Genomic DNA, 115,343 nt, shown 5'->3' on the forward strand with positions numbered 1-115,343 from the left:
TATAACCTTCAGATTCTGCCTTTTTCATAACGGTTTGGACTTGCTCTTCACTTGCTTGAATCGCAAGAATGCCATTTTTTACGCAGTTATTTTTAAAAATATCTGCATAGCTTGGAGCAATAATGACCTTAAAACCGAAATCCTGAACAGCCCATGGAGCATGTTCGCGGGAAGAGCCGCAGCCAAAATTATTGCCCGCTACTAAAATGGAAGCACCTTGGTATTGCGTGGCATTCAGAGGAAAATCCTCACGTAAATTGCCATTATCATCAAAGCGCCAGTGGTAGAACAGGAATTGGCCAAACCCGCTGCGCTCAATCCGTTTCAAAAACTGCTTCGGGATAATTTGGTCTGTATCAATATTGGTTCTGTTTAAAGGACAAACAAGGCCTTGATGAATGCGTAATGGTTCCATTTTTTAACCAACCTCCTGAGCAGTAAATTGACGGACGTCAACAAAATGTCCAGCAACCGCTGCAGCAGCTGCCATTTCTGGACTAACGAGATGAGTACGTGCTCCGTTACCTTGACGGCCTTCAAAATTGCGGTTAGAAGTTGAAGCACAGCGCCCGCCTGGAGGAACGATATCGTCATTCATCGCTAAGCACATGCTGCAGCCAGCTTCACGCCACTCAAATCCTGCTTCTTTAAAGACTGCATCAATTCCTTCTTTTTCCGCAGCAAGCTTGACGCTGAATGAACCTGGAACAACGATTGCTTTTACTGAAGGGTTAACTTTACGTCCGCGGACAACTTCAGCGGCTTTACGTAAATCACTTAGACGTGAATTTGTACAAGACCCGATGAAAACATGATCAATTTGAACGCTTGAAATGGACTGACCAGCTTCAAGACCCATATACTGAAGGGCACGGGTAATTTCATCTTTTTGACTTGGTTTATCTGTTTCATCTGGGCTAGGAACATTTGCAGTGATTGGAATACACATTCCTGGGTTTGTTCCCCATGTTACCTGCGGTTCTACTTCCGCCGCTTCAATTTCGACAACAGCATCATAAGTGGCGCCTTCGTCGGTAGCAAGTGCTTTCCAGCGGGCGACTGCTTTTTCAAATTCCTCACCTTGAGGAGCATGGCGTCTGTCTCTTAAGTATTCAAAAGTGGTTTCATCCGGCGTAATAAGTCCTGCTCTTGCGCCAGCCTCGATTGACATGTTACAGACGGTCATCCGTTCTTCCATTGAAAGCGCACGGATTGCTTCGCCAGTGTATTCCATTACATAGCCGGTTCCGAATTGCACGCCAAACTTTCCAATAATCGCAAGGATTAAATCCTTTGCTGTAACGCCTGTCCCAAGTTTTCCATTTACTTTAACATTAAGGGTTTTCGGAGGTGCCTGCCAAAGGGTTTGCGTCGCAAGAACGTGTTCCACTTCACTTGTGCCGATACCAAACGCTAGTGCACCGAATGCCCCGTGAGTAGAGGTATGGCTGTCACCACAGACAATTGTTTTTCCTGGTTGAGTAAGTCCCAGCTCAGGACCGATAACATGGACAATTCCGTTGTCTGGATGATGAATATCAGCGAGTGGTACACCGAAGTCCTGACAGTTTTCCTGCAAGGTATCGATTTGCTTTTTCGAAACTGGATCGTTGATAGTAAGACGCTGGCGGGTTGGAACGTTGTGATCCATCGTCGCAAACGTTAGGTCTGGGCGGCGCACTTTTCGGCCATTCATTCGTAAGCCCTCGAATGCCTGAGGAGAGGTTACTTCATGAACGAGATGCAAATCAATATATAGCAAATCCGGCTTTCCTTCTTCTTGATATACAACATGCTGTTCCCAAATTTTTTGGATAATATTTTTTGGTGTTTGCATAGCTTCCTTCCTCACATTAATAGTTTTTAATTCTAGAAGGAAACCGCCAGCTCATTATCGAGAGCCTGGCGGTTTCCGCAAATGCTTTTTAAACGTAACAGCTCATGATACATTTTGAAGGACTTTGAGATTTGATATAATCCACAACCAGACGAGTCATTTCAGCAGTTCCTACTTTGCGTCCTTCAGCAATTTGCAGGTCGGCTGTATGGAAGCCCGCATCAAGTACGGATTGAACCGCGTCCTCAATCATTTTTGCCTCATCATCCAGCTTGAAAGAATATCTAAGCATTAAGGCAGCAGATAAAATCATCGCAACTGGGTTGGCAATACCTTTTCCAGCAATATCCGGTGCTGAACCATGAACAGGTTCGTATAGGCCGACTCCGGATTCATTCAAGCTGGCAGAAGGGAGCATGCCAAGTGAACCGGTCAATACAGAAGCCTCATCACTAAGGATATCTCCAAACATATTCTCAGTCACAATAACATCGAAATGTGAAGGATTTGTAATCAGCTTCATGGCTGCAGCATCAACTAAAACATGTTCAACGGCAACTTCAGGATACTGAGCCTTTTTCTCTTCAACAATTTCCCGCCATAGCTTGCTGGATTCAAGCACGTTTGCTTTATCTACAGAGGTAAGGCGGCCCCGGCGGCCTTGAGCTGCTTGAAACGCTTTGTCTACTATTCTTTCAATCTCCGTACGGCTATAGGCAAGCGTATCAACCACTGTCTGGCCATTGTCACGACGCTCACTTGGAGTCCCAAAGTAAATGCCGCCAGTTAATTCACGTACGATAAGGAGGTCGCTTCCTGAAACTACTTCTTCCTTTAATGGTGAAGTATGGAGCAGGTTTTTAAAGCCTTTGATCGGACGAAGGTTTGCAAATAAATCCAGTGCCTTTCGGATACCAAGCAAGCCTCTTTCTGGACGTAAGTGTGAGGGGTTGTTATCCCATTTTGGACCCCCTACAGCACCAAGTAAAACAGCGTCGGCTAGCTTACAGGCATCAACGGTTGATTCTGGAAGTGGAGTGCCGTAAAGGTCAATGGCTGCTCCTCCGATTTCATGGGTTTCGAAGCTAAAAGAGTGGTTATATTCTTCAGCAATTGCATTTAATACATCTTTCGCAGATTCAATAACTTCCTTGCCGATACCATCACCGGGAAGTAAGACAATTTGTTTTTTCATTAGAAGCAACCTCCTCATTTTTTTGGTTTAAGATGGGCGCCTAATATTAGGCGCTATGATTTTTAAAGTGCTGCAGGTTCTTTTATAAAAGCTTTTTGGTTAAAAAATACACGGTTAACAGCGTTCAAAAATGCTTTTGCGGAAGCCTCCAGCACATCCTGCGCGGAGCCGCGTCCGCTGACATTCGTTCCATTCACAGTCATTTTTACATGGACTTCTGCAAGAGCATCTCGTCCACGTCCAACTGAGCTTAAATTAAAATCAGTTAAATGTATTTCTTCTTTCACAAGTGCCTCTAGGGTATTAAAAAGGGCTTCGACGCTTCCAGACCCAGTTCGGGCTGTTTCTGCACGAATACCTTCAGGAGTCGTAAGGGCAACCGTTGCAGTAGGCAGGTTTGCTGATGCGTATTGGACTTGGAAAGCGACAAGCTCATATTTTTTCACATCGATAGCAGCTGTTTGAATATCCATTAAGATTGTAAATAAATCCTCATCGGTAACTTCTTTTTTCCTATCTGTCAATTGCTTGAAGGATTTAAAGGCATCGTTAAGCTTTTCTTGTGATAATTCAAAGCCCAACTGCTCGATTTTGTCTTTAAAGGCATGGCGGCCGGAATGCTTTCCAAGAACAAGGTCGTTGGATCCGACTCCAACCATTGAAGGTGTAATAATTTCATAGGTTAATGCATTTTTTAAGACGCCATCCTGGTGTATGCCGGATTCATGCGCGAAGGCATTTTTTCCAACAACAGCTTTATTAGGAGGGACCTTCATCCCGGTAAAGCGGCTCACCAAGTCACTGGTGCGTTTGATTTCTTTTAAAACTAGATTAGTAGTGAAAGGATATTTATCCTTACGAATATTTAAAGCAACAGCAATTTCCTCTAAAGAAGCATTACCTGCCCGTTCACCAATACCATTAATGGTACCTTCTACTTGTGTAACGCCATTTTCAATCGCTGCAAGTGAGTTGGCAACGGCCATCCCTAAGTCATCGTGACAATGGCACGATAAGGCTGCCTTATGAATATTTGGAACATTTTCCCTCACGTAACGGAACATGCGGCCATATTCCTCAGGTGTCGTGTAGCCTACTGTATCCGGAAGATTAATGACGGTTGCGCCGGCATCAATGACTTTCGTAATAATTCGGACTAGAAAATCAAGATCTGAGCGGGAAGCATCTTCAGCAGACCATTCAATATGCGGAAATCTTTGTCTAGCGTATGAAACCATATCCACAGCTGTCTGAACAACTTCATCCTCAGTTTTCATTAATTTATATTTCATATGGATAGGGGAGGTAGCAATGAAAACATGTAATCTTGGTTCGGCTGCATCTTTTAAGGCATCCCACGCAATGTCAATGTCCGATTTTGTTGCCCGGGCCAAGCCAGTCACGGAAGAGTTTTTAATTGCTCTGGCAATGGCCTTTACTGCTTCGAAATCGCCTTGAGAGGAAGCCGGAAAGCCGGCCTCCATAATATCTACGCCAAACCGCTCAAGCTGTCTGGCAATTTCTAATTTTTCAAGCTGGTTTAAATTTACACCAGGAGATTGTTCGCCATCGCGTAAGGTTGTATCAAAGATGTTAACGTGAACCATTTACCACCACTTCTTTCTTTTGGTTTACTGGTTTTTTAATAAATGGCATTAAGGCACGAAGCTCACGTCCGACTACCTCGATTTGATGATTGTTTTCGGCACGGTTAATGGCATTGAATTGTGGACGGTTTGCTTGGTTTTCAAGGATCCATCCTTTTGCAAATGCACCTGTTTGGATATCTTTTAATACTTCTTTCATGCGGGCCTTTGTATCTTCATTAACAACGCGTGGTCCTGAAACAAAGTCGCCCCACTGAGCTGTATCGGAGATAGAGTAGCGCATATTTTCTAGGCCACCTTCGTATAAAAGGTCAACGATTAATTTCAATTCATGTAAGCACTCGAAGTAAGCAACTTCTGGCTGATAACCAGCTTCTACAAGAGTTTCGAAGCCTGCTTTGATTAGGGCAGTAGTACCGCCGCAAAGAACAGCCTGCTCTCCGAATAGATCTGTTTCTGTTTCTTCTTGGAATGAAGTTTCTAATACACCTGCACGGGCAGAGCCAATACCTTTTGCATAGGCAAGGGCAAGTTCACGTGCTTGACCTGTGTAATCCTGATAAACTGCATAAAGGGCAGGGACGCCGGCACCTTCCGTATACGTACGACGTACTAAGTGTCCTGGACCTTTTGGTGCAACTAGGAATACGTCAACATCTGCAGGTGGTACGATTTGTGTAAAATGTACGTTGAAGCCATGAGCAAAAACTAATGCATTTCCGGCTTCAAGGTTTGGTTTAATGCTTTCTTCATAAACCTTCGGCTGCATTTCGTCTGGAAGAAGAACCATCACTACGTCTGCTTGACGGGCTGCTTCTGCAACAGATGTTACTTCCACACCATCTTCAACTGCTTTATCCCAAGATTTACCTCCGCGTAAGCCAACAACAACATCAAAGCCGCTTTCCTTTAAGTTAAGAGCGTGGGCATGACCTTGTGAGCCATAACCGATTACTGCGATTTTCTTTCCTTGTAAAACTGCCTCTTGAATATCACCGTTATATAGTACTTTTGCCATTATGAATCATCCTCTCAAATATATTAGTTATTTTAATAGTGAATATGTTGGTAGATCGTTTACTTGTGGCTGATGACCTCGTTGGAAGGCTGTCAGCCCTGTTCTGGCAATTTCTTTAATGCCGAAAGGTCGAAGCAACTCTATCAAAGCATCGATTTTGTCAGGGCGGCCTGTAATTTGAACGGCTAAACTATCTTTACTCACATCGATAATCAAAGCGCGGAAAGGATCAATAATTCCGTTGATTTCGCTGCGAAGCTGTGAACTGCTGGCCACCTTTATAAGTGCCAGTTCCCGTACAACGATTGCTTTATCCGTAATATCGGAAACTTTTAAAACATCAATTTGCTTGTTTAATTGTTTGGTAACTTGCTCAAGGCGCTGGTCGTCTTCCACTTCAACAACCAGAGTCATTTTTGAGATTCCATCCGTTTCGGTTTTCCCAACTGAAATACTCTCAATATTAAATTGCCGCCTTTGTAACAGGCCAGTAACTCGATTCAAAACACCACTGCGGTCTTGAACTGTTAGAGTGATAATTCGTTTCATGATGGTTTCACCCCAATCATTTCGTGTATTCCTTTACCCGGAGCAATCATTGGAAAAACTTTTTCCTGCTGGAGAACTCGACAATCCATAAGAACAGGACCATCATAAGCAAATACTTCCGGAAGCTTTGTGATTAGTTCTTCCTGTGTTTCAATCTTTAACCCGCGAATATGATAGCTTTCTGCCAGCTTTACAAAATCTGGCTGTGAATGAAGAATCGATTCGGAAATGCGGTTCCCATGCAGCAGTTCTTGCCACTGACGAACCATTCCAAGCGCTCCATTATTAACAATAATGATTTTGATAGGCAGGTTTTGTTCATAAATTACAGAAAGCTCCTGCAGGGTCATTTGGAAACCAGCATCGCCAACAATTGCTACAACAGTGCTTTCTGGAGAAGCCATCTGCGCTCCAATTGCGGCAGGGAAGCCGAAGCCCATCGTTCCTAGTCCGCCTGAGGTGACCCAGCGATGTGGTCGATCAAAATTGTAATATTGTGCGGCCCACATCTGGTGCTGGCCTACATCAGTTGTTACTACGGCATCCCCATTTGTAACTTTATGGATTGCTTCAATCAGCCATTGCGGGCTCATACCGTTAGGATTATGTTTATACCAAAGTGGGAATTCCGCTTTATATTTATTAAGCGTCTCTAACCATGCTTCGTGTTCGGGCGATTCAGCTGTCTGATTGAGCAGCTCGACTAACGCTTCTTTCGCATCGGAAACGATAGGAATAAGCGTCGGAACATTTTTCCCTATCTCAGCTGGATCAATGTCAATATGGGCCACTTTTGCATTTGGTGCGTAGTGTTTTAGGTTACCGGTAAGACGGTCATCAAAACGGGCACCGATATTGATAAGCAAATCACATTCATACATTGCCATGTTTGCGCTATAAGTACCATGCATTCCACCCATTCCTAAAGAGAGAGGATTGTTCGCTGGAAATGCTCCTAGACCAAGCAATGTTGTTACCACAGGAAGTTTATGTTTTTCTGCAAATTCTGTTAATTCTGCAGAAGCTTTGCCGTGAAGAACACCTGCACCTGCAAGAATGAGAGGCTTTTTCGCTTTTCCAAGTGCATCTGCCAGTTTTTTGATTTGAAGCGGGTTTGGCTTAGTAGTCGGCTGATAACCTGGCAAATGAATGCTTACTTCTTGTGGTTCTTCGAATAGTTCTCCGGCTGAAATATCCTTTGGAATATCGATTAGGACTGGTCCTGGACGCCCGGTAGAAGCAATATGGAAGGCCTCCTTCACGATTCTTGGCAGGTCGGAAATGGATTGGACCTGATAATTATGCTTCGTTATTGGTGTCGTGATTGCCATTACGTCTGCTTCCTGGAAAGCATCCGTTCCGATGACGCTTCGCGCAACCTGTCCTGTAAAAATCACAAGCGGTAAGGAGTCCATCATAGCATCTGTAATTCCTGTCACCAGGTTCGTTGCTCCAGGTCCTGATGTGGCGAGAACGACTCCTGGTTTCCCAGTAATTCGTGCATAACCTTCCGCAGCATGGATACTGCCTTGCTCATGACGGAAGAGAACGTGATTGATTCTCGCCTTTGCCCGATAAATAGCATCGTAAATTGGCAGAACAGCTCCACCTGGATAACCAAAAATGGTGTCAGCTCCTTCATTAATTAATAAATCAATGAGAAGGTCTGCCCCTGTTTTTGGTGCGGTACTGGTTTGGAATTCCAGTTTTGCTTCTACTTTCACCTTGTATTCCCTCCTTAAGGGTAATTGAATATTTTTGTAACATAGTAAAAAAGGCCCTATTCTTCCCGAATAAACTGCAGTTAAAAAATTAAAAGCAGAGTAATCGGGGAGAAAAGGCCTTTCATTTTCTCGGTACCACCCGGTTTCTACAGTATCCTCACGAATACTGCCTTATGAAGCGACATAAAAAACAAAAACGCTTCGTTTTGGTAACAGGTGCTTTAAGAAAAACACCCGATTAAGCCTACTAACTATAAATGTTCAGCTTAACACTCAGGGATGAGACCAGAATAAGTTGTATTACTGGGCTTCCAGCAACCCCAGCTCTCTGAAAATACAGTTTCTTATTCCTGTTCCCGTCATCGATTTATAATATTTTTTTGTCAAATGATTTTCACTTACACTTTTAGTACCTTAGCTTCCTTGGGAAGGGGAGAGGTACTAGTGGATCCCTGAAATGCTATTCTTTATATTTTCATAATCCCGCCAGTATTGGCAGAGGTAACAAGCTTTGCATATTTTGCAAGATAACCAGATTTAATTTTTGGTTCCGGTTTAACCCAAGTGGAGCGTCTTTCAGCTAAAACCTCTTCATCTACGAGAAGCTCAATGGAGCGTGCTTCAAGATCAATTAAAATTTTGTCGCCATTTTCAACAAGGGCGATAGGACCACCTTCGGCTGCTTCCGGTGAGATATGACCGATTGAGATCCCACGGCTTGCACCAGAGAAACGGCCATCGGTAATGAGGGCAACTTCTTTCGCTAACCCGCGTCCAGCAATTGCAGAAGTAGGTGCGAGCATTTCTGGCATCCCCGGTCCGCCTTTTGGACCTTCGTATCGAATAACAACGACATGGCCAGACTTTACAGTCCCATTATTAATGTTTTCTTGAGCTTCTTCCTGTGATTCAAAAACTATCGCTTCACCAAGGAAGGTCTTAATCGATGGATCTACTGCTCCAACTTTGATAACACCGCCATCAGGTGCAATGTTTCCATATAGGATGGACAGGCCGCCAACAGGGCTATATGGGTTATCTTTTGTCCGGATGACAGCCTCATTTGTGATTGTTGCTTCCTTCACATTTTCAGCAAGAGTTTTTCCTGTTATTGTTAAGCAGTTATCATGGAGAGCACCTTCAACTTGGTACAGCTCATTGATGATTGCACTGACACCGCCTGCACGATGAACATCGTCCATAGAATAATCAGACGCTGGCATAATTTTTGCTAAATAAGGAACTTTTTCAGCGATTTTGTTAATTTCGCGGAGATCGTATTCAATTCCGGCTTCATGGGCGATGGCTAGTGTATGTAACACTGTATTTGTTGAACCGCCCATTGCCATATCAAGTGCGAACGCATTATCAATTGCTTCTCTTGTAATGATATCGCGAGGGCGAACATCTTTTTTCACTAATTCAATCAAATGTCTTGCGGCCTGACGAATTAACTCATGTCTTTCTTCTGAAGTTGCTACGATGGTTCCATTTCCTGGAACTGTCATTCCGAGCACTTCCATGAGACAGTTCATCGAATTGGCTGTAAACATCCCTGAACAGGATCCGCAAGTAGGGCAGGCCTGAGTTTCGATATCTAACAGCTGCTGCTGACTAATGGTACCGTTATGGTAAGCACCAACTCCTTCAAATACTGAAGTGAGGGAAAGCTGCTTTCCAGAAGAGGAAACACCTGCTTCCATTGGACCCCCAGAAACAAAAACAGAAGGGACGTTGGTTCTGGCGGCTGCCATTAACATTCCCGGAGTGATTTTGTCACAGTTTGGAATGTAAAAAACACCGTCAAACCAATGGGCATTAATCACTGTTTCGGCACTATCCGCGATGATTTCACGGCTTGGAAGGGAATAACGCATTCCAATATGTCCCATGGCAATACCGTCATCAACGCCAATCGTATTAAATTCGAATGGAATTCCGCCTGCTTCCCGGATAGCTTCTTTTACAATTTCACCGAAATGATTAAGGTGTTTATGTCCAGGGATAATATCAATATACGAGTTACAGACACCGATAAACGGTTTTTCTAAGTCACTCGTCTTTACCCCGGTTGCGTATAATAGGCTGCGGTGGGGAGCTCGGTCAATCCCCTTTTTAATCATATCGCTTCGCATTTTTCTATCTCCTAACTGACGATGGCATGGTTTGCGCCTGTCGGGTAACAAGCCACTCCGTCCGTTGTGACAATTCGTCTAAATTCCTCTAATAATTGGTTTGTAATTTCTCCAGGCTTGCCGTCTTTAATTACTCGCCGATCTACTTCAATGACGGCAATAACTTCGACTGCTGTACCAGTTAAGAAAACTTCATCGGCCACATAAACATCATGTCTTGTGAAAGGAGTTTCTCTTATCTCGAAACCTTTTGCTCTAGCAACATCAATAATGGCATTTCGGGTAATGCCTTCTAATGCCCCTAAGTAAACGGGAGGAGTATAGATAACCCCATTTTTTACAATAAAAATATTATCGGCTGAACCTTCTGTTACATAACCTTGATCATTTAGCATTAAAGCTTCTTGAACGCCAACTTGATTGGCCTCCAGTTTAACAAGGATATTATTTAAGTAATTCAGCGATTTAATTTGTGGGCTCAGTACATCTGGGCGATTTCTTCTGCTCGCAACAGAGGCAATTTTGATTCCATGCTCATAAAACTCCTTTGGATACATGGTTAATTCCTCAGCGATAATGATGACGTTTGGATTAGAGCAGGAAGAAGGGTCCAGTCCAAGATTCCCTTTACCGCGTGAAACAACGAGACGAATATAGGCGCTTTCTAGCTGATTTTTTCTAATCGTTTCCACGATTAGCTCCGTCATTTCCTCCTGTGTATATGGAATCTTCAACATAATGGATTGAGCTGATTCATATAGCCTTTTCAGGTGGGCATCGAGCCTGAAGACGTTCCCGCTATATACGCGAATACCTTCGAATACTCCGTCACCATATAAAAAGCCATGGTCAAATACTGATACGACAGCATCCTCTTTCTTGACGAACTGGCCGCCAAGGAAAATCCATTGACTTCCCAACTTAACCACTCCTCTTTCATGATGAACCGCTTTAAACGATTAAATCCTCATTTTAAAAGAATAGCCTTGCCCCATCCCTGTTGTAGGGGGATGAACAAAGGCATCATTTACTATCAGTTTCTTATTGACGATAATCATACAACCAATCGGAAACATGGTCAATATAAAAATCAGACAATTCAAATTAATCAAAATAATTGGTAGCGTTTTCATTCTTGTCATGATAAGGAAAAGGAGAGGAAAAAATTTTTTGAAAATTTTTTTAAGTGAGTATTTTTGGGGTAGAAAGGAGGGGTGGAGAATCAGAGGAAAATAACTTGAAAGTGTTGGAAACCCGGATTAATTTCATTTTTCAGCATTTAGTCCCCAGGAGCAGAAATCACTACTGTAAAATAGCGTTTTCACCTATTCCAGCTTTGCAAGATATTCATACACCTCCCTTAAATTATAGAATCCTTTCTTTTGAGCTATCTCTAGATAATATCGCCAAACCTGCGCAGTCATAGCGGCATCTCCTAGAGCATGATGCCGATCCTTAATCTGAATCCCGCAAATGCCGCATACGTCTTCGAGCGGCATTGATTTCATATAGGGATCAGATAGTCGGATTAAAAAAGAGGTATCAATAATGCGATGATTAAATTTGGTTCGTAAAAAGTCCCAGGTTATTTTTTTCATAAATGCCTGTTCATGATTGGAGTGATGGGCGACTAGGATAGCGCCGTCAACGAATTTGAAAAACTGCATTAATACTTCTGAAGCAGACGGTGCCTTTCGCAATTCTTCTTCACGCAGATTGGTTAAGGCGGCAATTTCAGCAGATAGTGAAAGCTCTGATTTTATTAGTGAATAAAAAGTTTCTGCGGTTTCAATTATCGGCCCGTTCATTTTAATGGCACCAATGGATAGAACGTAATCTCCTTTTTCAGGATAAAATCCTGTTGTTTCTATATCAAACACAACTACTTTTAATTCGTTAAGAGGGGAGTCTAGTGTGTTTTTTTGTCTCATTTCTTTTTGCAGATTCCTAATAAAGGCCATCTGTTGTGGAGTGGATTGTCCTTGTATTCCTGCATAAATATTCAAATTGAGTTTTCCAGAAATTTGCCGAAAAAATTGGAACATCTCATTCATTCCCACTTTTAATCATCCTTTTCTATTAATCTTCTTACTAATCGAAAGAAGGCAGCACCGTTTCTTATAATGGTTTTTAACTCCTTATTTTGCTCTTTGCTGAGGATTTGAATGGGAATATAATGTCCAGATTTATAGTCAGTGTGATTTCCATATAAAAGCCGGTAGTTTAGTAATTGTAAAAACCGCTTTTTATATAAGTCCTTTTCAATTGAAGAAAGCCCTGCCTCTTGCATCTGGCCGAGTCTCGAAAGGGTGGAGGTTCCGGTCACATTCGCTTTAATCGCTAGAAGTCGTACAGCATTAACATATGGAAAGAGCCCTACTTCTTTTAGATTGAGAGAACCGGCATACGGACCGTGTGTTTCAACTAATAAATTTCCGAGTACGTTTACTCCTTTCTTAATGTATAATGTATTTCCTAAAACCTTAGAGATAAGCTGTTCTTTATGGACTGTTTGATAGACGATTGTTTTTAGTTTTTCGATATATTTATTCTCTCCATATATGGATCTTCCATCGATAAAAATGAGTAAATACCGTATGGATTCCCATGAGGAGTCTAAAAGCCAATTTGTTAGTTGCTGCTGCCATTCGAACATGGATTTACACCAAATAGGATTGTTGGCCATAACACCGCCATCACAGTAATCGTACCCTGCCAGATATAATCCTGCGGTAATCTCCATTCCTAACTTCAAAAAATAGGCTTGTGATTCTGGGCTTACTTCTTGATAAATGATCCCGTTGTCTTGGTCACTCCAAATAGACTGTTCAAATCTACCAGCGCTGCCCATGACAAAAAAAGAAAAGGAACAGGGAAGGGGACCATACTTTTCTTTTGTTCGGCAGACGGCTAATTCGATAACTTGTCTCATGATTTCATCATGGAAATCATTTAGCCTAAAGTGGTCGCGAGAAACCTCTCCGATCCGGCTATCCCTATAATTTCTAATCTCTAAGTAGCTGGAGTCCCCCATCCGTTTCACCGCATTTCTTTAATTTAACCCCCGCCCCAAAAAATCGCAGGGCAGGAAGCATGGTAAAGGAAAAATTTATGCGTTTAGTTTTTGTTCTGCCTTCATTAATTCAGGGTAGCCGTAACTGCCGTGTTCGCTCATATCAAGCCCAATGATTTCTTCTTCTTCCGAAACGCGAAGTCCGTTCATGAATGCTTTCATAATGGATAGAAGAATGAATGATACGATAAAGGCAAAAGCGCCGCAGGCAAGAACACCTATTGCTTGAACCCCTAACTGATGCAGGCCGCCGCCGTAAAATAATCCGGGCTGACCAACGGTTGCTAATTCTTTGGTTGCAAAGAAGCCAGTAGATAATGTACCCCATACTCCAGCTGTTCCATGAACTGATAACGCAGCAATCGGATCATCGATTTTTCTTTTTTCAAAAAAGCGGATGCTGTAAAAAACAAGAATTCCTGAGATAAAGCCAATCACGACAGCTGCCCAAGTATCAACAAAAGCACAGGATGCAGTAATAGCAACTAATCCTGCCAAAGCACCGTTTAGCATCATTGGAACATCAGCTTTTCCTAAAACCATCCACGAAATAATCATGGCAGCTACAGTACCGGCGGCGGCTGCCAAATTGGTATTGAGGGCAACGAAGCCGAAGAATCCTTTGTCAACGGATAAAGTACTGCCGGCATTAAATCCAAACCAACCAACCCATAAAAGTAATACACTTAAGGCTGTAAACACTTGGTTATGTCCAGCTAGATTATTAGCGGATCCATCTTTATTATATTTACCAATCCTTGGTTTTAAGATAATGGTTGCGGCTAAGGCTGCCATTGCTCCAGTTAAATGTACTACGGTGGACCCGGCAAAGTCTTGTTTGCCGTGCTCTGCTAACCAGCCGCCGCCCCAAATCCAATGAGCGATTGGAGGGTAAACGATTAGAGAGAAAAGAACAGCGAATACTAGGTAAGCCCCTAATTTAGCGCGTTCGGCAAATCCGCCAAATGCTATCGTTAGCGATATGCCTGCAAAGGCCAACTGAAATAAAAAGAAAACAGAACCAGAGAGTGATAAACTATCGATATCATAGCCTGAGTAAAAGAAATCGGAAAAGCCGATCAGGGAATTGCCCTTTCCAAAAATTAACCCAAAGCCCACAGCCCAAAACACAATCGAGCCAATTCCAAATGTAAGGATTGTTTTGCCGGCAATGTGCCCGGCATTTTTCATACGGGTTGAACCGGTTTCTAATAGGATGAACCCTCCAATCATTAAAATGACAAGGACAGCTCCCAGCATGACCCACAAACTGTTCATCAAGAATACAGTATCCATTAATACTCCTCCTTTTGACTATGTTAATTTTCTTAACATTCGGTGTAGTTGTATTTTTACATGGATGAGGAGGATGTTTCTATAAGTTTGTTAGAATACCTCACATGGTTTTTTGCTTTTGCCAAAAAAAGACCAACTTCTGTTAGGAAGTTGGTCCTTTCCGTAATCCAAACTGGGCGTTCAGTTGTCCTTGGATCATCTTTCTTCTGACATCTTCTTGGTTTTGTTTCTTTTGGGCTCGCAGCATTTCCTTTCGGATTTCATGTGTCTGGACGCCGTCTTCAATTTTGTTGGCGATTTCCACCAACAGCTCTACGTCGGCAAAGGAGTATTTTCGGCTGCCGCCTGGTGTTCTTTCAGGGAAAATCAATTTTCTTTCCTCGTAATAGCGAATTTGACGTTCGGAAAGACCGGTCAGGTCCCTGACGACCCCTATGGTAATAACCTTTTTATCTTTATAGGACATGTCATTTCCCATGACTTCTATCACCACACAATATTAGCATTCTATAAAACTGTTTCGTATACGATATTTTATGTTATATTTTCTCACATGAACTGGGGAATTGGAACAAAAATGATTAAATTTTGAAAAAATATACTTTGAGGGAGTTGATTTTTATTTGTCGTCAGGGGAAAAAGCTTTTTTGTAAATACCCTTCAGTTCACTTATAGTAAGGGAGGTAAGTTTAGGGTCAGAAGATTGAAGGATACCTGATTCTAGCAGTCTTTTAATATAAAAATTCCGTAGCTTTTCTATTCCTTCCCTGAAATGTTTTCCCAACCTTCTCCTCTCCTTTATTAGCAATTTTGAAGTGTTCGTAGAAGATCATTTGCTTTCGAACCGAGTGTTTTCATTAATTCTTCATACAACTCATCTCTTATTTGATCTAATTTAAGGATTTTTTCAGCTAATTGAATGTCATTCTTTTGATACATAATAATCTCCCTTTCAATGGTTTATAATGAAAAATTTAGCTGAATTTTTGCAGTTTGTCAGCGAAGCTGTTAGATAAATTAACAACCTTTTTCCACTATAGATTGGTTTTGAAAGTGATTCTCACAAAAAAAGAACCGGGCAATTGCCCAGTTCTGTATTTTTTAGAATTCTCCATCAAAAGGTGTAAATGGAATGTTAAATCTTCTTTCCAAGACACGAAGCCGTTGATTAACGCGCTGAAGCCGGCGTTGAAGTTGGTTAATTTCCCTCTCTTGGCGCTCATTTTGCCTTTCAAGTTGATTGAGGCGGCGCTCTATTTGCTGTGGTTGTCTATCAGGTTCATAATCATAATCATAATCATAATACTCTGGCTGTGAGTAAGGCAATGCTTGTGGATACTGGTTTATTTGTCCGTAAGGGTTATATTCAACGGGGGCTTGAGGAACTTGGTAATAACCATATGGATTCATCGGGCAACTCTCCTTTTGGTAATAGATACCCTATAAATTATGTAGTTATTCGCGGAGAGAGACGGCGAATGCCTATATACTCCTAAAACTTATTTCTCCCAGTCTGAACTAAAAGAAAAGGAAAAAAATGAGAATATTTTTCCTAGAATAATATGTTGATATTTCACTTTACCCTATTAGTATAGTAATAAATTAAAATAATGAATAAAATTCCATAAAAAATTATATTTATTTTTATTCAAAATATTATTAATGTTTGGTAAAATTGTTTTTATAATAAAATATTTAGGAGGTCAAAAGATGAAAAAAATGAAAATTATTTCTAGTGTATTAATAGCCGCATTTGTTTTTATTCTTTCTGCGTGCGGGACGAGCAAAACGACTGGAGGCAGCAGTGATGACAAAACTCTAAAGGTCGTAACGGATGCAGCTTATGCGCCATTTGAATACATGGATAAAGGAAAAGTAGTCGGGTTTGATGTTGATTTTATGAATGCAGTTGCCAAAGAAGCTGGATTAAAAATTAAGATTGAGAATGTAGGATGGGATCCTTTATTTGTGGAATTAGACAAGAAAACAGCGGATATCGGTATGTCAGCGATTACCATTAACGATGAAAGAAAGCAATCATATGATTTTACAAGACCATATTTCCTATCTACCAACAAGATTCTTGTTCCAAAAAACAGCGATATTAAGAGCGGGGCAGATTTGAAAAACAATAAAACAATTGCCGTTCAAAATGCAACGACTGGTCAGGAAGCGGTTGAAGGTCTTCTTGGTAAAAATAATGAGAAAATCAAAAAATTTGAAAATAACAATCTAGCCATTCAAGAAATGAAAAGCGGCGGAGCGGATGCGGTTGTTGCCGATAACACTGTTATTGAACAATACGTTTTAAACAATCCAAAAGATAACTTTGTTGTCATTGAGGATTCTGCTGCTTTTGCACAGGAGTTTTACGGACTAATGCTGCCAAAAGGAAGCAAGCTGAAAGCAGATTTGGATAAAGCGATTAATACCCTTATGGAAAATGGGGAGTATGCAAAAATTTACAAGAAGTGGTTTAAAGTAGATCCAGATTTAAGTAAATTACCAAAAGAATAAGAACCGTTAACAACAGGAAATTGCGTAACTCAATTAATAGCAGTTACGCAATTTTTGGTTATATTGCTGAAACAGGCTTCATGATGAATAGGCAGGGGGATGTTAGATGGATATTAGATGGGACATTTTAGCTGAATATGCTCCATTTTTTCTTAAAGGAACGTTATTAACGATAGGACTTTCAATTGCAAGTATTTTAATAGGAACTATACTTGGCCTGTTTATTGGATTAGGGAAAATGATGAGAAATAAGCTTCTCGCATTACCGTTTAGTGTGTACGTTACCTGCTTTAGAGGGACGCCTTTACTTGTACAAATTTTATTAATACACTTTGCAGTTGTACCCCTTTTTCTCGGGGAAACAAACGCGATCGTGGCAGCTATTGTAACCCTTTCTTTAAATGCAGCAGCCTATATCGCTGAAATTTTCCGCGCCGGTATCCAATCGATTGATCGGGGGCAAATGGAGGCAGCCCGCTCACTCGGGATGAATCATGTACAAGCTATGCGCCATGTGATCCTGCCGCAGGCAGTTAAACGAATGATTCCTCCGCTGGGAAATGAATTTGTCGTGTTGATTAAAGAATCATCGCTGGCATCAATCGTTGCCGCCCCAGAGCTAATGTATTGGGGGAAAGCGATGCAGGGACAATATTTTCGTGTCTGGGAGCCGTATGTAACGGCCGCGATTATTTATCTGGTATTAACCCTTTCTTTAAGCTTTCTGTTAACGCGCCTTGAAAGGAGGCTGGCAACCGAATGATAAAAGTAGAAAAATTAAAAAAGTCATTTGGAAGCAATGAAGTTCTCAAAGATATTAATGTTTCTGTAAAGCCGCAAGAGGTAGTGGTGGTGATTGGACCTTCAGGTTCTGGAAAATCAACATTTCTGCGCTGCTTAAATATGCTTGAGACGATTACGGGCGGCCATGTCTATATTGAAGGAATCGATTTGACCGATAAAAAGACGGATATCAACAAAGTGCGGACAGAAGTGGGCATGGTATTCCAGCAATTTAACCTGTTCCCTCATAAATCGGTAATTGAAAATATTATGCTGGCTCCAATGAAGGTAAGAAATGTGCCGGCAGAAAAAGCGAAGGCAAAAGGTTTAGAACTTCTAAGAAAAGTTGGCTTAGAGGATAAAGCAGATGCTTATCCGGATTCCTTATCAGGTGGACAAAAGCAGCGTGTAGCGATTGCCAGGGCGCTTGCGATGGAACCAAAGATTATGCTTTTCGATGAACCAACCTCCGCGCTTGACCCGGAAATGGTCGGTGAGGTATTAGAAGTTATGAAGCAATTGGCCAAAGAAGGTATGACAATGGTCGTTGTCACACATGAAATGGGCTTTGCAAAAGAAGTGGGAGACCGCGTCATTTTTATGGACGGTGGAGTTGTCGTTGAAGAAAACGTTCCAAAGGAATTATTCGAAAATCCGAAAGAAGACCGGACCAAGTCATTTTTGAGTAAAGTATTATAAGAAAAAGTGAGGCTGAAGCAGCCTCACTTTTTCTTATGGACTTGCCATTAAAAGTCAAAAACGTCAACGATTTGGTCCGCTTTTATTCGGTTTTGACATAACCGAAAAAGGTGGTCATAAAACCCGTCTACTTCTTCCACTGATGCGGGGAGTTTGATTTGTACGGTAGTGGAGCCAAACATTTGTTTAAAATAAGCTTTCCGTTGATCGTTTTTCCCGTCACGTTTAAACGGCTTATACATCCAAACAATGTACGGGGAACCGTCTATATCATGAACTTGGCGCAGCTCGGCTACTGTCGTCGATTTATCATGGGCATAAATCACCAAATAATAAATATCATTGCGATGCCAATCAATAAAGACAAAATAATAACCAGTGTCGGTTTCTGGACGAGTCACCTCATAGGCAGCTAACGTTTTCTTTCCGTTTGTCCACTGGTGGAACTTTGGAAGGGTGCCGTTGACCGTATCAAGTTTTCTAATTTCGTAGATGGATGAATTTGATTGTTCAATATAATTTGATAATAAAATTGCTTGGTCCTTTTCCAAAGTTTATTCTCCTTTAGTCTTTGGCCTAATTATACTAGGAAGGTTGATAAGAAAGGAAGTCTATTGTGACGTGATTTGCATCACTTCTTCATTTGTTACTTTTGATTTTCTAGTTTTGTTTTTCTTGGAGTTTTTGGCATTCCGGTATTGTGAAGGTGATAGATCCGTTACACGCTTAAAGGATTGTGCAAAGAATGACTGAGAAGAAAAGCCGGTAATGGCTGATATACTAGAAATTGGGTAATTGGTAGTTTCTAACAAAATTTTACTTTCCCGGATACGGATTTGAATTAAATATTCAATCGGTGAAACGCCGAATGCTTTCTTGAAGGAGTGGGAAAGGTAGTATTTATTGATATGACCAACCTCTGCAAGAGTATCTAAATTAATCTCTTCGCGAAAATGCTGCTTAATATAATTTTTGATAAATGCCACATCTTTACTAATCTTTTCAGAAGAGGTCTTCTCAAGGTTAAAAGTCTTTTTTCTCATCATTTTAAGTAGTAGGATTTCTAAAATATTGTGGATGATCAACTCATAATCTTCCTTTTGATTTTCCACTTCCTCCATCAATTGCTGGAGGTAAAAGAGATAGACCTTATGCTCCTCTTTATAATTAAAAAAAGTGGCCTGTATCCCAGGGTCATCTGGTGATGAAAAAGCAAGGCCCTGGATACCAAGTGCAATATATTCGAGCGGGTAATCGGGGCCGGACTTTTCGGTGTGCTCGATATTGGGATTAATGACAATTAAATCATGCTCTTTGATGGGGACTTCCTCTTTTGAATAGATAAAAGTTCCCTTCCCCTTGGTAATATACAAAATTTCTGTAAAGTGATGAGTATGATTCGTACTATGCCAATCTTTATCAAATTTTGCTTTTGTTACATAGAGAAGTTTGATAGGAAGATGGCCTCGTTCTGAATTTGGAACTTCATAAACCTCATTGGACAAATAAACCCCTCCTTTATAGACACTTTTCTCCATATTATAGATATTTTAGTGAATTATTACAACGGAAAGCAAGATATCTAAAAAACAGAACAAGATGTTTATTGTGAAAGCGTTTTTACCTCCCTTATAATTTACCCATAAAGGGAATAGAAAGAGGAGGGTCAAGATGAAGATAAAAAAGAAGCTTTTTTTGTCAGGAATGACAGCGTTATTATCTCTTAGTTTAATAGCTTGTCAGAGTAGTGAAACCTCAAAGGTAGATGACTCGAAGGAAGGTAAAGATTCAGGTAAGAACCAAACTCTTCACATTGCAGCACTTGAATCAGCTTATGGGAAAGATATGTGGACCAAAGTGGCACAAGCTTATGAAGAGGCTAATCCGAATGTTAAGGTTGAGTTGACGGCAGATAAAAATCTTGAAGAAGTCATCAGCCCGAATATGAAAGCGGGGAACTATCCTGACGTAGTGTTATTGGCAACTGGAAGAAAACTGGCACTGACCGAAACATTAATTAAAGATAAAGCATTAGAAAACATTACAGATGTTTTGGATAAAAATGTTTATGGCGAGGACGTCAAAGTAATGGATAAGCTGGTCCCAGGTTTCACTGATACACTCGCCACAAATCCATATAATGATGGCAAAACGTATATGGCACCGATGTTCTATAGTCCAACAGGGTTATTCTACAATGCTGCCTTATTAAAAGAAAAAGGCTGGGAAGTACCAAAGACTTGGGATGAGATGTGGGCATTAGGTGATAAAGCAAAAGCGGAAGGAATCTCTTTATTTACGTATCCTACGACAGGTTACTTTGATGCCTTCTTCTATTCCTTACTATTAGAAGTGGGCGGACCTGATTTCTACAATAAAGCAATGAAATATGAAGATGGCATTTGGGAATCTCCAGAAGCAACGAAAGTCTTTGAGATTGTCGGTAAATTAGCGAAATACACGGCGCCAACAACCGTTGCCAATGCCAATGACAAAGACTTTACAAAAAACCAGCAATTGATTCTCGATAATAAAGCACTGTTTATGCCAAATGGTACGTGGGTCGTGGGCGAAATGAAAGATGCCCCAAGAGCTGATGGCTTTGAATGGGGAATGACAGCGTTGCCGGCTATTGAAGATGGCGGTGACCGCTATGCCTTTACGTTCTTTGAACAAATGTGGGTGCCGGCCCAAGCGAAAAATAAAGACGCAGCAAAGGATTTCTTAACGTTTGTGTACTCGGATAAAGCAGCTGAAATATTTGCAGAAGCTGGTGCGATTCAGCCAATAGAAGGAATCTCTGAAAAGCTGACGGGTGACAATAAACTATTCTATAGTATTTATGATTCCGGAGCAAAGGCAGGTATGGGTGGATTTGCTGCAACAGAAGCTGTTGAGGGTGTCAGCATGGCAGATACATTATTCAGATCGGTCGACAGTATTGTTTCTGGAGATAAGAAGGTAAAAGATTGGCAAAATGCCGTTGAAAAGGTGAGTGACCAATTACGGTCAGCATTAAAATAATAATTCACTCGTATAACGGTGAGAAATCTTCCTCACCGTTATATTTATTAATCGAGGTGATAGTCATGAATAAAACGACAGAAAAAAGGATTTTTATCTTTGTTTGTACGATACCTGCACTAATTTTGTTAACCATTTTTATGATTATTCCTACGATTCAGGTGTTCAGGATGTCTTTATATAAGTGGGGCGGATTTTCTAATAATAAGGTATTTGTCGGGCTCGAAAACTTCAAAATTCTGTGGAATGATATGAACTTCTTCCGATCTCTTCAAAATAGTATTGTATTGATTGTAATCGTTACACTCCTCACCATGGTGGCGGCCATCTTGTTTGCCACTTTGTTAACGAGAGAAAAGATGAGAGGCAACAGTATTTTCCGAATTATTTTCTATATCCCTAATATCTTATCGGTGGTGGTCATTGCTGGTATTTTCTCTGCGGTTTATGACCCGACAACAGGTTTGTTGAATAATTTACTTGCATTATTTAACCTCGAACACTTGCAAAAAATGTGGCTCGGCAATCAAAAGATTGCTATCTACAGCATCGGCGGTGCGCTCGTCTGGCAGGCAATTGGCTATTATATGGTCATGTACATGTCAAGTATGGCCAGTATTCCGGAAAGTTTTTATGAGGCTTCTGCCTTGGAAGGTGCAGGAAGGATTAGGCAATTTTTCAGTATTACCCTGCCGTTAATTTGGAATAACATCCGGACAACGTTAACCTTCTTCATAATTAGTACGATAAATTTAAGTTTTCTACTCGTCCAAGCAATGACCGGCGGCGGACCTGATGGAGCGACGGAAGTCTTTTTAAGCTATATGTATAAGCAGGCTTATACCAATTCTTCCTATGGTTATGGTATGGCGATTGGTGTGGTGATCTTTCTATTCTCATTCGCCTTATCTGCGATCGTCAGCTTTGTCACCAAACGGGAAGTGTTGGAGTATTAAGGAGGTCCATGAACGATGAAAACACAAAAAGGAATGAGTGCTGAAACAGTTTACCGTATATTTATCTACGTTGCTCTCATTACATTAGCCGTCTCTATCATTATCCCTGTAGCATGGGTTTTCTTAGCTTCAGTGAAGCAAAACTCGGAATTTTACGGAAGCCCTTGGGCCATGCCAAAAGGTTTCTATTTTCAAAATTTCATTGATGCTTTTCAAAAGGCAAACATGGGTACTTATATGTTAAACTCCGTCCTCGTGACTGCTTTGGCGCTGCTCATTTTATTGGCTGTCGCCCTGCCAGCGGCCTATGTGCTTGCCAGATACAACTTTAAAGGCAGTCTATTTATGAATGGCCTGTTTAAAGCAGGATTATTTATCAATGTAAACTATATTGTTGTTCCGATATTCCTACTGTTGTTAGATGGGGATGCCTTCTTAAGGGGACAATTTGGCGATGGATTCCTGCTGGACAATTTATTTATTTTAGCTGTTGTTTATGCCTCGACGGCACTGCCTTTCACCATTTATTTGTTGTCCAGCTATTTTCAATCACTGCCTTCCACTTATGAGGAAGCGGCGCTCGTCGACGGCGCTGGCTATTTTAAGACTATGATTTCGATTATGATTCCTATGGCCCGTCCCAGTATTATAGCTGTTATTTTATTTAATTTTCTAGCCTTTTGGAATGAATATATTATTGCTCTAACCTTAATTCCGGGTCCGAATAAGACATTGCCTGTGGGGCTGATGAACTTAATGGCGGCTCAAAAGTCTGCCGCTAATTACGGCCAAATGTATGCGGGTATGGTACTCGTCATGCTCCCAACCTTGATTTTATACATCATGGTACAAAAGAAATTAACACAAGGAATGACCCTTGGCGGATTGAAGGACTAACAGCCGCCTAGTGAAATCCGATCGGAGGACTTATCCAATGAAAGCTACTATAGTCGTAATCCTAAAACTCGTCGTTTTAATCATTTGTCTCTCATTGGTTATCATTGGCCAAAAGACAGTGGGTAAACTTGAACTGGGCTTGATGTTACTCGGATTAGCCGGTCTCTTAGGACTGCTTTATGATTACAATCGAAAATATGTGTAAAAAAAGACTAAATATCAATAGATTATAAGATTGTGGAGGCGTTTAGATGATTACCTATGATAAAAAAAGCTGGAAGATTCATAATGAAAGAATCTTTATCCTATCTGCTGCGATCCACTATTTCCGTCTTCCAAGAGCGGAGTGGAGCGAAGTTTTAGATATGGCGGTAGCAGGAGGATGCAATACAATCGAAACGTACATCCCATGGAATTTTCATGAAATGAATGAAGGGGAATGGGATTTCTCCGGCGACAAGGATTTAGCGCATTTTTTTCAGTTATGCGCTGAGAGAGGATTGTTTGTGATTGCGAGACCAGGGCCGTATATTTGTGCTGAATGGGATTTTGGCGGATTTCCTTGGTGGCTCTCTACGAAAAAGGCGATTCAATATCGCTCCGCTGATTCTGTCTATTTACAATATGTAGATAAATATTTTGATCAGGTTATACCAATCATTGATGAATTTCAGTTGACGAAAAAAGGGACCATCATCATGGTCCAAATCGAAAACGAGTTCCAAGCTTATGGCAAACCAGATAAAACGTATATGGAATATTTAAGGGACGGTATGCTGACAAGAGGCATTGAGGTACCATTTGTTACCTGCTACGGAGCTGTTGATGGAGCTGTAGAATTCCGCAATTTTTGGTCGGATGCCAAACAAGCCGCTGAAATCTTAGATGAGCGGTTTGCCAATCAGCCGAAAGGGGTTATGGAGTTTTGGATCGGCTGGTTTGAACAATGGGGCGGAAATAAAGCGAATCAAAAAACACCGGAGCAGCTTGAACGTGAATGTTACCAGCTCTTGATTAATGGATTCTCTGCGATCAATTATTACATGTATTTCGGCGGCACCAATTTTGATCATTGGGGCGGCAGGACGGTTGGAGAACAGACTTTTTCAACGACATCATACGATTATGATGTTGCGATTGATGAATATTTACAGCCAACAAGAAAATATGAGGTTTTAAAAAGGTTTCATGCCTTTACAAAGTGGCTCGAACCTGTATTCACAAATGCAGAACAAACAGGTGCGGATTTAAAACTTCCTAGTTATCTAGAATCTCAGCGGATCGTCAGTCACCATGGTGAAGTGATATTTATTGAGAATCATAGACAGGAACGAGTCCAATCTCAGGTTTTACTTGATGGTGAAACGATTCCGTTTGCGATTGAGGCAAATGCGGTTTTACCGATTGTCCGTCATGTGGACGTTGGAAACAGCTTTTCCATTGTGACACTCACTGGTCAGACGACTGGGTTCGAAACCGATAAGGCGGTCATTTATCAAGAGGAAGGGCAGCGTTCGTTTTTAAAATTACAGCTTAATAGAAAGGCTGAAGTTCATTGTCCTATGCCGAATCGCTTTGAAATCAATGAAGATGGCCTGGTTACGTTTCATTTATTCCATGGAAGCCAGCCGCAAACCGTTCAGCTTTCCTTTGAAGATGGTATCAGCTATTCGATTGAAGTGGTTTCAAGAAAATCTTTAGAAAAAGCGGTTACTCATTTGGAAAAGAGCACGGCAAACCATCCATTACATTGGAAAGCGGCAGATGAAAAGCTTTGTTTTTTAAGCGGAAACTTGAAAGAGGGAGATAAACCGCTTGATTTTAGCAGCTTCGGACAGTTTAGCGGGTATTTAGGTTATGAAAGTGAATTTTATGCTGAAGAAACGAAGAATACGACGATTGTTTTCACGAGAATCGAGGATCCCGTCATGGTCTTCTGTAATGATCAATATGTTGACAAGCTTAGCATGATTGGGGCTGCAGCCATTGAGGTTCCTGTTAAGAAAGGGAAAAATACACTAACATGCCTTGTCCAGAATATGGGAAGATTCAATTATTCTCAAGCCATCGGGGAACCAAAAGGGATGAGTGAAGCCCCTGCTCTTAATGGAAAGTATCTATCAATACGGGAAGGATGGCAGGTTGAAGGGTGCGGTGTACCTCATCATTTATCCAGCATCCCAAAAATTGAAGGGCGTATTGGTTTTTTGAATTCCTTCTTCAATGACGGATATGATCGTGCAATTCTTGTTGGTGACGGAGTTTCGCGGGTTCAGTTAAATGGAAGGTCAGTAAAAATGTTGATGGAAAGTCAAACGGCTTGGTCAAGAGGCAGTGCTGTCTATGGGGTTGCAGATATCAGCGATGCTTTAAAGCAGGGGGAGAACGTAATCGATTTAGATGCGCAAAATCTTTCTAGTATTCGCCGGTTTGATCTCTATTTGTTTAATGAAAAGGAGCAAATCCGCAATTGGAAAACAAAATCATTTGCTCAGCTTCAAGAGGAAAAGGAATGGACAGTTGCGAATCCACAAATGATTTCTCCACGCTGGTATAAAAGTTCTTTTGACTGGAAGCCAGAAAACAGTCCGATTGTAAAAATTCGGTTGGATGGTATGAGTAAAGGCTGTTTTTGGGTAAATGGCCATTGTTTAGGACGGTACTGGAACATTGGCCCGCAGGAGGAATATAAGATTCCGGCATCCTTATTAAAGGAACATAATGAAGTTGTTATTTTTGATGAAGAAGGCTTAAGGCCAAATCAAGTCGTTATTCATTCATACATTCCAATAATAGAATAGAAATACGGAGTTTATCATTTATTTACAAGCGTAATAGGATCTTTCGTATTGTTTTGATAGACACAGATAATCTTAGTTTGTTAGATACTGGTTGTCGGGTTGACTCTACATGTGTTGGTCTTAATTCCATAAAAGCTCATCTCCATAATATTAGATTTTTTGAACTGGTTTTATATTAGTATCGTGCTGAGTATCGATAAAATATTGTTATGGTTACCATAATGTTTTTTGATTTTACATTAAACTCGTATAAACTTAAAGTTTTAATATAAGCTGCAGCAGTCAAGAACACGAACTGAAGCAGCTTATATTAGAGATTTTAGAGAAATACGACTATCGTGCAATGCCCCTATTTATACAAGGTCTTCTGCCTTAACGTTGTAGATTCGTATATTCCCGACGCTGTCTATCAGGATGTTTATATTATAGGGTTGACCCATCAACCCATTTTGTCGTATATTATAACTGTAAGAAATTTCCACGATTAAGACTGAAAGAGAGGAGGGGGATGGATTTTATATTAGAAATAAAACAGAAAATGCATCCCAGTAGGCAGCAAGGGCAATACAAATAAAGAAGGCAACGAATGGCTAAATTGATCATGACAACACATCCATCAAACATCCATTTAACACTCATCTACGATCATTTCTCAATCGCAAATTCCCTATCAATATAGATTTTACGTAATCCTTTATTATATCAACTTCATTTCTCATTATATTGGATCCACTAGGAATTGTATAAGCCAATTATCAGTACGAAGGGTTAAAGACTATTGGAATTCATTTTCGGTAAACCATTATTACATTCGGAGGTAGAATATTTTAAGACGTAAAGCTAGGTTTAAAAAACTGATAGCTTGACTTTTTTATTATGTTTTTCCGGAAAACGTTCAAATAATATAATGCAAACGTTTTCCTAGATTAAAATAAAATTTATAGATTAATAGGAGTGAATGAGGATGGAAACTGTAAGAATTGGTATCATCGGTGCTGGACTTCGAAGCGGGATCGCGAAGTACTGGCATAATCCTGGCGGAAAATCAGAAGTTGTTTCGGCTGCCGATGTTTCCCTGGAAAGATTGAAGACATTTAGAGAAAAAATTAATGAACATGCCTACATTACTACAGATTATAATGAGCTTTTAGCCCGCACAGATGTTGATGCTGTCGCTATTCTTTCACCTGATTATTTGCATGAGGAACATGCCATCGCTGCACTAAAAGCAGGAAAACATGTCTATTGTGAAAAGCCATTAGCAATCACAGTAGAAGGCTGTGATCGGATTATCGAACAAGCAGAAAAAGCAGGAAAACATTTAATGGTTGGTTTCAATATGCGCTATATGAGCATGTATCAAACGATGAAAGAGATTATAGACTCGGGTGTAATTGGTGATATTAAAGCCGTTTGGGTAAGGCATTTTGTCGGATTAGGCGGCTATTACTACTATCATGACTGGCATGGAACCGCAAAAAACACTACTTCACTGTTGCTGCAAAAAGGTTCACATGATCTCGATGTCATCCATTGGATTACAGACAAATATACAAAAAGAGTTTCTGCTTTTGGCAGCCTGGACTATTACGGAGGGGATAAGCCTAATCACTTAACCTGCCCTGATTGTGAATTAATAGATACTTGTCCTGAAGCTAGTCTACATACGTTAACACAATGTGCTTTCCGAGAAGAAATCGATGTTGAGGATAATAATATGTTGATTATGGAGCTTGAAAGCGGTATTAAAGCATCGTACTTACAATGTCATTTTACACCAGATTATTCTAGGAACTATACCTTTATTGGGTCTAAAGGCAGAGTTGAAAATGATGATGTAAATGGAAAGGTATACATAAAGACAAGAAAAACCAATTCATGGAACGAATTTAGCGATATTACCTATGACATGAAAAAAGAACAAGGCAGTCATGGCGGAGCTGATCCGAAAATCACTAATGATTTTGTTGATTTGGTGCTATACAACAAACAGCCATTAACCACACCATTTGCGGGAAGAATGAGCGTTGCGGTTGGCTGTGCAGCAACTGAATCAATCCGCTCTGGTGGAAAAGTGGTAGAGATCAGTCAAGACCCAAGCAAAATTATCGTTTAAATTTCTACCACACAGAAAAGGGGAATGATAGATGGGAAATAACGGACTTATGGGGAAATTCAATCATTTTGCTGAAAAGCTCATGAGAATTGCACAATTTCAAATGCTCTGGGTAGTATTTTCACTTTGTGGAGGTGTGATCTTAGGGATCATGCCCGCTACGGTAGGTCTATATACTGTTATGCGCAAATGGATGGTAGGAAACGCTGAAAATCGTTCATTCGTAAAATTATATTGGACTACATTTCGGAAGGAGTTTTGGAAAGCAAACGCTTTAGGATTTGCGATCACAATCGCTGGCGTTCTAATTTATTTGAATTTTTCCCTTATCCGCTTTTCGCATGGAGTTACATATTGGTTTCTACTAATCTTTGTTTTCATGCTATGTATTTTGTTCATTATTCTTCTATTATTTATCTTTCCTGTATATGCCCATTTTGATACTAAGTTCGGTCGATACTTTAGCATTTCATTATTAATAGGTGTTTCATTCCCTTTTCATACACTTCTTATGGTCGTCGGGAACTATGGATTATATTTATTGTTCATGACCGTACCAGGATTCATTCCAATCTTTAGTGTAAGTCTGTTCTCGTTCTTTTCAATGTGGGTGTCAATGAAGGTATTTAAAAGTATGGATGAGATAAAGGAAAGCGATTCGGTAAAAAAACCTTCAAAAATAAAAGGGTTATTTCAGAATAATTTAAGGCCTGTTACAAATAACAAAGGAAATTTAGATTCAAGTACTTGAACCAGGCATTCATTTGAAAGGAAGTGACGTAGAGAGATGGAAGATTTACAAAGAACACCAGAATTAATAGGGGATTTAAAGGAAGAAACAAATTTAACAATCAAACAAAGGAAAAGTATTCTGAAAAGAATGTGGAAAGAGCGTTACCTTTATCTATTGTTATTGCCTGGACTTCTCTATTTTATTATCTACCGGTATATTCCTATGGCTGGGAATATTATCGCTTTTCAAGATTTTAGCGCCTTTCAGGGGTTTTTCAATAGTGAGTGGGTCGGACTTAAACACTTTAAAACCATATTTGAGAATCGTGAAGTTATTCGGGTATTGTGGAATACATTATCCCTATCTTTTCTTCAAATCGTCTTTGCCTTTCCAATTTCTATAATTCTAGCGATTATGCTAAATGAAGTGAGCTCAAGTTTATATAAAAGAGTGATCCAATCAATAGTTTATCTTCCCCATTTTTTATCTTGGGTGGTCGTTATCGGCATTGTAACGATTTTATTAAAATCAGATGGAATTGTAAATAAAATCATTGGAAGCGTTTTCGGTGTGGAACCTATTGGATTTTTACAGGATCCTCACTGGTTTATGCCATTGGTTATTCTTGAGGTAATCTGGAAGGAATCTGGATGGGGGACCATCATCTTCCTTGCTGCATTATCAGGAATTAATCCAAGTCTTTACGAAGCTGCAGCAGTTGATGGTGCCAACCGTTGGCAGCAGATATGGCATATTACACTGCCTGCTCTAAAAAGCACAATCATTATCTTATTAATATTACGATTGGGCAGTGTACTAGATGTAGGCTTCGAACAAATCTACTTAATGTTAACTCCTTTCACAATGGAAGTTGGAAACGTGCTTGATACCTTCGTCTATTTAAAGGGGATTCAAAACTCTGACTTCAGCTTTGCTACAGCGGTAGGATTGTTTAAATCTGTTGTTGGGTTAATCTTAATTGTCGGTGCGAACCGATTAGCAAAACGGTTTGGCGATCAAGGAGTCTACTAAGAAATGAGGGAGAATTCGTGCTAAATAGTAGAAAACCATCAGAGAAAATCGTTGATAGTACCAATGTCATTCTTCTTGGTCTTATCGCACTGGCCATGTTGTTTCCATTTTATTATATGTTTGTTGTTTCCTTTGCAACATACGAAGAATTTGTAAAAACAGATTTGCTGCTATTTCCAAAGACATGGGTGCTAGATGCATATGAGTATATTTTAGGCTCCAAAGAATTCATCCGTTCTCTTGGAGTTACCATTTATATAACCGTGGCAGGCACAATCGTTAGTTTAATGTTGACAGCTATGATGGCTTATGCATTATCAAGAAATATTCTCGGCCAGAAAATATATGTATTTCTCGTATTATTTACATTTGTATTTGGTGCGGGAATGATTCCTACTTATATGATTGTTCAGGCAACGGGTTTAATGGACTCACTATGGTCCCTGATCATTCCTGGTGCAATTAGCTCGTTTAATTTAATTGTCATGAGGCAATTTTTCATGGGATTACCGATGGATCTAACTGAAGCTGCTATTATCGACGGAGCGAATGATTTGCAAATTTTTGCGAAAATCATTCTCCCATTATCGAAGCCAGCTTTAGCAGCCTTTGGATTGTTTTACGCAGTTGGTATTTGGAACTCATATTTCACGGCACTTCTTTATTTAAGTGATCCGGCCAAATGGACCGTACAGGTTGTGCTTAGACAGCTTGTCATTTTAAACCAAGGAAATTTACTTGACGCTGGTATGCAAGTGGGAATGGCTCATCCTCCGCCGGCAGAGACAGTTGGAATGGCGGCGATCCTTATTGCCACCATTCCAATTTTGATTGTCTATCCATTTCTTCAAAAGCATTTTGCGAAAGGAGTGATGCTTGGATCGGTAAAAGAATAGCATTCATTCAGTTTGTAAGTTTTTAAGGAAAAGAAAAATAGTACAAGGGGGAATCATTTGGATGAAACGTTTCATGTCCATTACTTTATCTACTGTTCTTTTAGCAGGTGCACTTGCTGCCTGCTCACCAAAAGATGAAAAGGCCTCAACTAGCAGCGGAAATGGTAAAGATAGTAAAATAGCAATCTCTTGGTTTGATGGTTCGTGGGAGACTCCTGTTCCAGAGCCTGGAAACGAAGCGGTGAAAAAAGTAAATGAAAAGTTCAATGTGGATTTCCAGCCGCAATATATCCCATTTGATTTGTATGATGATAAGCTGACTGTAAAAATGGCTTCAGGAGACATCCCGGATGTGGTCGGGACTGAAGGAGTGGATGCTAACTATGTTAAGTGGTCCGAGCAGGGTGCGTTTTTACCTTTGAATGATTATGTGAAAAAGTATGAAACGTTTAAAGCAATTCCGCAATCGGTTTGGGATATTGTGAGTGTGGACGGAAAAAAATATGGGATTCCCCTTTACTTCCCAGCAAGCGGCGGAAAAAAACCGATTATCCGCAAAGACTGGCTTGATAAGCTAGGGTTAAAGATGCCGACTAATTATGAAGAGTTAAAAGAGGTAGCCATTGCTTTTGCAACAAAAGATCCTGATGGAAATGGCAAAAATGATACCGTAGGTTTAGGTTTAGCAAAAGGGATGATTTATGATCCAGCATTTGGAGCCTATTGGAGCAGCACCTGGTACCATAAAAATAAGGATGGTCAATTAATTCCTGGGCAAATTTCTAAGGGATCCAAAGAGAAAATTACCTTTCTGAATGAATTGTATAAAGCAGGCGCCCTTGACAAAGACTGGGCAGTTAAACCTTATAATGATGTATTTAAAGATTTTAATGCGGGGAAAGTTGGAATTTGGTATGAGCAACCTGGGAAAGACAAGGGATCTCAACCGCAAAATCTTGATTTAGCAACCTTAAGAAAAACAGCTCCCGATGCAAAAATTGAAGCGATTCCTCCATTCGATGCACCTGATAAATCCAAAGGGTACGTCGCTGGAGGCGGTTATTATCGAATTTGGATGCTAAGTGCCGATTTGAAGGACAACCCGAAAAAAGTTGAGAAAATATTAGAAATGATGGATTACATGGCTAAGTATGTACCGGCAGACAACCAAAATCCCGATAACGAGCATTTTGACTGGGCGATGGGTGGATCAGGAAAAGGCTACAACATGGTCGATGGTGCACCGCAAATAACAGAAGAATTTAGTAAATATGCTCCTGCAGCTCTATTTAACCAAAGCGAAGGCTCATGGGCTGAAGGTGAAAAATCCATGGAGGATTACGCAAAACAATCCAAGGCTCCGGAGGCAAAAGAGTTTAATACAAAAATGGTTTCCATGCTATCCAACTCTGATTTCTACGTAAGTCCTGTAGGCCGGATACATTCACAAGTTTATGATGATAAGATGCCTGCACTGGCTGAATTTGCAACCAATGAATTAACGAAAATGATTGTTGGACAAAGGCCAATTTCCGAATGGAATAAATTTGTTGATGAGTATTTGGGCAGAGGCGGAAATGATGTAATTAAAGATGTCAACAAGATTTTAAAAGAAAATAAAATTAAAGGTGAATGGGTTAAAGCAAAATAACCAAGGTGAATAAGATCCCCTGAAGAAGTTTCAGGGGATTGATTTTCATAAAAACATAGATACGATTCGATCAGCTATCATAGTGAAACCAAGGTGATGGAAATGACAAAAATACAGCTAATGAAAGCGTTAGACAACATTTGGTACCATTATAAGGCTCATATCTTAATAGGAATACTAGTACTTTTTGTATTTGTTCCTCTTGTTTTTTTAGATAAAGATCAAAAACCATCAGCATTAAATGTTACCATCATTGGAAATACAATTAACCCAGAGAAGCTGCAAATTCTTCAAAAGGAAGCAACTACAAAAATTCTAAAGGCAGATTCAAAATCGGAAATTAGGCTTAATTTTTGGCATATAAACGGAAATATCACCTCATCAACTAATATTGAGTTATATCAAAAGATACTTGCCCAAATTACAGCCAAAAACATAGATGTTATTCTTATTGATAGAAGTGACTTTTTATTATTGTCTCAACAAAGGGCTTTTATAGAATTGGATTCTAATAAGAGATCTAACAATGACAATAATCCTAACAAATATGGAATTGATATAACCGGAAATGCAGTACTTCGAAATGCCGGATACAACACGGAAAATAAGATGATGGCTATATTATCAAACACACAAAAGGAAGCAACGGCCATTAAATTTGTTCAAATGGTTTGCAAATCAGAACTAGAATTCTTAATTGGAAAGTAGCTATTTATTTTTAATATTTTTCAAAAGGAGATGGAAATGTGAAATATAAAAACCTATTAATAGGAGGATTGCTTTCTAGTACTTTGTTATTTTCTCTAGGAAGCCCTGGGGTGTTTGTTAAGGCAAAGGAAACATCACCTAGTTCCATTGAGACTCCAAAAAATGAAGAAAAGAAACTATCACTCTGGTACAATCAGCCGGCAAAAAACTGGGAAACCCAAGCATTGCCAATTGGTAATGGCTATATGGGCGGAATGGTCTTTGGGGGAATCCAGCAAGAACATATTCAGTTTAATGAAAAAACCCTTTGGACTGGCGGACCAAACAGTACTGGTGATTATACATACGGCAATCGGGATGGGGCAGCGGACCACTTGGATAGCATCAGGGGAAAGTTATCAAAAGGTGATAAATCAGGGGCAGAAAAGGAGTCTTCACAATTTCTCACAGGTCTTCAAGACGGGTTTGGTGACTATCAGAATTTTGGGGACATATACTTAGATTTTAATATGCCAGATCAGGCTTCATTTTCAAATTATCGCAGGGAATTAAATCTAAATGAAGGGATTGCCAGTGTGGCTTATAACTATAAAGATGTTCACTATACTAGGGAATATTTTGCAAGTTATCCCGATCATGTTATGGTCATGCGTTTAAATGCTAGTAAGTCCGGACAGATTTCCCTAGATGTCAGACCCACTAGCGCACAGGGAGGTAAGATATCGTCCATAGATAACACAATCACCATCAGGGGACAAATAGCGAATAATGGAATGAAATATGAGGCAGAATTCAAAGTCCTGAATGAGGGTGGTACGTTAACATCAGAGAATGGAAAAATTAAAGTGGCAAATGCAGATACACTAACAATTATTATGACTGCAGCTACTGATTATGAGAATAAATACCCTGATTATAAGGGAAAAGATTCACATCAAAAGATTGAGGAAATCATGGCCTCTATTTCTGAAAAGACTTACGATTCATTAAAATCTACACATATTATAGACTATCAATCTTTATTTAATCGTGTTTCTTTGGATTTAGGAGGAAAAGAGCCATCCATTCCAACAAATGAATTATTAGCATCTTACAGTAATACAAACAATAAGTATCTGGAAGAACTATTCTTCCAATATGGAAGATATTTGCTCATTGCCTCTTCAAGACCCGGAACGCTTCCTGCAAATCTGCAAGGGGTATGGAATAATTCGAATACACCACCGTGGGATAGTGACTATCATTTCAACATTAACCTGCAAATGAATTATTGGCCTGCAGAAGTGACCAATCTTTCTGAAACCGCTTTGCCATTAGTGAATTATGTTGACTCATTAAGAGAACCAGGAAGGGTTTCAGCGGAAAAACATTTTGGTGTTACAGGCGGAGGATGGACCGTTAATACGATGAATAATCCATTTGGATTTACTGCTCCCGGATGGGGATTAGGCTGGGGATGGGCACCTAGTGCGAACGCCTTCATTTCCCAAAACCTTTGGGAACATTATAAGTTTACTGATGATAAAGAATACTTGAAAGAAAAGATCTATCCAATAATTAAAGAAGCGGCTGAGTTTCATAGTAAGTTTTTAGTCGAAGATCAAAATAAGAAGCTGGTTGTTTCTCCATGCTGGTCTCCTGAGATTGGTGGTATTTCTGATGGATGTGCCTTTGACCAACAGTTAGTGTATGAGTTGTTTTCAAATGTAATTGAAGCTAGCGAGGTTTTGCATACCGATGAGGTGTTTCGAGCTGAGTTAAAGGCCAAAAGGGATCAATTATTCCCACCGATTCAAATTGGCAGATATGGTCAGGTGCAAGAGTGGAAGGATGATATAGATGATCCTGCTGAAACTCATCGTCATATATCCCAACTGGTTGCACTATATCCAGGAAGCATGATCAATCACAATACACCGGAGTGGCTTAATGCAGCTAAAGTCACTTTAAACCATCGTGGTGATGAGGGGACAGGCTGGAGTAAAGCAAACAAAATTAACTTATGGGCACGTTTGTTGGATGGTGAACATGCCTATAAAATCCTTCAAGGACAGCTTACTGGAAGTACGTTGAGTAACCTGTTTGATACCCATCCACCGTTTCAGATTGATGGAAACTTTGGTGCGACATCGGGAATTGCTGAAATGTTAATTCAAAGCCATACCGAATCAATTCAAATATTGCCTGCACTTCCTAAAGCTTGGAAGGACGGTTCCTATAAAGGACTAAAAGCACGTGGTGCATTTACGATTGATACAAACTGGAAAAATGGCGTCCCTGCAGTAATTCATTTGACTTCCGATCACGGAAACGATGCAAAATTAAAAAGTCCAATGTTCAATGCACCTTTTACTCTGACAAGAATCGGAGATAATAAAAAGATGAAATTTACCAAGGATGGCGATACCATTTCGTTTAAAACTCAACCAGGTAAAACCTATAAAATTGAGTCTTTGCTCAATTTCGATTTAGAATCTACGAATAGTGTAACTGCAGGAAATACAGTTAAGGTAAAGGTTCATTTATCAAACCCTGGTACATTGGAATCCCCTTCAGGAGAAGTGATTGTAAAGGCCCCTGAGGGTTGGAATGTTAAACCGTTTAAGGTGGCTTTTGAAGGAATTGAACCAGGAGAATCCAAAACAGTTGAGGCGGATTTATCTGTCCCTATTGATACAGTTTCTAATAATTATTCCATTGAAGCTGAATTAAGCACAGGTAATGGAACGATTAGTAAATCCAATCAAATAGAAGTAACCCCAGCAGTAAAGCTGATTTCGACAAATGTTGAACCAAATCCAATCAGTGTTGAAGGTGGTTCTACTACATTAAACGTAAGGGTTCAAAATGAATTAACGGAAACAGTGACACCTGGAAAAATTGAATTGCAATTACCAGATGGTTGGAATGCGCAGCCATCAACAAAGGACTTTCAATTACCTGCAGGAGGAGAGGAGACATATTCCTTTGTTGTGTCCCCGCCAACTAATTTTAAGGGAATGAAAGAGGTTGGAGTCTCTGTAATATTGGGAAATTCGGTGGTGACTTCAGCAAAGGTACAAGTGGTTTCTGGCGGCGTCTATCTTAGTGATATTCCATGGGTAAAAGCAACTGTTGGATGGGCAACGATTCAAATTGACAAAAGTATCGACGGAAACCCACTTTCATTGCTGAAAACTACAGGGCCGATGACGTTTAACAAAGGGATAGGAACTCATGCAAAATCAGAGATTACCTATGATATCTCAAATTCAAATTACAAACGATTTAATTCTTATGTAGGAATTGACCATGAAACTGGTGGTAATGGCGGTTCGGTCGTGTTTAAGGTGCTGCTTGATGGGGTTGAAGAATTTAATAGCGGTACAATGTATTATAATACCCCAGCAAAATTTGTTGATGTTGACCTTACCGGTAAGAAAGAATTAACACTAGTGGTCGGGGATGCAGGTAACGGTAATGGAAATGATCATGCGGACTGGGCAGATGCTTGGTTGAGTAATAAATAAACAATTTCCAATATTAGTATCAAAAAAATACAAAGCTCGATTTGTGCTATGACAAATAAAGCTTTGTAAGGGGTCCTTTTTTACCTTTAAAAACTACTAAGATCCTATTACGCAAGAACTCCTTATATATCCGATAGACAAGTATTATCATAGTTTGGCAGTATAATAAACGGCTTACAATAAAAGCTGCAGTGACTTCACTATTGAAATCACTGCAGCTTTTTGCAATTTTCGAACCAATTCCATTGACCATGAAGAAAATACGGAAAACCATACCTCCAATTGATAGCAACCAAAAAAGTAGTGATTATTGAGCTAAGTAAGGGTCCCCCATTTGCAGATTAACTAGCTTGCAGAAATAATTGAATAATTTTCCAATGTTGAGCCATGTTAAGAAGGATGTCGAGAGTGTGTCCTTCTGGTGGAATTTTTCAGACGAATGACTTTACCTTCCGAAAATCATAATACATTCAAAAACTACTTGGTGGAAAGGCATGTAAAACTTTGCTGCCAAGAAATTATGAACATTAAGGCCCAAGTATAAAAAACATAAATCATATGTTAAATGGGGTAGTATGATGAAAAAACTTCGTAAGATAAAGCCTTTAAAAAAAGCTATTCAGGAACTGGAGCGTACCAGTGTACTGCCCCCAAATATTCAAGATGTTGAACTCGGACAGGATATATCCGAGAATGAAGAGGTTTTGAAACAAGTTTTTGACAATTGTTCCGATATTGCTTTTCGTCCCATTCTCATAAATAAGCAGACCAAAATTCTTCTAATTTATATAGATGGATTAGTGGATACAAAATTAGTGGAACAGGTTGTTTTAAAACCAATGATGTTCGAAGGGATGCCTAATGGATTAAAGAGTGTAGGCCCAATAGGGGAAATCATCCAAGATCGGCTTATCGCTTCTTCCCAAGTAAAGACGGTTTCTACTGTTCGTGAAGTTATAGAAGGAATATTGAAAGCTAATATCGCCGTTCTGACAGATGGGGAGAATCAAGCCCTGGTTGCTGATTTAAAAGGGTTTGAAAAACGTAGTATTGAAGAGCCTGCTTCCGAAATTTCTGTTCGAGGCCCTCGGGATGGGTTTACGGAAACGCTTAGGGTCAATACGAGCCTTGTTCGCCGAAGAATTCGGAGCCCGAGGCTAAAAATGGAACCTTATTCGATTGGGGATTTATCACAGACAGATGTGGTGATTGCTTACATTGAGGGGATTGCACCAAATTCGGTTTTGGAGGAAGTTCGACAAAGGATTCAGCGAATTCAAATTGATGGGGTGTTGGAGTCAGCTTTTATTGAAGAGTTTATCGAGGATCAACCTTTTTCTCCCTTTCCGCAAATTCAGAATACCGAACGGCCGGATGCTGTGTGTGCAAGCCTATTAGAAGGAAAAGTCGCCATTTTTGTGGATAACACACCTTTTGTTCTGGTCGTTCCCATGACATTCTGGGCAGGTTTGCAAGCAGCGGAGGATTATTATGAACGATCCATCTACACAACCTTTATTCGATGGATACGTTTTGCATTAATTAATCTTTCATTATTACTTCCTTCTCTCTACGTTGCTATTACAACCTTTCATCCGCAATTGATCCCGACAAATTTGCTTATCAGTATTGCAGCAGCTCGAGAAGGTATTCCTTTCCCGGCTGTCGTAGAAGCACTGATGATGGAATTTTTGTTTGAGGGTTTGCGGGAAGCGGGCGTTCGGCTGCCAAAACCCATTGGATCAGCGGTCAGTATCGTGGGAGCACTTGTCATCGGACAAGCTGCCGTGCAAGCAGGCATTATCTCGGCACCCTTGGTCATTGTTGTGGCTACAACCGGTATTGCGTCGTTTGCTTTTCCACGCTACAACTTGGGAACAGCCTTTCGGATGCTGCGATTCCCGATGCTGCTATTGGCGGGGATGCTTGGGCTGTATGGGGTTGCTTTTAGTGCCCTTGCGATTATGATCCATCTAACCAATATTCGTTCTTTTGGTATTCCTTATCTAAGCCCGGTTGCTCCTCAGATTCCTCGAAATTTGAAGGATGTTTTGCTCCGAACACCTCGGTGGAACATGACCCACCGCCCTATAATGGTATCTGGAGAGGAGAAAATGCGTATTCCAGATGGACAACAGCCAGGTCCAAAACAGGGGGGCAGACAGAATGAGCCTGAACAAGGCACTTTGCATGATACTGACCATTTCTTTATTTTTCTTGACGGGCTGTTGGGATCGTACGGAGTTAAACGATCTGGCAATAGAATTAGGTTGGGGACTTGATCAAGCGAAGAATAACAAGCTTGAAATCAGCGGTCAATTTATCATCCCTTCAAAAATGGGAATGGGACAGAGTGGAAGAAGTGGAGAAGGAAAAGCAGTTTTTATAGAATCGGGAACTGGAAGAGACACACTTGAAGCTGTACAAGTGATGCAAACAAAATTGTCGAGAGAAGTCTTTCGAGGGCACCGGCGTGTGATTGTGATTGGAGAACAATTGGCTAAACACGGTCTCGCTCCTGTATTAGATACCTATAGCCGAGATCCGGATATTCGAATACGGGCAGATGCGTTCGTCGTAAAGGGGAGTACTGCAAAACAGTTTCTGGAAGCATCCTCCCCTTTAGAAAATATCCCGGCAATTGGGGCACTAAAAGGACATACACAAACAGGTGAATTGGGAGACACTACTTTATTAAATTTTCTTATTGCTGGCACGAGTGACGGAATGACCCCAATCTTGCCCGTTATTGAACTGACGGGTAGCAAAGGATTTCAAATTCAAGGTGGAGCGATTTTTAACAAAGACCTTAAATTGGTGGGATTTTTAAATAAACATGAAGGGTCAACCGCTCTTTGGCTGGTTAATCGTTTAAGTAAACAGACCATTACGGAAACTGTTCCACAAGGAAAGGGAATTGCCAGTTTATCAATGACGAAAATTGACAGTAAAATCAAACCCATTATTCGAGGGAACATCATCCAGTGTGACATTGATCTTTCTGGTGAAGGAATCATTCGGGAGAACAATACGAATTTAGATCTTACGCAGCCGAAAAATCTTACTCTTTTAAAACATGTATTGGAAAAAAAGGCCGAAAAACAAGCTCTCCAAACCATCAAAAAGGTTCAAAAACAATACGGAACCGATATCTTTGGCTTGGGAGAAGCCATTCATCAAAAATATCCATCCCAATGGAAAGTACGAAAGAAAAATTGGGACAAACAATTTCAAAAATTACAGGTATCTGTCCATGCAAATCTGACCATTCGGCAAATAGGTCTAACCGGACCATCGTTGCAGTTAAAGAAAAATGAAATAAAAAAATAAGGAGGTATATGGATTGTGAGAATTTCAATGAAAATCTCTGGCAGGCAAATCTTTTGGATGATGTTCACATTGGAAGTGGGACAAACGATTCTTCTGATCATCCCATCTACGATCCGTACTGCCAAACAAGATGCATGGATCTCGATGGTGATTGCAGGGCTTGTTGGGATTGCCATTACTTTTCTGGCAACCACACTCGGTTCGCTTTATCCGAATCAAACTATGATTGAATTTAGTCAAACCATTCTCGGTAAATGGCTAGGAAAGCTGATGATGATTCCCTATTTACTTCCATGGTACTGGATTAATGGGATAACCGTCCGTGAATTTGGTGATTTCATTATTACCGCGTTGTTTCATAATACACCTTTGTGGGTCATTGTCTTTACTGCTATGTTACTGCTCATTTTTATCATTTACCAGGGTGGGGTGGAAGGCATTGGACGCTTAAGTGAAATCGTTGGGCCGATGGTGCTTTTAATGATAACGTTTGTAATCATTTTGAATCTTGGCAATATGAATTGGCATTATATGCTGCCCATTTATCAAGATTCTGGATGGCTTCCAATCCTTAAAGGTTCCTATACCCCTGTAGCCGCTTTTTTTGGAGAGTCTCTTATGATGACAATGTTCGTCTTCTTTATGGACAAACCAGACCAAGCGTCATCACGGGCGATGTGGGGAGTAGGACTGGCCATTTTCATTGTAACAATCGGAACATTAGCGGTGATTTTAACATTCGGTCCGAATTTACCTTCAAGGTTTTTGTATCCAGTTTACGATTTGAGCCGGTTCATATCCGTCATGGAATTCATTCAAAATGTGGATATTCTGATTGTTATTATTTGGTTTTTCAGTATTTTTGTTAAACTGGCGATATATATGTTTCTCGCTTGTTATGGAACAGCACAAATGTTTCACCTGAAGGATTGGCGAAAAGTGGCTTGGTTTCTTGCTCCTATTTCATTTATCATGGCTGTGTCAATTAAAAATATCCAGATATTTACTCATTATTATTACAAGATGTTCGTGATTCCAATTGCATTTCCCGTCTACATGATTGGGATTCCCTTGCTGTTGTTGGTGGTTGGCAAGATCCGAAAAAAATATGCATAAACCCAATTGGCAGCTTAATTAAGTGAAAGGGTAATTAATTTTTTACGAAAATAAAGGGCTTTTTTGGAAATTGATCAGCGAAACAGGCATAAAATATTTTCATTCGTGGTGGCGGCTGCAAAGCCATGGAGGTTTGAGACAACCTCGGATATCAATAGGGAAGAGCAGCAAATGATCTACTCCATATTTTTGCTGTAATTATTTTGTTTTAATAAACTCTTAAAATCGAGTTCAGCAATTAATACACTCAATAAAATAAGAGTTGCCCCAAGGTAACCTTTAAGATCCAGCGTTTCTCCTGTGAAAACAAAGGCAAAGCCTGCCGAAAACACCGGCTCTAAAGTGAAAATAAGGCCTGTATGTGTAGGGCTGGTATACTGCTGGGCAATGATTTGAACAATGAAAGTGATTGCAGTGCAAAATATGCTTAAAACGAGGACTGCAAACCATGATTCTAACGTTTCGGGAAGTTTGGGTGTTTCCATAAACATGGAAAAAACGAAGGCGAACAATCCAACAAAACCTAGTTGTAGAACCCCAAGGGAAATGGAATCGGCATGCTTAGTCATCGCTCCCGTCACAAGGATATAAACGGCATAGAATAAGGCACATAAAATGCATAACACATCCCCAAAACCGATCCTTAATTCGCTGTTCAATGTCAATAAGCTGATTCCCACTATGGTCAACAGGATTCCGACCACTACTCTTTTTTCGGGCCTTTTCTTAAAATATACAAATTCTAGTACGGGGATGAATATGACAGTCAGACTCATTAAGAATCCGGCATTCGAAACCGATGTGTACTTTGTGCCAAACGTAGCACAAATATAAATGAGAAACAGAATCGAAGCTAATATAAATGCATATTTGACGTTTTGAAATCGATTTTGATTAAATGCTTGTAAAATACGATGCCTGAAATGAAAAAGGCAATCAGAAAACGCAATGCGATTAAATTATATTCATGAATATGATTGAGGCCAATCTTTGTAAGCAGGATGGATGCACCCCAAAAAAACGTAATCATTAGTAGCGCTAAATCTGCTTTTAATTGCAATTTCATCTCTATTTCCTCGTTCTTTATAAACTATTAATCATTTTAGCGTGCAATAAATATTGAAGCAAACTTTTTTTCTTGTTTCTCGGATTATTGAAATAACTGAAGCATGAACATGATTGGCTGCTTTTACTAGATTAAAGACATTGTGAAGGTTTGTACTTAAACAGACTGGGGTTTAGTTCAAAAAGTGCTAAATTATTTTTTGCTAATAAAGGAGCAGCCTGGGGAAAATAAATAGTGAAATAAATACAAAAGACGGTTCTTCTGACCTTAAAGTAGGAGAATCGTCTTTTTAATTTCCAAAATACGAATCCGCATTTTCAGCAAGTGACCTTACTTTTAAATACTTTCATTCGACCAAGTCTTTTCGAAGAGGAGATTTAATCTGTTCAAAGAACCTTGTTCAAAATATAAAAATGGTTATATTTTAGGTTATTCAACAACCAATAAACCAACCTAAAAACTAACTGAAGATCAGTATTAAATAGATTATTTGTAGAAATTAAAATTGGCATAATTCTTGCGTAATAAAAATCTGTAACTTCTGAATTTTATAACACATTGAAATGAGGTGGATGGGCTATCGAGGAGCCAAGCAAAATAACGGGGTCAAAACTCCAAAGGAAAGAGGAGGCGCAAGATGAAAAAAGAAATTCGGAATTGGGGGATACTAAATGCAATCCATTTGGAAAGAGGTAACAGTTGAAAAGACAGCTGATCAGGAGAGAGTAGAGAAGAAAAGAAGATTCGTACAGCTTGACGCTTATGTTCTATTATTTTTTGTGGCATTGATCTGCGCTATTGCTACATACATTTTACCGGCAGGTGGATTTGAAAAGATAAAAAAAGGAGATATCACCGTAACGGTACCTGGAAGTTTTCATTTTGTTGATTCAAATCCCACTGGTTTCGTAGACTTCTTTACCACGATCCAAAACGGAATGGTAATGGGCGCACCGCTTATTTTCCTTATCTTATTTACAAGCGGAGCCTTAGCTGTCATTGAAAAATCGGGTGCAATCGATGCGTTTCTTAAGTCCACCCTTACTCGATTCAGGAATCGCTTGCTGTTTTTAATTATCCCTGTAGGATTGATATTGTCTGTTTTGGGAACGACTGGAATTGTGGTCAATTCGGTAATCGCTTTCATACCATTAGGATTATTTATCGCACGTGGATTGAAATTGGATGCTATTTTCGGCGTTTCCCTTATCTATCTAGGAACATATACTGGTTGGAACGTACCTGTTTTTGCTCCTCAAACACTTGGACTATCCCAGCGTATTGCCGAGCTTCCGCTTTTCTCGGGAATGGTCTACCGGATCATTATCTACCTAACATTTCTCGCTTGTACTCTTTTATATGTATATTTGTATGCACGCAAAATTCGAAAGGACCCGACCAAGAGCATCCTTGGCCCAGAATCGCTCCCTTCTGATGCAGTGAAAGGTGCTGAAGTAGAGACTACGGTAACGGTTTCCTTGCAGCAAAAGCTAATCTTATCGTTTGCGGGATTATCTTTGCTAGGTTTTATGATTTTCTCTCAGATATTTAAATGGACGGAAAATGAAATGGCTGGTCTTTTCATTTTTATTGCCATCGGCGCCGGTTTGATCGCGCGAATGAGTGCAAATGACATTGCATTCACATTTATTCAAGGCTGTAAACAAATGGTCTATGGAGCTCTTATTGTGGGGATGGCCAGAGCAGTGGGCTTAATCCTTGATGATGCAAAGATATTAGATACCATCGTCAATGCGTTGGTCCAACTCCTTGAACCGTTGTCTCCGATTACCGCTTCGATTGGAATGTATATCGGAAGTGCGGCTCTGCACTTTTTGATTTCTTCTGGTTCCGGGGAATCTACCGTGTTGATGCCGATTCTTGTCCCTTTGGCAGATTTGCTGCATATTACACGTCAAGTAGCTGTCCAGGCGGTTATGTTTGGGGAAGGGTTAGTAAATACCATCAATCCGACATCTGGTGTGCTGATGGGTGTACTAGCAATGAGCGGCATCTCTTATGGAAAATGGCTGAAGTTCATGCTTCCATTAACGGCAGTTTGGTTTGTTCTCGGATTAATTTTCATCATTATCGGTATGATGATCAACTGGGGACCTTTCTAAGAAATAAAAGATAAATATAGGGGATTTCAAATATGGATAAATTACTAGAATACTTTAAGCAACACCAAGAAGAGATCCTGAAAGATCTAAAAACACTTGTGCTGGCTGAGTCGCCTTCGCATTCGAAAGTACGGGTGGATCAATGTGGAGAAGTGATTCAACAGCTGTTTAAGAAGCATCTTGACGTTGAGTCGGAAGTGATTCCCCAGGAGCATGCGGGGAATCACCTGCGGTTTAGTTATGGGAAAGGCGATGCCCAAATCTTAATCATAGGCCATTTTGACACTGTCTGGGAGGTGGGAAGGCTTTCCTACCGAGTAGAAGGGAACAAGGCGTATGGGCCGGGCATCCTGGATATGAAAGGAGGAATTATCCAGGCTCTTTGGGCGCTGAAAGCCTGCCGTGAGTTGGGGATTTCCTTAAACAAGAAAATCGTTTTCTTATGTACAAGCGATGAAGAGGTTGGAAGCAAAACATCTAGGGCATTAATAGAACGGGAAGCTTTAAAGAGCCAGGTTGTTCTCGTTCCAGAGCCGGCAGCGCCACATACAGGTGCACTTAAAACAGCCCGAAAAGGAGTTGGCAGGTTTTCGATCCAGATTAAAGGAAAAGCAGCACATGCAGGGCAAAATCATCAGGATGGAATCAGCGCGGTACAGGAAATGGCTCATCAGATTTTATTCTTGCACTCACTTACTGATTATGAGTTGGAAACAACTCTAAATGTCGGTGCGGTACGAGGAGGGAGCGCCGGAAATGTGGTAGCAGAACAAGCGGAACTGGCTGTGGATCTGCGAATCAGCCAGTTCCGTGAGGCGGAACGTGTTTCGAAAATCATTTATGGGCTTAAGCCGCATCTGGAAGGGATATCCTTACAAGTTGCAGGTGGAGTTACCCGACCGCCTATGGAAAGAACAGCTCAAAATGAAAAATTGTTTAAGCTAGCAAAAACATGTTCATCTGAATTAGGGTTTCACTTGACTGAGGAATCAGTTGGTGGGGGCAGTGATGGGAATTTCACATCTGCATTAGGCATTCCAACGCTAGATGGGTTAGGTCCAGTGGGAGAAGGTAACCATGCCGAAAATGAGCATATTGAAATCGATCAACTTCCCTTTAGGGCCGCCCTGATTACCAACCTTCTTCGTAAGCTATAATTTTAATAAACAAAAATGCAAGTGCCGGTTTGGTACTTGCATTTTTTTCGAATAGTAAAGTTAGAAAAAAAGCGTAAAAAACAAACAAATTTTCCTATTGGGTTAAAAATCTTCCTCTAATAGCCGTCTCGTTTCTTTGAAATACTTCAATAGGAATTTTTTTAGGTATAGTTTTAGGTTTGTTTTTAAGTTATTATTATCCTAAAAAAAGGGGTTTTAAGAGGAGAGAAAAATGGAGAGACCAAGTATTTTACTGCTAACAAGAGGGGAAAAACTAGCACAAACCTTTGAAACTAATCTGAGGATGTTTTTCGGTACCAATATTCAGATTTATATCGTCCATGAGCACGGGGAGCTGGATAGCCAATTAGTGGATAAGTGTGAACTGATTCTAGTTTCCGCAGAAAGTATATTGGATCGTTTACCGAAACTACTCCATGAGCGGACCCTGTTTGCCAGAAGAACCGTTTATTTGCCAAAGCTCGAACAACTGATGGATTTGGCTCCGGGAACCCAATGTCTATTTGTCTCGAACAGTATGGACACGATTGTAGATGCCATCGAGCTTTTGAATCGCCTGGGATTTGATCATTTGCACTTTATTCCATATGTTCCGCAGACAGCGGAAATCCGACCTGTACTTGAGGATATCGATGTGGCGGTTACTCATGGATTAAAAGAACTTGTCCCGGAGACGATTGGTAAAGTGATTGATTTGGGCATACGCCCGATCGATTTGACAACTATTTATGATATTGCTCAACAATTGAATCTTCCTATAGAAAATGCGCATTTCTATACAGCGGAGTTTTTCCGTGATTTTGTCCGCCTTGGAAGAAATTTAGCCAATTCCGTAAACAATGAGAAGCGGTTAAATCAAAAGCTGGAATCTGTATTTAATGCTGTTCATGAAGGAATTATCAGTATGGATGAATGGGGATATATTACTGTTTTTAATGAAGAAGCGGAGAAAATCCTCAGCTTGTCTCCAGAGAATTGCCTTGGAAAGGCGTGCTGGGATGTAATCCCTGAGTTTAACCTGAATCAGATATTTCAATCCCACGCGGAGGAGTCCAATCAATTATTGGAGATACGGAACAAGGTTCTTCTGGTTACCAAAGTTCCCGTGATGCTGGACGGGCGTTTAATGGGCGTCGTTGTTACGTTTCAAGACGTCACGATTGTTCAACGAATTGAACAGGAAATCCGCAAAAATAGCAGCCGTCTGGGATTAACGACAAAATATTCTTTTGAAAATATTATCGGTGTAAGCGGGTCCATCACCTCTACGAAACAGGTTGCTGTCAGACTGGCAGAAAGTGATTTTACCGTAATGATCACAGGAGAAAACGGTACGGGTAAGGAAGTATTTGCCCAAGCGATTCATAAGTATTCCACCCGGCGGGATGGCCCATTCGTCCCGGTCAATTTTGCCGGCCTTACAGAAAGTTTGGCAGAAAGTGAATTGTTTGGATACGAAGAGGGCTCTTTCACAGGAGCTAAAAAAGGAGGGAAAATGGGTCTGTTCGAATTGGCTCATAATGGAACCATTTTTCTGGATGAAATTGGGGATGCTCCTCTCAGTATTCAGGCCGCCTTGCTGCGTGTGCTCCAAGAGCGGCAAGTGATGCGGGTAGGAGGAAATCGCGTAATTCCCATCAATGTCAGGGTGATCGCTGCCACAAACCGAAACCTGAATAGTATGGTGTCAAAGGGTGCTTTTCGGGAAGATTTGTATTATAGACTCAATGTTTTGCCGTTAAATATCCCAAATCTTAGAGAACGGCATGAGGATCTTTTTATCCTAATTGACAATTTCCTTCATGATAATGGGCGAAAGCTACGATTTACACCTGAAGTAAAAAATGTTCTTTTAAATTACAGCTGGCCAGGTAATATTCGGGAGTTGGAAAATTTCATTAAGTATCTGAAGGTAATTGTAGAAGGAGATACAGTGCAATTACAACATATTCCTGAACGTATATTGAATAGCAGCGGTATCTTGTCACTCTCTCACGGTCCGACAGCCGGAGAGGAAACAGTGGAAAGAGAGGAAATCCTTCAATTCTTGTCACGTCACGGTTCCCTTATGGATTATGAGGATATATTGACAATCCTGTGGAACTTCAGTAAGCGGCAGGAGCGAGTGGGACGAACCGTTTTATGCTCATTGATCTCCCGTCCTTTATCCGAAGCTCAAATTCGCAATAAGCTATCGATTCTCCAAAGGTGTAGATGTGTCGAAGTAGGTGTCAAGAAGCAAGGCACAACGATCACTCCTATGGGTATACAGGTTTTACAATGGATCAAAGAGAAAATAATTAATTGAAAAGAAAATTATTTTTAAAACACAATATGCATTTACAAACGAAGAATCCCTTTTGATGTAATCTTTTTTCAAAATAGATTCTTTTTTTAATAAAATTGGATTAATGATCTTCCATAAAAGGGCGCATTACTGGAATAACGGTAATGCTTTTTTTCTTGCCATCATTTAAATATCTTAGCAAGAGTACCTCACTTTCAAATACTTTCATTGGACCAAATCTTTTCGAAGAGAAGATTTAATCTGTTTTAAGAAGCTTGTTCAAAAAATAGTAATGGTTATGTTTTAGGTTATTAAATAACCGATAAAACACCCTAAAAATTGACTGAAGATCAGCATTTACTAGATTATTAGTAGTAATTAAATTGGTATGATTCTTGCTTAATAAAATAATGTAACTGCTGAATTTTATAACACATGGAAAAGAAACTCACGTTGTTAATCATTGAAGGAGATTTTATTGTAATCGTAACTATACCATTATTTAATTGATATACAGCACTATACTATTATGCGCCAGTCCAAGAAATTTGATAGATGGAGAGTAGCTATTATGGAATTGAGACATCTTAAAACTTTCAAATTCGCAGCAGAGTACCTAAATTTTACAAAGGCAGCTCAACAGTTAAACTTCACTCAACCTGCTGTAACTGCACAAATTCAAACGCTCGAACAAGAATTGAAACAGCAGCTATTTATACGAATAGGAAAGAAGAACTTTTTGACGCCTGCTGGTGAAATCCTTAGAACATATACGGATCAGCTATTTTTTATAGTAGAGGAGATTGAATCATCTTTCGCGGAACTTTCAAATCCGTATGGAAATGTAACGATTGCTGCTGGTGAAAGCTATTGTACGAATTATTTGCCTTATTTCATTTCTGAGTATTTGAATTTAAATCCCCATACACAGATTAAGTTGATTTCCTGTAAAAGGGATGAAGTTATAAAAGGGATAGAATCAAAAAAATATGATATAGGGATTATTTCGGGCGAGTTAAGTAAAAATGGAATTACAAACATCGTGATTGCAGAGGGTGACATGGTTCTGGTAGTTTCTAAAGATTTATATGCAAGGTACCCGGAAGACCAATTACTGACGAAATTTCCTTTAATTAAATATCATGCTGACGGATATTATGAAACGATGACGAGTAAATATTTGAGACAATCGAAACTCTCATCACAAAACGTAATAGAATTTGGAAGTTTAGATGGGATCAAAAAGGCCGTATTAAATAATATCGGGGTAGGGTTGGGAATCAATGCCTGCATAAAAAAAGAAATTAACAATGGTGATTTAGTCCCGATCCTAGTTACTGAGAACAAAGTAAAAATAAACACCTCTATCATTACGTTGAAGGAAAAAGAAAACGTAGTAACAATTCAATCTTTTATTAATGTAATCCAAAAGAATTGGAATAAAATTCCTGCTATGGAGTAAAAGCAGAACGATATTTTGTTAATAGTGATATAACACCGTTATTAGTGGGGAGGTAACTTTGTGACAGGTGGAACAGGAGACAACAGGGCCAATTAAACCGTAGTGATGACTGCACTTTATTACAAATCAAGGAATCCAGTTTAAGAAAGTATGCCTTACTGCTTGAGGAGGTTCTGGTGCGAAAATTTTAAAACAATTGCAATGGATCTCTAACTCTTGAACATACTGATACAAATCAGCCAAGCGCTTCTTGAAAAAAGCCTTGGCTTTTTCGTATGTTGCCAGGCCTCGTGTAATAACAGTAGATAAAAATCCAGTGTCAATAAAATAATGTTATGGTTACCATAATGTTTCTTAATTTTACAAAAACTTTGTAAAAACTTAAAGTTTTAATATAAGCTGTAGCAGTCAAGAACACGAATGAAAAGCAACTTATAATTAATTATTTGGTTGTGGTGAAACAATAAATTAGGTATGTAAATAAAATAGATTAGATGAGAAACTCATCTGATCTATTTTATTCAAATACTAAGAGGGATGTAGTCAGGCAAATGCATAATTACCACGCTAAGATTTTTTGACACAAGTTGTATGGGACATTTGAAGCCTTTCTATACGAGAATATGTAACATCCCGTTAGGGTTACTCTATTGAAACTAACTATGGATGCTGACATATCAAGTTTTCTAACCTTTACGTGGTAAATCCACAAAATCCTGACGCTACCTCTTATTTTTGTACAAAATTGGCTGATTCTATTAGCGCAGAAAATATATGAGGTGAGAGGGAACGATGCTATCGACAGACTTTACAAGTCAAGTAAGAGAATTACAAGAGTGTATAGAGAACAAACGGAAAGAATTGATTGAACTAGGATTGAATTATGGATTTGCAGATAAAATAACTATCAAATGCAGTCAAGATCTTGATAAGTTGATCAATATACAGATGCATGCAGTTGTAAGTATAGGGTTAAAATATCAAGGTGTAAAGCGATTATACAGCCGTTGTTTCGTGTGAAAAGCATCACATTAATCTTTATATTGGGTGTGTCGTATTTAATAGTTTTATTGGAAATACAAACTAGTAACCTTGTATTATCGAAACCGGATGCAAAAAAATCCATTGTGATTGTGGGGAAATTGAGTTGGATTCAACCGCAGCTTGCGTAGTTGGTGGGGTCTCCACAACGGGCGGAATCGGGACTGTACTTGGAATTAAATGAAAGTAGCAAAACGCTTATTAGCATTTTAAAAATGGAGGTATTTTTGTGAGTGAGAAAGAAAAAAGGTTACAGTATAAAACTTCTATTATTCTGGGAAAAGATACTAGCCAAATGACGTTAAACAATATTATTGAGGAAATGATTCACGTTATTGAGGCAAAAGACGAAAGTATCAGTGAATTAAATAGAAAAATATTAGTGAAAATCACTTTATAAAACTTATTTGAAGTTGATATGGCGGAGACTATAATTATTATAGTTTGGTAGAAACTATTCTGTAAAGAAACAGGTTGTTGGGTTGACTCCACAAGTGTTGGTGATATAATTTAGGTTATTAAAAGAATGTTAGTATGGTTTGGAGGCAGGTTTAGTAAAATGAAACCATTGCAGCATGAAAGTTTAATTCCGCTATATCACCAATTGATGGAAAGACTAAAGGATTCGATTGAAAAGGGACATTGGACTCCGGGAGATAAAATCCCTTCGGAAAATCAATTAATGGACCAATTTGGTGTCAGCCGTAACACGGCTAAAAAAGCAATTGAGGAGCTTGTACAGGAAGGGATACTGTACCGAATTCAAGGAAAAGGAACCTTCGTGGCTAAACCGAAATTGCAGCAGTCATTGATGGGATTTTACAGTTTTAGCAAAGTATTAAAAGAAAAAGGATTGAATCCTAAGGATATCATACTAAAAATAGAAGAAGTCAAACCAACTGCAAAAATCCAGGAAGCGCTGCAGCTGGGGAAAGATGAGAATGTCATTGAAATGAAACGCCTTCGCTGTGCCAATGATGAGCCATATATTTTGGAATCATCTTTCATTCCGAAACACGTCGTTTCAGATATGGATCAGCTAAAAAAAGTAGGGGAAATTTCTTTATATGATTTGTTTTCACAACAGTTTAATATCGTAGTGACCAGAGCAAAAGAGGCATTTGAACCTGTTCTTATTCGTGCAGAAGAAAGTGGATATCTGCAAACGGAGGAAGGTCGTCCGGCACTCCTGCTTGAACGGACAGCGTATGATTTTAATGGTGTGCCAGTTGAATTTTGTATATCCATTGTACGTGGAGATCGCTGCCGCTTCTACACCGAACTAAGCTAATCGATAATGACTCATAGCATTTTGTCTATGAGTTTTTTTAAAAGTTAACCTATACCAACAACCCGATGAATTTTAACATAATTTTAATTAATGGGTTGACAGGTTAATGGTAAGGGGGGTATATTCAAATTAGTTAAAATTTTCAGTCAGAAACTGAAGTTTATTTTTTAACCAACCTTGTACCAACAACCCACCATTAAGCCGAGCGGGAGAGCAACCTCTTTCACCAAATATTTAAAAATTTAAAAGAAATTTCCGAAATGGGAGAAAAATTTGTTATCCTATTAATGAAAGCGCATAAGTTCAACCTAAGAGGTGTTTTAGCAGTGGCAAGATTAAAGGATATTGCGGAATATGTTGGTGTTTCTATTTCGACGGTCTCAAGAGTGATTCAAAATGATCAGACTAGAAATGTGAAGCCAGAAACGAAATTGAAAATTTGGGAGGCTGTGAAGGAGTTAGGATACATACCAAATCAGCATGCTCGAAATTTAGTGACCAACAAGCAAGAAAAGAGTAAGACAAGAACGATGAAAATTGGCTGGGTAGCTAATCCAAAACAAGCAGAAACGAACCCTTACTTTGCAACTATCTATACAGGTATTCGTGATACATTAGCAAATAATGATTACACTCTTATTAGTATTACCAAGGATGAAATCGAAAACGAAACGTTGCTTCTTAAGACGATTCATGACTTGGGGATTGAAGGCTTGCTTCTAATCGATAAGATTGAGGATAGCCTTATTGAATATATTCAGCAACAAATTCCTGTAGTAGGGCTGGACTTTTATTATTCAGATAAAAATATGGCCATCGTTGACTACGATCGCGAAGCGGCCATCAATTCGGTGGTTAAGTATTTTGTGAAACAAGGACACCGGGACATAGGATTTATTGGTGGAGGTGTTGATGCAGCCATTGAAGATTTGTCTGCGGAACATCGTTTTAAAGGGTTTCAAAAGGCCATGGGGCAAGCTGGACTAGTTATTCGACCAGAATGGGTTATCAATACAAAGTGGAAAATGGAAATCAGCTATCAACAAATGAGGAATTTGCTAAAGCAGGAGCCGCAGCATTTGCCGACCGCCATGGTTTGCGCAAGTGATTTAATGGCCATTGCTGCAATAAGGGCTGTCAGAGAAAATCATCTTAGTATCCCTGAGGATATCGCTTTTTTTGGTGTCGATAATCTGGAAATGGGGAAATATTCATCACCACAGCTTTCAACGGTTGAAATCCCAAAGTATGAAATGGGGAGAATGGCAGCGAAAACGATTATGGAAATGGTGGAAGAGGAAGTAAAACTTCCGATAAAGATAATTTTACCGTTTGAATTAGTCATTCGAGAGTCCTCCAACATAAAACGAACCTAAGTGGTTCTTTTTTAATCAACAGTTGGAAAACGTTTGGATTAAATCGGGAAAAATTTAGGAAAACGAAATTTATTGAAGATAGGAGCGTTTAACATGAAACCACTTACAGCTATTTTGATTGGAGCAGGTGACAGAGGGGTAAGAGCTTATGCGCCTTATTCATTAGATTATCCGAATGAATTAAAGATTATCGGTGTGGCAGAGCCCAACAGAGAAAGAAGAAACAGATTTCGGCAGGACTATCAAATTTCCGATGAAAATTGTTATGAGTCCTGGGAAGAGGTATTGAATCAAGAAACAAAATTAGCGGATATTGCGATTATCTGTACACTTGATCAAAACCATTTTGAGCCAACCATGAGGGCATTGGAATTGGGTTATCATGTTCTTTTAGAAAAACCTATGTCTCCAAGTCCAGTGGAGTGCATTATGATGGAACGCGCCGCCCAAAAGTTTAATCGGCAACTTACCATATGCCATGTACTAAGGTATACAGAATTTTGGGAAACGATTAAAAAGATTATCTCCAAAGGGGAAATTGGAGTGGTTGTATCACTCCAATTAAATGAAAATGTGGAAATCATGCATATGTCCCACAGCTTTGTCCGCGGCAATTGGAATAACAAGGGAAGAACAAGTCCGATGATTCTTCAAAAGTCTTGTCATGACATGGATATTATTTCTTTTGTGATCGGCAAGGATTGTAATCGTGTAAGTTCCTATGGATCGCTCATGCATTTTAAGGAAGCAAATGCCCCCGTTGGAGCACCGAATAGATGTTTAGAGGGCTGTCCTGCCGAACTAGAATGTCCCTTTCACGCTGGCAGGTACTATCTTGGAGAAGGCAAAGGATGGGCTAAGAAATTTACAGAAGATGATACAAACGAAGGCATCATAAAGGCATTAAATGAAACGCCTTATGGCAAATGTGTATATCGCTCTGATAATGATGTGGTCGATCATCAAGTAGTGAATATGGAATTCGAGGGTGGGGCGACAGCAACGTTCAGCATGTGCGGCTTTACAAGGGAACAAACACGGATTGTTCAAATCATGGGTACAAAAGGCGAAATACGTGGAAATATGGAGGAAAACAGTATATCCATTTTTGATTTTCTCACGAAACAGGAAACGGTCATTAAGTTTGACAAACCCATTGGGGGACACGGCGGTGGAGATCAGGGAATCATGAGAACCTTCCTGAGGGAAGTTCAATATGGACATAAACAAGATAGTGTTTCTTCCACTTCTGCATCCGTAAGAAGTCACCTAATGGCATTTGCTGCAGAAGAATCGAGGCTAAATCAAGGTCAATCGATCAATATTGACGATTATTATACTAGTTTAGTAGAAACCGTTAAGAATTAAAGGAATCTCCCAATATTAAAAACTATTTTATTTAGGGAGGTGGTCAAATCTAAACATAATTCATTTTCTCCATTATGGTTCCAGCATCGTAATCAATTTTAAAAAAATGTAAGGGTTATCAAAGGGTAAGAGGTCATTATACCATTCAAGTTCTAAGCGTATTTTTAGAAATCTACTAAACATTTATCAGAAGGAAGGGGAACAATATGAAAAAGTGGCTTATCATGCTTTTAACTGTAATTTTAGGATTACTAGGGTTAGCCGGATGCAGTAATAGTGATACGACTTCAGGTAATAGCAAAGATGACAAAGTGGAAATCACCTATGGATTTTGGGATAAGAAGCAAGTCCCTGCTATTGAAGAAATTATTAAGTTGTTTAATGAAAAATACCCGAATATTAAAGTGAAAACAGAGCTGACTCCATATGGTCAATATTTCCAGAAACTTGAAACCGCTGCCACTGGAGGTGCCTTGCCAGATGTTATGTGGATGAATGGTCCTCATGTTGAGCAATATGCGGAGGGAAAGGTTATTCTCCCGCTTAGTGACCTTGCAAAGAAAGATAACTTTAGTTTAGATAATTATCCAAAGTCTTTAGTTGATCTTTATACTGTTGATGGAAAAGTATATGGAATACCAAAAGACTTTGACACTACAGGCTTATGGTATAACAAAAAAATCTTTGATGAAGCAGGCGTGCCTTATCCAGACGATTCATGGGATTGGAATAAATTAAAGGAAGTTGCTAAAAAGCTGACAAATAAAGATAAAGGTATTTGGGGCTATGCGGCTGTAATGGGCAATCAAGGCGGATATTATGATTTCATTTGGCAAAATGGCGGTTATATTATTTCTGATAATGGCAAGTCTGTTGGTTTTGACAAGCCTGAGGCGATTGAGGCCCTTAAATACAATATTAGTTTTATAAAAGAAGGGCTATCGCCAACACAAGCCCAAATGACAGAAACAGCTGCTTCCGAATTATTCTCTTCAGGAAAAATAGCGATGATGTTTGACGGTCCATGGATGGTTCCGGAATACAAAAATAACCCTGATTTAAACGTTGCCGTTGTTCCAAAAGGAAAACAACGAGCCGTTGCGATACATGGGTTATCGAATGTCATTGCTTCGAATACAAAGCATAAAGATGCTGCGTGGAAGTTTGTCCAATTCTTAGGCTCGAAAGAAGCAGCGGAAGTATACGCGAAAACAGGAACCGTAATTCCTGCCTACAATGGTACCCAAGATGCTTGGTTACAATCTGTTCCGAATTTGAACCTTAAAGCCTTTATTGATGGTGTGGAATATTCTCGTCCACTGCCAAGTGTGAAAAGCACAGGGGAAATTTGGCAGTATGAAACAGATGTTCTTAAAAAGGCTTGGAGTGAGGAAGAAAGTGTAGAAGATGCCGTAAAAGAACTAACGAAAAAGGCAAATGAAGCTTTATCTAAGAAATAGGCTCTGTTAAAGGGCAATTGTTGATTTTTAACACTGTTGATTGGAGCGGAAGGCGCGAAGACTCCTGCGGGAGTACGGGGCAGGGGAGACCCCGCAGGCGCCAAAGCGCCGAGGAGGCTCCCCGGCACGCCCGCGGAAAGCGAAGCGCCTGGAGCGCAAATCAACAAACAAGTTTAACAGAGACAAGAAATAAAAAAATTGAAGAGGAGAAATTGTATCTTCTCTTCTTTTTTCTAATTAAGGAGGGAATACAGTGAAGGAACTTCCTCTACAGGTTGAAGTGAAGGCGAAAAACAAATTTAAGGTATCGAGCTTAACAAAGACAAGGAAACGATCGGATTATTTTTGGGCCTATCTAATGATTGCTCCCACCATGCTGGGCTTGTTTATTTTTTACCTTTGGCCCATCATTCAAACCTTTTACTTTAGTTTCACTGAATGGGGAGCATTTGGACAGTATGAGTGGACGGGGTTAGCGAATTATAAGCGGATGCTTGAGGATAGCAATCTATTAAAATCGTTTAAGAATACGGGAATTTATATTATTTTTACGGTTCCAATTGGGATTTTCCTTTCTATTTTGGTGGCGGTGCTTCTAAATCAAAAAATAAAGGGGAAATCCGTTTACCGGACATTATATTTTTTACCTGTTATCACGATGCCTGCTGCCATCGCCATGGTTTGGAAATGGCTTTTTAACTCCGATTATGGACTTCTAAACTATCTTTTATCTTTAATCGGAATAAAGGGGCCGCAGTGGGTTAGTGATCCGAAAATAGCTTTATATTCGATTATTGTGGTAGCCATCTGGAGTGGGATTGGTTATAACATGGTCATTTTCCTCTCCGGACTTCAAGGGATTCCAAAGACCTATTATGAAGCAGCGGAAATGGATGGGGCAGGCCCACTCAGGGTTTTCTTTAAAATTACCCTTCCGCTGCTTTCTCCGGTTATTTTCTTTGTAAGCATCATGTCTTTAATAGGCGCATTCCAAGTGTTTGATTTAATTTTCATGATGATAGGAAAGGGCAGTACAGCGTTAGAAAGTACCCAATCAATTGTGTATTTATTTTACCAGCATGCATTCGTCTTAAACGATAAAGGATATGCAGCCGCCATCGCTGTTCTCTTATTAATCGTTATTCTAATAATTACAGCGATTCAAATGGTGTTACAGAAAAAATGGGTTCATTATGACTAAAGGAGGGAGAACTATTGGAAAGAACGAGACAGCTAATACAAAGTAAGACATTCTTCATCCACTTCATCCTTATAGTGGGGTCAGTGGCCATGGTCCTGCCCTTTTTATGGATGATCCTAACCTCATTAAAAACATATGCTGAGTCGATTCATGTACCGCCCGTTATTATTCCAGAGGATTTCAAATGGGGGAACTACAAAGAGGTATTTGGGCTGCTGCCTTTTTTCAAATTTATGTACAACACTTTTATTGTTACAGTCGTACGAACCGCCGGGCAGCTGTTTTTGTGTTCGTTGGCCGCTTATGCTTTTGCCCGTATTGAATTTCCAGGCAGGAATTTTCTATTTATGATAGCATTATCAGTTCTCATGGTTCCCGGTCAAGTCTTTTTGCTGCCGCAATACATGATTATTGTGAAATTAGGCTGGCTGAATACATTGCAAGCAGTTATTGTACCTGGTTTGTTTAGCGCTTTTGGTACATTTCTGCTGCGTCAATTCTTTATGGGGCTTCCAAAAGAACTGGAAGAGGCAGCAAGGCTTGATGGCTGCAACCATTTCCAAATTTATTGGAAGATTATGCTTCCACTAGCCAAACCAGGTTTGGTTGCATTGGGTATTTTTACTACCCTTTGGAGCTGGAATGAATTAATGTGGCCGATGATTGTGAATAATTCCACTGAATCGATGACACTTTCTGTCGGATTGTCATCGTTACAAGGTCAATATTTAACCAACTATCCGATCCTTATGGCAGGCTCGTTTTTGGCCATCCTGCCAATGCTGATTTTATTTATCATTTTGCAAAAGCAATTTATTGAAGGCATTGCAGTAACAGGTGGAAAATAAAGAATAATCTTCTATATTGGGTTGACCCAACAAGTTGTGGTGATATAAAATAAATAATGACAAGAATTTAAACTAAATTAAAGACATTTATAAAAAAACTCATAGCTTGTAGTCTATGAGTTTTTAATAAATGTCACTTGTACCAACAACCCATCTATATATGTTTGGAGGTGTACAATTGAAAAAGGCAATTGGTATAGATATTGGCGGGACAAAGATTGCAGCAGGCATTATTTCTGAAACAGGGGAATTACTGAAACGTACGGAGGTAAAAAGTGATCCTTCAGACAAAGAAAAGATGTTTGCTAAAGTGGTAGAAGTGGTAGACCGAGTTCTAGAGGATTCTACTTATTCGTTAGCGGACATGGAAGGCATTGGTGCCGGGGTACCGGGCAAGGTGGATCGCCAACAGGGCATTGCGATTTTTCAAAATAATTTACCTTGGGCCCAGTTTCCTGTCACTGCCAGGTTACAGGAGCAATTTGGGCTCGAGCGGATTACGATCGACAATGATGTTTACATGGCGGCTTTTGCCGAGTGGAAGGCTTCCCAGGCAAAAAGCGATGAAACGTTTGTCTACGTGACGATAAGTACGGGCATCTCATGCTCTATTATTCATAATGGTTCATTTTTCAGAGGAGCCGGATTCGCTGGAGAACTTGGATTAATTCCTGTTCTTTCGGCGGGGAAGGAATTAGAGCGGCTGGAAAATATATCTGCTGGACCAGCAATCGAAAAATTAGCACAAAAGGAAATGCAAACAGCATCTTTGTCGACTAAGGATGTCTTCGAACGCTATAACGAAGGGGCACATGGGTTTCAACCCATAATTGATGAAATAACGGACAATTGGGTACAGGGGTTGTATTCGATTTCCTGTTTACTAGACCCTCATAAAGTAGTTTTCGGCGGCAGTGTGATTGCTAACAACCCTTTTCTGCTTAACATCATTAAAGAAAAACTAAAATCATTCCAAATCCCTGAACAACAGCATCTTTTAAGTCAAATGTCCATTAGCACAATGAAGCAGAATAATGGAGTGATTGGTGCTGGGTTACGGGTATTTGAAGGAATTTAACAAATCTTAAGAGGAGTGACACCATTTGTTTACTTTAAGTATGGAAAATTTAATGCCATTAGGAGCATCATTTACAACACAAGAAATCAAGCAGCAGCCTGAATTATGGGGCGAAACATTTGCATTGTATTCGAAGAAGAGACCTGAAATTGAAGCATTTTTACGGAACCTGACAGAAAAGCACGATACTATCCGGGTCATTTTTACAGGGGCCGGAACTTCCGCGTATGTCGGTGACACCATTACCCCATATTTAAAAGAAAGAGTCGATGAGAAAAAGTGGAATCTGATGAGTGTTCCAACGACAGCAATTGTGTCAAATCCTTACCAATTTTTAAAGGCTGACATCCCAACATTATTGATTTCCTTTGCGAGAAGCGGCAACAGTCCGGAAAGCGTTGCAGCAGTGGAATTAGCGGAACAAGTGATAACGGACCTCTACCAGATTACCATCACCTGCTCAAAGGAAGGGAAGTTAGCACAACGGGCAAAAGGGGATGACAGCAATCTCTTACTGTTGATGCCAGAAAGATCCAATGATCAAGGCTTTGCGATGACGGGAAGCTACACCTGTATGACCTTAACAGCACTGCTCATCTTTGATTCCGTGTCTGTGGAAGAAAAATTGACCATTGTTGAAACAATTCGCGGCATGGGTCAAAGTGTGATTAGCAGAGGAGCAGATATTGAGAAAATGATTGCTACCGATTTTGATCGGATTATTTATCTTGGCTCAGGTGGTTTTGAGGGCTTGGCAAGAGAGGCACAATTAAAAATTTTGGAGTTAACTGCCGGTAAAATTGCCACTTCCTTCGATTTATCACTCGGCTTCCGCCATGGTCCCAAATCATTTGTGAATGAAAAAGCTGCAGTGTTTCTTTTTGTTTCTAACCATCCGTATACACGCCAATATGATTTAGATATGTTAAATGAATTGAGACGGGATCAAATCGCAGGCTATATTTGTGCAATTTCCGTAGACGGAGAGACCAATTATGTTGGTGATACTTTTTCATTCGACAGCGACGCCCGCATCATACCAGATGCTTACTTGTCACTGCCGTATGTCATGGTTGGACAAACGCTCGCTTTATTATCTTCGATTAAGGTAGGAAATACACCGGATACTCCTTCACCTAGCGGAACGGTGAATCGTATTGTACAGGGTGTAACGATACATGAATACAAGTAAATCCAGGGATTAGGAATGCATCTGATTCCCATTCCCATTCCTAAACAGAGGTGCAGCAATGGAGCAATTTGTGTTTGCAGACAGATTTTTTCTTGAGGATGGGGTGTCTGGCCCCGGTTATTTGGAAATCACAAAGGGAAAGTTTGGTTCCTTTTTTGTGACTTTGCCGACTGAATCGGCTGAGACAATCGATTATGCGGGAAAATGGATTGCCCCGGGTTTAGTCGACACCCACATTCATGGCTTTAAAAATCACGATATCATGGACAACGACCTAGAGGGATTGATGGAGATTTCTGAGGGGCTGCTTTCGTGCGGCGTGACTTCTTTTTTACCCACCACGCTAACATCTTCGCCCGATCTATTAAACGAAGTAGTGGCGATGATTGGAGAAAATTATACGAAGGTGCAGGGTGCCAAAATAAAAGGAATCTTTTTAGAGGGCCCATTTTTTACAGAAAAACACAAAGGTGCCCAAAACACGAAGTATTTTTGTGATCCTTCAATAGAAATGCTGGAATCGTGGCAAAAGTATTCCAATCATTTTATCAAAAAGATTGCGCTAGCTCCGGAAAGGAAAGGGGCAATGGAATTTATTGAGCATGCCGTTAACGAACAGGTTACGGTGGCATTGGCCCATAGTGATGCGACATATGTTGTAGCGAAACATGCGGTTGAGAAGGGTGCTTCAATTTTTGTCCATACATTCAATGGCATGAGCGGGCTGCATCATCGAGAACCCGGTATGGTTGGCGCCGCGATGAGCCTGCCGGAAGTGTATGCCGAAATCATTTGTGACGGTCACCATGTTCATCCTGCTGCAGCTAACATTTTAATGAATGCCCGCGGCAGGAAGGGGACGGTTATGGTAACAGATTGCATGATGGCCGGCGGTATGCCAGAAGGCCGCTATCAGCTCGGAGAATTCCCTGTCGAAGTGAAGAACGGGGCTGCCCGGTTGGAGACTGGCAGTTTAGCAGGGAGTATTTTGCAATTAAAAGAGGCTGTCAAAAATGCCGTTGATTGGGGAATTGCTACACCTGAGGAAGCAATCTATATGGCCAGTACAGCTCCTGCTAAAAGTATTGGGATCGATAGGGAATGCGGCATGATTGCGACCGGTTATGATGCCGATTTTATCGTTCTTACACCTGAACTCGAATTAACGGCCACGTATCTTGATGGTGTTTGCCGGTTTCAAGCTGAAAACTTTATGGGGAAAGAGGGAGTTCGATGATTTTAGCAGTCACGATGAATCCTTCCGTTGATATTTCCTATCCCATTCAAGATTTCAAACTGGATGATGTTAATCGTGTTGAAAATGTTCGTAAAACCGCTGGCGGAAAAGGATTAAATGTGGCCCGGGTCGTCAAGCAGATGGGGGAAGACGTTTTGGCGACAGGTGTAATTGGCGGAACCATTGGCGATTACATTATTCAGGAATTGACGAAAAGTGATATCGGGAATCATTTTTTTCAAATCAATCAAGAATCAAGAAACTGTATCGCGATTCTCCATGATGGCAAGCAGACGGAAATCCTAGAATCCGGGCCGACAATATCGGCAGAAGAAGGAGCAGGCTTCTTAGAAAAATATTGGGAACTGCTGTCTGAAGTTTCTCTTGTTACCATTTCGGGCAGTTTGCCAAAAGGGCTTGAGCCTGGATTTTACCGGAAAATGGTCGAAATGGGCCGGGAGAAGGGAATTCCCGTAATTGTTGATACATCAGGGGAGCCGCTCCGCCAAGTTTTGACTCATGATGTAAAACCCTTCGCTATCAAGCCGAATATCGCTGAGTTATCCCAGCTTCTTTGTATGGAAGTGGATGAGAGCATAAGCAGCTTAAAGCAATTGCTAACCAATGAGTTATTTCATGGAATTGAATGGATTGTCGTTTCGTTGGGCGGGACCGGCGCTTTTATAAAGAATGGTGGAGATTTTTACTTGGTTACCATTCCTGCCATCAACGTTGTAAACCCTGTTGGCTCCGGTGATGCCGCTGTTGCAGGATTAGCGGTTGCCCTGAAAAGAAAGCAATCCGTTCCGGACATCCTGAAAACCGCAATGACGACGGGCATGCTTAATGCGATGGAGGCGGCAACCGGTTATATAGATCGTGAGAAGTTTGGTCAATTTTTTGAAATGGTAGAAGTTATTAAAATAGATTAATAGAGGTGATTGTCGATGTTAGAATTAACGGAAAATAAAGTGGCAGCTCTCAAGCGTTTGTCGGATGAAAATGGGATTATCGGGGCTTTGGCAATTGATCAGCGCGGTTCATTAAAGAAAATGATTGCAGCAGGAAGTTCAAGTTCTATCGGAGATGAAGGCATCATCCGCTTTAAGGAATTGGTTTCCGAAGAATTGACACCCTATTCAACTGCTATTCTATTAGATCCGGAATATGGACTGCCCGCTGCAAAGGTTCGCAGCAAGGACGCCGGTTTATTGGTTGCTTATGAAAAGACCGGATACGATTCAAAAGCAGCGGGCCGTTTGCCTGATTTATTGCCAGAGTGGTCGGTTAAACGATTGAAGGACGCCGGTGCAGATGCCGTTAAATTTTTACTGTACTATGATGTGGATGAAGACGAGAAGATTAACGAATATAAGCATGTTTATATGGAACGAGTCGGGTCCGAGTGTGTGGCAGAAGACATTCCGTTCTTCCTTGAAATAGTGTCTTACGATACCAAAAATGATGATGTGAAAAGTAAAGAGTATGCAAAAGTGAAGCCGCATAAAGTAATTGAAGCAATGAAGGAATTCTCCAAACCAAAGTATCATGTCGATGTATTAAAAGTAGAAGTTCCAGTGGATATGAAATTTGTTGAAGGCTACACGGAAGGCGAAATAGTCTATAGTAAGGAAGAGGCAGCTTCCTTCTTCAAAGAGCAAAGTGAAGCTACTGAGCTGCCGTTTATCTTCTTGAGTGCCGGAGTAAGCGCGAAACTATTCCAAGAAACACTGAAGTTTGCCAAAGAATCTGCCTCTACCTTTAATGGTGTATTATGTGGCAGGGCAACTTGGAAAGACGGCGTCGCACCTTTTGCTGAAAATGGGGAACAAGCAGGTCGTGACTGGTTAAAAGATACCGGTATAAGGAATATTGCAGAATTGAATGCCGTGTTGAAAGAGACTGCCAGCTCCTGGTTTGCTAAAGCGAATTGACTAGACTGCTATTTTTGAAATTGCCAAAATTGGATAGGCTTTTTAAGCGAACAGTGCCGGGTACTGTTCGTTTTTTTATGCATTTCACTAAAAAACAATATATCTAAAAATTTGGACAATATCTTTGTTGTGGAAGCGCTTTAACAAAAGTAAGCTAGATTACAGATAGAAGGTGATGTTACTGGATCTTTAATCATTTAACAATCATCGTCATCTATAAAACTATTATTATCAAAGGAGGAGAGGATTTGGGCAGGAAGTATAACAAAAGATTAACTAATATCCTGATTGCGCTTGTGTTATTTTTGCCAACATTTTTGACTGGGTTCATTCCACCGTTACGTGCAGTGGCAGAAGTGACTAATCCATGGGTCACGATTTCAGCTGGCGGAAATGAAGTAAATGAAATGGCCGCCCAGAATGGGAAGACCTATGCACGGCTTGGAGCTGGAGCAGGAAATGACAATGGGTCAAAAGCTGCCATTTTTCAAGAGAAAAATAAGACAGCTCAAGAAACAGGAACGATGGAATATACCTTTATTCCGGAATTGCAAGGAGCAGATACCAGATTTGGATTCTATCCTCATTATATTGACCCTAACAACTTTGTATTTGTAGGTTATGACTCATTTGGGTGGTTCTATGAATACAAATATAAAGGCACCGGAACCTGGTTAAACACTAGACCAAGCGTATCACTACCAGAAGCAGGATCTAAACATTCTATTAAAATTGATTATGGCGGAACCACTTTCAAGGTTACTTTAGATGGCCAAGATTTATTTGGACCTGTTACTTTACCAAACGACGTAAATAATCTGCTTGCAGGTAAGGAAGCGGTTAAACTTGGTGCTTTTGGAGGGAAAAACAGCCAAGTACTCATTGAATTGGGGGATGCTCCAGGAGATGTAGGACCAAAACCAGGTGACCGTGAACCTGTTGACATTACGGATAACCAACTGACAGATGGAGATTTTAAAATTATCTCTGGTGACGGAGGTATTACCTATAATGAAGATGGTTCAGCAACCTTCAAGGTTACCTCAACCCAAAAGAATCGAATTGTCTACAATAAAATGGATGGAATAAAGAATGGTGTTTTTGAAGCGGATATTACTCCAGCAACCAGCGCCATGAACCGCTTTGGTCTTATCTACCGTGTTCAAAATCCATCTGCCTATACGTATGTGGGAACGGGAGATCAGAACAATCAGTATTTTGGCGAGATCTTTGGCCCTGCTAACCGTTGGACGGATATGACCTCAGATGTGCCATTGGAAGCCAATAAAACCTATCATCTACGACTGAAATTCATAGATGATGCAGCAACCCTTTACGTTAATGATAAAAAGGTAAATACCTGGCCATTGGCAGGCGGTGTCGATAAAGCAGGTTTACTTGGATTTGAAAAAAGCCGCGGGTCAGCTAACATTACCATTTCAAACATTAAAATTAAGGAATATGTTCCACCTAAAGCGCCAAGTACTCCACCAGTTGAAGATACAATAAAATCAGACTATATGGATGTCATAATTGACCAAGTATTCCCACGTGTCATCGAATACCGGGTTGGCAATAAGGTTATGGGGGGACAGAAATCTCCTGTTTACGGAGTGAAAGTGAACGGTACGCTTTACTATCCTGAAGTAAGTTTTGAAAAGCTGAGCGAAAGTGAAGCACTGTATACCTTAAAAGTGAAAGATGAAATTGAAAACCTTGATGCTGTTCTCAAAGTTTCATTAAAAGTCAACAAAAATAAAGTAATTTATACTTTTGAGGATATTACCAATGCCGGAAGTGCAAAAATTGAAACGGTGGAATTTGCTGATCTAAACTTTATCTCCATCAATTCCGCACAACCGAATGCAAAAGCAAAATTAACAAATCTTAGCGGTGATGTAACGAAGCCGGGGGATATTGATGTCACTGTCGATTCATCGATGGAGGGGATTGGAACATCAGCAAGCTACTATACTGGTTTCCTATCAACGGATCAATTGAGTGCAGGTGTTTGGTCCAGTTCCGAAGTCAATGGTTACCGCAACCTAGTAGCTAATCGCTATCAAAGTGAAGATGGTACGAAAGCGATTGGGATTGGTTCGAGTTTGCTTTATTATCAAAGAGAATTTATGCAGAAACCGCAAGCAGTAAAACCTACTGTGAAAGTTGCCATTGCTGACGATTTGAATAAAGATAATGAAGTTAACTGGCAGGACGGTGCAATTGCCTACCGTGAAATCATGCAGGACATAAAAGGATCAGAAAATGTTAACAACCTTGTCGGCACACGTATTGCTATGAATTTTGGATCACAAGCCCAGCAGCCATTCCTAAAAACATTAGATAATGTAAAAAAGGTAGCACTCGCTACAGACGAATTGGGCCAGTCTGTGCTTTTAAAAGGATATGGAAATGAAGGGCATGATAGTGCACATCCGGATTATGGAAATGTCGGTGAACGAATCGGCGGTGCTGACGATTTAAAAACACTTATTCGTGAGGGTCATAAGTACAATTCTGAATTTGGTGTCCATATAAATGCCCAAGAAACGTATCCTGAAGCCAAAGCTTTTAATGAGGGTTTTATTGATAGTCCAAATTCCAAGGGCTGGGGTTGGTTAGATCAATCCTATACTATTAATAAATTAAAAGATTTATATTCTGGGACGCGTGCCGAAAGACTGGATGAATTAAAAGCTGCTGCACCAGGTCTTGACTTTATTTATTTGGATGTATGGTATCAAGATCAGTGGGAATCTGATCGAATTGCAGAGCAATTTATGGATAGAGGCTGGCGAGTCTCAACTGAGTTTGGTACAGCAGTGGCCAATTATTCTACTTGGCAGCACTGGGCTACAGATAAGAACTACGGTGGACCAACAAGCAAAGGAATCAACTCTGAAGTCCTTCGTTTTATAAGTAATCACCAAAAAGATTCCTGGGTGTTGAATTGGCCTGAAGCAGGCGGAACGGCTGATCACCCATTACTTGGTGGTTTTGAATTAGCTGGTTTCGAAGGATGGCAGTCGGATAAGAACTTTGACCAGTTTATCCGCATGACCTTCGATACCAATCTGCCGACTAAATTTTTACAAAAGTATTATGTTACGGATTGGACAGATGTACAAGGTGACAAAACGAAAACAAACTTGGAAAAGGAAATTAAATTGGAAGACCCAAGTAATGGGGATGAAGTTGTTGTAACTAGGAAAGACAATTCCAGAGAAAGAGTGATTACACTTAATGGAAATGTGGTCCTTGATGAACATTCGTATTTAATTCCTTGGGTGGAACAGGATTTTAAAAATCCAACTCCTGCTGCTGAAAAATTGTTTCATTGGAATTTGGAAGGTGGTACTACAACCTGGACATTGCCTGATGGATTTGTTGGTCCATCTAAAAAGGTTTACGTGTACAAAATGACTGATAAAGGCCGAACTGATGTGCAGAAAGTCGAAGTGGTCAACAATCAGGTAACCTTAATAGCTGAGGCAGCAACACCATATGTAGTTATTCCGGACAAAAAGGAGAAGGGCTTACAGGTCGACGATTGGAGCAAGGGAGCTCATATCTATGACACAGGATTTAATTCGGGAACGGTCAAAGATGAAAATACAAAAGTTGCTGGAGACAAGGATGCTGTCGGTGTTATCAGAACGAATCAAACTGAAAATGACCGTAATTTGAGCAGCGGTGACTATTATTTGAATATGGAAAGTCCATCAAAGAATACAACCGTTTCCCGCACCATTACTGACCTGGTGCCAGGTAAAGATTATGTGGCAGAAGTCTACGTAGAAAACAATAGTGATGTAAAAGCCGGAATCAAAGTAACTGGCGGGGTAAAGGATGTAAGCAATTACACATTACGCAGCCTGCAAAAGAACTATGTAAAAGCAGACTCACATGCTTCAAATGATGGCTACAATAGCAAAATGCAAAGAATGCAAGTGAGCTTTACGGCTGCATCTAAAAAGGCTGAACTCATTCTCAGCCGAGAGGGCGGAGAAGGAATAACCAAATTTGACGATATTCGCATCGTTCAAAAATCTGTGAATAATCAACTATCGTCTAACGTATTTGAGCAGGATTTTGAATCGGTCGTGCAAGGAATTTACCCATTTGTTATTGGGAATACGGAAGGGGTAGAAGATAACAGAATTCATTTGTCTGAATTACATGCACCGTATACACAAAAAGGATGGGCAGGCAAAAAATTAGTAGATGATGTTATCGCAGGAAATTGGTCTGTTAAAGTCAATACTGGAAACAAAGGCTTAGTGTATCGCACCATTCCTCAGCACTTCCGCTTTGAACCGGGAGTAACCTATAAAGTATCCTTTGACTATCAAACTACTGCTAATGCTTATCGCTTTATCTCAGGTGATCAAGAAATTGATGTTCGAGATATTGCGGCTGCAAAGGGACTGAGTTTGAATAATACACTTACAGCTTCTGCTGATACCAAAAGGGCTGAGTTTACGATAACAGGTTCTGAGAATGGGCAAACCTATATTGGAATTTTCAGTGATGGAACGAGTTTGAATGGAGATACTGGGGCAGGCACGTTTATTTTAGATAACATACGGATTGAACAGGTCAGCAACTGAAATTTGCCTAAGATTGATAGTCTATATACTATGGAAAAATAGAAAAGAGAAGAGAAACCAGCACGGATTAATTTAAAGTCAATCCAAGCTGGTTTCACTTTTTTATTTTAAGGAAGTCGGAGGTGGATGTGCAGGAAAAAAATCGATGTTAAGTGGGTGCCCCCTCAACAAATCCCCTAAAGTTGTCTTCAAACTGAAATACAATTGACATCTTATTAAAAAATTCCTTTGATAAAATTGTAACAATTGGGACTTAAATTCTAACTTATATTCGAATCGTATGAGGAATAATTATGCCTCTTTACCATATGAATGACATAGAGTGGTTGCCATTGGAGGGAATTTTAATGACGTTAGAGAAGCAATTGAAACAAAAAAAATACTATGAAATGTTCATTAATGAGCAAGAAAATATTCATCCGATTCGGGTCCTTGGTGAAGCCTTTCAGGAGGAAGCACAAAAGGATTTACCTGACCTATCTTATATACGCTTTGCACAGGGGGAAGTGTATTTTCACCATAAGGATTATGAAACGGCGATTTTTAAGTGGGAAAACATTGTCAATGACCTGGAGCAATGGGCGAAGAAAAATACGGCAGATGCCTATTATGAGCTGGGAATGTTATCAACGGCGGAAGATCTTTATAGTGCCATAGAAACGGAAAATCTTACCTTAAAAACAGAAGTAGCCCTACAGTTATTTTCGCTCTATCTTGAACGCGGAAAGCTGGAGGCGGCTGTTGCGATTATCAAAAGGACGGTCAACTCTAACCCAGATTATCCGAATGTAACCGAAGTCGCCCGTGCATTCTTCGAAGAGCAGAGTGACTGGAACAATGCCATTGAGCTTGCGGTGAATGAAGCCAAGCGGACGGAATCGTTGGAATGGTTTGAAATTCTGCATACATATGTAGAAAATAGTGTAACGAAAAACTTTGATCCAAATTATTTTTCGCATGCATTAAGCGTCCTGTTTAATCTGAATAAAAAAAGCTTTGAACAGCTTGTTTCTTCATTGTGGAATAGCTATCAGAATGAAGAATCTTATTTTGTCTGGTTGAGGGAAATCAACCACTTGCTCCTCAATCTTGATCTGGATCGAAATGAAAACTATCATGAGCTTTCAAAACGCCATAAAGAAACTTATTTCACCTTTATTGATGGAAGGTATTTTATAAATCAGCTTCAGGATATCATTCCAGACTTGCTGACGAATTGGCACCGTCTGGCTGACAATGCGAATAGTGTATTGGCGTCAGCAGCAGTCCTTTCTTGGAATGAACTTTTTCCAGCGAGCATCAGCCAGTCCATCGTTAGTGAAGCAGAAAAATTAATCAGTATAACGGAAACGGATATGGATGAGCTTGACGAGTGTCTGTCACTCTTTGATTCCATATTGAATTGGGCTCAGGAGCATGACATGGGCGAGAATAATCGTGTCAAGTGGCTTGCCCAGCAGTTGATTGATTTTGATACCCAGCATATCCTTCTTGCCGGGTTTAAAGGAAGTGGGAAATCTTCCTTTATAAACACGGTTCTCGGTGCCGAATTACAGGATGGGTCAACATCGTCTGTTGTTCTGTTCAAAGACGCTGAGGAAATGACCATAACTGAAATCACTGACAGGGAGATTAACGCTTTAACTGGTTTAGAGGAATTCCAGGAAAAAATGGATCGAAGACGAAATGCATTAGAATCAATCATAGAATTGAAGCGTCCAATTCCATTTTTTAAAGATAATAAGGTTGCGTTCCTGGATACTCCTGGGCTTACCGGGTCTCTCCATTATGATCGCTATGAAGTGCTGAAGAACCTGCAGATTGCCGACACAATTCTTTTTGTGGTAGATGCAAATGCTTCGTTTACCGATAAGGAATGGGCAGCGCTTGGACAAATACAAGAGATTGCACCGGATATTCCAATCCATTTCATGATTAGCAAAATGGAGACTATTGAAAATGAACAAGAAGCACATAAAATTTATGATGATATAAAAGCGATGGTCAACTCCTATTTACATGATGCTAAGGTATTTGCGTTTTCAACACAATATGAACAAAAACAACAAATGAAAGAATTAAAAGTGTTTATTCAGTCCATCAAAAATACTAGAAATCTAGCGGATAAACGCCTTGCAAAGCTGTTGTATTTTATTCGGACAACAATCGCCAGTCTCTTGCAAAAACGAATTGATGTTGAAAATCAGTTAATAGAATCTATTCGCTGGAACGAAGAAATGCTGATGAAGCTAACTGGTGCAGTGAACCAACTGAACGATACCGAAATACAAAGAACAAAATCAGCGATAAAATCGTATCGGGCAATTAAGGAATCCATTAAGACAGAAATCTCAGTGGCTGTGCCAAAAATGCTCCGGGAGTGCTCTTCTCTAATCAAGGAAGACAGTGATTTTAGTAAAATTCATCTTATGCTTAATGATGAGATGAATAAAAGGCTGCAGGATTATTTGGAGCAAAAGGTTTTGCCGAAATATTACAGCTCACTTCAAGATTGGATTGAGCGTTCACATCATGAGTTTAAGGAAAACCAAGAATTTCTGGTTGAGATGAAAGATGGATTTAATCAAATGTACGGGGAAGAGCGATTGGAGCTTGAGTGTGATTTTAGGTTGCTCGATGATTGGCGCCGCGATACCGATAGGATGACAACCAGGTTCCAGTTGGAAACAGTCAATATCCTGCTGCGCCGAACACCTTCACAATTTTTATTAAAAAGTGCAGGGAAGCTTCTTGGGGCGATTTCGCAAAATAAAGCCATGCTTTTCAACAAATACCAATCCTTTATAGAAAATGAGGACTATTCTGAAGCAATCGATGCCGTGAATAAGCAGTTTTTCCAGCCATTTGAGATGTTTGAAAAATCATTAGAGCGCGATGTTACCTTATTTTTCAAGGATCCAAAGGCAATTTTAAATCGTTCTGCTGAAGAAGCACGTTCAGAGATTCAGAAGAAAAAAGAAATGCAAGATAAGATGAATGAGAATCCAGAAATGTTCCGCGACCCATTAACCTTATTTGACGTGAGACTACGCCAATTCGAATGGATGACAGTTGCGGGAAAGGGAATGCAAACAATCTACTAGCCTTTTTGAAAAAAGTTACTAATTTAGGATTTTGAATTCGGTCACGTGATAGTCTACGTGACCGAATTCTGTTATTGGGAAGGAAATGGGTCACGTAGAAGGGTGCTATGTGACCGAATTCTGTTATTGGAAAGGAAATGGGTCACGTAGAAGGATGCTACGTGACCCATTTCTGTTATTGGGAAGAAAATGGGTCACGTAAAAGGAGTCTACGTGACTCAAATCAGTTTTAGGAAAGAAATGGGTAATATAGAGTGTATCTACGTGGTAAAATCAGTTTTTTTGATGAGCGCTATTCAAGATTTTGTCGTACAAAAACACATTGCCTATATTAACAAAAAATGATAGCCTAATTTTAATCTGTTTTTATAAAAGGAGGGAAAACTCGTGATAAAAATAACCGGTTCTCAAACAGAAGCAAAAGTATTTTCCAACTATCCTCAGGAGACGGCACTTGAACAAATACAAGAGCTATGTAATCAAGCTTTCTTAAAGGATACAAAGATTAGTATTATGCCAGACTATCATGCTGGTAAGGGATGTGTGATTGGAACCACCATCCAGCTAAAGGATAAGGTAGTCCCGAACCTAGTAGGTGTTGACGTAGGCTGCGGCGTATTAACGGTTAAGCTGCAGGATAAAAAGGTTGATTTTAATAAGCTGGATCAGGTCATTAGGACCTATGTGCCAAGCGGAATGGAGATACATTCTGATGAGACTGCTCAGTTTATTAACACGTGTTTTCCATCTGCGGAAGAATTTAAAGCTCAGCACATTCTTAGCGAGAATAAAAGCCGTTATAGCCTAGGAACTCTTGGTGGCGGCAACCATTTCATCGAAGTCTCAGTCGATACCGATGGGTACCACTATTTAACCATTCATACTGGCAGCCGTTATGTGGGAGCAAAGATTGCCACCTATTATCAAAAAGTAGCTATTTCCAAGCTCCGGAACCATGATTTAACGGAGATGATTGATAAATTAAAGGCTGCTGGGCGTCAAAAAGAAATTCAAGCTGCCATTCAGAGCTACAAAGAAACCAATCCTGTAATTCCAAATGATTTAGCTTATTTGGAGGGAGAGGATTTTGAACATTATATTCACGACATGAAATTGGCACAGGCGTTTGCGAAGGCAAACCGTGAAGAAATTGCCAGAGCAATTACGGAGAATATGGGCTTTGAAGAGCAAGATCGTTACGATACCGTCCACAACTATATTGATACAGATAACTTGATTTTACGAAAGGGAGCTGTTTCAGCTCAGAAGGGCGAACGTCTCATCATTCCAATCAACATGAGAGATGGGTCGATTTTAGCTGTCGGCAAGGGCAACGAAGATTGGAATAATTCTGCACCGCATGGAGCGGGCCGCGTCCTTAGCCGGACAAAAGCGATGAAAACGCTGAATATGGATGATTTCCACAATACCATGAAGGGCATCTGGACGACATCTGTCTCCGAAGAAACTTTGGATGAAGCGCCGATGGCTTATAAATCGATGAAGGAAATTTTAGAAAAAGTAGAAGAAACAGTCGAGATTGCGAGCTTTATTAAGCCGGTATATAACTTCAAAGCCAGTGAAAAATATACTCCGGCAAGATATAAAAAATAACTAAAGGGCTGCTTCGATTGAAGCAGCCCTTTAGTTATTTTTCATTAAGTAATTTCAGGAGCAAATCAGGCCGATTTGTTAAAATACCGTCCGCCCCAGCATCAATGAGTCTTTTCATTTCCTTTGGATCATCAATCGTCCAATAATGCATTTGCATTCCCAGGCGATGGGCTCCATTAATCAGCTTTTTGTCCGTTAAGTCAAATCCGCTATCTGCCGTCGGGAGCTGGAAGGCATCCACATGGGGCTGAAAAAGGTTGCGTAAAAAGAATTTATGGAAAATCACAAAACTTTTGACCTCCTGCCTGCCTGCTGAGGTAGCAACCCGGCCCTTTGCATATTTTTCAAACGTATTGAGGATCTCTTGATCGAAAGATGCGACCAAAATTTTATCCTCCATATGATATTTCTCTATTAATGCCCAAAGCTTGGAGGCCATTTTGTCTATCCGATCAGGAGGATTATCGTCTTTAATCTCCATCTCGATACGCATATTGCCAAAGGTTTGAAACATTTCTTCGGCAGTTGGGATATAAACACCCTTTCCACGGTAACTATATTGACCATCCAGATCTTTAAATTGATACCCCGCATCGAGTTTTTGAATTTCTTCCAGTGTCATGTCAGATACCTTACCGTGTCCATTTGTTGTCCGGTCCACAGTTGGATCGTGGATGGCAACCAAATATCCATCTTTTGTAATATGGAGGTCTGTTTCAAGGGCATCCACCCCCATGGTGGCAGCACTCGTGAATGCTGCTATTGTGTTAGAAGGGGCAAGAAGCTCTCCGCCTTGATGGGCAATCACCATAGGCCGGTCATTTTTGAAAAAGCCTTTTTCCTTAATAGGGCTTACAGGCAAAAAATTTACTGCTAATAGAAAAACAAGAAGAGCAGGCAGGCCCCACCTTATAGCGTATAACCTGCGCTTCTTATTTAGTTTTTTTTCGAGTGTTACTTGCTGCATTAAAAAACTCCTTTGTTAATAACCTTTTGAAAAATCCACAAGATTTTTGGATGGTTTTTTTCCAGAAAGATAGTCTTTTAGGTTAGGAATTAAAATATTTTCTACCACCCTCTTGTTGTAATGTTCCGTTGACCCTGAAGTGTGAGGAGTGATAATTACATTTTCCATTTCCCATAAAGGACTGTCAGGACTTAATGGTTCTTTTTCAAATACATCCAGTCCCGCCCCTGCAATGGTACCATCTTTAAGGGCTTGTACGAGGTCTGCTTCAACGACAATCTCACCACGGCCGATATTAATGAAAAAGGCAGAGGATTTCATTTCTTTAAATTGTTTCGCTCCAAATAACTGATGAGTTTCCTTTGTAAGAGGTAAGGTTACCACCACATAATCGCAGTTTGGCAGAATTAGATCTAATTGATCTGAACCGTACATTTCATCAACAAATTCCTCAGATCTTCCTGAGTGCCTGACACCAAGTACCTTCATTCCGAATGCTTTGGCAATTTTCGCTGCTTCTTTTCCAATCGCGCCAACACCGATGATAGCAACGGTTTTTTCATGCAGTTCTAAATTCATATTGGCATGATGCCATGTTTTCGCTTGTTGATTTTTTACATATGTATGGATTTTTCGTGTTAATCCAAGCATTAGTGCAAAGATGGTTTCTGAAATCGGAAAGGCATGTACACCATTGGCACTTGTTAACAAAATATTTTTAGCTTCTAATTCTTCAAGAGGCATAGAATTAACGCCTGCACTCCAGGATTGCAGCCATTTTAGCTTGGACTCTGGTGCAAGACAATCGTCTTTTAAACTCTGTTTCCATCCTGCAATGATTTCCGCATCCTTAACGTGCTGTTGCCAAACTTCTTTATCTTTACCAGCAATCAGTTCCCAGTCGGGAATAATCTGTTTAATTTGTTCAAGCAGGTTTTGTTCAAGATTGTGAGTAACCACTAATTTTCTCATCATGCCATTCCTCCGTTCAGTTAGTTATTCTCTCTTTTATGATAACAGGTTTATATTCTTAATGGTGTACAATTATTGGGCACTATTCATGTAAAACTGTCCAGGCGAAATACAGTTGGGAAATGGAAAGGCTTCGCTATCTATTCATTTTTCTTGGCACAGAAATTGCAATTAAAATATTAGTAACTTTTATTGGAGGGATTGAATATGCAATTTCAAGATTGCCGTGCGATTGTGACAGGTGGAGCATCTGGATTGGGAGAAGCTACGGTACGTAATATCGTTGAAAATGGAGGAAAGACAGTCATTTTTGACCAATCAGAAGAAAATGGTCTCCGCCTTCAAGCGGAACTAGGTGAGGCTGTTTTATTTTTAAAAACAGATGTTACAAAGGAAGAGGATATAGAAAGGGCAGTCAATAAAGCAGCTGACTTTATGGGGGCCATAAATACTGTTGTTAACTGTGCGGGAATTGGCATTGCCGAGAAAGTGCTGGGCCGAAATGGTACACATAATCTATCACTTTTTTCTAGAGTGATAAATGTAAATTTAGTAGGAACGTTTAATGTGATTCGCCTTGCTGCAGAGAAGATGATAACCAATGAAGTGAATGATAAAAGTGAAAGGGGTGTTATCATCAATACCGCCTCTGTTGCAGCTTTTGACGGCCAAATTGGCCAGGCGGCGTATAGCGCATCTAAAGGTGGAATTGTCGGGATGACGCTGCCGATTGCGCGGGAGCTTGCCCGGTACGGTATCCGCGTTATGACCATTGCTCCAGGTCTTTTTCATACTCCAATGTTTGATACACTGCCTCAAGAAGCGCGGGATTCGCTTGGAAAAATGGTGCCGTTCCCGCCAAGGCTAGGGTATCCGACTGAATACGCACAACTGGTTCAAAGTATTATAGAAAACCCAATGCTTAATGGTGAAACGATCCGCCTCGATGGAGCGATAAGAATGCAGCCGAAATAATGATATTTTCCGAGAAGGCCCTTGGGTCTTCTTTTTATATTGGCTTTTAAAGACTATTGTTGATTTTTTACTTTGTAGCGCAAATCAACAACCAAGTTTAACAGATCCTTCATATTAATAGTTAAAATATTCTAATAAATGTGTATTTTTGTTACAATATAAGTATCTGAAAAAGTGAGGAGTGAAAAAATGCTCCAATTAAAAGAAATCATTACCCCAGTTGATTGTTTTGTAACGGAAAAAACAACTCTAAAAGAAGCTATCGGACTAATTGATAAAAAGAAATGGAACCTGCTCCCTGTAACAGATCCCAACAGAAAATTAGTGGGAATTTTTACACGGAGCTGCCTTTATCAAATGGTCGTAAATGAATGTCCTCTATCCACTCCTATTAAAAATTACATAAAAAAGCAGGTTGAAACTGTTTCGGTCGATACTCCTTACGCAAAGATTGAAGAAATGGTTAGAAACAGCAAGGTTGGAACCGGAATTGTCGTAGATGGAATGAACCACGTTGTCGGTATTCTAACGAAAACAGATATGGTCATGTCCCTGCTTCAAACCTCACAAGAATTACAAACGATAAAAAACTTAAAAAGAACGTTAGAAACAACAATCAAACACGCATTTGACGGAATTGTAATGACGGATGAGAAGAAAATCATTCAAATGGTCAGCCCGCCGCTTCTGGAATTATTCAATCTTACTTTAGAGCAGGTATTGCACCAGCCGGTATCGACTGCGTTGCCGCACCTTCAATTAGACCATATCTATGAATCGGAAACAGCTGAAGTAGGCGGCTTCTTAGAAGTGAGCGGCATTAAGTATATCGTCCACCGTATTCCGATTATTGAAGATGGAAAAGTCATCGGAGCAATTGGCAAGGTGGTATTCCGGCAATTAAATGAGGTAAGCGAACTATTCAAAAAGCTGCAGAAGGCAGAAAATAAAGCAAATTTTTATCATCAGCAATACCAGAAATCAGAGGCGGCTAAGTTTAACTGGGACCATCTTTTGACTATAGACCCCTATATGGAAAAGTTGAAAAAAAGCGGGGCTAAAGCTGCAAAAGGGCGATCAACGGTGCTTATCCGAGGGGAAAGTGGAACTGGGAAAGAGCTGTTTGCGCACGCCATTCACAACAGCAGTGCCAGAAGTACCGGCAAGTTCGTCGTCGTCAATTGTGCAGCCATACCGGAGGATTTACTAGAATCAGAGTTTTTTGGTTATGAGGAAGGTGCCTTTACCGGAGCCAAACTAAAGGGGAAAATCGGCAAATTTGATTTAGCAAACGGTGGAACACTTTTTCTCGATGAAATTGGTGACATGTCTCTATCCTTGCAGGCAAAACTGCTGCGCGTCCTCCAAGAGAGGGAATTCTACAGGGTAGGCGGGACTGCAAGAATTCAAGTGGATGTTCGAATTATTGCAGCTACTAATCGGAATCTGGAAGAAATGGTCAAAGAGGGCCTTTTTAGGGAGGATTTATACTACCGCCTAAATGTAATATCCTTAAATGTCCCGCCGCTTAGGGATCGTCTATATGATACCGATTTTTTAATAGGCAAGATTATGTTTGATTTCAACCAAATATTAGGAACGAGTATTACCGGAATTGAGGACCACGCAAGAGCTGCCCTGCTTGGTTACGATTGGCCTGGGAATGTCCGGGAATTACGAAATGTAATGGAGCGTGCGATGACCTTTGCGGAAAGTGGAAAAATCAAATACGAGGATCTTCCAGAGTATTTAATAAAGCAGGTCCGTACACCTGTATCGGCTATAAAGGTTTCAATGGTTGAAAATGCGGAACTAGAAGCGATTAAAAAGGCACTGGTTCAAGTGCAAGGAAATAAAGTCCAGGCTGCAAGATTACTAGGAATCAGCCGGTCAGGCTTGTATGAAAAAATTAAAAAATACCAACTGACGATTTAAATGAATGTCCAATTAATGGACACTCATTTGTTTCTTGTGTATATAAGAACAACATCTAATGAACTATGTGCGACGATATATCTATTTTTCTGAATAATGGCACAATAATTGCATATTTAAGGATGGAGTACATTTTTTCTAGGGGGTTCCTTATATGAAGATTGGCAGCCTATTATCTCAAAGTGCTCGAAAGTTTCCAGAATTATTGGCGGTTGAATGCGAGGGAAGAAGCTATACATATCGCCAATTTAATGAGGAAGTGAACAGGTTTACTCATGGCTTGATTTCCTTAGGATTTAAAAAAGGTGAAAAGCTTGCTTTGATGATGAAAAATTCGGATTACTTTTTGTTTACCTTTTTTGCTGCTGCAAAAATTGGCGCAGTGGCCGTCCCAGTTAACTTCCGATTAACCGCTTCGGAAGTCCAATACATTTTAGGGCAATCAGATGCATCCTATGTTGTTTGTGACAAGGAGTTTGAAAAAAACATTTCTGAAGCTAAACATGGTACGGCTGTCCGCTCAGTTATCGTTGTGGGTGAACCGGAAACAGCAGGTTTTTATTCCTATGAAAAAGTGTTAACCGAAAACTTAAACGAACCAGAAATTGAGCTTTCCGAAAAGGATGATGTAGAGATTTTGTACACCTCAGGGACAACAGGCCGCCCTAAGGGAGCCCTTTTTGATCATAGCCAAATTTTTAAAGTTGGAATCTCTGTTACCATCAATATGGGGCTTAGGCAGCAAGAAAGGATTCTCCATTTAGCACCATTATTCCATTCAGCCCAGTTAAATCTCTTCCTTATTTCAGGAGTTGCACTAGGTGCGACACATATTATCCATCGTGATTTTCATCCAGTTAAAACACTTCAAGCGATTCAAGAGCATAAAATTACCCATCTATTTGCGGTTCCTGCGATGTTTACCTTTCTTCTTCAAGTACCTAATGCAGCCGAATATAATTTATCATCCATTAAGAGATGCGGGTATGGTGCTGCCCCAATGGCTCCGGAACTCGTCAAAAAAAGTATGGAACTTTTTAAAACAGATCAATTTTACAATTTGTGCGGGCTGACTGAGGCAGGACCAGGAGGAATTCTCCTTGATCCTGAGGGGCATAAGAAGCATCTAGGGAAGGGTGGAAAACCAATTTTCATGACAGAAACAAGGGTTGTCAATGAGGAAGGCAAAGATGTGCTGCCAGGCGTAGTAGGTGAATTTATTCTTCGAAGCCCAATGGTCATGAAGGAGTATTATAAAAAGCCGGAAGAAACGAAGAGAACCTTTAAAGATGGCTGGCTTTATACCGGTGATTTAGCAACGATTGATGAGGAAGGTTATATCACGCTAGTTGACCGGAAAAAAGATATGATCATTTCCGGCGGGGAAAATGTTTATTCAGTCGAGGTAGAAAGCGTTCTTTATGAGCATCCAGCTATTCTCGAAGCAGCAATTATCGGACTTCCAGATGAAGTCTGGGGGGAAGCTGTGTGTGCTGTCATTGTACCCAAAGAAGGGGCAGTGATTGATGAACAGGAATTACGCAGTTTCTGCCGTCAAAAGCTTGCAGGATATAAAGTCCCTAGGAGGATTTTTATCGAAAAGCAGCTGCCGCGGAATGCATCTGGGAAAATATTAAAATATCAGCTGCGTCAAAAAATGAATCAAATTAACGTTTAAATCGGAAGCGTTTTCACATTAAGAAAGGAGTTTTTCAAATGAACCATCCATACTTAAACGAAGATCACGAGATTTTCCGGGCCTCGTTGAGAAAGTTTTTAGAGAGGGAAGCATATCCCTTTTATGAACAATGGGAGGAGGACAGGATGATTCCCCGCTCCTTTTGGAGGAAGATGGGGGAGCAGGGTTTTCTTTGCCCTGATATTGATGAGAAATATGGAGGCAGTGAGGTAGACTGGGGCTTCTCCGTTGTCATTAATGAGGAATTAGAGAAGGTCGGCACTGGTTTAGTCGGGATAGGTCTGCATAATGATATTGTTGTTCCCTACATTACCTCCTACGGAACTGAAGAGCAAAAACAGCGCTGGCTTCCGAAATGTGTTACTGGCGATATCATTACCGCGATTGCGATGACTGAGCCGGGGACGGGTTCTGACCTGGCCAACCTTAAAACGACGGCTAAACTGGACGGGGACCACTATATTGTCAATGGACAAAAAACGTTTATCACTAGTGGAATCCAATCGGACCTAATCGTTGTTGCTGTGAAGACTGACCTCCATGCTGTTCCGAAGCATAAAGGTGTTTCCCTGCTTGTCATTGAACGGGATTCACCAGGATTTTCAAGAGGAAGAAAGCTGAACAAAGTCGGTCTGCATTCCCAGGATACAGCAGAATTGATCTTTGAGGATTGCCGAGTTCCGAAGGAGAATTTACTGGGAGAAGAGGGCAAGGGCTTTCTTTATTTAATGGAAAAACTCCAGCAGGAGCGCTTGCTTACCGCAATCGGGGCGCAAACGGCTGCAGAGGTCATGCTTAAAATGACCGTTGATTATGTAAAAAGTCGAGAAGCATTTGGAAAACCGATTAGCAAGTTCCAAAACACGCAGTTTAAAATTGTTGAAATGGCTGCAGACAACCAAATGGGGCGTTCCTTTTTAGATCAGTTAATTGCAGAGCATATCGAGGGGCAAAACATCGTGACAAAAGTGTCGATGGCGAAATGGAAGCTGACGGAAAACGCCAAGAAAGTGGCGACCGAATGCATGCAGCTCCACGGCGGCTATGGGTATATGGAAGAATACGAGATTGCGAGACGATTCCGTGATATTCAGGTCGCTAGCATTTACGCCGGCACAAATGAAATTATGAAAACTATTGTTGCAAAAAATTTAGGATTATAGAAAGAGGGGAAAATGATCATGCGTGAAGTAGTGATTGTAGAAGGTGTACGTACACCGGTAGGAAGAAGAAATGGCGTTTTAAAAGATATCCGTCCTGACGACTTGGCGGCGTTAACCTTAAAGGAATTAGTGAACCGTGCCGGAATAGATCCAGCCATTATTGATGATGTCATTTTAGGATGTGTTACTCAATCCGGTGAACAGGCCGGGGATATTGCCAGGGTTGCCGCTTTAATTGCCGGCTTTCCAATCGAGGTGCCAGGCACCACGATTGACCGCCAATGCGGATCCAGCCAGCAGGCTGTCCATTTTGCAGCCCAGGCTATTTTAGCAGGCGATATGGATGTAGTGGTTGCTGGGGGTGTAGAGAGCATGTCTCGTGTTCCAATGGGTTCAAACTACAAAGGTGCCGAAGAGCCTTTTAGCCCTAATTTAAGGTCGAAGTACGAAATGATTCATCAGGGGCTGTCTGCTGAGAGAATTGCCGAAAACTATGGTTTTACTCGTGAAGAGCTTGATCAATTTGCACTAGAAAGCCATCAAAAAGCACTAAAGGCCCAAGAGGAAGGTTATTTTGCTAGAGAAATTTTTCCTTTAGAAGTGACGCTACCGGATGGAACAACAATAGTCATTAAGGAAGATTCGGGTCCGCGAAAAGGGACTTCGCTTGAAGCATTGGCAGGCCTGCGGACATCTTTCAAAGAAGACGGTGTGATTCACGCTGGGAATTCCAGTCAAATTAGCGACGGGGCTGCTGCGGTACTGCTTATGTCCCGGGAGAAAGCAGATGAACTCGGTCTTAAACCGCGTTTCCGTGTTCATACCCGAGTGGTGGTTGGTTCTGATCCAACTTTAATGCTGACAGGACCGATTCCAGCGACCCAAAAAGCACTCGAAAAGGCTGGCTTATCTATTGACGATATTGATGTATTTGAAGTAAATGAAGCATTCGCTCCGGTTCCGCTGGCATGGTTGAGGGACACGGGGGCAAATCCAGCTAAGCTTAATCCAAATGGAGGTGCTATTGCGCTTGGTCACCCTCTAGGAGGCAGCGGTGCGCGCTTAATGGTGACGATGATGCATGAGCTTGAGCGTTCAGGAGGCCGTTTCGGCTTACAAACAATGTGCGAAGGTCATGGAATGGCAAATGCGACGATAATTGAACGATTAACTTAATTAGTGAATTTGGATTCGCAAATAAAAGTTCTTAAAAGGCAGTCGGCCCCGCCGATTGCCTCAAAAATACCTGGTGGAGGCGATTTAATGAGCATTACGATTGGAAAAGTCTTCGATTTAACCGTGAAAAAGTTCCCAAACAAGGAAGCCATTTATGATGTCAGAAAAAATGTCAGGTACACCTTTAAAGAATGGAACGAACAGGTAAATCGTCTTGCCAATGCCCTTCTCAAAGAAGGAGTAAAAAAAGGCGACCGTGTTTCCACGTTCATGTTTAATACGGAAGAATTGGGAACTGCCTTTTTTGCCTGCTCGAAAATTGGAGCCATTTTTAACCCGATTAATTTCCGACTAATGCCTGAAGAAGTAGCCTATATCCTTTCTGATGCCGCTCCCAAAGTAGTCCTTTTTGAGAAAGCTTTAGAGCCTATTATTGCGGCAATAGAAAAGCGTTTTGAAAAAATGTCCTTCTGGTTTATTGATAACGATGCCCCGACTTATGCGGTCAGCTACCAAGATAAACTAGCTGCTTCAACAGCAGAGGACGTTCAAATTGAAGTAAATGAGAACGATTTGTATGCTTTTATCTATACGAGCGGGACAACGGGCAGGCCAAAAGGTGTCATGCATAGCCACCGCAATATGCTTGAACAAAGCATCCTTTGCATAGCATCCTGCAAACTTGAAGCGAATGATGTAGGTCTAGTGACAGCACCGATGTTTCATTGTGCGGAACTTCATTGCAACTTTCTTCCAAGAGTACATGTAGGTGCAAGAAATGTCATTTTGCACCAATTTAATCCACCAAAAATTCTTCAATTAATGGAACAAGAAAAAATAACAAAGCTATTTGCAGCCCCTACGATGTGGAATATGCTGCTTCAAGAGGATTTAAGTCAGTATAACCTATCAAGTCTGAAGCTCGGCTTATATGGTGCGGCCCCAATGGCGCCATCACTCGTACATGCCCTTCATGACCGTTTAGGAATCTCCTTAGTTCAAGCCTATGGGATGACGGAAATGGGTCCTGCCATTACCTTCCTGTCAGAGACTGACCAGCTGAGAAAAGCAGGATCTGCAGGCCAGGCCGCAATCAGCCATGATATTCGGATTGTCCGGACGAGTGAGGACGGCCCATCTGACCCAGACGATGTTGTTCCAGCTGGAGAAACAGGGGAAATTATTGTTCAGGGTCCTAGTATGATGCTCGGTTATTACAATCGTGAAGAAACGACGGAAAAAGCGCTCTATAAGGGCTGGTACCATTCAGGCGATATTGGGTATCTCGATGAAGAAGGCTACCTTTATGTCAATGACCGTGTGGATGATATGATTATCAGCGGCGGTGAAAACATTTACCCGCGTGAAGTTGAGGATGTATTGCATGCCCATCCTGGCGTTCTGGATGTTGCCATTGTGGGACAGCCTGATGACAGGTGGGGGGAAACCGTGACAGCTTTTGTTGTAAAAAAGGACCCGAATGTCACCGAACAGGAGCTTGATGAATTCTGTAAAACTAGTGATAAGCTGGCGAACTACAAGCGCCCTCGGAAATATATTTTTATAGAAGTCTTGCCGCGCAATGCCAGCGGTAAAATCCAAAAATTTGTATTGCGTAAACAGCTGGAGGAGCTTTTCGCACCAAGGTCACCGAATTCGTAGGAAAGGATTTTGAGTATGCTGGATAGAATTAGAGTCATTGATTTTACCAATTATCTGCCTGGACCCTTCGCCACATTACGGTTAGCTGACCTGGGGGCGGAAATTATCAAGGTGGAGCCGCCAGGAGGTGACCCTGCCCGACATACTGGAATGTCCCAAAATATAGACGGGATAGTTTTTCAAGCCAATAACCGCCAAAAGAAAAGCATCACCTTAAACTTGAAGGAAAAAGAGGGCCTGGAAACAGCTTTAAAACTAATTTCCAATGCTGATGTCGTCATCGAAAGCTTTAGACCGGGGGTAATGGGAAAACTCGGACTAGGTTTTGAAGATGTACAAAAGGTGAAGCCTGATATCGTATACTGTTCAATTTCCGGGTATGGACAAAAGGGGCTATTAAGCGGGCTTGGAAACCACGATATCAATTATATGGCGTTAAGCGGTGTGCTTGCTCAGTTGAAAGATAAACAAGGAAGGCCGGTCCACCCTTCTATCACATTCGCAGATTATTTAGGCGGGTATGCGGCGAATGAACGGATTTTAGCAGGACTTGTTTCTCGGTTTTTGACTGGAAAGGGAAGCTATCATTCTATTTCTATCACCGATCAATTGGTTTCTTTACTTGGGAATCATGTCATGGTCGAAAAAGACGTGGGTGAGGGAACCGGCATTTCTGTTTTGAATGGCAGCATTATTGCATACGCTTTATATGAAACAAGGGATGGTCGCTTTATGAGCATGGGGGCACTAGAGCCTAAGTTTTGGGAGAATTTTTGTATGGCGCACGGCCGGGAGGATTGGATTAGAGCTCATTTTTCAAAAACGGATGAGTCCAACCCAGTTTATCAAGAAGTCAAAGCTATTTTTAAAAGTAAGCCTTTTTTTGAGTGGATTGAATTTGCCCAAAAGGTTGATTGCTGTATGGCGCCTGTAATGGAAATCGGGGAGCTTCAAAATAACCCATATTTTAAAGAGAAGGAACTTATTTTCACGTCCTCATGGGGTGACTGCCAGGTAAAGATGCACAGTGATCTTGTTCAAGAGCATGTGGCAGGTCCACCTAAAATTGGTGAGCATAAAAACGAGATATTAAATAGTATTTTAATATAAGTAGAGAATAGGCTTGCGAGAATGATGAACTCGCCGGCCTATTTAGTTTAGATAGTTTTAATGGAAGTTCAGAGTGCCCGTCAAGGTGAAAAAGGAGTACCCGCGAACACTGTGAAAGGTTCAGAGTGCCCGTCAAAGGGGAAAAGGAAGACCCGCGGTCACTGTGAAAGGTTCAGAGTGCCCGTCAAGGTGAAAAAGGAAGACCCACGGTCACTATGAAAGGTTCAGAGTCCCCGTTAAGGTGAAAAAAGAAGGCTCGCGGTCACTGTGAAAGGTTTAGAGTGCCGATCAAGATGAAAAAGGAAGACCCGCGGTCACTGTGAGACCTACCAGGTGTTGAAAGCTGGACAAAACTTATTGTTAATTTTTCAAATTTTATAATGCCGCGTTATAATAGAGTTACAAACATTTGAAAGGAGCCACAATCTTGATTGCCAAAACACTCCCCTTATTACAGTCTCATTTCGGCTACAACTCTTTTCGCAAAGGCCAAGAACAGGCAATCCAATCAGTGCTGGATGGCAATAACACCATTTGCGTTATGCCGACTGGCGGCGGAAAGTCAATTTGCTATCAAATTCCTGCGCTTGCGCTTCAAGGCACCACGATTGTTATATCCCCATTGATTTCCTTAATGAAGGATCAGGTCGATGCTCTCAATCAAGTCGGAATTCCAGCCACATTTATCAATAGCTCCCTTAGTTTCACTGAAGCATATGAACGGATGCGCAATGCACAGCTTGGCAAATACAAATTACTTTACATAGCACCAGAGCGGTTAGAGTCACGAGAATTTATCGAAGATCTAAGAAATATGGAAATTCCTTTAGTGGCAGTCGATGAAGCTCATTGTATTTCCCAATGGGGACACGATTTCCGTCCGAGCTACCGGCATATCCAGCAAATGGTTCGAACCCTGCCCCAAAAGCCAATTGTTATGGCGCTTACAGCAACAGCTACCCCAAGAGTACGGGAGGATATTTGCCATCTGCTTGATATTGATGAGGAAAATACCATTATCACGGGATTTGAACGGGAAAACCTTTCTTTTTCGGTAATTAAAGGACAGGACCGGCTAAAATATCTCCTAGATTACCTTAAAAAGAACAACAACGAAGCAGGGATTATTTATGCGGCAACACGAAAGAATGTTGACCAGCTCTATGAACGACTGCAAAAAGAAAATATTAATGTTGCCAGGTACCATGCCGGCATGGGGGACGCAGAACGTGCACGTGAACAGGAACGTTTTTTAGAAGACAAAGCATCCGTAATGGTTGCAACATCAGCCTTCGGGATGGGGATTGATAAAAGTAATATTCGCTACGTCCTCCATTTTCAAATGCCGAAAAACATGGAAAGCTATTACCAAGAGGCAGGGCGTGCTGGCCGTGATGGACTCCAAAGTGAATGTGCACTATTATATTCTCCGCAGGATGTGCAAATTCAACGCTTCTTAATTGACCAATCCATTGATCGAGGAAGAATTCATGCTGAGCTGGAAAAACTGCAGCAAATGGTAGATTACTGTCACACGGAGAACTGTCTGCAGGAATTTATATTAAAATACTTCGGTGAAACGGAAACAGAGCCATGCGGAAGATGTGGAAACTGTACGGATTCACGGACAAGCATTGATGTGACGAAGGAAGCACAAATGGTAATGTCCTGCATCATTCGGATGGGCCAGCGTTTTGGAAAAACACTTATTGCCCAAGTATTAACGGGTTCAAAGAATAAAAAAGTAACAGAGCTTGGCTTTGAAAGACTAACAACCTATGGAATTATGAAGGAAAAGGGAGCAAAAGAGGTCAGTGATTTTATTGAATTCCTCATTTCACAGGAGTTAATTGCGATTGAACAGGGGCAATTTCCTACCCTTTATGTTTCCTCGAAAGGCAAGGATGCCTTGCTGGGAAAAATTCTGGTATTCCGGCGTGAGACTGTCCAAGTTAAAAAAGTTTCAAAGAGTGATCCATTATTCGAAGTCTTGAGGGAAGTAAGAAGGCAAATTGCAGAAGCTGAAAAAGTGCCGCCATTTGTTATTTTCTCTGATGCTGCTCTAAAGGATATGTGCGCCAAGCAGCCTAAAACGAACCAAGAGTTTTTACAGGTGAGTGGTGTTGGTGAACATAAATTGCAAAAATATGGACTTGAATTTATACAAGCAATTCGAAATTTTTTACAAGATCATCCGGATTATCAAAGAGAAATTCAAGCCGAAGTGAAAGCACCGAAAAAAACAGGCAAAAAAGCGGCTGGTGAATCCCATTTGGAGACATTGACATTAAACCAAAATCACCTTTCGATAGAGGAAATTGCAGAAAAGCGCAAGCTTGCAATCAGCACAGTGGAAAGCCATTTACTTCAATGTGCCCAACAAGGGTTGGATGTCGACTTTTCAAGGCATGTTCCGAATGACTATATTCCTCTTTTAGAAAAAGCAGTGGCTGAAGTGGGACGGAATCAATTAAAGCCGATAAAGGAGCTCCTTCCAGAAGAAGTAAGCTATTTCATGATAAAAGTGTATGTATATTTTTTAAGTAAGAATAAATAGGTTAGATGGCCGACAAAATCTTTTTTGTCGGCCATTTTCATTCTTATGCTTCTTATAGAAAAATAGGCAGAATATGTTAATATTAAGCTACTAATATGCGAGAAGGTGATGAACATCGAAACGAACCAAGATGTGGTACTTTGTTTGAAGGATTTGAAAAAGGATTATGGGACAAAAAATGTTTTAAAAGGCATTAATCTAACGGTACATCGTGGGCAAATCATCGGATATATTGGACCAAACGGTGCCGGGAAAAGTACAACAATCAAGATTTTGCTCGGGCTTGAAAGTGAGTATGGCGGCAAGGTTGAGATTTTTGGCGAGGAAATCAACGAGAACGATATTAACTACAAAAGAAAAATCGGATATGTTCCTGAGGTAGCGGAGTTATATGATAATCTTACCGCAATGGAGTATTTAACCTTTGTCGGTGAATTATACGGGATAGATCTACAAACGGCTGATGAAAAAGCCCAAAGCCTGATGAAGGTCTTTGGAATGGAAGCAGTATATCACTCCCGAATCTCGTCCTACTCTAAGGGAATGCGGCAAAAGGTATTGATCATTTCAAGCTTATTACATAATCCCGACATGTTATTTCTAGATGAGCCGTTAAGCGGTCTCGATGCCAATAGTGTCATGGTTTTTAAAGAAATTCTGGCTGTTCTTGCCTCCCAGGGAAAAACAATTTTCTATTCATCCCATATCATGGATGTCGTAGAGAAAATCAGCAACCGCATTATTCTCATTAACGATGGAAAAATTGTAGCCGACGGCAGCTTCAATGAGTTGAAGGAGCAAAATAAGGAAGGGACACTGGAGCAGATTTTTAATCAGCTGACAGGATTTAATGAATATAAGGTTTTGGCTGAAGAATTTGTGTCCATCGTTCAAAGGGTATAAAGATGAAAAACTTTCGAACGCTGAGATTACTAGATTTATTTCGCGGTCTTTTTGAAAGCTTTGGCATCAATTACACGGTCATGAGAAGAATTTTAGCAGTCAAACTAACAATGGATGGAAGAAGGACTCCGACCATCTTTAACCAGCAGACAAAGAAGAAGAAGAAACCGGAAGAAAACGGGTTCATGAAATCATTAGGGATGTATGTGCTATTAAGCCTCATGCTCATCCCTTTTACCATACTTGGAAGCAACTTTCTGTATCAAATGAGCATCTTTTACGGAATTGTCATGTTTCTTGTCATGACGTCGATGATATCCGATTTTTCGAATGTGCTCCTTGATGTCAGGGACAAGGCGATTCTTTTAACAAAACCAGTTAATAAAAAGTCCTTAAATGTTGCGAAGACTATTCATATTTGTATTTATTTAATTTATCTTACGACCGCACTTACTGCTATTCCCTTAATAATTGGAACATATAGACATGGGGTATTATTCCTGCTCCTGGGGGTTATCGGACTTGTTTTAGTAAATCTATTAATTGTTGTCGTAACGGCAATTATATACTATTTCATTTTGCGATTCTTTGATGGCGAAAAACTGAAGGATATTATTAACTACGTGCAAATTGGCCTATCCGTTTCGATTGCTGTGGGATACCAAGTACTGGCAAGGTCCTTCAGTGTAGTTGAGATGAACATTACCTTTACACCAAGCTGGTGGCAATTCCTAATTCCTCCAATTTGGTTTGGGGCACCTTTTGAATTATTCCTGCAGCACCAATCAGACTTCTATATTATTTCATTCTCACTACTGGCTTTGTTTATTCCTATTATTGCGATCATCATCTATAGTCGAATGATGCCTTCCTTTGAAAGGAACTTGCAAAAGCTGACAAATAATAGCGGAGGAAGTAGCCGGAAGAAGCATTGGTGGATAAATGGCCTTGTTAATGTGATTTGCCGAAGCAAGGAGGAAAAAATCTTTTTTCGCTTCGCGGACAACATGATGCGAAACGAAAGAGAATTTCGCTTAAAGGTTTATCCGGCGTTAGGAATGTCATTGATTTTTCCGTTTATCTTTATGTTTAATGAAATACAAATGAATTCATTTGCCCATCTAGTTTCAAGTAAATGGTATTTAGCGGTTTACTTTTCTTGTTTAATGATTCCCAATGCTGTTGCTATGCTAAAATACTCGGGAAAATACAAAGGCGCATGGATATACCAAACGGCTCCACTCCAAAGTTTGGCTCCGTTATATAGTGCTGTTTTAAAGGTGTTTATTTCCAACCTCTTCCTGCCTATTTATATTATCATAAGTGCGATTTTTATTGGCATTTTCGGTTTGAAGATCATCGACGATTTATTGGTCGTACTGGTGACAGCTATTTTATTCACGATCATTTGTTCAAACTACCTAAAAGGTACACTGCCATTTTCTGAATCCTTTGAGGATGCCCTGCAAAGCGGGGGATTGAAAGTGATTCTTGCATTGCTTTGTCTGGCTGTATTTGCGGGTATTCATTTTGCTATTACATTTATTCCATTTGGTGTGCCGATTTATCTTATCATCCTTATTATGATTACTATCTTTTCTTGGAAACATGCTTATAGGACGGTGTGGAAATTTTAAGTGCTTATGGCTGTCATTAGGGGAATACCTTGATGACAGCCACTTTTCTGGTGCTAATAATATTTTTGTTATTTTTAGAATATTCATAACTATTGTCGATATGAATCTGGTATTGTTGATATTTCCCTGGGAATTTGTCGATTGAGAGAAAAAATCTAGAAAAATAGGATTGATCAATTGAATAATCGCTTTTTGAAATTCATAAGCTTTTGTAACAGTAAGAAATAGCAATTGCATTCCCAAATCAGCTATAATGAAATGGTTTTGTGAAGACTGATTGTTAAGGAGTTTATTATGTTAAATATGAAAAAGATTACCCCGTCCTATGATCCTTGGGAAGCTTATTTAGATATTGAGGAATATGGAAAACCACAGCTTACAAATATTGAATTCACCACGACAACCCTTTGTAATATGCGCTGTGAACATTGCGCTGTCGGATATACGCTGCAGACGAAGGATCCGGATGCCTTACCTTTGGAGCTAATCTTAAAAAGGTTAGATGAAATTCCAACCCTTCGCTCTTTAAGTATCACAGGTGGGGAACCAATGCTGTCATTATCATCCGTGAAAAATTATGTCGCACCGATTTTAAAATATGCCCGCGAACGTGGGGTACGGACCCAGATAAATTCAAATTTAACCGTCGATTTGGCTCGCTATGAATTAATCATCCCCTATTTAGATGTCTTACATATCTCCCATAACTGGGGCACGGTGGATGATTTTGCTGAGGGCGGCTTCGCGAGAATGGAAAAGCAGCCTGATTACAATCAGCGGGAAAAATATTTTATGAGAATGATAGAAAATAGCCGCGAGCTTGTGAAAGCAGGAGTTATGGTGTCTGCAGAAACGATGTTAAATAAACGGACACTGCCGCATTTGGAAAAAATCCACCGCCAAATCGTTGAGGAAATGCTTTGTCAGCGCCATGAAGTACATCCAATGTATCCAAGTGATTTCGCCAGCAATCTTGAAACCCTTACCCTCGATGAGATCAGAGGTGCCATCCATCAACTGCTCGATATTAGAAATGAAGAGGTTTGGATGCTGTTTGGAACACTTCCGTTCTATGCTTGCAGCAGTAAACAGGAGGATTTAAATCTCTTAAAACGTTTATATAATAGTAAAAATGTGACAGTTAGAAATGACCCTGACGGCCGCTCACGCTTGAACGTCAATATTTTTAGCGGTGATATTATTGTTACGGATTTTGGTGATACTCCAGCGTTAGGCAATATTCAAAACACAAAATTGATAGATGCGTATCACACATGGCAAGCTTCGAATATTGCGAAGGAATTGAATTGCCATTGCCCGGCCGTTTCATGCCTCGGCCCCAATATCTTGGTCAAAAATAGTTATTATCAGAAAATGGATTTTACAAAACTGAAAACCAATTTAGAAATATAGCAGGAATTTCCTGCTTATTTATTTTAAGTAAAAAAAATTTCCCTTATACTAGATTTGTAGATATCGATGAAGGGAGTATTCTCATGAGATTTTTAGTGGTTGGGGCAGGTGCGGTTGGCGGTTATTTTGGCGGACGGTTACAAGAAAAGGGCGAAGATGTTACCTTTTTAGTTCGTGAAGGTAGAAAAAAGCATTGGAAGAAACAGGGCTTGTCATTGAGAGTGTCCATGGAAACGTGACTCTTAATTCTAAAACAATTATTGCTGGTGAGGATTCAGGTTCTTTTGATGTCATTTTACTTTCAACTAAAGCCTATCACTTAGAAGGGGCCATGGAGAGCATAACACAGTATGTTGGCAAGGAAACGATCATTCTTCCTTTGTTAAATGGTATTTTACATATTGCTAAATTGGTGGAAATGTTCGGGGAAGAACGCGTTATCGGCGGCCTTTGCTTTATAGAAACTACTCTTGATAAAAATGGCAGGATCATTCAAACAAGTGAAAAACACGATTTAGTATTTGGAGAACGGACAGGGGAACGGTCTGAGCGAGTATTAAAAATGGAAGATGCCTTTAGTGGTTCGAAGATTGCCTACCGCTTAAGTGAAAACATCAATAAAGATTTGTGGAATAAGTATTTATTTATTTCGACGATGTCAGGTATTACCACTTTATTGAGAGCACCAATTGGACCTATTCTAGAGCAAGCAAGCGGACGAGCAACAATAACTCAGTTATTAAAAGAGATTGTTTCTGTAATGAACCGTATCGAGGCACCTCTTCCAAACGCTATTGAAACACAATTAATGAATCAAATTAATGGTCTTGGCTATTCGATGAAATCCTCGATGCAAAGGGATATGGAAAAATCATTGCCTGTTGAAGCAGACCATTTGCACGGCTATTTACTGGAGATAGCGCGGAAAGAACAGATTTCTGTTCCAGTTTTAGAAACCGTATATGCTAATTTACAAGTTTATGAACAACAGATGAAATAAAGAAAAGTCCCATTTGTGGGACTTCTCTTTTGAAGTTTTTAGGCGGTATGTTTTATAAGCTTTGGATTACGCTGCATAGATACGAGTAAGATAGCGCCGCTGATAATTAGTAATGCACTTGTGCTGATAAACACTGATGAAAATCCAAAGTAACCGGATAGGAAGCCGCCCAGCATTGGACCGATTATATTGCCGAGAAATCTTAAACTATTGTTATAGCCCAGTACCTCACCTTGCATCGCAATCGGTGCTTCCTGGCGGATATATGCAATTCTAACCGGAATAATTCCACCAATCGTGATGCCGAGGGCGAAACGGATAATAACAAGCTGCCAAAGGCTCGTAACAGCTGCACCTGGTAAGTATACAATTCCTGCTAAGAATAAGAGGATGACAAGTATTTTGATATAACCGTATTTGTCAGCAATCTTGCCCCATTTTCGAGACATCCATAGATTCCCAAGTCCAGCTGCAGAAAAAGCAATTCCGGAATAAAAGGCAACATTTGTTTTTCCATGCAAATCACTAACAAATAAAGACAATATTGGCTGAATGCTAAAGTGGGCAATTTGAACTAATGCAGAGATAAGAAGAACTGTTAATAAAACCGGATTACGGAAAATATGCTTAAAGACTTCCTTGCTTGAATAATGAGCTTTTGCTCCCTGTTTGATTTCAACACGAAATTCTTTTGCAGCAATAACAAGTATGGCCGAAATGAAAATGGAAATAGATGTCCACTTAAATGTAGTGGCATAACCAAGCGAATCTGCTAATATTCCGCCGAGCATCGGTCCAAGTAAAGAACCGGTAATACTGCCTGTTTGCAATGTGCCAAGGACTCGTCCGGCAATCTGTTTCGGCGTTTGTGTAGAAATAAATGCCTGGGACATCGGGATAAAGCCCGAGAAGAAACCCATGAAAAAGCGCAGCAGCAATAAATGCCAGACGGAATGGACGAAGCTGATTAGGAAAATGGATGCCGCCATTCCAATCCCTGAAATGATAAGAATTTTCTTTCTTCCATATCGGTCGCCAATTTTCCCCCAGATTGGCGAGAAAAGGAAGGCAGATACAAACGTAATTCCAAACGTTATCCCTGACCAATGCTGTACATATTTCTCTGAAAAATTTCCAAACGTCTCAATATAAAGTGAAATAAAGGGCATGACCATCGTCATACTTCCAGCAACAAAAAAGTTAGCAAACCACATTATCACTAAATTACGTTTAGCACTTTCCTGTTGGTTCATTGTTCATAACACTTCTTCCTTGAAAATATTTCGGTTATCTAAATATTATAATACCGAAATTAGTTGATCATTGAAATGGTGGTGTTGTAATTTTAAAAAAAGTAATTTATTAATAATATTCAAAATACTATTGACAACTTGTTAATAGGAGTTTAAAGTATGTTTAATACTTAAAATCAATTAAATCATTTACGTTCTCTTATCAAGAGTGGCAGAGGGACTGGCCCGATGACGCCCAGCAACCGTTCCGATTGGAATTGGTGCTAAATCCTGCAAAACAAGGAATTGTTTTGAGAGATAAGAGAGGAGTAGTCCGTTTATTTGCGATGAAACCTCTCTTTTCTGGAGAGGTTTTTTTATTTTTTATAAAATCAAACTTTTCCAATGGGAGTAACGAGAATTACGTAAAAAAAGGGGAGCTCACATCATGAAGAGAAAGTTATTTAAAAGTACACTTGTTTCAGCATTAGCCGCTACACTTCTGCTAACTGGCTGTGCCTCAAATGGAGAAACAAAGCAAGCAAGCGGCAATAAAAATGTGTCATTAGAAGGGGTTCCAGAGCGATTTGCCAAAGGTGATCCGGTTAAGATCAAGGTCATCCGTAAAATTGGCGGTGACGATCATACTGCCCAATTTCTAGCGGGTGCAAAAGAGGAAGGACAAGCATTGGGTTTTCAGGTGGATGTATTTACTGCAAATGGGGACACAGCGAAATTCCATGATGCAATCAATCAAGCATTAGATCAGAATTATGACGGATTTGTCATTTCCCATGGTGACGATGATGCAACTGTAAATGATGTGAAGAAGATCGTTGAAAAAGGAAAAAGCGTTGTGGCTTTTGACTCTAATCCAAAGCTTGCTGAAATTGAAGGAGTGACACTAACTTCACAGGACGATGAAGCATTAGCAACCTTAGCTCTAGATCAGCTTGTAAAAGAAACAAAAGGAAAAGCCAATATTGCCTACCTTTGGGTGGACGGCTTCCCGCCAATGGTAAGAAGAAATAATGTTTATCAGGATGTTCTTACGAAAAACCCTGGTATTAAAGAAGTAGAGCGCTTCGGTGTAGCTGCAGCAGACACAAGTGTTCAAACTCAAAATGCGGTTGCAGCGATGCTGAACAAATACCCTAAAGGAAAATTGGATGCCATTTTTGCCACTTGGGATGCATTTGCGATTGGTGCAGCTCGTGCTTTGAAGGAAGCAGGCCGGGAAGAAGTAAAAATCTATGGAATTGATGTTTCCAATGCTGACCTTCAGGAAATTCAAAGAAAAGGCAGCGCATGGAAGTACACAGCTGCCGTTGACCCTAAGCTGATTGGTGCCGTAGATATGAGATTACTAGCGAAAAAACTGGCGGGAGAAGAGACGCCAAAAACCTACGACTTAGAAGCTTCACTTGTGACGCAGAAAAACGTTCAGAATTCTAAAGGGGCAGTTAATATGGTGAATCTTGCGACCATCATTCCAGGCTGGGGCCAATCTACTGCCTTTGAAGAAGATTGGATGAAAACATTAAAGAAGCACTATAAGAAATAAATGGCATTTCACTCTCTTTTTCACAAGATTAAGAGAGTGTTTGCTTAATAGGAGGTGGCATTTTGACGACTACAACCTTAGAAATGAAAAACATCTCAATAGAGTTTCCCGGTGTAAAAGCACTGAATCAGGTCCATTTTTCCACGGAAACAGGAAAAATTCAGGCACTGATAGGGGCAAATGGCGCGGGGAAATCGACATTAATGAAAGTTCTTTCAGGCGCGTATGATCACTATACTGGCGAAATAAGCTTTGATGGACAAAGCCTAAAAATCCGTTCCCCTAAATATGCTCAGGACGCGGGAATACAAATCGTTTACCAAGAAGTCGATACAGCCTTGATTCCCAATTTAACTGTCGCAGAAAATATTATGCTGCTAGACACCGTTCATAGCATGGGGAAAAAACAATGGGTGAAATGGAAGGAGATTCATAATCAAGCTAATAAAATACTGGCAGATATGAATATTCATCTTTCCACCAAAAAACTAGTAAGCGATTTGACCCTGGCTGAAAAACAAATGGTGTTAATCGCGAGGGCCATTTCTATGCAGTGTAAGTTTCTCATTTTAGATGAACCGACTGCACCCTTAAGTCATACCGAAACAACAGAACTATTTCGTATCGTCAAGGACTTAATAAAGCAAAATGTAGGAATTATTTTTATCTCACATCGTCTGCCGGAAATCTTTGAAGTTTGTGATGAGATAACTGTGATGCGCAATGGTGAAATTGTGATAAAAGAGAAGATTTCAGAAACCACTCCGAGCAAAGTGGTCGAGCAAATGCTTGGTCAAAAGCTGGAGGAGCAGTTTCCAGAGAAAAGGGCAACGTTCGGGAATACTGTCCTAGAGGTAAAAGGGCTTTCCGACGAGGCGAAACTTAGAAATCTACATATTCAGGTTAAAGCTGGAGAAATCGTGGGAATCGCCGGGCTTGTCGGAGCTGGAAAAACGGAATTGTGCAAGGCGCTTTTTGGAGCAGCGAAAATTTCTGAGGGAGAGATTATTCTCAATGGTAAGAAGTTAAAAAGTAAGAGCCCTTACGATGCTGTTAAAAATGGGCTTGCTTTAGTTCCTGAAGAGCGGCGAAAGGAAGGAATTCTCGTTCTAGAATCGGTAGAATCCAATTTGTCGGCGGCCAATTTAGGAGTGTTTTCAAAAGCGTTGAGTTTTTTAGACCGGAAAAAGGAAAAAGAGACGGCCAAACAAATGATTCGTGCACTTGGGATTAAAACACCATCGGAGGAGACGAAGGTTCAAAACCTATCAGGCGGTAATCAGCAAAAGGTAGCGATTGGAAAATGGCTAGTGGCTGAAGCCGATGTATATCTTTTTGATGAGCCGACAAAAGGTGTTGACGTTGGAGCAAAGAGGGATATCTTTAATTTAATTTCAGATTTAGCTAAGCAGGGTAAAGGAATTATATATGCATCATCAGAGCTTTCTGAAATCATAGGAATAACCGATCGAGTCTATGTTTTGTATGACGGTAAGTCAGTTAAGGAATTGAAAACAAACGAAACGAATGAAGAAGAACTATTATTCTATTCAACAGGGGGCAGATAAGATGGAAGCAAAAATAACAACAAGCAAACAGACCCCAGCGAAAAAGCCAATTGAACTTTTTCAGATCTTTTATAAATACGGGACCATTATTACAATTGTCGCACTTATTGTTATTTTTTCTCTGGCGAATCCAACCTTTATTCAAGGAAGCAATATCGTCAATATTTTACGTTCCATATCGATTGTGACCATTATTGCCATTGGGATTACTATATCATTATCTGTAGATGGATTTGATCTTTCGGTCGGATCTGTTGCATCCCTTTCAAACGCGATTGTCATTTCCATGTTTGTTTGGTTTTCGCAGAACACCTTGGTTGCAGTTATTTCAGCGATTGCGGCATCATTATTGGTGGGTGCCATCAACTCATTTATGATTGTCAAGCTTCGAATTCCTGATATGCTGTTAACGCTTGCTACGATGTTTATCATCCAAGGGACAGCGCTAACCTATACAAAAGGTGCAACAGTGTCACAAAACATGGTCATGCCGGATGGCTCCATGGCAGCCGGCCTCATCAGTCCATTTTTTGCAAAAATTGGCGAGGTACCATGGATAATTATCATCATGGCAGTGACTGTCATTTTGGTGCATGTCTTTTTGACTTATACAAAACATGGCCGCTATATGTACGTTATCGGCGGCAATAAAGAAGCAGCAAGACTTTCTGGGATACCAGTAAATAAATATAAGGTGGCAGCATACTTACTTTCTGCTCTTTTTGCATCCATTGGAGGCATTGTTCTAGCATCACGCGTTATGACTTCAGAAATTAATTCAGGTGCACCTTATTTAATGGATTCTGTGGCAGCTGCATTTATTGGTTTTTCAGTCCTTGGGGCAGGAAAACCAAATGCGTTTGGTACGTTTATAGGTGCGGTACTTATTGGGATTTTACAGAACGGTCTGGTGATGATGTCGGTTCCTTATTATGCGATGGACATTGTCAAGGGTGCCGTTTTAGCGTTTGCTTTAGCGATAACCTATTATAAACAGAAATAAATAATAATGGCGATCCTATCCATATTGATGGATAGGATTTTTGCCTTTTATTGGTGCAAAAATTATGTAAAACGGAGTTTAGGTAATAAAAAAGTGAAGTCCCAAATGCCCATTAAGGTGAAAAAAGAAGCGAAGCGGTAATTAGGAAGGTCTCCAAATGCCTGTTTAGGTAGAAAAAGAAGTGCGGTAATTAGGAAGATCTCCAAATGCCCAATAAGGTGGTAAAAGGAGCGAAGCGGTAATTAGGAAGGTCTCCAAATGCCCGTTAAGGTGAAAAAGAAGCGAAGCGGTAATTAGGAAGGTCTCCAAATGCCGATTAAGGTGGAAAAAGAAGCGAAGCGGTAATTAGGAAGGTCTCTAAATGCCGATTAAGGTGGAAAAAGAAGCGAAGCGGTAATTAGGAAGGTCTCCAAATGCCCGTTAAGGTGGAAAAAAGAGCTCGGCGGTAATTAGGACAGTCCGCAAATGGCCATCAAGGTTAATAAAGAAGCTCCACGGTGGTTAAGAAAGTTCTATAGAGTCTCAATTAGTAATTTTTGTACAGGCAGGTTTTTTATCCATGAGAGCGAATACATATTGAATATGACAAGTTTGGAGGGATAAGGAAAATGACTGAAAAATATCCTGTTTTAGAAGGCGCAGAGCCATTTTATTTTGAAGGGAATAATGTTGGCATTTTAGTCTCTCATGGTTTTACGGGGTCGACCCAAAGCATGCGGCCACTCGGTGATGCCTTCGCCAAAACTGGTTACACAGTTTGCGGACCACGGCTGAGGGGACATGGAACACATTATGAAGATATGGAAAAAACCACTTATCAGGATTGGATCGATTCGATTGAAGAGGGCTTCCAATGGTTAAAAGAGCGGTGTGATACCCTATTTGTGACGGGACTTTCCATGGGAGGGACGCTAACTCTTTATATGGCTGAAAATCATCCGGAAATTCGTGCGATTATCCCAATCAATGCAGCGGTAGATATTCCTGAAATGAATCCTGTCCGCCAGTTAGAAGGGGTTAGATTTTTAGATGGCGTGGGTTCAGATATTAAAAAGCCGGAAGTGAAAGAGCTGGCGTACGAAAAAACACCAGTTCAATCAGTAAAGGAAATTTTAACTTTTATGGACCAAGTTCGAGCTGACCTACATAAGATTAGTTGCCCTTCATTAATATTTGTTTCTAATGAGGACCATGTCGTTCCTCCTAATAATTCGCAAATAATCTTTGATGAAATCAGTTCTGAGGAAAAAGAAATTCATCACATGAAAGACAGCTACCATGTGGCTACACTTGATAATGATCAACAGGTCATAATCGAAAAAACACTACAATTTATCGAAAAAAATCTTTAGAAGACAATTTCGTTGTCTTCTTTTTTTATGTTATTGGAACAATATGAATGAAAGGAGGCAGTTAAATGGAACATTACGAAGCATTTTTGCAAAGTAAGAACTGGCTTGATAATGATTTAGATGCAAGGTACATAAATGTTAACCATCCCTATGCTATCTTGATTTCAGGTGATGAAGGACAAATTACTTTAAGAGGTAACACTGGAAGTGATAACGGTCAAAACGGCGAAGAAATTTTTTCTTTTAGTTCCTTGAAAGATCTTCAGGAATGGTTTGAAAACAATATTGGGGAGTAGTGCTGTACACGACGGGTTGAATGAAACTCGTCCTTTTTTATTTTTACCAAAAAAAGTATTTACAAATTTTCCATTAGTTGTATAATTAACACCGTAATATAAGTTAACAGTGTTAACAAAAATAACTGCGTTAATAAAGTTTTGGAGTGTGAAGTAAATATGGGCACCAAAGAAAGACGAAAACGGGAAATTGAGGAGATGAGGCTCGAAATCATTGAAGCGGCGGTCCAGTTGTTTCTAAAAGACGGGTATGAAAATGTTTCGATGAGAAAAATCGCACAGCAAATCGATTATTCGGCAACAGCTATATATAAATATTTTGCCAACAAAGAGGAAATTTTGATTCATTTATTAAAACACGGGTATGCCATCTTTCTAACATGCTTAAAAGAAGGTGTGACTAATTGTAACTCTGGTGACGCTGGGGAAAGATTGAAAGCGTCGTTATATGCCTATATCGATTTTGGATTAAAGCATCCTGAATATTACCGGTTAATCTTCGTCGAAAATCTGCATCAGCTTCAAAAGGTAATGACAGAAGAAGATGACCGGGTAAGAGGGTTCGTATTACTAACCGAAATGGTAATGGCTGCAATGAATGAGGGAGTGCTTAAGAAGCACGATGCACATATGGCTGCACAATCTTTATGGGCGTCACTTCATGGTATCACAAGTCTTTTAATAACCTTTCCGGACTTTCAATGGCATGAAAAAGAAGGATTTGTAGATTTTCAGGTCAATGCGATGATAAAGGGATTAACGTGAGGAGGAAGAGGCAGATGGCAAATCGCAAAATAAATTGGAAAGTTTGGTTAAGTTATTTTGTTGTCTTTGGTTTCATTGGATATATTTTAGTGATGTATGGTTTGAACGATCCGCGCAAGACTGGAATTGTTTCCGGAAAGTTAGAAAATCCTAATTTCCATTATAATACATGGAAAATCTTATTTTTCTTTCATATTACAACAGGATCGATTGCTCTAATTCTCGGGCCATTTCAGTTATTAAAAGCAAGCCGGAAAAAAATAAAAATACATCGTACTCTGGGAAAAATATATGCAACATCTATTCTTCTAAGTGTTCCCGCGGGAATTTACCTTGCGTTTTATGCAACAGGCGGGATTGGTGGTACAATTGGGTTTCTCATTCTTGATGCAGTGTGGTTTTTGACCACGTTCATGGGACTTAAAAGAATACGGGAACGAAAGATTCAAAGCCACCAAGAATGGATGATCCGCAGTTATGCCATTACACTTGTCTTTGTCACCTTCCGTTTCGTGGTACCAATCTTCATGTTTATTCTCCATCTAGGATTTGCCATTAGTTTTCCACTTGCAGTCATTGTTGGGATCGTCATTAATTTATCATTGAGTGAAAGATATCTAAAAAGGATACGTAAAGGTAACATAAAAACAAGTCCCTTTATCATCAAGGGATAAGAATTTTCCGATTCGCTGATAAATAGGCTAGATTCGCTGATAAAACCCTAAAATGCGCTGATAAACTCCTTAAATTCGCTGATAAATCCTATAGATTCGCTGATAAAATTTGATTCGCAAATAAAACCGGGGTTTTCGCAAATAAAATCTATAAATTCGCAAATAAACTGGGGAAATTCTCAAATAAAAGGACCTTTTCCGCAAATAAGATAGATCCAAAAAGAATTAAAGTAAGTAAAATTGATTTTTAACCGTTTTTGGCCTGCAATTTTCATGTTTTTTGTAAAAAAACATGAAAATTTTGATATTCGAATACTCCTGCTCTTTAGTGAATATGAAATTAAAGATTACGTCATAAAAAGGGAGAAAATGATGGAAGCATTAAAAGCTATTAATCTTGGTATCCGATTCCTTTTAGAAATCATAGTGCTTGTGATTTTAGGCTATTGGGGATTTCATGTTTCACAAGGAACAATAATCAAAATCCTGCTTGGAATCGGTACGCCCTTACTTGCAGCAGTCATATGGGGAATGTTTGGAGCACCTAAAGCCCCTTACGTGTTAAGTGGATTCTCATTTCTATTATTAGAGATTATTATTTTCGGATTGCCAGTAGTTGTCTTGTATTTTAACGAAAAACAAACGCTAGCTTTCATCTATGGCCTAATCGTAGTTATAAATCTAGTATTATTGAAAATATGGAATCAATAAAAAACAGCCTGCACCTAAAAAGGGTGTCAGGCTGTTTTCGCTTGTCTAGCTATAGCGCCTAGCCACTCGGGGTCAAATAATCAAAAAGCGACTTTTTTTGCCGAAGAACATTTGCCTGTTGAGGCTGGTCAAGGCGCTTCCGCTTTCCTTTTTAACAGCACCTTGATACTTTACCGCCCTTTGCATTGTAACGGGCTTCTTGTGCCTCACAGAAAAACTCTTTTCGTGATTTGACCGTCTCACCAGGGTGGTGCAATTCCATATGCTTAACATAGGTTTCATAGCTGGGAACACCAACTAGCAGACTAATAAATTGCTTTCTGAAGGAGTTAAGTTCCTTTAATTTTTTAAGCATATTTTTGCAAATCTCCCTTGTCACGAGGCACATATGGTGACTCGTGCAGCGGTAATTTATGGTTAGAAATTACTTTAAACCAAATACGAATTGCTGAGATTAATACAACAATGACAACTAACATGAATATTCCTGTAAGGGTGGCATCAACATAATCATTTATTAAAACTTGCTTCATTTGCGCAGCAGTCGTTGCCGGAGCAATTATTTTACCGCCATCATAAGCTTCTTTATAAATTTTTGCATGTGCTAAGAAACCGATTTTTGGATTGTCATGGAATAATTTTTGCCATCCTGCTGTTAAAGTGACAATTAACAGCCATGTTGTTGGCAGCAGTGTCACCCAAACAAACGCTTTTTTGCCCATTTTATAAAGAATCGTTGTACCTAAGAGGAGGGCAATGGCGGCAAGCATCTGATTGGCAATACCGAATAGCGGCCATAAAGTATTAATTCCTCCAAGCGGGTCAATGACACCCTGATACAAGAAGTAACCCCAGAAGAGCACGCAAAGTGCAGTCGCTATGATATTTGGAATAAGTGCTTCTGTTTTTGCAAATGGCTTATAAGCAGTTCCAATCAGGTCCTGAATCATAAAGCGCCCTACACGTGTTCCTGCATCAATCGTTGTTAAAATGAACAAAGCTTCGAAAAGGATGGCAAAATGGTACCAAAACGCCATTAAAGCTTTACCGCCAATTACCTTTGAAAAAATAACAGCCATTCCAATTGCAAGTGTCGGTGCACCGCCAGTTCTTGAGAGAATGGTTTGCTCCCCTACGTTACTCGCAATCGTTTTCAAATCATCCGGAGTGACCGTAAATCCCCAGCTTGATACAGTTGAAGCCGCTTGAACAACATCGGTGCCTATAAGAGCAGCAGGGCTGTTGATGGCAAAATACACACCAGGGTGCAATACGCATGCCGCAATCATCGCCATAACCGCTACAAACGATTCTGTCAGCATGGCTCCATAACCAATCGGCCGGGCATGCGATTCCCTTTCAATCATTTTTGGTGTAGTACCCGAAGAGACCAGTGCATGGAATCCAGAAACAGATCCACAGGCAATAGTAATAAATAAGAAAGGGAAAAGGTTTCCAGCAAACACAGGGCCTGTTCCATCAATAAACTTTGTAACGCCTGACATTTCAAGATTAGGGGCAACAATAATAATGCCCAAGGCAAGTGCAAGGATAGTCCCAACCTTTAAAAAGGTACTTAGATAATCACGAGGGGCGAGCAGCAGCCAAACAGGTAAAACCGACGCAACAAAACCATAGATAATCATCATGATGGCAATGGTTTCACCCTTAAAGGTAAACATCGCTGCCAGCGTTGGATTTTCTGCAACTGTTTGTCCAAAGAACAAGGAAAGGAGCAAAAGCACAATACCAATCGCTGATGCCTCACCAACACGGCCTGGACGAATAAAGCGCATATATATACCCATAAAAATGGCAATCGGAATCGTTGCGGCGATGGTGAACATACCCCAAGGACTTCCTACAAGCGCTTTCACAACTACCAATGCTAAAACAGCTAATAAAATAATCATAATGCCTAAAATACCAATCATTGAAACAATGCCTGTAAATTTACCCATTTCATCCTTGATCATTTCTCCAAGAGATTTACCGTTTCGGCGCATGGATCCAAAAAGAATAATAAAGTCTTGAACAGCACCAGCTAACACAACCCCCACTACTATCCAAAGGGTTCCCGGTAAATATCCCATTTGAGCTGCCAGGATTGGTCCAACTAATGGACCGGCACCGGCAATTGCTGCGAAGTGGTGTCCAAAGAGCACCCATTTATTTGTGGGAACATAGTCTTTCCCATCGTTATGTATTTCTGCTGGTGTTTTCCTTGAGTCATCAAGCTGGAAAACCTTTTGGGCAATAAACTTGCTGTAAAAACGGTATGCAATCGCATAGACGCAAACAGCTGCTGTTAACAGCCAAATCGCATTGATGCTTTCGCCATTGTTTAAGGCCATCACGGCAAAACCTGCCGCTCCTAGGGCTGCAATCACACCCCAGATTAGAATGGATTTTAATGCTTTCAAAACATATCGCCACCTTTTGCTAAAATATGACAATAGTATAATTCATTTTTTAGAAAATTTAAATAATTATTTTTTCCTAAATTAAACATTTTTGTGAATCTATAAATCAAAGATAATTGCTTCGAACCTTTGTTTTGATTAAACTAAGAAACAAATGTTGAAATATGTGGTGAAAAATTAATGGAAAAACAAGTTGAACAAACCTATGACATTATGGAGGTCTGCCTGCTAGCTGGAAAAATCATGCTGCAAAGCGGCGGGGAAACGTATCGGGTTGAGGATACCATGATGCGGATTGCTGCCTCCTTTGGCATTGAAAAAACACATAGCTATGTTACACCGACCGGAATCATTTTTTCTGCTGAAGGAGCGGAGCCGACAAAGACCAAGTTAATCAGGATTTCCGAGCGATCAACAGATTTGAAGAAGGTCGCCATGGTAAACAGTGTTTCTAGAAGGATTAGCAGTGGAGAATTGAAACTTGAAGAAGCATTAGTTCAATTGAAAGAAATCGATTCCTTAAATCTTACTTTTCCTTTCATGGTTCAAGTGGCTGCTGCATCGTTGGCAAGCGGCTGTTTTATGATTATGTTTAATGGGGGCTGGAATGATTTTATCCCCTCGCTCATTTCGGGTGGTATTGGCTATCTTAGTTTTGTTTATTTTCACAGGTTCGTCCCAATTAAGTTTTTCTCGGAGTTTTTAGCTTCGTTCATAATTGGGTTGATGTCTTTTATATTTGTAAAAATTGGTGTTGGCCACCAATTAGATAAAATAATTATCGGTTCGGTCATGACCTTAGTTCCGGGGCTTTTAGTAACGAATGCGATCAGAGATTTAATGGCAGGACATTTAGTTTCAGGGCTTTCAAAAGGGGCGGAGGCATTTCTAACGGCCTTTGGCATTGGGGCAGGAATTGCGGTCGTCCTATCATTTTTGTAAGGGTGGATAAAATTGGCTATACTGGCACAGTTAATCACAAGTTTTATTGCAACAGGTGCATTTGGCATAATTTTTAATGCACCAAAAGAATCTTTAGTAAAATGTGGACTTATAGGTATGGGCGGCTGGCTCATTTACTATCTTCTCGAAGATTTTTCAGATGATGCCGTTTTCGCTACATTGGCTGCGACTGTTTTTGTCGCTGTCATTAGTCAGGAGCTTGCAAAGTTTTATAAAATGCCTGTTATAATTTTTAGTGTGGCCGGAATTATTCCTTTAGTACCTGGCGGCTTGGCATATGATGCGATGCGGAATTTTGTTGAGAACGACTATAATTCTGCTTTAGGCTCTGCGGCAAAAGTACTTATGCTTGCCGGATCGATTGCCTTCGGTTTAGTTTTTTCTGAGGTTATTAACCAGGTATTAAAAAAGCTTAATCTAAATAAAAGAACTTAAAAAAAATGCTCTTTTGCTTTTTTCAGCAAAAGAGCATTTTTATTAAGGAAAACTTAAGATTATCTGATTATTATGGAATTGGAAATGATTTTCCTTTATCGTTTGGGGATTTTTTGGTATGGTAGTATAATAGCATATTACTAGTATGAATTTTCAGTCAAGTCTAACAAGGATGGAATTAATCGGATATGAAAAAAATATTGATCATCTGTATTATTTTTATAATAACCTTTTTTAGCGCAAAGAGTATCTTGGCGGTGAAGTCGAGCGAGGCTTTACCAGAATTTAAGGCTGTTAATACTCCATTGATTACAAGAGAGGTGGCTTTACAGAAGGGAAGCCCCATTTTACCTGATAGTAAACTATTAGATGTACCCTTGTTAAATCAAATGGATAAACCGCTTTTATATAATGGGTGCGAGGTTACTAGCCTAGCCATGATTTTGAACTACAATGGTGTAAAAGTAACGAAAAACGAATTGGCGGAAAATATTAAAACGGTTCCGTTAACCTACAGTAATGGCAAGAAGGGAAATCCAAATGCCGGGTTTGTTGGAGATATGGCACACGGTCCTGGTTTAGGTGTGTATAATGGTCCTGTTTATGAACTGGCACAGAAATATGCAGGGGATAAAGCAGTCAATTTAACTGGCAGTCCGTTTACGGATTTATTAAAGAAAGTAAGCCAGGGGCATCCAGTTTGGATTATTACAACGACTAGCTTCGCTCCCGTTTCTGTTTTTCAAACATGGGATACCCCGCAGGGAAAAATCGATATTACCTTTAGTGAACATAGCGTCGTGATTACAGGCTACGATGAAAATTATATCTATATTAACGATCCATACGGGAGCAAAAATAAAAAATTGGATCGAGACAATTTTATTAAAGCTTGGGAGCAAATGGGAAAACAAGCAATGGTAATTGAAAGTTAATAAAAATTGGCGAAGGCAGAGGAATTATCATCCCTCTGCCTTCTATTTGCTTTGGTTCGCAATTTGAACCCTTATTGTAACTTGTGAGTGGTTGCGCATATCTAGTCAGCCATCGCAAGGTAAAAACTTATATATAATCGTTGTTTATAAAAAACAAGCTTGCCGCGGTTATTCTTCCACCTGATGGTTTTATACCTAAACGACGTAAGCCCTACCTCTCTTACATCCTAACGGCTCCGAAGCCGATCCAGTGTGAATAAGTTTTTTATTTTAAAACATAAGCAGAATGCCAGAAAAATTCTTACATTGCGTTATTTTTTCTATTACAAGTTACTATTAATTAAGCACGAGTAACTATTGTATATTCTTTATGCTGTTTTGTCAAATTATTATTTTTAAGCAGGATTTGTATGTAAGGTCCTCTAAATTAATGAAGGAATAATAAAATGAGGTGAAGCCTAGTATGAATCCGTTTGTTTTTGCCTGCATCACTCCCCATGGAGGAGAAATTATTCCAGAGCTACAGGGGAAGATACCAGAAAGAATGTCATTGACGAGAAAAAATATGGAGATGCTGGGTGCACGAATGTCGGAGGCAAAACCTGAATGCATCATCGTCCTCACTCCACACGGCACACGAATCAACGGTCAATTTGCTATTACAGATTCTGAAAGAATGTCAGGAACAGTTGAAGAAAATGAGGCGGTTTTTTATTTGGAACGGAAGGTGGAAAGAGAGCTGGCAAAATTGATTTGCCAATTCGCGATGGAAGATGAGATACCAGCAGCCGCGGTTAATTTTGGTACGGCATCTGGAGATTTTTCATGCTTGCCGCTTGATTGGGGGACCATTGTGCCGCTTCGGTTTATGCCGAATATTCCAATCGTCGTGATAAATCCATCTAGAGAACTTTCTTATCAGAAACATATTGAGTTCGAGAAATCAATAAGGAAGGCAGTCCAAGCTACAAACAAGCGTGTGGGTTTGATTGCCAGCTGTGACTGGGCCCATGCACACGATGAATATGGCCCGTATGGATTCGATGTGGCAGCTAAAAAACTTGACGAGATAGTGGTTGAACTAATAAAAACTAACCAATTGGAAAAAATGGCAGATCTTGAAAGTGACTTTATTGAGGCTGCTAAACCAGATGGGATTTGGCAGACATTAATACTTGCCGGGGCGATCCCACCTGAAGAACGGATAGTTGAGTTTTTATCGTATGAAGTACCAACCTATTTTGGACTAATCTGCGCAAAATTTTAGGCTGAACGAATCCTATTTTTGTTAGCTGGTTTTCTTGAGCAAACCAATGCCTGGCCTCCTGTAAAAAATTCTTTTTACAAATAATGATTTCATTATTAATTCTCCACCTTTAATTAACTGTATAATAAAATTAGAAAAATAAGGGGTAGGAGAAATTTTATGGAAATTATAGGAGAGTGGGGCATAAATGATTTTTTTTCGAAAATTGTTTTTAACGGCGTCCCGGTACCGCTACAGAACGGTATTGCTGTTTACAATGTTTTATATTGTTATAAATGCTGAAATTATGAGAATTCTCGAGCCGAAGACCTTTGAAAATACCTTCCATGCCGTATGGTGGATTTTAACGACAATGACAACAGTGGGCTATGGGGATGTTTATCCCACAACACAGCTAGGAAGAACTTGGGCTATGCTCATTGTTTATACACTGGGGATTGGTGTGTTTGGTACGGTGATTGGCATGATTGTCGATGGCGTTTCCCAGTATAAACGGATGAAGGAGGAAGGGAAAATGACTTTTAGAGGAGAAAATCATTTTGTCATTGTCGGCTGGACTGCTAAAAGTAAGAATACCATAAAGGAACTGTTTATAGCAGAACCAAAAACTGATATTGTTCTGATAGATGAATTGGAGAAGACCCCTTATGAACATGAACGGTTTCTTTATATTCAAGGGAGTCCAACTGATGAAGACATTTTGAGAAAAGCAAAGATTGAAAAAGCAAAAGCAGTTCTGTTGTTTGCCCCAGATGGTATCGACAATCCAGATTTAGCGGATGGAAAAACACTTTTAGTTGCTTCCTCCATTGAACGGTACGATGACGGCACGGAAAAAGAGATTTATACGATTGCTGAAATTTTAAATGAAAAACATGTTGGTAATTTTAAGCATGTCAAAATCGATGAATTTATCCTATCGCATGAATCGGTATCAAACCTAATGGCAAAGTCTGCTCAGACGAAAGGGGCCAGCCACCTCTTTACTCAATTGTTAAGCCGCAAAGACGGTGATGATGGAAGTGATCTCTGGGAGGTTGAAGTTAGCCCGGAATGGAAAACATATGGGGAGGCATACGAAAGCCTTAAACAAAAAGGGGCACAGTTAATTGCAGACCGAAGCGATTTGAACATATTGAAAAAATGGAATGAACCTATTCCTAAAGACGCAAGGTTATTTATCATTTGCGACAAGAAAACATATCAGGCCATATAAAAAACGCATCCAAGGGATGCGTTTTTTCAATAAGTTAAACAGCCGGCAATCACAACGCCGATGGAAATCGATAAAAACATAAGAAAAAGTCCGACTGCCTGGTTATCTTCCTCGATGCTTTGGTTGACATTAAATCGTGGTGTCAGCCATTCCGCCAGATAAAAAACTATAATTTGAGCAAGAATGCCAATCGCTCCCCAAATTACCATGTCCATGAGGGAGATTGAATTGGCAGCGGTTGAATACAAAACGATTGCAAGACCAAGGAGACGGCCGCCAAGTACATAGCTCGCTGCTTTATTTCCTTTCGCCATTAAAGAAAATTCCTTAACCTTTGTTGTTACTTCCATTAGAAAAAGTCCCACCAGTAAAAGCCCAAGTGAAACGGCCAAGTATAATAAGAAATTTGCCATTTACGTTCCCCCTTATTTTTTAATTCCCACCGGTAAAAAGTAAGATTCATTCCCCGTGATTTTCCCGCCTGCGCGAATCCCAATGCTGCTTGGCTTGCCGGCAATAAGAAATGAACCGAACACGTAAGATAGCTCCTCCATTCCTTTTTCTGTCTCCAGCGAAACAGTTGGAAGAGGTACATAGGACTGAAAGACATGAAGTTCTTGTTCGTAGGTTTGAAAAGAATTTTGCTCAGTGATCTCGAAATGTTGATTCCAAATTTTTATAGAATCTCCTTCCCTGCCAAAGGATGGTTTTTGGACAAAGGCACCAGTGCCTATAAATGTATCTGGCTCTAGATAGGTAGGAAGCATATATTCCTTTATCCATTTTTGTTCTTCTGCTGAATAAAAGGCACCTTGCTCAGCTAATCCCCAAATTAGACTTTGAATGGATTTGGGCTGGAGAAGAAACGCGGAAACAGGATTGATAATCGAAATTTTCCCTGCCTTTTCAAGCTTTAGTAATTCAATTCCAACAAGGTCGCCTGATTTAGAGTCCCTGTCTTCGATTAAATGCTCAAGTGGATAGGTTTGCCGGTACAAAACATCTATGACTTCGCCGTCCAAATCGAATAAAGCATTATTTGTGATGCGAAGATCACTTAAGGGAACCGTTTTATTTTTAACCTGACAAAGTTGACTTAAATATAGAGTGGTGTTCCAATCCTCCATATGATCCTCGTGGGCCGTGAACACCACGTTCGGTGACATTTTTCCGGCTGAAGCCTCTATTACGGCTTTTGTAATTCCAGAGGAAAGAAGCCGTTCCCCGTCATTATTTGGATTTAGAATATCGAATTCCGCGCAAACCAGTCCGTTCATTTGAAAACATTCCACAATAAAAGTTGGCGTGTCGCTATTGAATTCAAGTAATTTAATGCCATTTTTCGTCAGCACGAAATCGAAACGGGAAATAACCGATTCCGGAAAAAGAGTTTTTTTTCTTAGAAAAGGAAGGCTTCCTTTTGGATATCCTAGTTCAAGCAGCTGATCATCCGTTAGATTCCTCAGCAGACCGGCTGTCTTAAAAAAAATCTGTCCCATTTTCTCTGTTGCATGTTTAATCCTAAGGTGGATTTCCTCCGTTATTGGGAATACGTGAAAAAGACTGTACTCGCTCCCGTATAAATCCGACCAAAAGAATGGATATTTCGTATAAAAACTTTTGCGTTTTGCTGCGTAATCGGGCATTTATTAACCTCCAAATCCACCCTTCGATCCGCTCCCGAACCCTCCCTTAAAGCTTGAGGAAGATTTATAAGATTTATAGGAGGATGATTTCAAGAGGGAGGATTTATTTCGATAATAGCTTCCCCCGTAAAAATAATGTCCATAGTGACTTGAATGGCTGTCATCGCATTGCCACACACCTTGATCGTCGTCCCATTCCCAGTCTCTGCAGCTTTTGTCATTGGGCTTTGGCGGAAGATCATCGGAACAGCCTGAAAGCGTTCCAGCCATAAGAGAAGTAAGAACACCAGTTATTAACCATTGGGTTTTCTTCACCTTACCACTCTCCTTTTTTGTTATATATTTTAATTATAAAAGTAAAATGGAGGAAGACAATGGTAAAATTAATGAAAAAGGAGTGATAACCTGTGAGACTGGAATATCGGCTTGATGATGACCGCGAGTATCCAGCCCTTTGGAATTACATGAATGTTTCTGGCGCAGAAGCAGTGGCAAGGATGTCCTGTGAATTTTTTGTGAAAGAAGGAGAGACCTATGTTGTCACTGCAACAGCGATGGACCCGGATGGGACTGCAGTCATATACATCAAAAAAGAAATATTTACGAACGATCCAACGGAAATACACTATTCCCATATTGGCTTTGAAATAAGAGAACTTAACAGAAGCGGTTCAATCCTAATTGAGCATAAAGATGTCTGGGATCATGAAGAAGTGCTCCCTGCCCTCCACTCGGAGTTTATTTATATACAAAGGGATGGGAAATTTGTCGAGTTTGCCATGGATTCAAGAGAAATAGACGAAGATCGTAAATGTTATGTGTACTATGGGAATTACACCGGTAATAGCAAATAATTTTTTCTAATATAATTTTTTGAAAATTGAAGGAATGTGACGATTTTTGTCGTATTGTTATCCTTATACATGGTTAACTGTGGGGGAATACAATGCTGGCAGAAAAACTTCTTTTGAATTTATTAATCACCATCGCACCTGTCCTTTTTTGTAGCGCGCTTTTAGATCATAAGTACAAATTGAATAATCCCTACCTTGTTGGTATATTGCACAGTATTGCGGCACTTGCTTGCATGACTTTTTCATATGCAAACTATGGTTTTTATTGGGATCTCCGATATGTTCCTGTTATTATAGCCTTTTTATACGCAGGGCGGGCGGCAGGAGGTATGGTTTTAACAACCATTATTATCGCTCGTATATTAATGGGAGGAGATACCGTCTTATTTGGACTTGTAAACAGTATATTTACTGCGCTAATTCCATTCCTCATGATCAAAAAGTTTTGGAACTACCCGCCAAATAAACGTTTATTTCTAACAATCGTAGCTGGTGGCTGGTCTCTTGTTGTTTGCTATCTATCACTTAGAGTTTCCCGCTATTTTGAGGGAGATTTATTTAAATTAGATTTTAATATTCCAGACGTACTCCTTATTGGTTTAATTGAAACCATTTCTATTGCTTTAGCCGCAAAGCTCCATGAAGGAATGATTGAAAGAAATAAAATGAAGGAAGAGATCCAGCGTGCCGAAAAGCTTAATACCCTTGGAGAACTTGCTGCTTCCATTGCACATGAGGTTCGTAATCCATTAACAGTTGTCAAGGGATTTCTTCAGTTGATGCAGCAACAGGAGGCAGGGAAGAATTATGAATATCTTTCACTTGTATTAAGTGAATTAGCTCGTGCGGAATCGATTATCAATGACTACCTGAATTTTGCAAAACCGAAATTTGAAAAAATAGAAGAATTTCTATTGACCGAGGTATTATCAGAAGTAATGATGCTTCTAGCCCCATTGTCAGTACAACAAGGTGTTCAGCTAGAAAGCCAGCTGGATTATTCGGGCTTTATCCTTTTTACTGATCGTAACCAATTAAAGCAAGCACTCGTTAATTTGATTAAAAATGCGATTGAAGCAACCCCAGAAGGCGGTAAAGTAACCATACATAACAAATCAGATCAAACCTCGGCATCCATATTAATCTCTGATACTGGCAAAGGAATGACTCCAGAACAATTATCACGGATTGGAACGCTATTTTATACGACAAAAGATAAAGGTACTGGTCTAGGCACGTCTGTTTCTTTAAGAATTATAGAAACAATGCGCGGAAAAGTTTCCTATCAAAGCGAACCAGGGCTAGGGACCATCGTGACGATGGTACTTCCGGCAGGGAGAAAAGAGGAACTAGTCAATATTTAACAAGCAAGACTAACCGCTCGTTTGACCGGTTGGTTTATTTTTTTGATATAGTTGTAATATCAAAAAACGATCTTATAAAAAGGTGATTACTATGATTGAATTATTGCCGCTTATGTTAGAGCGTGTTGGAATCCTAATCATTGTTGCATTCCTTCTCTCGAGAATGAAATCTTTTCGTGAGATTATCCATAATGAGCATGGCATTCGTGCAAAGGTAGTCATGATTGCCATTTTTGGTGTATTTGGAATTATTAGTAATTATACAGGAGTGAAAATTGGACACGGTATCATTACCTCCCAGGAATGGCTGTCAGATATGGATAGTGAAAGTGCCATTGCCAATACCAGAATAATGGGTGTAACAATGGGGGGATTGCTGGGAGGTCCAATCGTAGGCGTTGGTGTAGGATTGATCGCCGGTTTGCACAGATTGACATTGGGTGGTTTCACAGGGGTTGCTTGTGCTTTGTCCACCATTTTGGCCGGAATAGTTACTGGTAATTTAAGCAAACGCTTTAAAATTCAAGATGGAAATTCACTTTGGAAAGCAGTCATCATGGGAGTTTTAATGGAATGCGTCCAGATGGGAATTATTCTTCTATTAGCAAAGCCATTTGATGAGGCGCTTCATCTAGTGGAATTAATTGCTTTCCCAATGATTGCAATTAACGGTTTTGGCACATTATTATTCCTGCTCATTATACAGGAAATTCTTCAAGAGCAGGAGCGGACGCGCGCACTTCAAACACATAAAGCTTTATATATTGCGAATCAAACCCTTCCGTTCTTTCGTCAAGGCTTGAATGTTGATTCGTGCAAGAAAGCAGCTGAAATTATTCTGAAATGGACACATGCGGATACGATTTCGATAACTGACCAAACACAAGTATTAGCTCATGTCGGGGCTGCTTCCGATCATCATGTCCCGCTAGGTAATATGTCAACAGAATTAACGAAAACAGTATTGGACGAGGGTAGGATTATTATTGCTAAATCCTCAGAAGAAATTAAGTGTTTTGACTCAAACTGCCCTTTAAAGGCTGCCATCGTCTTGCCATTAAAGGTCCACGAAAAAACTGTTGGTACGTTAAAACTTTATTTTACTGATGTCAATAAGCTTGATCTTGTTGAACAAGAACTTGCGGGTGGATTAGGTCAATTGTTTTCAGGGCAACTAGAAATGGCAGAGCTTGAAATGCAAAGAAGGTTATTAAAGGATGCTGAGATAAAGGCTTTACAAGCTCAAGTTCACCCCCACTTTTTGTTTAATGCTATAAATACGATTTCCAGTCTGATTCGTACGGATACAGATAAAGCACGGAGCCTTTTGATTAAATTAAGTACATTTTTTCGCAGCAATCTTCAGGGATCGAGGCAAATGTTAATACCGCTTGAAAAAGAGCTTGAGCATGTTGATGCTTATTTAACGATTGAACAGGCTCGTTTTCCCGACCGTTATAAAGTCGAAATAGAAATTGACCCATCCTTAGAAAAGGTGCTGATTCCTCCTTTTACCTTACAGCCGCTTGTCGAAAACGCAATTCGTTATGCATTTCCTAAGGCGCAAAATGGTACAGTAAAGGTCCGATGCTATAGAGACGGTGATAAAATCGTCCTGCTAACCGAGGACGACGGTAAAGGAATCTCACAAGAATTACTTGGTTCACTAGGAAATCAAACGGTGGATTCAGTTGGTGGAACCGGTACTGCTCTATGGAATATCAAAAAACGGATTGAAGAAATTTACGGACAAACCGCCACATTTCAAATTAAAAGCTGGCCAAATAAAGGAACCAAGGTTTTCATTACATTACCTGTAAATCAACAAAAATGGGGTGAGGTTGTTGCTAAAGGCATTTATCGTTGATGATGAACCACTTGCAAGGGATGAGCTGATCTATCTTTTAAAAAGGAGTAAACTGGTTGAAATAGCCGGTGAGGCAGATACTGTTGAGGCGGCTTTAGAAAAAATAGGGGACCTCGAGATTGATGTTATATTTTTAGATATCCAGCTTGCAGATGAAAGCGGGTTGGAAATTGCGGCACAGATTAATGAATTGGAATATCCCCCATTAATAGTATTTGCAACAGCTTTTGATGAGTATGCTTTAAAGGCTTTTGAATTAAATGCTGCTGATTATATTCTTAAACCATTTGATGAGAAGAGGGTCCAGCAGACGATTGAAAAACTTTGTAGGATAGTTGGAAATAAGGGGCCAAACATATCTCTTTCATCGAGAAAAACTTCGCATGCTCATGATAGAACAGATAAGTTGGCTGTTACAGTTGATGAAAAAATTGTCTTGATAAATCTTAATGAAATTCATTATATTGGTTCAATCGAGGGAAAAACTGTCATAGCAGCAGATAAACAAAAGTACCTTGTAAATGATCCGCTTGTCATGTTTGAAAGGAAGCTGCACCATTCGTCCATCCTTCGAGTTCACAGGGCTTTTCTAGTAAATATTGATGCGATTAACGAGATTGAACCATGGTTTAATTCTACCTATAATTTAATCATGAAGGATGGAGAAAAGATTCCGGTAAGCAGAACCTATACAAAAGAGCTAAAACAGCTGCTCAGTTTTTAAGCAGCTGTTTTTGTATTTCATACTATTATTCTTGTTATTCATCCGAAAATTCCTGCATTTCAGCCTGAAAACCTAATGGTAACGTTTTCTTTCGATATGATAGACATAAGAAAAAAGGAATCAGGGGGGTTGAAACAAAATGAATGCGGTTTCAATTGTAATAGGTTCAATTTGTATTTTGATGATTGCTTATCGCTTATATGGAACATTCATAGCTGCAAAGGTGTTAAAATTAGATGATTCAAAACCGACACCTGCGCATGAATTAAATGATGGAAAGGATTATGTGCCAACTAATAAGTGGGTAACCTTTGGTCATCATTTTGCTGCAATTGCAGCGGCAGGGCCGCTTGTAGGTCCTATCCTTGCAGCACAATTTGGTTATTTGCCAGGATTATTATGGCTCTTGATTGGGGCGGTAATAGGCGGAGCGGTTCATGATGCAGTAGTTCTCTTTGCATCTATGCGAAAAAAAGGAAAATCCTTATCTGAGGTTGCAAAAGAGGAACTTGGACCGGTTGCAGGTTTTTGCACAGGGCTAGCGATGCTATTCATTATTACGATAACGATGGCAGGTCTTTCCATGGTTGTCCTTCATGCTCTCGAAAACAATCCATGGGGAACTTTTTCAGTCGGAATCACG

The 115,343-nt window shown here is 40.1% G+C and carries 91 protein-coding genes, 4 pseudogenes and 1 riboswitch (2 of these 96 cut by a window edge); of the genes and pseudogenes, 69 read left to right on the plus strand and 26 right to left on the minus strand.

Translation table 11 applies throughout. The features are described 5' to 3' along the window. The 15 genes from leuD to ACIFOT_RS10605 all read right to left on the minus strand — a co-directional run. A protein-coding gene (gene leuD, locus ACIFOT_RS10535) for a 3-isopropylmalate dehydratase small subunit (protein WP_430064444.1) crosses the window boundary here: on the minus strand, window positions 1–415 show its 5' portion. The gene continues 170 nt to the left of window position 1, outside the view; the window shows 415 of its 585 coding nt (coding positions 1–415); the start codon lies at window positions 413–415; the stop codon falls past the left edge of the window. A gap of 3 nt (window positions 416–418) precedes the next feature. After that, the gene (gene leuC, locus ACIFOT_RS10540; RefSeq protein ID WP_430064445.1) at window positions 419–1,837 is read right to left on the minus strand and encodes a 3-isopropylmalate dehydratase large subunit; all 1,419 of its coding nucleotides are present in this window, start codon (window positions 1,835–1,837) and stop codon (window positions 419–421) included. Window positions 1,838–1,925: 88 nt separating this feature from the next. Then, window positions 1,926–3,032 carry a 3-isopropylmalate dehydrogenase gene (gene leuB / locus ACIFOT_RS10545; protein WP_430064446.1) on the minus strand — a complete coding sequence of 369 codons (1,107 nt, stop codon included), beginning with the start codon at window positions 3,030–3,032 and terminating at the stop codon, window positions 1,926–1,928. Between the two features lie 62 nt (window positions 3,033–3,094). Beyond that, window positions 3,095–4,639: a 2-isopropylmalate synthase gene (locus ACIFOT_RS10550; protein ID WP_430064447.1), complete on the minus strand. Its 1,545-nt coding sequence runs from the start codon at window positions 4,637–4,639 to the stop codon at window positions 3,095–3,097. Beyond that, window positions 4,626–5,657, minus strand: a complete 1,032-nt coding sequence (gene ilvC, locus ACIFOT_RS10555) for a ketol-acid reductoisomerase (protein WP_430064448.1) — start codon at window positions 5,655–5,657, stop codon at window positions 4,626–4,628. Before ilvC ends, ACIFOT_RS10550 begins: the two co-directional genes overlap by 14 nt. 27 nt (window positions 5,658–5,684) lie before the next feature. After that, window positions 5,685–6,206 (minus strand): acetolactate synthase small subunit, encoded by a 522-nt coding sequence (gene ilvN / locus ACIFOT_RS10560; RefSeq protein WP_430064449.1) that lies wholly within the window; start codon window positions 6,204–6,206, stop codon window positions 5,685–5,687. Further along, window positions 6,203–7,930 carry an acetolactate synthase large subunit gene (gene ilvB / locus ACIFOT_RS10565; protein ID WP_430064450.1) on the minus strand — a complete coding sequence of 576 codons (1,728 nt, stop codon included), beginning with the start codon at window positions 7,928–7,930 and terminating at the stop codon, window positions 6,203–6,205. Before ilvB ends, ilvN begins: the two co-directional genes overlap by 4 nt. Window positions 7,931–8,397: 467 nt before the next feature. After that, window positions 8,398–10,065, minus strand: a complete 1,668-nt coding sequence (ilvD, locus tag ACIFOT_RS10570) for a dihydroxy-acid dehydratase (protein ID WP_430064451.1) — start codon at window positions 10,063–10,065, stop codon at window positions 8,398–8,400. A gap of 11 nt (window positions 10,066–10,076) precedes the next feature. Continuing rightward, complete coding sequence (gene ilvE, locus ACIFOT_RS10575) at window positions 10,077–10,985, minus strand: branched-chain-amino-acid transaminase (RefSeq protein ID WP_430064452.1); 909 nt, start codon at window positions 10,983–10,985, stop codon at window positions 10,077–10,079. Between the two features lie 405 nt (window positions 10,986–11,390). Further along, on the minus strand, window positions 11,391–12,119 hold the full coding sequence (locus ACIFOT_RS10580; protein ID WP_430064631.1) for an exonuclease domain-containing protein: 729 nt from the start codon (window positions 12,117–12,119) through the stop codon (window positions 11,391–11,393). A gap of 8 nt (window positions 12,120–12,127) precedes the next feature. Beyond that, window positions 12,128–13,099, minus strand: coding sequence for a DUF294 nucleotidyltransferase-like domain-containing protein (locus ACIFOT_RS10585; RefSeq protein WP_430064453.1), 972 nt, complete (start codon window positions 13,097–13,099; stop codon window positions 12,128–12,130). A 75-nt stretch (window positions 13,100–13,174) separates the two neighbouring features. Further along, a complete protein-coding gene (locus ACIFOT_RS10590; protein WP_430064454.1) occupies window positions 13,175–14,434 on the minus strand; it encodes an ammonium transporter in 1,260 nt (419 codons plus the stop codon). A gap of 142 nt (window positions 14,435–14,576) precedes the next feature. After that, window positions 14,577–14,912 carry a MerR family transcriptional regulator gene (locus tag ACIFOT_RS10595; protein WP_223589493.1) on the minus strand — a complete coding sequence of 112 codons (336 nt, stop codon included), beginning with the start codon at window positions 14,910–14,912 and terminating at the stop codon, window positions 14,577–14,579. A gap of 141 nt (window positions 14,913–15,053) precedes the next feature. Continuing rightward, on the minus strand, window positions 15,054–15,242 hold the full coding sequence (locus tag ACIFOT_RS10600) for a Fur-regulated basic protein FbpA (RefSeq protein ID WP_430064455.1): 189 nt from the start codon (window positions 15,240–15,242) through the stop codon (window positions 15,054–15,056). Window positions 15,243–15,535: 293 nt separating this feature from the next. Beyond that, on the minus strand, window positions 15,536–15,844 hold the full coding sequence (locus ACIFOT_RS10605; RefSeq protein WP_430064456.1) for a hypothetical protein: 309 nt from the start codon (window positions 15,842–15,844) through the stop codon (window positions 15,536–15,538). Between the two features lie 300 nt (window positions 15,845–16,144). Here ACIFOT_RS10605 and ACIFOT_RS10610 point away from each other — a divergent pair, with 300 nt between their 5' ends. The 3 genes from ACIFOT_RS10610 (at window position 16,145) to ACIFOT_RS10620 (ending at window position 18,433) form a co-directional block, all read left to right on the plus strand. Then, complete coding sequence (locus tag ACIFOT_RS10610) at window positions 16,145–16,951, plus strand: basic amino acid ABC transporter substrate-binding protein (protein WP_430064457.1); 807 nt, start codon at window positions 16,145–16,147, stop codon at window positions 16,949–16,951. 106 nt (window positions 16,952–17,057) lie between these two features. Then, window positions 17,058–17,714 carry an amino acid ABC transporter permease gene (locus ACIFOT_RS10615; RefSeq protein ID WP_430064458.1) on the plus strand — a complete coding sequence of 219 codons (657 nt, stop codon included), beginning with the start codon at window positions 17,058–17,060 and terminating at the stop codon, window positions 17,712–17,714. Further along, window positions 17,711–18,433, plus strand: a complete 723-nt coding sequence (locus tag ACIFOT_RS10620) for an amino acid ABC transporter ATP-binding protein (RefSeq protein WP_430064459.1) — start codon at window positions 17,711–17,713, stop codon at window positions 18,431–18,433. The genes ACIFOT_RS10615 and ACIFOT_RS10620 overlap by 4 nt, the downstream gene beginning before the upstream one ends. A 47-nt stretch (window positions 18,434–18,480) precedes the next feature. Here the strand turns inward: ACIFOT_RS10620 and ACIFOT_RS10625 are convergent, their stop codons facing one another. Together ACIFOT_RS10625 and ACIFOT_RS10630 are read right to left on the minus strand one after the other, a co-directional pair. Further along, complete coding sequence (locus ACIFOT_RS10625; protein ID WP_430064460.1) at window positions 18,481–18,984, minus strand: hypothetical protein; 504 nt, start codon at window positions 18,982–18,984, stop codon at window positions 18,481–18,483. 60 nt (window positions 18,985–19,044) lie between these two features. Further along, window positions 19,045–19,938, minus strand: a complete 894-nt coding sequence (locus tag ACIFOT_RS10630; RefSeq protein ID WP_430064461.1) for an AraC family transcriptional regulator — start codon at window positions 19,936–19,938, stop codon at window positions 19,045–19,047. A gap of 172 nt (window positions 19,939–20,110) precedes the next feature. On the opposite strand from ACIFOT_RS10630, the gene ACIFOT_RS10635 reads away from it, so the two are divergent. From ACIFOT_RS10635 to ACIFOT_RS10705, 15 genes and pseudogenes are all read left to right on the plus strand, one after another. Next, window positions 20,111–21,457 (plus strand): carbohydrate ABC transporter substrate-binding protein, encoded by a 1,347-nt coding sequence (locus tag ACIFOT_RS10635; protein WP_430064632.1) that lies wholly within the window; start codon window positions 20,111–20,113, stop codon window positions 21,455–21,457. 65 nt (window positions 21,458–21,522) lie between these two features. Next, on the plus strand, window positions 21,523–22,413 hold the full coding sequence (locus ACIFOT_RS10640) for a carbohydrate ABC transporter permease (protein WP_430064462.1): 891 nt from the start codon (window positions 21,523–21,525) through the stop codon (window positions 22,411–22,413). Window positions 22,414–22,428: 15 nt separating this feature from the next. Continuing rightward, complete coding sequence (locus ACIFOT_RS10645) at window positions 22,429–23,310, plus strand: carbohydrate ABC transporter permease (RefSeq protein WP_430064463.1); 882 nt, start codon at window positions 22,429–22,431, stop codon at window positions 23,308–23,310. A gap of 37 nt (window positions 23,311–23,347) precedes the next feature. Continuing rightward, window positions 23,348–23,515, plus strand: coding sequence for a DUF6903 family protein (locus ACIFOT_RS10650; RefSeq protein ID WP_430064464.1), 168 nt, complete (start codon window positions 23,348–23,350; stop codon window positions 23,513–23,515). 46 nt (window positions 23,516–23,561) lie between these two features. Next, window positions 23,562–26,111, plus strand: a complete 2,550-nt coding sequence (locus ACIFOT_RS10655) for a beta-galactosidase (RefSeq protein WP_430064465.1) — start codon at window positions 23,562–23,564, stop codon at window positions 26,109–26,111. A gap of 964 nt (window positions 26,112–27,075) precedes the next feature. Continuing rightward, on the plus strand, window positions 27,076–28,227 hold the full coding sequence (locus ACIFOT_RS10660) for a Gfo/Idh/MocA family protein (protein WP_430064466.1): 1,152 nt from the start codon (window positions 27,076–27,078) through the stop codon (window positions 28,225–28,227). A gap of 31 nt (window positions 28,228–28,258) precedes the next feature. Beyond that, window positions 28,259–28,978, plus strand: a complete 720-nt coding sequence (locus tag ACIFOT_RS10665) for a YesL family protein (RefSeq protein ID WP_430064467.1) — start codon at window positions 28,259–28,261, stop codon at window positions 28,976–28,978. Between the two features lie 36 nt (window positions 28,979–29,014). Beyond that, entirely contained in the window at window positions 29,015–29,992 is a 978-nt protein-coding gene (locus ACIFOT_RS10670) for an ABC transporter permease (RefSeq protein WP_430064468.1), read from the plus strand. A gap of 17 nt (window positions 29,993–30,009) precedes the next feature. After that, window positions 30,010–30,888: a carbohydrate ABC transporter permease gene (locus ACIFOT_RS10675; protein ID WP_430064469.1), complete on the plus strand. Its 879-nt coding sequence runs from the start codon at window positions 30,010–30,012 to the stop codon at window positions 30,886–30,888. Window positions 30,889–30,949: 61 nt separating this feature from the next. Continuing rightward, entirely contained in the window at window positions 30,950–32,539 is a 1,590-nt protein-coding gene (locus tag ACIFOT_RS10680) for an extracellular solute-binding protein (protein WP_430064470.1), read from the plus strand. Window positions 32,540–32,641: 102 nt separating this feature from the next. Further along, window positions 32,642–33,247 carry a hypothetical protein gene (locus tag ACIFOT_RS10685; protein ID WP_430064471.1) on the plus strand — a complete coding sequence of 202 codons (606 nt, stop codon included), beginning with the start codon at window positions 32,642–32,644 and terminating at the stop codon, window positions 33,245–33,247. A 38-nt stretch (window positions 33,248–33,285) separates the two neighbouring features. Further along, window positions 33,286–36,756: a glycosyl hydrolase family 95 catalytic domain-containing protein gene (locus ACIFOT_RS10690; protein WP_430064472.1), complete on the plus strand. Its 3,471-nt coding sequence runs from the start codon at window positions 33,286–33,288 to the stop codon at window positions 36,754–36,756. 575 nt (window positions 36,757–37,331) lie between these two features. Continuing rightward, a pseudogene (locus tag ACIFOT_RS10695) lies at window positions 37,332–38,915 on the plus strand (spore germination protein); the annotation flags it as partial. A gap of 7 nt (window positions 38,916–38,922) precedes the next feature. Further along, on the plus strand, window positions 38,923–40,086 hold the full coding sequence (locus tag ACIFOT_RS10700) for a Ger(x)C family spore germination protein (protein ID WP_430064473.1): 1,164 nt from the start codon (window positions 38,923–38,925) through the stop codon (window positions 40,084–40,086). A gap of 27 nt (window positions 40,087–40,113) precedes the next feature. Next, the gene (locus ACIFOT_RS10705; protein ID WP_430064633.1) at window positions 40,114–41,202 is read left to right on the plus strand and encodes a GerAB/ArcD/ProY family transporter; all 1,089 of its coding nucleotides are present in this window, start codon (window positions 40,114–40,116) and stop codon (window positions 41,200–41,202) included. A 176-nt stretch (window positions 41,203–41,378) separates the two neighbouring features. Here ACIFOT_RS10705 and ACIFOT_RS10710 read toward each other — a convergent pair. Next, window positions 41,379–42,268: pseudogene (locus ACIFOT_RS10710) on the minus strand (DMT family transporter). Between the two features lie 671 nt (window positions 42,269–42,939). Between ACIFOT_RS10710 and ACIFOT_RS10715 the strand changes: the two are divergent. The 21 genes and pseudogenes from ACIFOT_RS10715 (at window position 42,940) to ACIFOT_RS10815 (ending at window position 72,672) form a co-directional block, all read left to right on the plus strand. Further along, on the plus strand, window positions 42,940–44,391 hold the full coding sequence (locus tag ACIFOT_RS10715) for a YfcC family protein (RefSeq protein ID WP_430064474.1): 1,452 nt from the start codon (window positions 42,940–42,942) through the stop codon (window positions 44,389–44,391). A 32-nt stretch (window positions 44,392–44,423) separates the two neighbouring features. Continuing rightward, window positions 44,424–45,548, plus strand: a complete 1,125-nt coding sequence (locus ACIFOT_RS10720) for a M20 family metallopeptidase (protein WP_430064475.1) — start codon at window positions 44,424–44,426, stop codon at window positions 45,546–45,548. 232 nt (window positions 45,549–45,780) lie between these two features. After that, window positions 45,781–47,877: a sigma-54 interaction domain-containing protein gene (locus ACIFOT_RS10725; RefSeq protein WP_430064476.1), complete on the plus strand. Its 2,097-nt coding sequence runs from the start codon at window positions 45,781–45,783 to the stop codon at window positions 47,875–47,877. A gap of 550 nt (window positions 47,878–48,427) precedes the next feature. Beyond that, a complete protein-coding gene (locus ACIFOT_RS10730) occupies window positions 48,428–49,318 on the plus strand; it encodes a LysR family transcriptional regulator (protein ID WP_430064477.1) in 891 nt (296 codons plus the stop codon). A gap of 232 nt (window positions 49,319–49,550) precedes the next feature. After that, a pseudogene (locus ACIFOT_RS10735) lies at window positions 49,551–49,634 on the plus strand (IS6 family transposase); the annotation flags it as partial. A gap of 476 nt (window positions 49,635–50,110) precedes the next feature. Beyond that, window positions 50,111–50,338 (plus strand): Spo0E family sporulation regulatory protein-aspartic acid phosphatase, encoded by a 228-nt coding sequence (locus ACIFOT_RS10740; RefSeq protein WP_430064478.1) that lies wholly within the window; start codon window positions 50,111–50,113, stop codon window positions 50,336–50,338. Window positions 50,339–50,588: 250 nt separating this feature from the next. Continuing rightward, window positions 50,589–50,759, plus strand: coding sequence for a hypothetical protein (locus ACIFOT_RS10745; protein WP_430064479.1), 171 nt, complete (start codon window positions 50,589–50,591; stop codon window positions 50,757–50,759). Window positions 50,760–50,918: 159 nt separating this feature from the next. Then, entirely contained in the window at window positions 50,919–51,650 is a 732-nt protein-coding gene (locus ACIFOT_RS10750; protein WP_430064480.1) for a GntR family transcriptional regulator, read from the plus strand. A 326-nt stretch (window positions 51,651–51,976) separates the two neighbouring features. Beyond that, window positions 51,977–53,026: a LacI family DNA-binding transcriptional regulator gene (locus ACIFOT_RS10755; RefSeq protein WP_430064481.1), complete on the plus strand. Its 1,050-nt coding sequence runs from the start codon at window positions 51,977–51,979 to the stop codon at window positions 53,024–53,026. A 93-nt stretch (window positions 53,027–53,119) separates the two neighbouring features. Further along, window positions 53,120–54,394 (plus strand): Gfo/Idh/MocA family protein, encoded by a 1,275-nt coding sequence (locus ACIFOT_RS10760; RefSeq protein WP_430064482.1) that lies wholly within the window; start codon window positions 53,120–53,122, stop codon window positions 54,392–54,394. Window positions 54,395–54,600: 206 nt separating this feature from the next. Beyond that, complete coding sequence (locus ACIFOT_RS10765; protein ID WP_430064483.1) at window positions 54,601–55,854, plus strand: ABC transporter substrate-binding protein; 1,254 nt, start codon at window positions 54,601–54,603, stop codon at window positions 55,852–55,854. Window positions 55,855–56,134: 280 nt separating this feature from the next. Beyond that, complete coding sequence (locus ACIFOT_RS10770) at window positions 56,135–57,055, plus strand: carbohydrate ABC transporter permease (protein WP_430064634.1); 921 nt, start codon at window positions 56,135–56,137, stop codon at window positions 57,053–57,055. Between the two features lie 89 nt (window positions 57,056–57,144). After that, entirely contained in the window at window positions 57,145–57,903 is a 759-nt protein-coding gene (locus ACIFOT_RS10775) for a carbohydrate ABC transporter permease (protein WP_430064635.1), read from the plus strand. A gap of 178 nt (window positions 57,904–58,081) precedes the next feature. Beyond that, window positions 58,082–58,981, plus strand: coding sequence for an ROK family protein (locus ACIFOT_RS10780; RefSeq protein WP_430064484.1), 900 nt, complete (start codon window positions 58,082–58,084; stop codon window positions 58,979–58,981). A gap of 25 nt (window positions 58,982–59,006) precedes the next feature. Next, window positions 59,007–60,173, plus strand: coding sequence for an SIS domain-containing protein (locus ACIFOT_RS10785; protein ID WP_430064485.1), 1,167 nt, complete (start codon window positions 59,007–59,009; stop codon window positions 60,171–60,173). A gap of 58 nt (window positions 60,174–60,231) precedes the next feature. Then, window positions 60,232–61,410, plus strand: a complete 1,179-nt coding sequence (gene nagA, locus ACIFOT_RS10790; RefSeq protein ID WP_430064486.1) for an N-acetylglucosamine-6-phosphate deacetylase — start codon at window positions 60,232–60,234, stop codon at window positions 61,408–61,410. Next, window positions 61,407–62,342, plus strand: coding sequence for a tagatose-6-phosphate kinase (lacC, locus tag ACIFOT_RS10795; protein WP_430064487.1), 936 nt, complete (start codon window positions 61,407–61,409; stop codon window positions 62,340–62,342). The genes nagA and lacC overlap by 4 nt, the downstream gene beginning before the upstream one ends. 15 nt (window positions 62,343–62,357) lie before the next feature. Continuing rightward, a complete protein-coding gene (lacD, locus tag ACIFOT_RS10800; RefSeq protein WP_430064488.1) occupies window positions 62,358–63,344 on the plus strand; it encodes a tagatose-bisphosphate aldolase in 987 nt (328 codons plus the stop codon). Between the two features lie 248 nt (window positions 63,345–63,592). Next, entirely contained in the window at window positions 63,593–67,954 is a 4,362-nt protein-coding gene (locus ACIFOT_RS10805) for an endo-alpha-N-acetylgalactosaminidase family protein (RefSeq protein ID WP_430064489.1), read from the plus strand. Window positions 67,955–68,301: 347 nt separating this feature from the next. Further along, window positions 68,302–71,058: a dynamin family protein gene (locus ACIFOT_RS10810; protein WP_430064490.1), complete on the plus strand. Its 2,757-nt coding sequence runs from the start codon at window positions 68,302–68,304 to the stop codon at window positions 71,056–71,058. Window positions 71,059–71,445: 387 nt separating this feature from the next. After that, window positions 71,446–72,672: an RtcB family protein gene (locus ACIFOT_RS10815; RefSeq protein ID WP_430064491.1), complete on the plus strand. Its 1,227-nt coding sequence runs from the start codon at window positions 71,446–71,448 to the stop codon at window positions 72,670–72,672. A 34-nt stretch (window positions 72,673–72,706) separates the two neighbouring features. Here the strand turns inward: ACIFOT_RS10815 and ACIFOT_RS10820 are convergent, their stop codons facing one another. Together ACIFOT_RS10820 and ACIFOT_RS10825 are read right to left on the minus strand one after the other, a co-directional pair. Continuing rightward, window positions 72,707–73,639 (minus strand): glycerophosphodiester phosphodiesterase, encoded by a 933-nt coding sequence (locus ACIFOT_RS10820; RefSeq protein WP_430064492.1) that lies wholly within the window; start codon window positions 73,637–73,639, stop codon window positions 72,707–72,709. A 15-nt stretch (window positions 73,640–73,654) separates the two neighbouring features. Next, complete coding sequence (locus ACIFOT_RS10825; protein WP_430064636.1) at window positions 73,655–74,611, minus strand: D-2-hydroxyacid dehydrogenase; 957 nt, start codon at window positions 74,609–74,611, stop codon at window positions 73,655–73,657. A gap of 207 nt (window positions 74,612–74,818) precedes the next feature. On the opposite strand from ACIFOT_RS10825, the gene ACIFOT_RS10830 reads away from it, so the two are divergent. From ACIFOT_RS10830 to ACIFOT_RS10885, 12 genes and pseudogenes are all read left to right on the plus strand, one after another. Further along, a complete protein-coding gene (locus tag ACIFOT_RS10830; RefSeq protein ID WP_430064493.1) occupies window positions 74,819–75,586 on the plus strand; it encodes a 3-hydroxyacyl-CoA dehydrogenase in 768 nt (255 codons plus the stop codon). Between the two features lie 189 nt (window positions 75,587–75,775). Continuing rightward, on the plus strand, window positions 75,776–77,521 hold the full coding sequence (locus ACIFOT_RS10835; RefSeq protein ID WP_430064494.1) for a sigma 54-interacting transcriptional regulator: 1,746 nt from the start codon (window positions 75,776–75,778) through the stop codon (window positions 77,519–77,521). Window positions 77,522–77,675: 154 nt separating this feature from the next. Beyond that, on the plus strand, window positions 77,676–79,199 hold the full coding sequence (locus tag ACIFOT_RS10840) for an acyl-CoA synthetase (RefSeq protein WP_430064495.1): 1,524 nt from the start codon (window positions 77,676–77,678) through the stop codon (window positions 79,197–79,199). A gap of 38 nt (window positions 79,200–79,237) precedes the next feature. Beyond that, complete coding sequence (locus ACIFOT_RS10845) at window positions 79,238–80,383, plus strand: acyl-CoA dehydrogenase family protein (RefSeq protein WP_430064496.1); 1,146 nt, start codon at window positions 79,238–79,240, stop codon at window positions 80,381–80,383. A gap of 18 nt (window positions 80,384–80,401) precedes the next feature. Further along, a complete protein-coding gene (locus ACIFOT_RS10850; protein WP_430064497.1) occupies window positions 80,402–81,559 on the plus strand; it encodes a thiolase family protein in 1,158 nt (385 codons plus the stop codon). 87 nt (window positions 81,560–81,646) lie between these two features. Beyond that, window positions 81,647–83,221 (plus strand): fatty acid--CoA ligase, encoded by a 1,575-nt coding sequence (locus ACIFOT_RS10855; RefSeq protein ID WP_430064498.1) that lies wholly within the window; start codon window positions 81,647–81,649, stop codon window positions 83,219–83,221. Between the two features lie 15 nt (window positions 83,222–83,236). Beyond that, the gene (locus ACIFOT_RS10860) at window positions 83,237–84,331 is read left to right on the plus strand and encodes a CaiB/BaiF CoA transferase family protein (RefSeq protein ID WP_430064499.1); all 1,095 of its coding nucleotides are present in this window, start codon (window positions 83,237–83,239) and stop codon (window positions 84,329–84,331) included. Window positions 84,332–84,758: 427 nt separating this feature from the next. Then, window positions 84,759–86,888: a DNA helicase RecQ gene (recQ, locus tag ACIFOT_RS10865; protein WP_430064500.1), complete on the plus strand. Its 2,130-nt coding sequence runs from the start codon at window positions 84,759–84,761 to the stop codon at window positions 86,886–86,888. Between the two features lie 108 nt (window positions 86,889–86,996). Beyond that, window positions 86,997–87,791, plus strand: a complete 795-nt coding sequence (locus ACIFOT_RS10870; protein ID WP_430064501.1) for an ABC transporter ATP-binding protein — start codon at window positions 86,997–86,999, stop codon at window positions 87,789–87,791. A 2-nt stretch (window positions 87,792–87,793) separates the two neighbouring features. After that, entirely contained in the window at window positions 87,794–89,428 is a 1,635-nt protein-coding gene (locus ACIFOT_RS10875) for a hypothetical protein (protein WP_430064502.1), read from the plus strand. A gap of 294 nt (window positions 89,429–89,722) precedes the next feature. Then, a complete protein-coding gene (gene yfkAB, locus ACIFOT_RS10880) occupies window positions 89,723–90,841 on the plus strand; it encodes a radical SAM/CxCxxxxC motif protein YfkAB (RefSeq protein WP_430064503.1) in 1,119 nt (372 codons plus the stop codon). An 83-nt stretch (window positions 90,842–90,924) separates the two neighbouring features. Further along, window positions 90,925–91,841: pseudogene (locus ACIFOT_RS10885) on the plus strand (ketopantoate reductase family protein). A 38-nt stretch (window positions 91,842–91,879) separates the two neighbouring features. On the opposite strand, the gene ACIFOT_RS10890 reads toward ACIFOT_RS10885, so the two are convergent. Then, window positions 91,880–93,094 (minus strand): MFS transporter, encoded by a 1,215-nt coding sequence (locus tag ACIFOT_RS10890; RefSeq protein ID WP_430064504.1) that lies wholly within the window; start codon window positions 93,092–93,094, stop codon window positions 91,880–91,882. 196 nt (window positions 93,095–93,290) lie between these two features. Next, a riboswitch (SAM riboswitch) is annotated at window positions 93,291–93,398 on the plus strand. A 123-nt stretch (window positions 93,399–93,521) separates the two neighbouring features. Between ACIFOT_RS10890 and ACIFOT_RS10895 the strand changes: the two genes are divergently transcribed. The 8 genes from ACIFOT_RS10895 to ACIFOT_RS10930 all read left to right on the plus strand — a co-directional run bounded on the left by ACIFOT_RS10895 (window position 93,522) and on the right by ACIFOT_RS10930 (window position 101,006). Beyond that, entirely contained in the window at window positions 93,522–94,637 is a 1,116-nt protein-coding gene (locus ACIFOT_RS10895) for a sugar ABC transporter substrate-binding protein (protein WP_430064505.1), read from the plus strand. Between the two features lie 83 nt (window positions 94,638–94,720). Beyond that, a complete protein-coding gene (locus ACIFOT_RS10900; protein WP_430064637.1) occupies window positions 94,721–96,205 on the plus strand; it encodes a sugar ABC transporter ATP-binding protein in 1,485 nt (494 codons plus the stop codon). A gap of 1 nt (window position 96,206) precedes the next feature. Beyond that, a complete protein-coding gene (locus ACIFOT_RS10905; RefSeq protein WP_430064506.1) occupies window positions 96,207–97,208 on the plus strand; it encodes an ABC transporter permease in 1,002 nt (333 codons plus the stop codon). Between the two features lie 608 nt (window positions 97,209–97,816). After that, window positions 97,817–98,560 carry an alpha/beta hydrolase gene (locus ACIFOT_RS10910; protein WP_430064507.1) on the plus strand — a complete coding sequence of 248 codons (744 nt, stop codon included), beginning with the start codon at window positions 97,817–97,819 and terminating at the stop codon, window positions 98,558–98,560. A 65-nt stretch (window positions 98,561–98,625) separates the two neighbouring features. Further along, window positions 98,626–98,856: a hypothetical protein gene (locus ACIFOT_RS10915; RefSeq protein WP_430064508.1), complete on the plus strand. Its 231-nt coding sequence runs from the start codon at window positions 98,626–98,628 to the stop codon at window positions 98,854–98,856. Window positions 98,857–99,015: 159 nt separating this feature from the next. Next, window positions 99,016–99,621, plus strand: coding sequence for a TetR/AcrR family transcriptional regulator (locus ACIFOT_RS10920; RefSeq protein ID WP_430064509.1), 606 nt, complete (start codon window positions 99,016–99,018; stop codon window positions 99,619–99,621). Between the two features lie 14 nt (window positions 99,622–99,635). Continuing rightward, window positions 99,636–100,295 (plus strand): DUF2306 domain-containing protein, encoded by a 660-nt coding sequence (locus tag ACIFOT_RS10925; RefSeq protein WP_430064510.1) that lies wholly within the window; start codon window positions 99,636–99,638, stop codon window positions 100,293–100,295. A gap of 369 nt (window positions 100,296–100,664) precedes the next feature. Continuing rightward, the gene (locus ACIFOT_RS10930; RefSeq protein ID WP_430064511.1) at window positions 100,665–101,006 is read left to right on the plus strand and encodes a YrdB family protein; all 342 of its coding nucleotides are present in this window, start codon (window positions 100,665–100,667) and stop codon (window positions 101,004–101,006) included. A gap of 151 nt (window positions 101,007–101,157) precedes the next feature. Here the strand turns inward: ACIFOT_RS10930 and ACIFOT_RS10935 are convergent, their stop codons facing one another. Next, on the minus strand, window positions 101,158–101,361 hold the full coding sequence (locus tag ACIFOT_RS10935) for a YbdD/YjiX family protein (RefSeq protein ID WP_430064512.1): 204 nt from the start codon (window positions 101,359–101,361) through the stop codon (window positions 101,158–101,160). Next, window positions 101,354–103,429, minus strand: a complete 2,076-nt coding sequence (locus ACIFOT_RS10940; protein ID WP_430064513.1) for a carbon starvation CstA family protein — start codon at window positions 103,427–103,429, stop codon at window positions 101,354–101,356. Before ACIFOT_RS10940 ends, ACIFOT_RS10935 begins: the two co-directional genes overlap by 8 nt. Window positions 103,430–103,609: 180 nt before the next feature. Here ACIFOT_RS10940 and ACIFOT_RS10945 point away from each other — a divergent pair, with 180 nt between their 5' ends. From ACIFOT_RS10945 to ACIFOT_RS10965, 5 genes are all read left to right on the plus strand, one after another. Next, window positions 103,610–104,371: a threonine/serine exporter family protein gene (locus ACIFOT_RS10945; RefSeq protein WP_430064514.1), complete on the plus strand. Its 762-nt coding sequence runs from the start codon at window positions 103,610–103,612 to the stop codon at window positions 104,369–104,371. A 12-nt stretch (window positions 104,372–104,383) separates the two neighbouring features. Continuing rightward, window positions 104,384–104,827, plus strand: a complete 444-nt coding sequence (locus ACIFOT_RS10950; RefSeq protein ID WP_430064515.1) for a threonine/serine exporter family protein — start codon at window positions 104,384–104,386, stop codon at window positions 104,825–104,827. A 188-nt stretch (window positions 104,828–105,015) separates the two neighbouring features. Then, the gene (locus ACIFOT_RS10955; RefSeq protein ID WP_430064516.1) at window positions 105,016–105,762 is read left to right on the plus strand and encodes a C39 family peptidase; all 747 of its coding nucleotides are present in this window, start codon (window positions 105,016–105,018) and stop codon (window positions 105,760–105,762) included. 463 nt (window positions 105,763–106,225) lie between these two features. Continuing rightward, a complete protein-coding gene (locus ACIFOT_RS10960) occupies window positions 106,226–107,029 on the plus strand; it encodes an extradiol ring-cleavage dioxygenase (protein WP_430064517.1) in 804 nt (267 codons plus the stop codon). A gap of 187 nt (window positions 107,030–107,216) precedes the next feature. Further along, entirely contained in the window at window positions 107,217–108,245 is a 1,029-nt protein-coding gene (locus ACIFOT_RS10965; protein ID WP_430064518.1) for a potassium channel family protein, read from the plus strand. Between the two features lie 26 nt (window positions 108,246–108,271). Here ACIFOT_RS10965 and ACIFOT_RS10970 read toward each other — a convergent pair whose 3' ends face one another. The 3 genes from ACIFOT_RS10970 to ACIFOT_RS10980 are packed head-to-tail and all read right to left on the minus strand — an operon-like array spanning window position 108,272 to window position 110,161. Then, a complete protein-coding gene (locus tag ACIFOT_RS10970) occupies window positions 108,272–108,658 on the minus strand; it encodes a DUF350 domain-containing protein (RefSeq protein ID WP_223589589.1) in 387 nt (128 codons plus the stop codon). Window positions 108,659–108,670: 12 nt separating this feature from the next. Continuing rightward, window positions 108,671–109,891: a glutathionylspermidine synthase family protein gene (locus ACIFOT_RS10975; RefSeq protein WP_430064519.1), complete on the minus strand. Its 1,221-nt coding sequence runs from the start codon at window positions 109,889–109,891 to the stop codon at window positions 108,671–108,673. Window positions 109,892–109,894: 3 nt separating this feature from the next. After that, window positions 109,895–110,161 carry a hypothetical protein gene (locus ACIFOT_RS10980; RefSeq protein WP_430064638.1) on the minus strand — a complete coding sequence of 89 codons (267 nt, stop codon included), beginning with the start codon at window positions 110,159–110,161 and terminating at the stop codon, window positions 109,895–109,897. A 137-nt stretch (window positions 110,162–110,298) separates the two neighbouring features. On the opposite strand from ACIFOT_RS10980, the gene ACIFOT_RS10985 reads away from it, so the two are divergent. The 5 genes from ACIFOT_RS10985 to cstA all read left to right on the plus strand — a co-directional run. Next, window positions 110,299–110,745 (plus strand): hypothetical protein, encoded by a 447-nt coding sequence (locus ACIFOT_RS10985; protein ID WP_430064520.1) that lies wholly within the window; start codon window positions 110,299–110,301, stop codon window positions 110,743–110,745. 92 nt (window positions 110,746–110,837) lie between these two features. After that, the gene (locus ACIFOT_RS10990) at window positions 110,838–112,109 is read left to right on the plus strand and encodes an ATP-binding protein (RefSeq protein WP_430064521.1); all 1,272 of its coding nucleotides are present in this window, start codon (window positions 110,838–110,840) and stop codon (window positions 112,107–112,109) included. A gap of 91 nt (window positions 112,110–112,200) precedes the next feature. After that, entirely contained in the window at window positions 112,201–113,976 is a 1,776-nt protein-coding gene (locus ACIFOT_RS10995; protein ID WP_430064522.1) for a LytS/YhcK type 5TM receptor domain-containing protein, read from the plus strand. Next, a complete protein-coding gene (locus tag ACIFOT_RS11000; protein ID WP_430064523.1) occupies window positions 113,954–114,700 on the plus strand; it encodes a LytR/AlgR family response regulator transcription factor in 747 nt (248 codons plus the stop codon). The genes ACIFOT_RS10995 and ACIFOT_RS11000 overlap by 23 nt, the downstream gene beginning before the upstream one ends. A gap of 139 nt (window positions 114,701–114,839) precedes the next feature. Further along, window positions 114,840–115,343, plus strand: partial view of a carbon starvation protein CstA gene (gene cstA, locus ACIFOT_RS11005; RefSeq protein WP_430064524.1) — the start only. 1,290 nt of this gene lie beyond the right edge of the window; 504 of the gene's 1,794 nt are visible here — the first part of the coding sequence; its start codon is at window positions 114,840–114,842; its stop codon lies off the right edge, out of view.

The organism is Neobacillus sp. NRS-1170 (genome assembly GCF_050468025.1).

What these genes read in the sequence shown, in the direction of transcription:
- ilvN (WP_430064449.1), bottom strand. Translation starts at nt 6,206, where the DNA reads ATGAAACGAATTATCACTCTAACAGTTCAAGACCGCAGTGGTGTTTTG.
- ACIFOT_RS10700 (WP_430064473.1), top strand. Translation starts at nt 38,923, where the DNA reads ATGAGCCTGAACAAGGCACTTTGCATGATACTGACCATTTCTTTATTT.
- ACIFOT_RS10975 (WP_430064519.1), bottom strand. Translation starts at nt 109,891, where the DNA reads ATGCCCGATTACGCAGCAAAACGCAAAAGTTTTTATACGAAATATCCA.
- ACIFOT_RS10715 (WP_430064474.1), top strand. Translation starts at nt 42,940, where the DNA reads ATGCAATCCATTTGGAAAGAGGTAACAGTTGAAAAGACAGCTGATCAG.
- ACIFOT_RS10965 (WP_430064518.1), top strand. Translation starts at nt 107,217, where the DNA reads ATGATTTTTTTTCGAAAATTGTTTTTAACGGCGTCCCGGTACCGCTAC.
- ACIFOT_RS10610 (WP_430064457.1), top strand. Translation starts at nt 16,145, where the DNA reads ATGAAAAAAATGAAAATTATTTCTAGTGTATTAATAGCCGCATTTGTT.
- ACIFOT_RS10550 (WP_430064447.1), bottom strand. Translation starts at nt 4,639, where the DNA reads ATGGTTCACGTTAACATCTTTGATACAACCTTACGCGATGGCGAACAA.
- nagA (WP_430064486.1), top strand. Translation starts at nt 60,232, where the DNA reads ATGGAGCAATTTGTGTTTGCAGACAGATTTTTTCTTGAGGATGGGGTG.
- ACIFOT_RS10620 (WP_430064459.1), top strand. Translation starts at nt 17,711, where the DNA reads ATGATAAAAGTAGAAAAATTAAAAAAGTCATTTGGAAGCAATGAAGTT.
- ACIFOT_RS10680 (WP_430064470.1), top strand. Translation starts at nt 30,950, where the DNA reads ATGAAACGTTTCATGTCCATTACTTTATCTACTGTTCTTTTAGCAGGT.
- ACIFOT_RS10850 (WP_430064497.1), top strand. Translation starts at nt 80,402, where the DNA reads ATGCGTGAAGTAGTGATTGTAGAAGGTGTACGTACACCGGTAGGAAGA.
- ACIFOT_RS10860 (WP_430064499.1), top strand. Translation starts at nt 83,237, where the DNA reads ATGCTGGATAGAATTAGAGTCATTGATTTTACCAATTATCTGCCTGGA.
- ACIFOT_RS10920 (WP_430064509.1), top strand. Translation starts at nt 99,016, where the DNA reads ATGGGCACCAAAGAAAGACGAAAACGGGAAATTGAGGAGATGAGGCTC.
- ilvD (WP_430064451.1), bottom strand. Translation starts at nt 10,065, where the DNA reads ATGCGAAGCGATATGATTAAAAAGGGGATTGACCGAGCTCCCCACCGC.
- ACIFOT_RS10935 (WP_430064512.1), bottom strand. Translation starts at nt 101,361, where the DNA reads ATGCTTAAAAAATTAAAGGAACTTAACTCCTTCAGAAAGCAATTTATT.
- ACIFOT_RS10645 (WP_430064463.1), top strand. Translation starts at nt 22,429, where the DNA reads ATGAAAACACAAAAAGGAATGAGTGCTGAAACAGTTTACCGTATATTT.
- ACIFOT_RS10845 (WP_430064496.1), top strand. Translation starts at nt 79,238, where the DNA reads ATGAACCATCCATACTTAAACGAAGATCACGAGATTTTCCGGGCCTCG.
- ACIFOT_RS10995 (WP_430064522.1), top strand. Translation starts at nt 112,201, where the DNA reads ATGATTGAATTATTGCCGCTTATGTTAGAGCGTGTTGGAATCCTAATC.
- ACIFOT_RS10945 (WP_430064514.1), top strand. Translation starts at nt 103,610, where the DNA reads ATGGAAAAACAAGTTGAACAAACCTATGACATTATGGAGGTCTGCCTG.
- ACIFOT_RS10970 (WP_223589589.1), bottom strand. Translation starts at nt 108,658, where the DNA reads ATGGCAAATTTCTTATTATACTTGGCCGTTTCACTTGGGCTTTTACTG.
- ACIFOT_RS10650 (WP_430064464.1), top strand. Translation starts at nt 23,348, where the DNA reads ATGAAAGCTACTATAGTCGTAATCCTAAAACTCGTCGTTTTAATCATT.
- ACIFOT_RS10660 (WP_430064466.1), top strand. Translation starts at nt 27,076, where the DNA reads ATGGAAACTGTAAGAATTGGTATCATCGGTGCTGGACTTCGAAGCGGG.
- ACIFOT_RS10890 (WP_430064504.1), bottom strand. Translation starts at nt 93,094, where the DNA reads ATGAACCAACAGGAAAGTGCTAAACGTAATTTAGTGATAATGTGGTTT.
- ACIFOT_RS10775 (WP_430064635.1), top strand. Translation starts at nt 57,145, where the DNA reads ATGGTCCTGCCCTTTTTATGGATGATCCTAACCTCATTAAAAACATAT.
- ACIFOT_RS10830 (WP_430064493.1), top strand. Translation starts at nt 74,819, where the DNA reads ATGCAATTTCAAGATTGCCGTGCGATTGTGACAGGTGGAGCATCTGGA.
- ACIFOT_RS10750 (WP_430064480.1), top strand. Translation starts at nt 50,919, where the DNA reads ATGAAACCATTGCAGCATGAAAGTTTAATTCCGCTATATCACCAATTG.
- ACIFOT_RS10870 (WP_430064501.1), top strand. Translation starts at nt 86,997, where the DNA reads ATGAACATCGAAACGAACCAAGATGTGGTACTTTGTTTGAAGGATTTG.
- ACIFOT_RS10760 (WP_430064482.1), top strand. Translation starts at nt 53,120, where the DNA reads ATGAAACCACTTACAGCTATTTTGATTGGAGCAGGTGACAGAGGGGTA.
- ACIFOT_RS10895 (WP_430064505.1), top strand. Translation starts at nt 93,522, where the DNA reads ATGAAGAGAAAGTTATTTAAAAGTACACTTGTTTCAGCATTAGCCGCT.
- ACIFOT_RS10595 (WP_223589493.1), bottom strand. Translation starts at nt 14,912, where the DNA reads ATGGGAAATGACATGTCCTATAAAGATAAAAAGGTTATTACCATAGGG.
- ACIFOT_RS10670 (WP_430064468.1), top strand. Translation starts at nt 29,015, where the DNA reads ATGGAAGATTTACAAAGAACACCAGAATTAATAGGGGATTTAAAGGAA.
- ACIFOT_RS10840 (WP_430064495.1), top strand. Translation starts at nt 77,676, where the DNA reads ATGAAGATTGGCAGCCTATTATCTCAAAGTGCTCGAAAGTTTCCAGAA.
- ACIFOT_RS10960 (WP_430064517.1), top strand. Translation starts at nt 106,226, where the DNA reads ATGAATCCGTTTGTTTTTGCCTGCATCACTCCCCATGGAGGAGAAATT.
- ACIFOT_RS10915 (WP_430064508.1), top strand. Translation starts at nt 98,626, where the DNA reads ATGGAACATTACGAAGCATTTTTGCAAAGTAAGAACTGGCTTGATAAT.
- ACIFOT_RS10615 (WP_430064458.1), top strand. Translation starts at nt 17,058, where the DNA reads ATGGATATTAGATGGGACATTTTAGCTGAATATGCTCCATTTTTTCTT.
- ACIFOT_RS10590 (WP_430064454.1), bottom strand. Translation starts at nt 14,434, where the DNA reads ATGGATACTGTATTCTTGATGAACAGTTTGTGGGTCATGCTGGGAGCT.
- ACIFOT_RS10825 (WP_430064636.1), bottom strand. Translation starts at nt 74,611, where the DNA reads ATGAGAAAATTAGTGGTTACTCACAATCTTGAACAAAACCTGCTTGAA.
- ACIFOT_RS10910 (WP_430064507.1), top strand. Translation starts at nt 97,817, where the DNA reads ATGACTGAAAAATATCCTGTTTTAGAAGGCGCAGAGCCATTTTATTTT.
- ACIFOT_RS10925 (WP_430064510.1), top strand. Translation starts at nt 99,636, where the DNA reads ATGGCAAATCGCAAAATAAATTGGAAAGTTTGGTTAAGTTATTTTGTT.
- ACIFOT_RS10835 (WP_430064494.1), top strand. Translation starts at nt 75,776, where the DNA reads ATGCTCCAATTAAAAGAAATCATTACCCCAGTTGATTGTTTTGTAACG.
- ACIFOT_RS10640 (WP_430064462.1), top strand. Translation starts at nt 21,523, where the DNA reads ATGAATAAAACGACAGAAAAAAGGATTTTTATCTTTGTTTGTACGATA.
- ACIFOT_RS10730 (WP_430064477.1), top strand. Translation starts at nt 48,428, where the DNA reads ATGGAATTGAGACATCTTAAAACTTTCAAATTCGCAGCAGAGTACCTA.
- ACIFOT_RS10705 (WP_430064633.1), top strand. Translation starts at nt 40,114, where the DNA reads ATGAAAATCTCTGGCAGGCAAATCTTTTGGATGATGTTCACATTGGAA.
- ACIFOT_RS10725 (WP_430064476.1), top strand. Translation starts at nt 45,781, where the DNA reads ATGGAGAGACCAAGTATTTTACTGCTAACAAGAGGGGAAAAACTAGCA.
- ACIFOT_RS10820 (WP_430064492.1), bottom strand. Translation starts at nt 73,639, where the DNA reads ATGCAGCAAGTAACACTCGAAAAAAAACTAAATAAGAAGCGCAGGTTA.
- ACIFOT_RS10685 (WP_430064471.1), top strand. Translation starts at nt 32,642, where the DNA reads ATGACAAAAATACAGCTAATGAAAGCGTTAGACAACATTTGGTACCAT.
- ACIFOT_RS10980 (WP_430064638.1), bottom strand. Translation starts at nt 110,161, where the DNA reads ATGGCTGGAACGCTTTCAGGCTGTTCCGATGATCTTCCGCCAAAGCCC.
- lacC (WP_430064487.1), top strand. Translation starts at nt 61,407, where the DNA reads ATGATTTTAGCAGTCACGATGAATCCTTCCGTTGATATTTCCTATCCC.
- ACIFOT_RS10930 (WP_430064511.1), top strand. Translation starts at nt 100,665, where the DNA reads ATGATGGAAGCATTAAAAGCTATTAATCTTGGTATCCGATTCCTTTTA.
- ACIFOT_RS10720 (WP_430064475.1), top strand. Translation starts at nt 44,424, where the DNA reads ATGGATAAATTACTAGAATACTTTAAGCAACACCAAGAAGAGATCCTG.
- ACIFOT_RS10900 (WP_430064637.1), top strand. Translation starts at nt 94,721, where the DNA reads ATGAAAAACATCTCAATAGAGTTTCCCGGTGTAAAAGCACTGAATCAG.
- leuC (WP_430064445.1), bottom strand. Translation starts at nt 1,837, where the DNA reads ATGCAAACACCAAAAAATATTATCCAAAAAATTTGGGAACAGCATGTT.
- yfkAB (WP_430064503.1), top strand. Translation starts at nt 89,723, where the DNA reads ATGTTAAATATGAAAAAGATTACCCCGTCCTATGATCCTTGGGAAGCT.
- ACIFOT_RS10955 (WP_430064516.1), top strand. Translation starts at nt 105,016, where the DNA reads ATGAAAAAAATATTGATCATCTGTATTATTTTTATAATAACCTTTTTT.
- ACIFOT_RS10605 (WP_430064456.1), bottom strand. Translation starts at nt 15,844, where the DNA reads ATGAATCCATATGGTTATTACCAAGTTCCTCAAGCCCCCGTTGAATAT.
- ACIFOT_RS10740 (WP_430064478.1), top strand. Translation starts at nt 50,111, where the DNA reads ATGCTATCGACAGACTTTACAAGTCAAGTAAGAGAATTACAAGAGTGT.
- ACIFOT_RS10875 (WP_430064502.1), top strand. Translation starts at nt 87,794, where the DNA reads ATGAAAAACTTTCGAACGCTGAGATTACTAGATTTATTTCGCGGTCTT.
- ACIFOT_RS10665 (WP_430064467.1), top strand. Translation starts at nt 28,259, where the DNA reads ATGGGAAATAACGGACTTATGGGGAAATTCAATCATTTTGCTGAAAAG.
- ACIFOT_RS10810 (WP_430064490.1), top strand. Translation starts at nt 68,302, where the DNA reads ATGACGTTAGAGAAGCAATTGAAACAAAAAAAATACTATGAAATGTTC.
- ACIFOT_RS10855 (WP_430064498.1), top strand. Translation starts at nt 81,647, where the DNA reads ATGAGCATTACGATTGGAAAAGTCTTCGATTTAACCGTGAAAAAGTTC.
- ACIFOT_RS10580 (WP_430064631.1), bottom strand. Translation starts at nt 12,119, where the DNA reads ATGAATGAGATGTTCCAATTTTTTCGGCAAATTTCTGGAAAACTCAAT.
- ACIFOT_RS10905 (WP_430064506.1), top strand. Translation starts at nt 96,207, where the DNA reads ATGGAAGCAAAAATAACAACAAGCAAACAGACCCCAGCGAAAAAGCCA.
- ACIFOT_RS10585 (WP_430064453.1), bottom strand. Translation starts at nt 13,099, where the DNA reads ATGGGGGACTCCAGCTACTTAGAGATTAGAAATTATAGGGATAGCCGG.
- ACIFOT_RS10990 (WP_430064521.1), top strand. Translation starts at nt 110,838, where the DNA reads ATGCTGGCAGAAAAACTTCTTTTGAATTTATTAATCACCATCGCACCT.
- lacD (WP_430064488.1), top strand. Translation starts at nt 62,358, where the DNA reads ATGTTAGAATTAACGGAAAATAAAGTGGCAGCTCTCAAGCGTTTGTCG.
- leuB (WP_430064446.1), bottom strand. Translation starts at nt 3,032, where the DNA reads ATGAAAAAACAAATTGTCTTACTTCCCGGTGATGGTATCGGCAAGGAA.
- ACIFOT_RS10655 (WP_430064465.1), top strand. Translation starts at nt 23,562, where the DNA reads ATGATTACCTATGATAAAAAAAGCTGGAAGATTCATAATGAAAGAATC.
- ACIFOT_RS10765 (WP_430064483.1), top strand. Translation starts at nt 54,601, where the DNA reads ATGAAAAAGTGGCTTATCATGCTTTTAACTGTAATTTTAGGATTACTA.
- ilvC (WP_430064448.1), bottom strand. Translation starts at nt 5,657, where the DNA reads ATGGCAAAAGTACTATATAACGGTGATATTCAAGAGGCAGTTTTACAA.